Source organism: Streptomyces yongxingensis (assembly GCF_055597465.1).
The window spans coordinates 9,644,568-9,757,401 of the sequence record NZ_CM145717.1 but is presented as its reverse complement, the minus strand read 5'-3'; the positions used below and the strand labels follow the sequence as shown (position 1 = coordinate 9,757,401).

Genomic DNA, 112,834 nt, shown 5'->3' with positions numbered 1-112,834 from the left:
GCGCTCGCGGAGCCGCGCAGGAACTCGAGGATCTCGGCGCCGCTGCGGGAGTCGAGGTTGCCGGTGGGCTCGTCGGCGAAGACGATGTCGGGCCGCCCGGCCAGCGCGCGGGCGACGGCGACGCGCTGCTGCTGGCCGCCGGAGAGCTGGGCGGGCCGGTGGCCGAGCCGGTCGGCCAGGCCGACGGTCTGGATGATGCTCTCCAGCCAGGCCCGCTCCGGTTTGCGGCCCGCGATGTCCATGGGGAGGGTGATGTTCTCCAGCGCGCTCAGGGTCGGCAGCAGGTTGAACGCCTGGAAGACGAAGCCGATGCGGTCGCGGCGCAGCCGGGTGAGCTGACGGTTGTTCAGGGAGGCGATCTCCGTGTCGCCGAGGCGGACCGAGCCGAAGGACGGCGAGTCGAGGCCGGCCATGCAGTGCATCAGGGTGGACTTCCCCGACCCGGACGGCCCCATGATCGCGGTGAACCGCCCCTTGCCGAAGCCGACCGTGACCGCGTCGAGGGCCACCACACGGGTGTCCCCCGTGCCGTACACCTTCGTCAGGTCGGTGGCGTGGGCCGCGTAGGACTCCGGGGCGGAAGGGGGCTGGTGTGCGTGCATGCCGATCCTCGGTGAGCGCTCGGTGGATGGCCCTCGTGGCGGAGGGCGTCGCCGCTGATGGCGACGTCCCTGAGCCTCCCGCTCGGCCACCCCCGCGCGGATCCCCCGACCATCCGAAAGCCGCATCCCCCGATCGGGGGAGATCGCCGCGGAGCCGCTGTTCGGCACGGTCCGTGCGGGCCGCGGGCCCGCTACTCCGCGCGCCCCGTGCGGAAGGCCCAGGCCGCGACCTCGACCCTGTTGCGCAGGCCCAGCTTGGCCTGGACCGAGCCCAGATGGGTCTTGACCGTGCTGGGCGCGATGTACAGTTCGGCGGCGATCTCCGGGTTGGTCAGTCCGCGGGCGATGCCCTGGATGACCTCCTCCTCGCGGTCGGTCAGCGGATCGGCCGGCTCGTGTGCGGCGCGCCGCCGGGTCTTGGTGAAGTGCTGGAGCAGACGGAGGGTGATCTGCGGGGCGACCATCGCGTCCCCGCGGACGGCCGCCCGCACGGCCTCGGTGAGCAGCGCCGGACCGGCGTCCTTCAGGAGGAACCCCGAGGCGCCGTTCGACAGCGCCGTGTACACATATTCATCGAGGTCGAAGGTGGTGACCACGACCACCTTCGGGGCTCCGGGCCGACCGCCGCCGGCCAGCCGGCGGGTGACCTCCAGACCGTCGGGCGGGGGCATCCGGATGTCCACGAGGCATACGTCCGGCCGGGTTTCGCGGGCCAGGGACAGGGCCGAGGCCCCGTCGGCGGCCTCGGCCACCACCTCCATGTCGGGCTCGGCCGAGAGCACCATGCGGAACCCGGCCCGCACCAGATGCTGATCGTCCGCGACCAGGATGCGTATGGTCATGCCGTCCTGCCCTCCCGTAGCCGCAATCCGGTTCGTACGGCGTGCCGCCCGCGTGTCCGCGGGGTGCGCGCGGCCTCGTCGGGGCGCAGCGGTACGGAGGCGCGGACCCGCCATCCGCCCTCGGCGCGGTGGCCCGCCTCGAAGGCGCCGCCGAGCAGTTCGATCCGCTCCCGCATGCCCATGATGCCGAAGCCGCCGCCGAGCCGGCCGAGGCTGCCGCGGTGTCCGGACGGGGAGCCGTGTCCGTCGTCCTCCACGACCAGTTCGGCGTGGCGTGCCGCCACCCGGGCGGACACATCCACCGACCGCACTCCGCGCGCATAGCGCTGGGCGTTGGTCAGGGCCTCCTGAAGGACGCGGCTCAGCCCGCCGGTGACCTCGGCGGGGACGTCCTCCGGCAGGTCCCGCCCGAGGTCCAGCCGGACCGGCAGCCCCGTCCCCCGCGCCTCGTCCACGATGCGGGTGAGGACCTCGCCGAGGTTCTCGGGGTGCCGCGGGGTCTCGTCACCGCGCATCGAGCCCACCAGGCGCCGCATCGACGTCAGCGCCTCGCCACCCGCGTGCTCGACGGCCTCGAGCATCTCGTTCAGCGCCTGCGGGTCGGGGGTGCCCCGCCCGGTGACATGGCGCACGGCCTGCAGTTGCACCACGATCGCGGTCACCTGGTGGGCCACGGTGTCATGCAGGTCCCGGGCCAGCGCGAGCCGTTCCTCCTGCCGCACCAGCTGTCCGGTGCGTTCCTGCTGGGCGTCGTGGAGACGGAGCACCAGCCCGCAGACGAAGGCCAGCGCCAGCAACAGCGCGGTGTTGCCGGAGAAGTCACCGGGATCGGAGTCCCGCAGGAGCGGGATGGAGAACACGCTGACGCTCATCGCCGCCACGGACACCAGGGCCCACCAGGGCGTACAGCGGCGCACCGCCACGGCGAGGAGGAACAGCAGGCCCATGAGTTCGGTGCCGCTGGACTCGCTGGTCACCATGTTCACCGGCATCAGGTGGTAGGCCACCGTGGCCGCGAAGGTGCCGGCACAGGCCACCAGCGCGGCCCGCGGGACCCATCGGACATCGCGCACGACGGCCAGCACGGCCATCGCCCCGGCCAGGGCTCCGGAACAGACCGGCACCCAGTCCCCGGCGAACGCCTCCGTGTCGAGGCCCGGGTCGAGGACGAGCCGTTCCCGCACGTCCTGGTAGACGGAGAAGAGGAACCACAGCGCCAGCGCCGATATCAGGATCCGCCCCGGCCAACGTCGATAACCGGCGCGCCGGCCGGAGGACACAGCTATTCGCACCCGCGCCACATTACGCACCTACGGCGGCGATTGCCGCCCGCCGCCCGCGTCCGGTCCCGAGGCCGGTCCCGCGCCCGGACCCTGGCCCGGGTCGGTGGGCATGGGCGCGGGCCGTGCGTCGCGCACCCGCTCCGGTGTCCAGTACGAGCGGTCCGGCGGATCCGCCCGGTGGGTCCGTGGGGTGTCCGGGCCGGGCGGATCGCCGGTGTCCTCGCCCCGGGCGGTGACGGCGAGGACCGCGACGATGCCGGTTCCCACGACCGCCGCGGTGACGAGGACTGCGGTGAGCGGGCGCATGACGTTTTCTCCCGATGGTGGGGCTCGCGGATGCCGGAGGCCGGGGCCCCTGAGTGCGGGGCCCCGGCCGAGTGCGGTGTGTGTGGTGCTCAGCCGTTGGCGGTGTTGTTGTAGATCGTCTGGATCTTGTTGTCGAAGTAGGGGCTGTCGATGTAGGCGGGCGGATCGGTCCGGGTGCTGGTGACGCCGATCTCGGTCCCCAGGCCCGTGGTCTCGTTGTAGTCCCGCAGCCAGGGGCCGCCGCTGGCGCCCTCGACCATGGTGCACCCGTTCTGCACCCGGGAGCCGTCCTGCCACGTGGGGATGTTCTGGCACGCGTAGGGCACTTCGCCGTCGTAGCCGAAGGCGGCCGGATAGCCCCAGACGGTCACGGTGTTGGAGTACCCGTAGTTGTAGCCGAGCCCCATGCCGCCGACGGTGTTCACCAGCTTGCTGGAGCCGTTGTCCCAGACGTTGACCACGCCGATGTCGTAGTTCAGGTCGCTGTTGTTGATCCAGCCGTTGAACGTGGTCAGCGTCTTGGCGGACCAGGTTCCGTACGGCCGCGAGCCGTTGTAGTAGGCGGGCACGAACGCCCAGTTGGTGGCCCAGGTGCCACCGGCGCCACCGTGGACGCAGTGCCCCGCGGTGAACACCATGTTCTTCGTGGGATTGTTGACCGCCGCGGCGGAGCAGGCGTAGTCGCCGCCGTTGGTCGGGTTGTGGAAGAAGACCTTGCCCTGCACGATCGAGGTGGCGATCCGCACCCCGCGGGCCTTCTTCGAGGTGGCCTTCTGCGGTTTCGCGAGCTGAGCGGGTTCGGCCGCCGCGTCGGTGGCCGCCTTCCGCGACGCCTTGGCGTCGGCGGGCGTGTCGGCCTCGACGGCTCTGCGCATACGCTGCGGGGTCCAGTATTTCTCGGCGGACTCCGCGGATGAGCGGGACGCGGCACTTTCGTGCGTGGACACCGAGGTGTCCGCGCTGTGTGTGACGGTGCTGTGCGAATCGGCGGACGCGGCCGCCGGAATCGTCAGGGCGAACGCGAAAACCGCTCCGCTCGCCGCTAAAACGACCTTGCGTATCTGCACCAGTCCCCCAGTTTTTGATCGGGACAGGGAGCGGATGCCCCCGGTGAAATCCCGGGCGCACCGTATCGCGTGATGAAGTGCGCACGCCAAGATCCCTAGCTGGTCAGAACGGTATCCGGCCAGGCATGACGCCCAGGCGCGGTACGGAAAATCGCCTCGCGACTGCTGGGCTGCCCTTTTCGGCAAAAGCGGAATGGGCCGCACGCCGCATTGAACGAAGAATTCCGACGCGTCAACGCGCGTCAATGACCACCCGCTCCCACGCGGCGACGGCCACCCGATCCCCGACAGTGTCCGGAACCCGCAATCGCATTTCTCTCGTCGAATTCACGGCAGTATTCACGCATTCACGGCAGCCCCGCACTACGCGATGGGCCCGCCTGCCGCAGCGGATGCTGTTAGCCTCCCGGCATCCCCGTAGGCCCGCCGCTCCGAGGAAGACCATTGGTGACGAACCTCCAGGACGACCAGGACGACCAGGACACCCCGGCCCCGCAGCACGCGCCGGACGTGCCGCCCCCGGGCTGCCCCGCCCACGCCACGCGGCTGTACGGGCCGGACTTCCGGCGCCGGCCGGACGAGACCTACCAGCGGATTCGGCAGGACAGCGGACAGGTCGCCCCGGTCCTGCTCGAAGGCGACATCGACGCCTGGTTCGTCCTCGGCTACCGCGAGACCCGTCAGGTGCTGTCCGACACCGAGACGTTCGGCCGGGACCCGCGCCGCTGGAACGGCTGGGACAGCGTGCCACCGGACTGGCCGCTGATGCCATGGGTGGCGTACAGCCCGATGATGACCTTCACGGAGGGCGAGGAGCACGGGCGGCGCGCGACGGCCGCGAGCGAGGCCCTCGCCACGATCGACCCCTTCGTGCTGCGCGGCCACTGCGAGCGGTTCGCCGATGAGCTGATCGACAAGTTCGCCGCGAGCGGCAGGGCGGATCTGGTGTACGACTACATCTACTCGGTGCCCACCCTCGCCACGGCCGAGCTGTTCGGCCTGTCCGAGGACGAGGCCGGGCTGGAGGCCCTGGCGGCGGGGCTGACCATGTCGTTCCTCTCCAACGAGGAGGCCATCGCCGGTCAGCAGCGGGTCGCCGCGTATGTGACGGAGCTGGTGAGGGCCAAGCGCGAGGATCCGGGCCCCGACCTCACCTCGCAGTTCATCCTGAACACCCCGGACCTCACCGAGGAGCAGCACATCGCGGACATCATGGTGCTGATGGCGGCGGCGCTGCCGCTGACCTCGTACTGGATCGGCAACACCCTGCGGCTGATGCTCACCGACGAGCGCTTCGCGATGACCCTCTCGGGCAACCGCCGCAGCATCGGCGAGGCCATGAACGAGGTGCTGTGGGCGGACTCCCCGCTGCAGAACCTCATCGGGCGGTACGCCACCCGCGACACCGACCTCGGCGGCCGGCGCATCCACGCCGGCGACCTCGTCGTCCTCGGTCTGGCCGCCGCCAACGCCGATCCGCTGCTGTGGCCCGACGCCCCCGTCGGCCACGCCGGGAACCACTCCCACGTGGCGTTCAGCGGCGGCGACTACGGCTGCCCGGCGGGCGGTCCCGAGACGGCCCGGATCATCGCGGAGACGGCGATCGAGGTGCTGCTCGACCGGGTTCCGGACCTGGCGCTGGCGGTCCCGCCCGACGAGCTGAGATGGGTGGACTCGTTCTGGTACCGCTGCCTGGATTCGCTGCCCGTCACGTTCAGTCCCGCCCCGGTCACCACGGGCTAGCGCGCGACGGGCCGGAATAGACACCGGAAGCCCTCCGTTGACATAGTTCAACAGTCAACTACTTCGGAGGAGGATGAGTCCGGTGCAGTTCGGGATCTTCACGGTCGGCGATGTGACGGAGGACCCGACCACGGGCACGACGCCGAGCGAGCACGAGCGGATCAAGGCCATGGTCAGGATCGCGCTGAAGGCGGAGGAGGTCGGCCTCGACGTCTTCGCGACCGGCGAGCACCACAACCCGCCGTTCGTGCCCTCCTCCCCCACCACCATGCTCGGGTATGTCGCGGCGCGCACCGAGCGGCTCATCCTCTCGACCTCCACCACGCTGATCACCACCAATGACCCGGTGAAGATCGCCGAGGACTTCGCCATGCTCCAGCACCTGGCGGACGGCCGGGTCGATCTGATGATGGGGCGCGGAAACACCGGTCCGGTCTATCCGTGGTTCGGGCAGGACATCCGCCAGGGCATTCCGCTCGCCATCGAGAACTACGCCCTGCTGCACCGGCTGTGGCGCGAGGACGCGGTGGACTGGGAGGGGCGGTTCCGCACCCCGCTGGAGGGCTTCACCTCCACGCCGCGGCCGCTGGACGGGGTGCCGCCGTTCGTCTGGCACGGCTCGATCCGCTCGCCGGAGATCGCCGAACAGGCCGCCTACTACGGCGACGGCTTCTTCGCCAACAACATCTTCTGGCCCAAGGAGCACTTCCAGCGGCTGATCGACCTCTACCGGCGGGCTTACGCCCACTACGGCCACGGCACACCCGAGCAGGCGATCGTCGGGCTGGGCGGCCAGGTGTTCATCCGGCCCAACTCCCAGGACGCCGTGCGTGAGTTCCGCCCGTACTTCGACAACGCGCCGGTCTACGGCCACGGCCCGTCCCTGGAGGAGTTCACCCGCGACACCCCGCTGACCGTGGGCAGCCCGCAGGAGGTCATCGAGAAGACCCTGGCCTTCCGTGACTCCTTCGGCGACTACCAGCGCCAGCTCTTCCTCATGGACCATGCCGGGCTGCCGCTGAAGACCGTCCTGGAGCAACTGGACCACCTCGGCGAGATCGTCCGCGTCCTGCGCACGGAGTTCGCCAAGGACCGCCCCGCCACCGTGCCCGACGCCCCGACCCACGCTTCCCTCGTCGCGCGGCGCGACGCGGAGGCCGCGCGGGCGAGCACCGGTCTTCGGGACGTCCGGCCCGAGTAGCCCGGCGTCCCCGCGGGGGAGATCCGGCGTCCCCGCGGGGGAGCTCCGGCGTCCCCTCGGGGGAGGAGGGGACGCCGGGGCCCTGGGGTCCGGGTGTCAGTTGCCGGGTGGCTGCTGGAGCATGGCGAGGGTCAGGACATTGCCGCCGATGCCCCAGCCACCGTCGGTGACCTCCTCGACCAGGACCAGGGTGGTGGCGCGGGCGCGCTCACCGTAGATCTCGACGTACAGCTCGGTGGCACGGGTGACGATCTCCTCCTTCTGCTTCTCGTCGAGGGATCCGGCAGGGACCTTGAAGTTCGCGAAGGGCATGGTCGTTCTCTTTCCTACGGGGATTTCGGTGCGTTCGACGGTGCGATTCGGGTGTGATTACAGTGAGCTGCCCGCGGTGAGCAGATCGTCCAGCCCGGCCCGGCGGAAGAACTCGGCGCGGACGCGGTCGGCGACCGCGGAGACGACTTCGCTGCCGTCGCGGCTGGGGTCTATGTGGGTGCGCAGCGGACGGGTGCCGGCCGGCAGGGCCACCAGGCGTACGACGGCGTCGGCGACGTGCGCGGCGTCCGCGTCCGGCGGAATCAGCGCGGCCAGCCGCTGGTGGAGATCGGCCAGCAGGGTGCCGTAAGGCTCGTCGTAGGCGGCGGCGCGGTCGGTGTCGGCGGGCGCGCCCGCGTGGCGGAAGTGGTTGGTGCCGGAGGTGAAGGCGCCGGGGACGACGATCGCGGTGTCGATGCCGAAGCGGAGCACCTCGGCGGCGTAGCTGACGGCCAGGGCGTCCATGGCGGCCTTCGCGGCGAAGTAGGGCCCGATGAAGGGCGGGCAGCCGCCGCGGGTACTGGAGCTGCCGATCCACACCAGCAGTCCCTCGCCCCGAGCTCGCAGATGCGGCAGCGCGGCACGGTTGACGCGCTGGGTGCCCAGGACGTTGACGTCGTACAGATCGGCCAACTGCTCGGGGGTGAACGCCTCCGCCGGTTCGGCGGCCATGTGTCCGGCGTTGTGGACGATCACGTCCAGCCGGTTCCGGTCGGCCAGGATGCGGGCGATGGCGGCGTCGGCGGAGTCCTGCGAGGTGACGTCGAGCTCCACGGCGCGCAGGTCGACGTCGTGGTCGGTGGCGTAGCGGGTCAGCTCGGCCACCGCGGCCGCGTTGCGGGTGGCCGGCTGCCGGATCCCGGCGTAGACGGTGTGGCCGGCGCGGGCCAGGGCGCGTGCGGTCAGCGCCCCGAAGCCGCTGGAGGCCCCGGTGACCAGGATGGTCGTGGGTGTGTCGGAGGGCATGGGGTCCTTATGGGCGGGAGAAGGGAGAAGCGGTTGTGCGGCGGCGGTCAGATGATGCCGCCGTTGGCGCGGACGACCTGACCGTTGACCCAGTGGCCGGCCGGGGAGGCCAGGAAGGCCACGACCTCGGCGATGTCGGCGGGGGTGCCGAGGCGCTCCAGCGGGGGCTGGGCCGCCATCCGGGCGATGGTCTCCTCGTCCTTGCCGTCGAGGAACAGATCGGTGGCGGTGGGGCCGGGGGCCACGCTGTTGACGGTGACGTCCCGGCCGCGCAGCTCGCGGGCCAGGATCATGGTGAGCGCCTCGACCGCCCCCTTGCTGGCGCTGTAGGCGCCGTAGGCGGGCAGGGCCAGCCCCACGATGGACGTGGAGAAGGTGATGAGCGCCCCGCCGCCGCGGATCCTGCGGGCTGCCTGCTGGGCGACGACGAAGGTGCCGCGGATGTTGGTGCGGTGCAGCGTGTCCAGCTCGGCGAGGTCCAGCTCGGCGATGGGGGCCAGGTACATCCGGCCGGCCGCGTGGACGACGGCGTCGACACCGCCGTACTCGGACTCCGCAGTGTCGAAGAGCGCGGCCACCTGCTGTTCGTCGGCGACGTCGGCCTGGATAGCGACGGCCCGGCCACCGGCGGCGGTGATGTCCTTGGCGGCGGCTTCGGCCGGTTCGCGGTGGCCCGCGTAGCCGATCACGACGGCGTACCCGTCGGCGGCCAGCCGTTTCACCGATTCGTGGCCGATGCCGCGGGAGCCTCCGGTGACGATGGCGACGCGGGGCCGGTCGGTGGGGTGCTGGGGCGCGGTTTCCTGGGGGGACATGGAGACTCCTGGGGGCGTGCGCTGGCTGGTGGATGCCACGGCGTACGGGCCGTGGCCCCCGGGGTGCGGCGTCGTTCACCGCCGTGCCCCGTCGGTGTTTCCAGCTTGGGCCGGGATCGCCGGGCCAGCCACGGCTGTCTCCACCCTGGGGTTGTCAGCCCCTGGCTCAGCCCGCCGGCACAAGCGACCATGGAGGGCGTGAACCACTCCGAATTCGCCGCGTTCCTGAAGTCCCGGCGCGACCGCATCCGCCCGGCCGACGTCGGTCTGCCCGCCGGTCCGCGGCGCCGGGTGCCCGGCCTGCGGCGCGAGGAGGTCGCCCAGTTGGCCGGGTTGTCCGCGGACTACTACACCGAGCTGGAGCGCGGGCGCGGCGCGCAGCCCTCCGCCCAGGTGCTGACCGCGCTCACCCGGGCGCTGCGGCTGAACGGCGACGAGCGCGACCACCTGTTCCACCTCGCCGACCGCCCCGTCCCCCCGGCGACGCACGGCCCGGCCGCGCAGGTCCAGCCGGCCCTGCTCGGTCTGCTGGACCGGCTCGCCACCACCCCCGCCCAGGTCATCACCGATCTGCACCAGACCCTGGTGCAGAACGAGCTGGCCGCGGCGCTGGTCGGCCGCCCCCCGGCGGTGCGCGGCCCCGCGGCGAGCCTCGTCTACCGCTGGTTCACCGATCCGGACGCCCGAGGGGTCTACCCGCCCGAGGACCACCCCCACCACTCCCGGGTCTTCGTGGCCGATCTCCAGGCCGTCGCCGCCCGGCGCGGCGGCGACTCCGAGGTACGGCGGATGGTGGCGGCGCTCCGCCGCCACAGCGAGGAGTTCGCCGCCCTCTGGGACACCCATGACGTGGCCCTCCGGCGGACCGACCACAAGCGCATCGTCCACCCCTCGCTGGGCGTCATCGAGCTGGACTGCCACTCCCTGTTCAGCGAGGACGGCCGCCAGCGGCTGCTGTGGTTCAGTGCCCCGCCCGGCACCGAGGGCGCCGCCCAGCTCGAGCTTCTCTCGGTGATCGGCACGCAGGACATGACGGCCGACGAGAACAGCGCGTCACCGTGATCCCCCGCCCTACGACGGCGGAGTGGCGGCCTCGGAGGCCGGGCCCGGCGTCCTGATCGTGCCAACGTGGTGACGTTCGGGGTGCGGAGCGAGCGAGCGGACCGTCATGGGGAACCCCTGTCGCAGTACGAGCGGGCACTGCCCGGTGCCGGGGCCACGGCACCGGCGGTGGGCCCGCCGGTCTCCGACTCACCCAAGGACCCCGTATGAATGGACCAGCCCCGCTCCTGACCCTGAACAACGGCGTGCGGATGCCCGCCCTCGGCCTCGGTGTCTACCAGAGCCCGCCCGACGAGACCGTCCCCGCGGTGACGACCGCGATCGGACACGGCTACCGCCTGATCGACACCGCGGCCGCCTATGGCAACGAGAAGGAGGTCGGTGAGGGCATCGCCCGCTCGGGCATCGACCGCGAGGACATCTTCGTCATCACCAAGCTGTGGCTGACCGACTACGGCTACGACTCCACCCTCCGTGCCTTCGACACCAGCCTCACCAAGCTGGGCCTGGACCACCTCGACCTGTATCTGCTGCACTGGCCGATCCCGTCCGCGTACGACACCACGGTGGCGTCGTACAAGGCGGCCGAGAAACTGCTGGCCGACGGCCGGGTGCGGGCCATCGGCGTGTGCAACCACACCCCCGGGCACCTGACCGATCTCATGGCGCGCACCGAGGTCGTGCCCGCCGTGAACCAGGTCGAGCTGCACCCGAACTTCAGCCAGCCCGAGCTGCGCGCGTTCGACGTGCGCCACGGCATCCTCACCCAGTCCTGGTCGCCCATCGGCGGGGTGAACCGCTACGGGGGCGCGGACAAGGTCAGGGATCCGCTCGAGGAGCCCACCATCACCGGCCTCGCCGAGAAGTACGGCAAGAGCCCGGCCCAGATCATCCTCCGCTGGCAGGTCGAGCACGACCTGTGCGCGATCCCGAAGTCCGTCAAACCCCACCGCATCGCCGAGAACATCGGGATCTTCGACTTCTCCCTGACCCCCCATGAGGTGGCCGCCATCGACGCGCTCGACACCGGAGCGCGCGGCGGCCCCGACCCCGACCGGGTCGGGCCCGACACATTCTCCTGAGACACCGGTGCGGGGCGGCCACCGGCCGCCCCGCACACGGTCGTCCGGACAGGAGACTCCTGAGTTCCTTCGTGGAATGATGATGCGTGCTTTTGTCGGTTCCAGACCTCTGTCGGTGGGAGAGAGGCATGCGGGGACTTCAGGGCAAGAGGATCGTCATCGCGGGTGGCGCCACCGGGATCGGCGCCGCGACGGCCGAGCGGCTCGCCAGGGAAGGTGCCTCCGTCGTCGTCGGCGACATCGACCTCACGGGCGCGAAGGCCACCGCCCAGCGCGTCGCCGAGGCCGGCGGCACCGCGGTCGCCGTCCCGTTCGACCTCGCCGACGAGGAGTCGATCGGCGCGCTGATCGACCGGGCCGCCGCCGAACTCGGCGGGGTCGACGGGCTCTACAACGTCGGCGCCGACCTCTCGGACGAGCATCTGGGCCGGGACACCGATCTGCTGGAGATGGACCCGGCGGTGTGGCGGCGTACCCACGAGGTGAATCTGCTGGGCTACGCCCTCACCTGCCGGGCGGTCATCCCCCGGCTGCTGGCCCAGGGCGGCGGCGTGATCGTCAATACCTCCTCCGGCGCGGCCTGGGGAGGGGAGCCCCGGCGTCCCGCGTACGCCGCCTCCAAGGCCGGGATCAACGCGCTGACCCGCCATATCGCCTCCCGCTGGGGCAAGGAGGGCATCCGCTGCAACGCCGTGGCACCCGGGTTGGTCATGGGCGACACCCAGAAGCAGCGGGACGACCAGCGGCTGCAGGCCATGGCGCTGAAGATCGCCCGCAGTCCGCGGCTGGGCGAGCCCGCGGACGTGGCGGGCACCGTGGCGTTCCTCCTCTCGGACGACGCCGAGTGGGTCAACGGCCAGGTGTGGTCGGTCTGTGGCGGCATGAGCCTGCGCGACTGAGGGCTCCCCCGAGACCGTCCTGCGGCCGGCCAGGCCGCCCTACGGGCCTCCTACGGCGTCCAGGGCCCGGACACCCGCCAACTCACGTCATCGGCCCATGACGTGGCGCTGTCGAAGGGGTTGGACCCTCCGTTGGAGGCGATGTAGACCTTGTTCTCGTAATGGCGGATGAACCGGTCGGGGTAGTTGTAGGACGCGAACGAGGTGCCCTGGCCGTTCTTGCCGGTCTGGGGGCAGAAGGTGGCATCGGCCCGGAAGACGGCGGTGCCGTCCATCGGCTGCCGGAGCAGTTGGTAGTTGTAGTGGCGCAGGAAGTCGCCGGGGTAGTTGCGCGACTCGAACGACACGCAGGAGGCGTTGGCGAGGCCGCGGCGCACGATCCAGGACGCGTCGCCCTTGTCGAGCGCGGAGCTGCCGGAGGACACCACGGAGGTGACGGCGCTGTTGGACTGGTGGCGCACGTAGCGGTCGGTGTAGCCGGGGGTGGTGGCGCGCAGGGACATCGTCGAGCCGGCGTCGAGGGTGCCGCCCGCCACGGGGCTGGGCGCGCCGTAGCCCACGGAGACGACGTTGGCCTGCACCGCGTCGTCGGCCGCGTCGGTCGGCAGGCCGCTGGTCATCACGCCCTCGAAGAACGAGCCGATGGACCCGTTGCTGTTGTCGCCGCCGGTGCCGAGGACGATGGAGCCCTCCTGGTGCATCGGCGAGTAGCCCGGCCTGGACGGCTCGGGACCCGCGTACTGGGTGGTGAGCCTGCCGGACTGGGCGTTGCCGTCCTTGAGGGCGAAGTAGTTCTGTCCGTTGTTCTTCAGCAGGGCGGTGACGAAGGGCGCGGAGTTGCCGGTGTTCGAGGGGTTCTTGCTGTAGCCGCTGTCCGACTGGAACAGGCCGTTCTCCAGGTCCGCCTGCACCCAGGGCCCGGATCCGCTGCACGGCGGGAACCAGCACTCCGTGCCGAAGTTGATGGCGTCCATGTGGCCGTTGCCGGTGTCGGCGATCCGCACCTCGGCGTTGCCGTAGTCGAAGCAGCACAGGCCATTGACATGGGTGCCGGAGGTGACCATGTACATCCCCTCGGGCTGGCCGTTGACGGCGACACCGGAGGCCGCGGTGTGGCGGTAGCCCATGCGGCCGGAGAAGGACGCGCCATAGACCTGGTGGCCGCCCGCGGTCACGGGTAACGCGTCGGCGGGCACACCGGAGTTGGCGGGGCCCGCGGTGCCGGCCGGTTCGATGGGCATGTGGTTGTGGCGCGGTGACTGGTCGTAGATGACGTTGATGACGCATGTGGTTCCGGCGCAGAAGGAGTCCTGCCGGGCGGCGTCGGCGTAGCCGCCCGCCGTCAGTGTTCCCACGTCGGTCACGGCGCCGTCGGAGGCGCGTTTCAACTGGTAGAGCGGGCCGTTGAAGGAGGCGTAGAGGGCCCGGGTGGTGCTGTGCGCGGCCACGCAGGGCGTACCGGCCGCGGCGTAGATGTCGCACGGCAGGGATGCCGCGGCGTGGGATGTGCCCGAGCCGCCGGCCAGGAGCCCGAGGACGAGAGTCGCTGTCGCACCCACCGACAGCAGCGCTCTTCTCACCCTCGTGAGACCCGAAGGAACCTTCATGGTGGTGCCCTTCTGTGAGTGCCAGGGGCATGCCATTCTCATGTGCGTTCGATATATCGCACATTGGCCGTGAAATCGAACCTGACGGTAGGACTGGCGACCGTCGGCGTCAATGACCCCGCACGGAGGAGTAGCCTCCTGCGCGGCGACTCGTACGGTTCATTCGCCCCCACCGCACATCGAGGAGAGACCGTTTGTCGACGTTTGTTGTGTTCGACCTTGAGTTCACCACATGGTCGGGAGCGCTCGAGCAGGATTGGTCGGAACCGGGGCAGCTTCGCGAAATCGTCCAGATCGGCGCGCTGCGCATCAGCACCGACTCTTCCGCTTCCGCCTACTCCGTTGTCGAGGAATACGAAGCGCTGGTCAGACCGGTGGTCAATCCGCGGCTGTCCCCGTTCTTCACCGGCCTCACGGGCATCGACCAGCAGACCGTGGACCGCGAGGGAGTCGCCCCCGCCGAGGCGATCGGCGACTTCCTGGCGTTCTGCCGGGGGCAGTCCGTCCTCTCCTACGGCAATGACATGGTCGTCCTCGGGGAGAACGTGGGGTGGGCCCGGGCCCGCGGCGAGGAGATCAAGAACGGCTTTTTCACCACCCCCTTCCTGAATATCCGGCCATGGCTGAACACCATCGCCCCGACAACGGCCTCGACCAATTCCGGTCGGCTGTGGGAAGCGCTCGGCCTGCCCAAACCCGCGGCCGGCAAGGAGCATTCGGCGCTCTTCGACTGCTATTCGATCGCCGCGGCGATCGGACACGTCCGCGCCGGTGGGGCCGCCCTGCCCGAGGGGTGCCTCTAGGGCCCTTCTGACGGATCGGCCATCGGCGAGCGTGGCGTCCGCCGCGCCGACAGCGAGTGGCACGATGGGCCCGAGAGGCCGGAGATCTTGCTCGGCGGTGCTCGCGCGCCGTCCGGTACGTATCGAGGAAAGGAACCCCACATGACCGCAGTGCGCGGAACGGCCGTGGACATCCCCACCCAGGACGGCATCGCCGATGCCTATCTGGCCCATCCCGACGACACCGACCGCCACCCGGCCGTTCTGCTGTACATGGACGCGTTCGGCCTCCGGCCCCATCTGCGGGGGATGGCCGACCGTCTGGCCGCGGCCGGTTACACCGTGCTGGTGCCCAACGTGTTCTACCGCCACGGGCGCGCTCCCGTGGTGGACCTGCCCGGCTTCCTCGACCCGGCGGCGCGTCCGGAGATCTTCGAGCACATCGCCCCGATCGCGCGGGAGCTCACTCCCGAGCGCGCCATGCGCGACGCCGGCACCTATCTCGACTGGCTGGCCGCCTGCCCGCAGGCCACCGACGGGCCCGTGGGCCTCACCGGCTACTGCTTGGGCGCCGGGCTGGCCCTGCGGACCGCCGGAGCGCATCCCGACCGCGTCGCCGCGGCGGCCGGTTTCCACGGTGCCCACTTGGCCACGGAGGCACCGGACAGCCCGCACACGGTGGCCGAACGGATCACCGCCGAGCTGTACTTCGGACACGCGGACCAGGATCACGCCCTTCCCCCCGAGCAGATCGAGCGCCTGGACAAGGCCCTCACCGAGGCCGGTGTCCGCCACCGCACCGAGGTCTACACGGGCGCTCAGCACGGCTACACCCAGGCCGACACCTCCGCCTACGACGCCGAGGCCGCCGAACGCCACTGGGAGGCCCTGCTCGACCTCTTCGGCCGCACTCTCTGACCCTAGAGCTGCCGGAGGTGGTCCCGCAGGGTACGGGCCACCTGCGCCATCAGGGCCTCGGCACCGGGCTGGGTACTGGCGGGCACCAGTGACTCGGTGAGGACGGCGACGGCGAACGTCTGACCGTCGGAGTGCTCGACGATCCCGATCTCATGGCGGAGGTTGAGGAGCGTGCCGGTCTTGGAGGACCAGGTGGTGGCGTCGGAGCTGAAGTCCGGGGCGAGTCGGTGCCGCAGCACGTTGTGCGCCATGAGGTCGCGTACGCGCAAGCCGACGTCGGGGTGGATTTTCGACGGTGTCCACAGGGCTTGGAGCAGTTCCACCCAGGCGCGGGCGCTGCCGGTGTTGGCGCGGGTGGTGTCGAGTTGCGGCACCCGATGGCCGCGGCCGCTGGTGCCGGCGTCGATGGCGAGGGCGTGGGCGAGATGCACCTGTGCGGCATCGAAGCGCTCCACCGGGGTGTCGCTCAGTTCGTGCGTACGGTGCCGGACGGTGATGCCACGCAGTCCGAGCTCGTGGAGGATCTCGGCCACCTGGGCGGGCGGGGTGAGGTCGAACAGCGCGTCGGCCGCCGTTCCGTCGCTCACACAGGTGCTCAGATAGAGCAGATCGTCGACCGCGATCCGGACGGGGTGGCGGAACCGGCTCAGCCCGGTGGGGCCGGGCGTGGTGATCCGCCCGGGCGGCACATCGAGCATCGTGGCTCCGTCGAGCTCGCCACGCCTGATGCGCTCCACCGTGGCCACCGCGAGCGGGACCTTGACCAGGGAGGCGGAGGGCAGCTGGGTGTCCGGGTCGATCCCCACCTCGTCCCCCGTGTGGAGATCCCGTACGAGCAGACAGCCGTGCAGGCCGCCGTCGCGCAACTGCCCGCGCAGATCGCTCAGCAGCGCCTCGGTGCTCATGCCTCGGCTCCTTCCGCGGCGCCCGCTTCCGCGGCGCCCGCCCGTGTGCGCGCCGCCTCGGCACCCGCGCCGAGGCAGCGGGCGATGGCGCCGCCCAGGCGCCCTTCGAGGTGCTGGGGATTGCCGTCCGCGGCGGCGGCGAGGGCGAACCCCCGGCCGAGCGCGATCTCACCGATGGGCCGCCACTTCAGGGCGAGTTCTTCCGCCTGCGCGGGAGAGCACAGCAACAGGTCGCGGGTGCAGAGGACTTCGGCGGCGGCGGTCGTCAGATCGGTGGCGGCCACGAGCTGCGCGGGCCGCAGACCGACCGCGTCGCGCAGCCGGGTCAGCGGGTCGCGGATGTGCGGCACATCGTCCTCCGGCTGGATCCATATCCGGCGGGCCGGGCCCCGAGCGACCCGGCCGACCCGCAGCGTCTCGAGATAGACCCGCCGCACACCGGGGTCCCGCACTCCGGCGAGCCCGAGCGGCACCGACCACCTGGCCTCGTCCGCGGGCACCGCGAGCAAGGCGGCCCGCACTTGCTGTGCGTGGATGAGCTCCAGGCGCTGTGCGGGCGCCGCCACGCGGAGATCGAGCGTGACCCCGTGCCCTCGCGCCTCGGCGACGAGGTGGGCGAGCCCGGCCGTGGAGCAGATGCCGGGCACCGCGAGCCGCCACGGCTTGCGCTTGGCCGCCTCCGCCTCGTGCAGCAGCACATCGGCCGCCTGTACGAGCTGTCTGGCCACCGGCAGCATCTCCCGCCCGAACGGGGTGAGGACGGCCCGCCGCGAGGTGCGCTCGAAGAGCTGCTCCCCGAAGCGCTCCTCCAGCGCGGCCACGCGACGGCTGGCCACCGACTGGGACATCCGGGCGGCGGCCGCCCCGACCGTGAAACTTCCCCGCTCGCTCACGCTGACGAACGCCCGGCACACTCCCACCAGATCCACCCCCGCACTCTATGCCGGATCAGCATGAAGAAGCGCACGAGCGTATTGGACCGCATGGCCGCCGACGGCGAAAGTGATCACCACGCCATGACCGGGCCCCGGAAGAGGGGCCCGGTCGTTCCACCCCGTGTGCGCCCCGCGTGACGGGGACCCAACCGGAGGTTCGGACCATGCGATTCATGCGATTCACCCGTGCCCGGCACACCGCTGTCAGCACGCTCGCCACGCTCGCGCTCCTCGTCCCGCTGACGGCCTGCGGCCAGGACGACTCCCCGGACGCGTCGGGGCCGTCGAACTCCTCGTCCACCTCCGCCGAGAGGGCGAGTACGACGCGTCCGGGCGCGGACGCGAAGGCGTTCACCGGCGAGTTCAAGAAGCTGGAGCGCTCCTACGACGCCCACCTGGGGGTCTACGCGATCGACACCGGCACCGGACACGAGGTGGCGTACCGCGACGGCGAACGGTTCGCCTTCGCCTCCACGTTCAAGGCGCTGGCCGCCGGTGCCGTGCTGCGGAAGGACAAGCTGAGCGGGCTGGACCGGGTGATCCGGTACTCCAAGGACGATCTGGTCGAGAACTCCCCCGTGACCGAGAAGCACGTGGACACCGGGATGAGCCTGGGCGCGCTGTGTGACGCGGCCGTCCGCTACAGCGACAACACCGCGGCCAATCTGCTCTTCGACGAACTCGGCGGGCCCAAGGGTCTCGACACCATCCTCGAGAAGTTGGGCGACGACGTCATCCAAATGGAGCGCCCTGAACCGGGGTTGAGCCAATGGGTGCCGGGCGAGACGCATGACACCAGCACCCCGCGGGCGATGGCCAAGGACCTGCGCGCGTTCGTCCTCGGCGACGTCCTCGACAAGGGAGAGCGCGCGCAGCTCACGAAGTGGCTGCGGACCAACACCACCGGGGACGAGCTCATCAGGGCCGGAATGCCCAAGGGCTGGGAGGTCGGCGACAAGACCGGAAGCGGCACCTACTACGGCGCCCGCAACGACATCGCCGTGGTGTGGCGGCCCGACGCCGCTCCCCTCGTCGTGGCGATCATGTCGTACCGCGGTGACAAGGACACCCCGTTCGACAACAAGCTGATCGCGGACGCGGCGTCCGTGGTGGCCGACACGATCTCGTAACACCCGTCGGCCGGGCCCTCAGCCGCGCAGGAAATACAGGACGGTCATGGTCACGGCGGTGGTCAGAATGACGCCCCGCAGCAGCCACGCGGGCAGACGGCGGGCGATCCGCGCTCCGGCCACGCCACCGGCCACCGCCCCGACCACCATGGCGGCGAGCAGACGCGGTGCGCTCAGCGCGTCCGAGGCGATGAGGAACAGCCCGGTCGCGCTGAGGTAGATGGCCGTGATCTGGGCGACCCGCATCGGGTTGCCGGTCGAGGTGTCGAGACCGAGGCCGATGCTCCACACGGCCAGCATCATGATGCCTACGGCACCGCCGAAGTACCCGCCGTACACGGCGAGGAGGAACTGCCCGAGCAGGACGGCCCGGGGGCTCATGCCGACCGCATGGCCCCTCGCCTCGCTCACCGCGCGGGAGACGCGGCGCCCGAAGGCGAGAACCACCGTGGCGAAGGCGAGCAGCCAGGGCACCGCGGCGTCGAACGACACCGCGGGCAGCGCCAGCAGCAGACCTGCGCCGAGCCCGCCACCGATCACACTGACCGCCGTCAGGGCCCGCGTGGACGTGTCCCCGACCGGGGCGAGATCGCGCCGGTACACCCACGCGCTCGCCACGCTCCCGGGGACGAGGGCCACGGTCGAGGACGCGTTCGCCGTCACGGGGGACAGACCGGCCGCCACCAGGGCGGGGAGCGCCACGAACGTGCCCCCGCCCCCGATGGCGTTCAACGCCCCGGCGGCCACACCCGCCAGCAGAACAAGCACTGTCTCGGACACCCGCCGAGCATCGCCCCATGGCCCGTGGGCCCACAATGCGTGATCCGCGTAGCCGGCCCAAGGCTGTGCCATAGGCTCATCAGGGTGCGGTATGACCTGGACGACCTGCGGCTCTTCCTCCACATCGTGGCGGAGGGCTCGATCACGGCGGGCGCTCGCCGGATGCATCTGAGCCTCCCGTCGGCCAGTGCGCGGGTGCGCTCGCTCGAGCATCACGCGGGCGTGGACCTGCTGATCCGCGGACGGCGGGGCGTGCGCCCCACTCCGGCGGGGACGGCGCTGGCCCGCCACGCGCGGGACGTGCTCGACCGGACGGCGCGTCTGGAAAGCGCCGTGGCAAGCTACGCCCGGCCGCCGACCGCCCCGCTGACCCTGCTGGGCGGCGGCTCCGCGATGCACCGCCTGGTGCCACGGGCCCTGGTCTCGTTCCTCCGCGCACACCCGGACGTCGACGTCGAGGTGTCCGAGAGCCGCACCCCACGGACCGTGCGGATGCTCGCCGACGGCGAGGCGGACCTGGGCGTCGTCCTCGACCACGAGGCCCGCGACTGCGGTCTCACCATGGAACCCCTCGGCGACGACTCCCTGGTGGTGATCGGCCAGTGCGGCGGGATCCTCGCGGGGCGTACCGAGGTGACCTACAGCGAGGTGGCCGAGCATCCGCTCGTGGGGCTCGACGCCGGTTCCTCGCTGCGCCGTTCGATCGAGAAGAACCTCGGCCCGCACGCTCCCGCGGTGCGCTACCGCACCACCGTCGCCCACCTCAACACCCTGGTCTCCCTCGCGGCCGCCGGTGTCGGCCTCGCCGTCGTGCCACGCCGTGCCATCGCCCCATACCATCCGCTCGACGTGTGCGACCTCCGTGATCCGTGGGCGCGCCGCCACCATCTGCTGGCCTGGGGCGCGAAGGCCCGGGCCTCGTCCACCTCCGCCACCGCGGCACTCGCCGAACATCTGCGCCGCGCGGCCATGTCCGAGCCGGACGGGGGCGATGGCCTTCCGGCCTAGGACCTGTTGAATGGACGACGGCCCAAGAGTGGCGCCGGTCGTATGACGATTCGACGACATGCCGGGTCGGCGGCGTTAGCCCTGGTCGGCGTTGAGTGAGGCGGTGTGCTCCCGCACCTGCCGCGGTGTCATGTAGGCGTCGGTCTGTTCGAAGTGCCGCAGCGACGGCTGTTCCTCAGCGAGGAACCCGATCCGTACGAAGTCGTCGCCCGCAGCCGCGTTCAGTATCCAGTTCGTCAACGCCCGCGCCTTGGCGACATTGGTGCGCATCGCCCCCACGTGGTAGCCCCGGGCCACCGCCTGCGCGGGCATCCCACGCAGCTCGACGCCCACCGGCTTGGCGACCGCGTCCCTGCCGCCCAGGTCGACCACCAGACCGAGGTCCCTGTGCCGGTAGGACCGAAGCGGCTCGCCGCGGAGCGCGGCGATGACGTTGTCCGCCACTGTCTTGGCCTGCCGGTGGGCGTGCTGCGCGGTGGGCGGGCAGACTGCGCCGTCGCCCCTCGCCAGGTCGGGTACGGCGGCGCCGTCGCCCAGCGCGAAGACGCCGTCGAAGCCAGGCAGCGTCATCTGCGCGGTGGCGGCGAGCCGTCCATGTACCGTCTCGGCCCCCAGCGTTCCCACCAGCGGACTGGCGACCACTCCCGCGGTCCAGATCAAGGTCCGGGAGGGGACGACCCGGCCGTCGGTGAAGGTGACCTGGTCCGGCCTCGCCTCGGCGACGGACACACCGAGCGAGATCTCCACCCCGCGCCTCTGGAGCACCTCCATCGCGCTGCGGCCGAGCTTGTCACCCAGCTCGGGCATGAGCTTCGGCGCAATGTCAATCAGGTGCCACCTGATCAGGCGTGGATCGAGCCGTGGGTAGCGCCGCACCGCGTGGGTGGTGAGCCGTTGCAGGCAGGCCGCCGTCTCAGTGCCCGCGTAGCCGCCTCCGACGACAACGAACTGTAGTCGGGAGATCTTCTCCTGCTCGTCGACAGCGGCATCGGCCAGGTCGAGCTGGGCGATGACGTGGTCCCTCAGGTACGCGGCCTCGGCGAGCGTTTTCATGCCGCGCCCGTGTTCCTTCAGGCCGGGGATGTCGAAGGTGCGGGTCACGCTGCCGGGCGCGAGCACGATGTAGTCGTAGCGCTCGTTCGTCAGTTCCCCGGTGATCCGGCGGACGACGCAGACCTTCGCCCGGGCGTCCACGCCGATGGCAAGGCCCGGGATAATCCTGGTGCGGTACCTTCCGCGGCGCAGCGAGAGCGCCACCGACTGCGGAGTGAGTACGCCCGCCGCGACCTGTGGCAGCAGCGGCAGATACAGCTGGTAGGAGACCGGCGTGACGAGCGCGATGTCCGCGTCGCCGGGGGCCAGCCGACGCTCCAGACGGCCTACGCAGGCGACGCCCGCGAAGCCTGCGCCCACGACGAGAATCCTGAGGCGCGCCACGGTGTCCCTCCCTTCTCGGGAGCTGCGTTCGCAGGATGCCGACTCATCGCGGCCGGCTTTACAAGGCTCCGGCATTCGGTTCCTACCACCCATCCTCGTGGCTCACCGCAAGATGCGCGCGCCGGCGTGAGGAGACTCGGGCCCCAGCGACAGCTCCGGGAAGGGAACCGGGACTGGTCACACCTCTGCCATGAGCCCGGACGGCAGCCATGGAATTCCGGAGCTTCCTGGCGGGCCTGGTGACCGCCCGTCCTCCGGGTGCGGCGCACCGCAGATCACGAGTTCGGATGGCTACTCTGGATCCGCGAGCTGGAGGAGGTTGCGTCTGCGTGGGTGACGGGCATGCGCCGGGGCCGTCTGGGCGGGAGGACGTGCTCGGAGCCGACTGGGAGCGCCATCGGCCCGCGGTCGAGAGTGCCCGTTTCCGCCGGGAGACCTATGTCGGGCCGTGGCTGCCGGAACCGCTGCTGACGGGGCCGGAGGCATCGGAACCGGTCCTTGTCGACGAGTCCGTCAGTTCCGCGATGCTCCTGATCATGGAGGAGCTGAGCCCGCCGGAGCGGATGGCCTCCGTCCTGCACGAGGTCTTCGGCCGTGAGTTCGGCCGGATCGCCGAGGTGCTGGATGGCGGCAAGGCTGCCGCGGCGCGCAAGCTGATCCATGGTGGTGAGAGCGTCGCCGAGGTGATGGTGCGTGCGGGCCGCCAGTGGCGTCCGGACCGCATCGACCTCGTCGAGGTCGGCGGCGAGCTCGCCCTGGTGTTCCACCGGGAGGACCGTGTCTACTCCGTGGACACGCCGCAGATCACAGACGGTCTGATAACCGCGTACCGCAGGGTCATCAACCCGGACCAGCTTTCTCACGCCTGAGCTGCGCGCTCGTGCGCCCTCCCCCAGTAAGGACCTTTATGCAAGCCATCACTGTTCGAGACCGTGACGCCGGTCTCGCCGGGCTGTCCCTGACGGACATGCCCTACCCCCACGCGGCCGAGAACGACGTCATCGTGCGGGTGCACACCGCGGGCTTCACCCCCGGAGAGCTGGACTGGCCAGGCACCTGGATCGATCGCGCCGGCCGCGACCGGACGCCGAGCGTGCCCGGGCACGAGCTGTCGGGTGTCGTCGAAGAGCTGGGGTTCGGCACCACCGGCCTGAGCGTCGGCCAGCGGGTGTTCGGCCTGGCCGACTGGGCCCGCAACGGCTCGCTCGCCGAGTACACCGCGGTGGAGGCCCGCAACCTCGCCCCGCTGCCTGCGGACATCGACCACACCGTGGCCGCCGCGCTGCCGATCTCCGGGCTGACCGCCTGGCAGGGCCTGTTCGACCACGGCCGCCTCACCACAGGCCAGACCGTCCTGATCCACGGTGCCGCGGGCGGCGTCGGCTCGATCGCGGTGCAGCTGGCCCGCGAGGCCGGCGCCCGCGTCATCGGCACCGGCCGGTCCGCCGACCGGGACACCGCGCTCGCACTGGGCGTCGACACCTTCCTGGACCTGCGGACTGAGAAGCTGGAGGACGTCGGCGAGGTCGACGTCGTGTTCGACGTGATCGGCGGCGACATCCTCGACCGCTCGGCCGCCCTGGTCCGGGCCGGTGGCACGTTGGTCACCATCGTCATGCCGCCCAAGGTCCAGCCCAAGGACGGGCGGGCCATCTTCTTCGTCGTCGAACCCGACCGCGCCCGGCTCACCGACCTCGCCACGCGAGTGAGGGACGGCCGGCTCAAGCCCGTCGTCGGCGCCGTACGGCCACTCACCGAAGCACCCGCCGCGTTCGCCCCCGCCACCCGCACCCCGGGCAAGACGATCATCCGCGTCGCGGAAGACTGAACAGGAGACCCATCGTGACCGGAATGCGGATCGCCGCTGGCCTCCTGGCCCTCGCCACGCTGACCGCGGCCACGGCCTGCACCGCCTCGGACCAGCCCGCCCACGCCAAGACGCCCACCGCGGCCGTGACATCGAAGCACCCCACCGAAACCCTCAAGCCCCTGCTCCAGCAGGCCCTCCCGAATGTGAAGGGCAAGACGTTCACCTCGATGGTCGTCGACTTCCCGCCCAACGCACGCGCGCTGCCGCACCGGCACGGCCAGGCGTTCGTCTACGCCTACGTCCTCGAAGGCACCGTGCGCAGCAAGCTCGCCGGCACGCCCGTGCGCACCTACCGCCAGGGCGAGAACTGGGTCGAGCGGCCGGGCGCCCACCACGTCCTCACCGAGAACACCAACCGGACCAAGCCGGCCAAGCTCCTGGTGGTCTACGTCTCCAACACCGGAGCCAAGCTCAAGGTCGACGACCCGAGGTCGTAGCCCGTCCGCGCCTCCCGCCGCCCTCCGCCTGACCGAGGCGGTCACGCGTGTGCCGGACGGGCACGTCAGCGACGAAGACCACAACGACGTCGCGGCCGTACTCACCTCAGGCCAGGTCTCGGCGGTCGTCTGGCCGGCAACGGTGATGAACGCTTCAACCGCGTCGACGTTCTGGCCATGATCGCAGCACAGGCACACGTCTCCCCGATGATCACAGAGTGTCGCAACTCCGTGATCGCGGAACGTGTGCCTGCCCTGTCTACCGCGACCAGTCCAGGGCGCCCCCGCGAGCCGGGCTCGTCCAGCACCAGCCGGTGCAGCTTCGCCCACACCCGAGCCTTTGACCACCTGGCCGGGCGGCTACTGTCCCGATGACCGCGCGTCGTATTCGTGCTGCGCTGACAGGACCTCGTCGCTGTGCTCGACCGTCCACTCGTGCAGGCGTGTGAAAGGGCCGCGGAACGACTCGCCGAGGGGTGTGAGGGAGTACTCCACGCCGAGCGGGGAGGTCTCGAGGACCCGGCGCCGGATCATGCCGTTGCGTTCGAGTCTCCGCAGTGTCTGGGTCAGTACCCGCTGTGTGACGCCCTCCAGCTGTCGCTTGATCTCGTTGAACCGCGTCGGTTGCTCCAGGACCGCCATGACCATCATCGACCACTTGTCGGAGATCTGATCGAGGATGGGTCGGCTCGGGCACTCGGCACTGAACCGCGGAGTGCCGCGGGGCGGCAGGGGCGAGGGGCTGGTATCCATCATGATCCTTGGTTGTCGGAAAGTGCGTTATTGACCGCTCACGGTGCAGAGCCCAGGGTTGGTATGCATTGCAAACCTACTAGCCCACCGCAAACCTTGGAACGCTCATGAACCTGGACCGGTACACGACACTCGGCGTCGCCATCGATGCCGGAGTCGCGCGGATCGCCCTGGACAACCCCCCTGTCAACGTGCTCAGCGGAACCCTGATCCGTGAGCTGCACGACGCCCTCGGGACGCTGCGGGATGACCGCTCGGTCCGCGTCATCGTGTTCTCCAGTGCCAACCCCGAGTTCTTCATCGCCCACGTCGACATCCACATCCTCGACGAGATGGACGAGCTGCGGGAGATCGCGGAACGCAACCCGGACGCCAACCTCTTCCAGGGGGTCGGCGAGCTGCTACGCCACCAGCCGCAGGTGACGATCGTCAAACTGGCGGGCAAGGCCCGAGCCGGAGGCGCCGAGTTCATCGCGGCGGCCGACATGACCTTCGCCGCGCGGGAAACCGCGGGCATCGGCCAGAGCGAGGTGCTGATGGGCATCGTGCCCGGCGGCGGAGGCACGCAGTACCTGCGCGAGCGGGTCGGGCGCAACCGGGCGCTGGAACTCCTGCTCACCGGTGATCTGGTGGATGCGGACACCGCGGCCGCCTATGGGTGGATCAACCGTGCGGTACCCGCGGCCGAGCTGGACGCGTTCGTCGACGGGGTGGCGGAGAAGATCTCCGCGCTTTCCCCGGAGCTCATCGCCGCCGCGAAGCAGTTGGTCCCTCCGGCGGACCTGACCGACGGCCTGCGAGCGGAAAACAAGGCATGGGCCGAGCTGGTGAGCGGGGATCTGCCGGCACGGCTCATGACAGGGGCTCTGGAGCACGGTGTGCAGACCCCTGCGGGCGAGCGCGATCTGGAATCGGTCATGCGCAGCCTCGCTGCCGGCCTGTAGAGCGAGAGTCACGGGCCGGAAAGGCCGCGGACGGGATCTGGCCGTTCGCGAGGTGGCGATCTCGCGGCCAAGAAACCGAACCACGACGCGGTACGTGGACCCCGCCGTGGTGACGTGCGCGATCCCCGGCCAGTGCCGTGGATCGCGCCACACCCAAGAGGAGAGATGAACCAATGAGGGCAGCCTTCTACGACACGCCCGGTCCCGCCAAGAGCGTGCTGCGGGTGCTCGACGTCGAGCACCCCGAGCCCGGCCCCGGCCAGGTCCGCGTCCGCATCGCACTCTCCGCGATCAACCCGGGCGACATGTTCATGCGGCTGAACTCCACTCCGCAGCACTTCCAGCGCGTCGGCGAGCGCACCGGCCGCATCCCGCACCAGGACGGTACAGGCACGATCGACGCGGTCGGCGCGGGCGTCGACCCGAGCCGGGTCGGCGAACGCGTGTGGATCTGGATGGCCGGCACAGGCCATCCGTGGGGGACCGCAGCGGAGTGGACCGTAGTACCGTCCGAGCAGGCCGTTGCGCTGCCGGACGGGATCTCCGACGAACTCGGCGCCTGCCTCGGCATCCCGGCGATGACCGCGCACTGGTGCCTGCACGCCGACGGCTCGCCCCGCGACCGCACCGTACTCGTCGCAGCCGGTGCGGGCGCCGTCGGGCACTACGCGATCGAACTCGGCCGGATCGCGGGCGCACGGATCGTGACGACGGTCAGCGGTCCGGAAAAGGCCGCGTTGGCCAGGGCCGCGGGCGCAGACCTCGTCGTGAACTACCGCGACGCCGACGCCGCCCAGCAGATCCTCGACGACGTGGCGGTCGCACACGAGGCCGTCGAGAACCGCCTCATCGGGAAGGCTGTACTTGACCTGCGCTGATCCTGGCTCGCCGGATGCCGTCGCCGGCACCGCCGCTACGCGCGCAAGGCGGAGCGCTTCCTGGCCTTCACCAGCATCGCTCGCACCCTCATCTGCTACCGCCGGCTCGCCAGGAGATGACCCCTAAGCGCGTCGGATCACCAGTACGGCCACGTCGTCGAGGTGATCCACCGCGACCGCGGCGTCGAGAACTCGGTCTGCCGTCGCCTCGACGTCGAGGCGGTCGTGGAGGGCCTGGCCGGCCAGCGTTCCCACTCGTTCCAGCCCGGCTTCCAGGGTCAGCCCCGGCCCTTCGACGACGCCGTCGGTGACCAGGACCAGCGCAGTGTTCTTTTCCAGCGTGAAGGTCTCCTCGGGGTAGTCGGTCTCGGGCACGACTCCCAGTACCGGCCCGCCGGAAAGTGTGCGGATGTCGTGGCTGCCGTCGTCGCGTGCCAAGAGCAGCGGCACGTGGCCCGCGCTGGTGCCGATGACCTGTCCGTCGCGCGGATCGATGTGCAGCATGGTGCAGCTGGCGAAGCGTGGTGCGTCCATTGTGACGAGCAGCTCGTTGGTGCGTGTCAGCGCGGCTCCCGGCCCCGGTTCGTGGGTGGTGATCGCGCGCATGGACGAGCGCACCTGTCCCATGAAAGCTGCGGCGTCCACGTCGTGCCCTTGGGCGTCGCCGATCTCCAGTGCGACCGCGTCGTCGGGCAAGAGGAACGCGTCGTACCAGTCTCCGCCGATATCGAGCCCGTGTCGGCTGGGCTGGTAGCGGGCGGCGATCTTCAGGCCCGGGAGGTGCTCGGGCAGTGTGGGGAGCATGCTTTGTTGGAGCGCTGTTGACAGGTCGATGTGGGCTTGTTGCAACCGGATGCGCCTCAGTGCCTGGCCTGCCAGCTCGGCCAGAGTGGTCATGAAGGCGAGCTGCTCCGGGGACGGGGGGTGCTCGCTGTCATACGTCACCGCCCAGGCCCCCAGTGGCCGGTCGCCCACCGGACTGAGGGGGGTGATCGACATGGCGAGGTCGGGGCCGGAGCGCCGGAGGGGCAGACTGTCTTCGTGCGGCCAACGACGGGCGAGCTCCTCCTGGTTGGGGATGAACTGTGGCTGGCCGGTGCGGATCGCACTGGGCAGTGGGCGGTCCTCATCCAACGACAGGCCGTGCAGGGCGTCGGCCTGCCACGTGGGGATCTGGGCATCCGAGGAAACCCGCAGGCGCCCGTAGTCGACGAGCGCGAAGAGGGCGCCGGTACCGCCGAAGGCTGCGGCCAGCCGGGTCAGGACAACCTGTTGCAGTTCCTGCTCGGTGGCGGCGGTGAACAGAGCGGAGGAGAATGCGGCGATCTCCTCGGTGCGCTGCCGCTCAGCGCTCACGGCGGCCAGCATTTCCTCTCGGTGCGCCTCCATCTGGGTGTCGTCGCGGATCACCCCGAAGACCCTTTCGGGACCGGCATACCCCAATGTGACCCTGCGAGTCTGGCTGGTCAGTACGCGCCAGCCACCGTGTTCGGTAAAGAACCGCGCCCTGATCCAGGGGGACTGGGCGGCGTCCGAGTGGACCAGCCGCCGCAAGCCCTTGCGGTCATCAGGGTGGGCTTGCCGGATCACCGTGGACAGGGACACGGACGCTTGCGGGAAAAGCGCGGCCAGAGCAGGCGCGCCGCCCATCCACTCCACCTGGTGCTCATGGGGAGAACACATGCACAGGCCGAGGCCGGCGGACCTGGCCGCAAGCTGGAACGGGATCAGCAAACCGCCCAGGTCGTGCTTCGCGTCCAACGAATGCACCCACACAAACTGCTCGCCGTCCGCGGGATCCCTCACTGGCCGCGCCTCGACAAGGCAAACCACTGATGCTGGGCCTGTCCCGGGGAACTCCAGCACACGCATCGCAAGCCGCTTCGTCGTGGCCCCGTGCGTCAGCAGGTTTTCAGCCGCGAGGCGCTGATTGTCGGGCAAGAGATCGCTGAAGGCGCGACCTACGCACTGTTCCCGCGGCCTGCCCAGCGCCGTGGCCATCGCGGCGTTGAGGCGGCGGATGGTGCCATCCAGGGCCAAGAGAGCCGACGGGGTAGCCCTCTCAAGGAGTTCGTCCGATGCGTCCATCTGCCGCTCCCCGGGAATCGTCGAGCGAGACAACGTCAACCAGCGCGGCGGCCGATGCTGATCGGCCGGTATCTACCGCGGAGCAGGTGCTGTTCGGCAAAAGTTCCGCCTTACGGCGCGCGGCGCAACGACGCGGTACCGGTGGCGGTGGACTACGTGCGCTGTCCGGTCTGCAGAGATTCGGCAGCCGTGAGCAGGGAAGCCCCCAGCAACACGATGTCTTTCACCAGGAACTGGCCGGCGAGAGAGAGCTTTGGTTCTCCGCGCTTCTCCTGCCATGCCTCGGGCGTTGTGGCCAGGAAACTGAGGGTCGTGGCGAAAATCCCAGCAGCCGCCAGGCTTCCTAGCGCCGAGGCTCTCGGCGCGAACGGTCTCGCCGCAATCAGTGATCCCGCAACCATCTCTGTTACACCGATGACCCTGGCCAGTTTTTGTTCGCCGAGTTCGGTGAGGAGTCGCGAGAATACAGGGCTCGCGGTGACCAAGGGCCGAATGTTCTCGACCTCATAATTTTCGAACTTGAGCCGCCCAATCGACAGGAGATTGAGCGCCAGTCCATAGCGGATCGTCGAGAATCCTGCACTCTGAAGGCCCTTACCGACCGTGGAAGGCATTCTCATACGGGTGTCCCTTCACATGTGCACCGCAGAACTCCCTACATCTGCCCAGCGTACGCCAGGTGCCACCTACTGGCACGCCGGCCTCGGGGCCTTTTCCACATTTCTTATTAAGAGGACGTCTTATCTGGTGAGGCTCCGTACTCAGTCGACGCCCTCGCGCGATTACTTCACTTTTATTGCCCGCGGAGCGCAGGTTCTCGCCAGGCCACGCCGACCCGGGCGGGGCGGCGGCAGTCGATGACGTCTGCCGCGTCCAGGCGGCGCAGCCGGCCCTCCACCCCGAGGGCCGCCGGAAGGCGCAGGCCCACGCCCCATCCACCGGAGGCGAGCAGCCGGTCCCAGGGGCCGACCCCGGCGGCCAGGACGTCGAGCAGGATCTCGCCCGGCCCGGGTGACTGGGCCCGGGCAGCCGTAGCGACTGGACCGGACCGGACATCTCGGCGACCCCACAGGCCCGCATCCGTGCATCACCCGGCTCCGACTGCGGCATGACGCCTCCGGGGAGAATGGACTCCCCCCGAATGTGCACTGCCGTACTGACGCGGCGTCGGTCGCCACGCGCATCAGCGGCGAAGCGGTGAGGCTGTCGGGCTTCTTGCGCGGCCGGCCCGGCCCGATCCGGGGGCGGGCTCTGCCACGGCGTCTCGGCCTGATGTTCTGTTGCTTCGCCCCCTACACGGTCTTCCACGGGCCGAACCGTCCGGGCAGGTCCCGCCACCACACGCCGGTCCGCACCCGGCCCAGGATGCCGCAGACGCGCAGCAGTCACATGATCGCCCGGATACGTCCTAGTAGAGTGCCGTCCCCGGGAGCGGCAGCCGATGGAGCCGACAGGAGAGATCGTGCCACGCAATGTTCGCCTGCCTCTGGGGCGGCTGGCAGTCCTCACGTGCACGTCCGTCATCGCCGTCACGGGCTGTGGCAGCGGTGGCGACGAATCCAAGACTCCGAAGCCGACCGCCGACGCCAGGCTGATACCCGTCGCCCGGGCCTGCGGTGGCCTGTTCGACGAGGCCATCGCGAAGGAGGCTCGGGAGCCGAAAGGGCCGAGCAAGGTCTATCCGGTCAAGACCCCGAGCACCGGCCAGGTCGCCAAGGCGTTGCGGGAGGAGTCGGCCAGGAGGAGTACGCCCCAGGATCTATGTACCTTGATGGACAAGGCTGATGGCGCGGAGTTGCTCGCCATCACCGTGGCGTGGACTCCCCAATCGCCCTCATCGGGCCGGTCGGTGCGCTACGCGGCCACCGTCGGTCCGGAGGACGCCGGCAGGCTCCTGGTCGCGTGTGACATCGGCGGTGGCGGCGGGACGGAATCGGGCGGGGGCCGTTCCCTGGAGTTCGCCATGCGCGATCACTTCACCGTCAGTGACCACTCACACGCCAAACTGCTCATCGCCTCGGCGAAAGAGGTGACTTCGCGGTTGGACTGTCGGGAAGCTCCCGAATATCCGGATCCGAAGGATGTGGCTCCGCCACCGGATCCGGGGCTGCGGTAGCCCGGTACTCGATCCCGGTCGCGCCTCCGCGCTGGGCCCGGATCAGCCCTGCCGGGCGTGCCCGGTGCAGAGGCGGCGCAGTTCACCCACGCTGTCCGCGAGCGTGCGGTCGCCCAGCGATGCGAGGACCGCTGCCTCGGCCTCGGCGGTGAGCGCGGCGAAGTACTCACCGCCATGCGCGGTCACCGGGCACACGGGCTCACCCCCCGGCGAGGGGGCGAACAGGGGCTTGTCGCCCACGGCACAGCGATAGATCTCGGCCAGGGTGATCCGGTCGGCCGGCCGCCCCAGCCGCGCCCCACCGGTACGGCCCTTGACGCAGACGGCCAGCCCCTCGTCCGTCAGCGGGACGAGGAGCTTCCGGACCAGGCTCGGGTTGGCGTTCAGTCTGTGGGCCAAATCGGCGGAGCTCAGCGGCCCGGACCCGTTTTCGGCGGCCACGGCGAGGAACAGCATCACCTGGAGCGCACGGGAGAACCGGATGTCCAACACCTTCTCCACCTCCGCCCGCGGATCGGGGCACAGCCTACTCGACGGCGCCGTTCCACCCTCGCCTAAAAAGCGATCCATACAGTTGCAGTTTACGCCGGGAAAACTGTATCTTTCAGACTCACATTTTGAGGCTCCGGGGGAAGCCTCCTCGGAACGACACGTCTGGAGAGCGACACGGTGAACACCCGCCTGGCCACGGCACTGTCCCGCCCGTTCACACTGGGTTCGGCCAAGCTCCCGAACCGGATCGTCATGGCCCCCATGACCCGTGGGCACTCCCCCGATGGTATTCCCGGTGAGAACGTCGCCGCGTACTACGCGCGCCGGGCGGCGGCGGGGACCGGCCTCATCATCACCGAGGGCACCACCGTCGACCACCGGTCCGCCGGTTATATCGACGGCGTTCCCCGGTTCCACGGCGAGGAGCAACTGGCCGGGTGGCAAAGGGTCGTTGACGCCGTGCACACCCAGGGTGGCGCGATCATGCCTCAGCTCTGGCACGTGGGCATACAGCGGCCCGCGGGAGCGCCGCCGTACCCCGACGCCCCGTCCCTGGGCCCGTCCGGGATCGCGCTGGACGGCACGCCCGGAGCGGGCGAGACGATGACCCTCGCCGACATCGACGACGTCATCGGCGCCTTCGCGAAGGCCGCGCGGTCGGCCGAGGAGATCGGCTTCGACGGCGTGGAGCTGCACGGCGCACACGGCTATCTCATCGACCAGTTCCTGTGGGAACGCACCAACCGGCGCACCGACCGCTACGGTGGCGATCCGGCCTCCCGGACCGCGTTCGCCACCGACCTCGTGGCCGCCATCCGCGAGCGGGTCGCGCCCGACTTCCCCGTCGTCCTCCGGTTCTCCCAGTGGAAGTCCGAGCACTACGACGTCCGGCTCGCCGAGAACCCCAAGGAGCTGGAAGCCGTGCTCACGCCGCTGGCGGAGGCCGGGGTCGACGCGTTCCACGCCTCCGGGCGGCGCTACTGGCAGCCGGAGTTCCCCGACACGGGCTCGGATCTGAACATCGCCGGCTGGGCGAAGAAGGTCACCGGCAAGCCGGTCATCACCGTCGGCTCGGTCGGCCTGGACAGCGTCTTCCACCCCGGCTCCCTCTCCGGCGCGCACGCGTCCGTGGAGTCCATCGACCGGCTCCTGGAGCCTCTGGAGCGGGACGAATTCGACCTCGTCGCGGTCGGCCGCGCACTGCTCGCCGACCCCGAGTGGGCCGACAAGGTCCTGAACGACCGGGCGAGCGAGCTCACTCCGTTCAGCCGGGACGCGGTGGAGTCCCTGCACTGAATCCCCGCGCTGCTCCCCGCACCGCTGGGGACGGCGCCGGCCGGCACGGGGGGATCCGGCCGGCGCCGGCACGGGGTGCGCTAGTTAGTTTAACATTTCACCATCGCCCCGCATTCCCGGTACTAGCCGGTGGCGCAGGCGCCGCCGTCGAGGGAGAAGGCGGTCGGCGCGGCGTTGGTGGCGCCCTTGCCCGCGGTGAAGCCGAGGGTGACCGAGCCACGGGCGGGAATCGTGGCGGTGTACGAGGCGGGGGTGACGGTCACCGCGGCGCCGTTCTGCCTCGGCGTGCCACCCCACATATTGGTGATGGTCTGGCCGTTGGCGAAGGCGAACTCCAGGGTCCAGCCGCTGATGACGGCGGTGCCGGTGTTGCGGATGGTGATCTCACCCTGGAAGCCACTGCCCCATTCGTTGGCCACCCGGTAGCCGACCGAGCAGCCGGCGCCGGAGCTACCGCCGTAGATGGTGGCCTCGCGGGAGGTCTGGGCGATGCCGTCGGGGCCGTTGAAGACGCGCTTGCCCCAGTCGGTGAGCCTGGCCGGGTCGAAGTCGGTGGCCAGGTCCAGGATGGGATCGGTGTTGCCACTCCAGGACCAGGCCAGATAGCCCAGCTTCAGCCGCTGGGCGGTGGCCATCATGGTGTTCTCGTCCGGATCGCCCCACTGGTCGGCGGGGCCGCCGAACTCGCCGATGAGGATGGGCAGCCTGGCGCCCACGAAGGCGTTCAGATAGTCGGTGATCTCCTGCGCCGTGTCATAGACGCTGTACATGTGGATCGAGAAGATCAGGTTGCCGGTGGAGTCGGCGTCGTAGACGGTCCGCGCGTTGGCGCGCATCACGTTCTGCAGGTCCTGCCCCCAGTTGGGGGCGTCCACCATGATGGTGTGCTGGAACCCGGCGTTGCGCAGCTTCTGGACGGCGGCGACGGTGGGGGCGGTCCAGCCGGCCGGGTCGGTGTTGCCCCACGGTTCGTTGCCGATGTTGATGACGACGTAGTTCTCCTGACCGGTGAGCACGCTCTTGAGGCCGATCCAGTAGTCGGCCGCCTGGTCGAGCGAGGCGGCCGCGGCGTCCTCGCCGTAGCCGGTGGTGTCGTGCACTTCCAGTACGCAGATGAGCCGGTTGGCCTTGCACTGGGCGATGATGGCGGCCACGTCCTCGGGGCTGTTCTTGGTCCAGCGGTGGCCGTTGGAGAGGACGACCCGGACGGTGTTGGCGCCCAGGGCCTTGATGTCGGCCAGCGACCGTGTCTCACCCGGATACCAGGTGTGAGCGTGGTTGACACCACGCATGATGAAGTCGTTGCCGTTGCCCTCCAGCAGCCGGCCGTCGCTGATGTGCAGGCCCGTGGCCAGGGGTGCCTGCGGGCGGGCCGACTCGGCATGGGCGGTCCGGCCGAGACCCGCGATCCCGAAGAGGCTGACCAATAAGGCCAGTAAGGCGGGCAAGGATCTCTTCCGTCTCATCATGACTCCAAGGAGTGAGCGCGTGATGGCATCCGTACGGTGGATGTACGGTCGATTTGGGAGCGCTCCCATCCATTGCATCGGGCCCGAGAGACGTCAAGACCTCCGGGGAAGGGTGGGGCAACCGGAATGCGGACCGGGCATGCCGAGGTTATGCCGCGCATGAGCGATTCATCCGGTGATGGCGCCTTCTCTCCGGCCGGGCGCGAAGCCATCCGCGAACGGCTGGCGGCCGAGCGCGCCGAGACCAGCGCGCGGACCGCTGCCCTGAACCGTGAATTCGAGGCGATCGTCGCATCGAACGCCCTGGTGGCGGTCGACGACGAGCACGACCCGGAGGGGTCGAGCACCGCCTTCGAGCGAGCCCATGTCGCCGCACTGCTGGCCCAGGCCCGCGATCATCTGACCGCCCTGGACGAGGCGCTGGAACGGCTGGAGCGCGACGAGTACGGACGGTGCGCGGTGTGCGGCGAGCCGATCCCCGCGGAACGCCTGGAGGCTCGCCCCACGGCGACCACCTGCGTACGCTGCGCGACCGCCCACCCCCGCTGAGCGGCTCGGCGCCGAGCGGAGGGGCGCTCGGCGGGCGGCCGCCCTTCGGTGGGAGAGGCCACACCAAAGCCTCGGCCGTTTCAGGTGGCGGACCAGCTGTCGGGCTGCGAGCCGTCGGTGTCGGTGAATCCGTACTCCCGGGCGAGCTCGGCGGAGTTCACCGATCGCTGGTTCCACCTCGCCCGGTCGGGGTCGGCGGCCAGGGCCGCGATGGCACGGCCGACGTAGCGCGGTGACTCGGAGGAGCCGAAGCCCTCGGGGGCGGTCGGGCGGTCCTCGCCGCGGTCCGGGAGCAGGGCGTCGCGCCAATTGCCCTCGCCGGCCCCGTACGCCTCCAGCATCATCTCCGCGCGCGGCCAGCCCGGTGTGACGGCGACCGCCGTCGCCCCGTGCGGCGCCAGCTCGTGGCCCTGGGAGAAGGCCAGCGAGTCGGCGGGCCCGCCCTTGAGCCGCTCGGCACCCCAGATGTCGTTGACGAGCACATCGATGCCACTGCTGCGTCCGGTGCGGATGACGGTCGCGCCGGCCTCGCCCAGCGCGGCCGCGACACCGCGCCCGGCGCCGCGTGTCGCCCCGGCCACCACGGCGACACGTCCGCGCAGCGCGTCGTGATCGAGTGTCCGGTTCACACCCTGAGTGTGGCAGATCGCGGATCAGCGGGCGCGCGCTCCGGGCCGCACGTGGCTGCCCCGGATCCGCCATCCGGTCAACAGCGCTGGTCCGGACCCTAGTTGTTTCCCCAAGGGCACCGCGTGTCCGCCACCCCGAAGCATGGCCCATTTTCACCTGGTGAGACGATGCGCTCGCCCGAAACACACCTCAACAAGCGAAACGGAGGGCGAATGCATAAACGTCGTGGAACCGTGACCCGCCGCTGGAGAGTCGCGGCGGTCGCGTCCACGGTGGCCGTAGCGATCGCGGTCCCGGTGGCGATGGCCCAGGCTTCGGCCGAACCGCCACCGGAGGTCAGCGCCAAGGGCGCGTACCTGCTCGACACCGGTTCCAACAAGGAGCTGATGGCCAAGGACGCCGACACCAGGCGTCCGATGGCGAGCACCACGAAGATCATGACTGCCCTCGTGGTGCTCGAGACCCGAGACCTGGACCTCAACAAGCAGATCACCATCAAGCAGGAGTACCGCGACTATGTGACCAAGTCCGGTGCCAGCACGGCGGACCTGCAGACCGGTGACAAACTCACCGTCAACCAGCTGCTGTACGGGTTGATGCTGCCTTCGGGCTGCGACGCGGCGATGGCGCTGGCCGACACGTTCGGCACCGGCGACACCACCGCCGAGCGGACCAAGTCGTTCATCTCCAAGATGAACGCGAAGGCGCAGGACTTGGGGCTGACCAACACCAAGTACGACTCCTTCGACGGTGTCTCGGCCGACGCCGACAACTACTCGACACCCCATGACCTGGCGCAGCTGACCCGGCGCGCCATGGAGAACGCGACGTTCGACACGGTTGTCAAGTCGGTGTCCACCAAGCAGGAAGCACCGGCGGCCAATGGCCGCACCCGGTACTACTCCTGGGACAACACCAACCAGTTGCTGGGTTCGTACCAGGGCGCGATCGGCGTCAAGACCGGGACCACCACCCCTGCCGGTCCCTGCCTGGTGTTCGCCGCCAAGCGCGGCGACAAGACGGTCGTGGGAGTCATCCTCAACGACGCGGACCGCTACCCGGACGCGAAGAAGATGCTCGACTGGACGTACGACACCACCACCGAGGTGAAGTGGCGCCAGCTTCCCAAGGACGCTCAGCGGGACTGATCCACAAGCCCCGTGAGGTGACAGCGCGGTGCCCCGGCCGGACTCGTTCCGGCCGGGGCACCGGTGCTCGGGGCCAAGTCCGTTGAGCCCGGACTCCGCACACGCGATCGATGTACCCCGATCGGGTGATATAGCGGGTACACGTATCACAGGAGCCCGGCGCGGCGCCCGTCCCTGAGGCGTCCTCGTCCCGCCGCCCGGCCCCTGTACCGGGCCTCGAGCGCAACTCGGCAGCCTGGGAGGACAGTTGGGGCAGCGGCCCCGCCGTCCTCGAACGGAGTCGACTATGGCCTTCACCCTCGACCCTGAGCTCGCCGCGGTTCTCCAGGCCCTCGCCGAGCAGAGCGACCCCACTCCCCCGCCCGAGCGCGACGACTGGCGGACGCTGCGCGCCAGGGGCACGGCCTCGATGCGGTGGATGGCCTCACTCCTCCCGGCGTATCCCTCCGGCTATCCGCTGGTGAAGGCGTCCTCGCACAAGGTGCGGTCCGCGGACGGGGCGGAGATCCTCGTCCGCTGGTACGAGAAGGCCGAGTCCGCGCCGGGTTCCGCGGTCGTCTACGCCCATGGCGGAGGGATGATCGCCGGAAGTGTCGAACTCTACGACTCCGTGGTCGCCGGGTACGTCCAGGCCACCGGAGTGCCGTTCCTGTCCGTGGATTACCGCCTGGCGCCCGACGCGGCCACCGGCACCGGCCCCGTGGAGGATGTGTTCGCCGCGTTGATCTGGCTGGGCGACCAGGCGCCCGAGCTGAGGGTCGATCCCCGCCGCATCGCCGTCATGGGCGACAGCGCCGGGGGCGGGCTCGCCGCGGGAGTGGCGATCCTCGCCCGTGACCGGGGCGTTCCGCTCGCCCGTCAGGTCCTGCTGTATCCCATGCTGGACGACCGCACTCTCACCCCGGATCCCCGGCTGACCCCCTATGTGGCCTGGACCTGGGACGACAACTGGACCGGCTGGCACGCCCTGCTGGGCGCGGCGTTCGGCACCGACGACGTCCCGCCGCAGGTGGCGCCCGCGCGCGCCGCCACCGTCGAGGGCCTGGCACCGGCCTATGTCGAGGTCGGAGAGCTCGACATCTTCCGCGCCGAGGCCGTCACCTACGCCCAGCGGCTCGCCGACGCCGACATCCCCACCGAACTGCATCTGCACAGCGGGGCCATCCATGAATACGACCGCCTCGCCCCCGCCTCCCGGCTCGCCCGCCGGGCCATGGAGGACCGCAGGCGGGTGATCTCCTCGCTGTGAGAGCCCGCCATGAGCCGGACCGGGGATCCGGCACCACCGCTCACCCGCCCTCGCCCATCGCGTCGGTCCGCCGGGCCGCGGCGCTCTCGCGCAGCGAGCCGAGGAACGCCCCGGCGGCGGGGGTGAGGGCGTGGTCGGCCATGCGCACGAGCAGGATCGGGCGCACCGGCGCGGGCGGGCGCAGCGGCAGCACGCTGCCCCCCGGGCGAATGCCCTCCAGGGCCAGGGCCGGGGCCAGCGCCACGCATAGACCGGCGGCCACCAGGCCCTGCGCCTCCTGGTAGTCGTGTGCCTCATAGGCGATCTGCGGTTCGAAGCCGACCGCCCGGCAACTGCGCACCAGGGCCTCGGGGTGGGTGTCGCGGAAGGCGATGACGGCGGGCGGCAGCAGCGAGGCGCCGACGGTGGGGCCCTGGCCGCCACGCTCAGCGCCGTCCCCCATGCCCCGGTGGCGGCCCTCGCGCTGATCTTCGGCATCGACCGGTTCATGTCCGAGGCGCGGGCCCTGACCGGCCAGGTGGGCAATGGTGTCGCCACGTTGGCCGCGCCCGCTGGGAGGGGCGGTTGGACGAGGCCCGGGCGCGGGCGTTGTTCGTTCGGCCCGCCCTTTCCGTTGCACGTGGGTAAACCGAGCAGTGCCATATGTGCAATTGCCGTCATCGAGGATGGTGCCTACGGTCGAGGCACAGACGGCGAAGCGCGCGCCAAGCCTCCCTTTCTCTTTCACCATTCGCGGGAGCACCCCATGTCCACTGACAACGGCACCACCACCTCGGAAACCGGCCTCGACGCCGCGTTGCTCACCCGGGTCACCACCGCCGTCCGCACCGCCGGAGACCTGCTGCGGGAGCGCCACACCCCACAGGCCCGCGGAGTGGAGCTCGACGAGATCGTCACGGAGATCCACGCCAACGACGACGCGGTGCTCGACGTCCTGAGGGAGCCGCTGATGGCCGCCAGGCCGGGCGCGCGCTGGGCCGAGGACGAGCTGGAAGGCGGCGAGCTGCCGCCGGGCGAGTGGTGGATCGTCGACCCGGCCGAGGGCAACATCAACCATGTGCACGGCATGTCCGACTGGGCCGTGACCGCCACCCTCGTCCGCGACAACCATCCGGTGCTCACCGTCGTCCACCTTCCGCTGACCGGCGACTGGTACACCGCGGTGGCCGGTCACGGCGCCCTGCTGAACGGCGCGCCCTTGCGGGTGTCGGCCAAGACGGACCTGGGCGCGGCCCTGGTCGGCACGGGTCAGGCCCGGCCGGGCGAGGACGAGCACACCTTCCACCGGATCGGCGCGTCGGTCACCCGGATGCTGATCCACGGCCTCGTCGTCCGGGTCTCCGTGCCCGCCACCCTTCAGCTGATCCATGTGGCCGCCGGACGCATGGACGCGTTCTGGCAGTTCTCCGACGTGCGCTCGGGTCTGGTGTCCGGCGCCCTGCTGGTCGCCGAGGCCGGTGGCACCGTCACCGACACCCGGGGCAATCCCTGGGACCTGGCCAGCCGTGACTTCCTGGCCGCCGCCCCCGGCATCCACGCCGAGGCCGTCTCCGTCCTGTCGCCCATCGCCTGACCACCCACCCCGGCAAGGAGTTCATCCGCATGACCAGCATCGGCATCCTCGGCACCGGACGCGTCGGCAGCGGGCTCGCCCGCACACTCGCCACCGCCGGCCACCAGATCACCCTCGGCCACCGGCAGCCGCCCCAGGAGACCCCGGCCGACCGGACCGGCGCCGTCCCGGAGATCCGCCACACCGACCAGCGCACCACGGCCGCCACCACCGGCATCGTCATCAACGCCACCCCGGGCGACACCGCCCTGGACCGCCTCTCCGCCCTGCGCACCGAGCTGGCGGGCAAGATCCTCATCGACGTCTCCAACGCCACCCGTCACACGCCCGACGGGCTCCCCTCGGACCTGTGCTACCCCGGCAGCAGCCTGGCCGAACGGCTCCAGCGGGCCCTGCCCGCCACGCGGGTGGTCAAGACCCTCAACACCATGCTCTTCCCGGTCATGACCGCCCCCGCCGACCTGTCCATCCCGCCCACCGCCTATCTCTCCGGCGACGACGCGGACGCCAAGGCCATCACCGCGGGCCTCCTCGCCGACCTCGGCTGGAAGCCCGAGTGGATCGAGGACCTCGGCGACATCACCACCGCCCGTGCCACCGAAGCCGTCGTGCTCCTGGTTCCCCATATGCTGCGCCGCCATGGATTCCGGCCGTTCGCCGTCTCCGTGGCCCGCTGACCGCCCCGCACCTCCGGCACCGCGGGGACGTGTCGTACCACACGCGGGGAAACACGCCCTTGCGCATCGATAGAACCTGAGACCGGCATCGATCGTCTTCTCTTCCGAACAGCCGCCGGACGAAGGACGCGCATGACAGGCAGAGACGGGGAGACGACGGGGAGCGCTACCGCGGAACGGGCGGACGCCAGGCAGCGGCGCAAGGGGCGCCGCCCGCTGCGGATCGCTCTGGTGATCGTGGTGTCGTTCCTCGTGCTGCTCGGCGGCGGAGTGGGCTGGCTCTACTTCAAGCTGAACGGGAACATCACCACCTTCGGGGCGGACGGCCTCTCCGACAACCGGCCGGAAGGGAACGCCGCCGGCCAGAACGTGCTGGTCATCGGCTCGGACACCCGCTCGGGCGACAACAGCAAGCTGGGCGGCGGCACCGGAGACGTGGGCCGTTCGGACACCGCCTTGCTGCTGCACGTCTACGCCGATGGCAAGCACGCGGTCGGGGTGTCGATACCCCGCGACACCCTGGTCGACATCCCGCCGTGCCGGCTGCCCGACGGCTCATGGACCAGGACGCGACGGAACGCCATGTTCAACTCGGCGTTCTCCGTGGGTGAGACCGCCCAGGGCAATCCGGCCTGCACCCAGAACACCGTCGAGAAGCTGACCGGGCTGCGCATGGACCACACCGTCGTCATCGACTTCGAGGGCTTCTCCCGGATGACCTCCGCGGTCGGCGGGGTCCAAGTGTGCGTGCCCCAGGACGTCTACGAACGCGATCTGAGCCCCAGCCGGCCCACCCGCGGCAAGCGCATCTTCAGCAAGGGGGTCCAGACGGTCTCCGGCCAGAAGGCGCTGGACTACGTGCGCATCCGCCACGGGATCGGCGACGGCTCCGACATCGGGCGCATACGGCGGCAGCAGGCGTTCATCTCCGCCCTGCTCAAGAAGGTGAAGAGCCGGGGAATCGACCCGACCACGCTGTATCCGCTGGCGGACGCGGCCACCAAGTCCATGACCGTGGACCCGGGGCTCGGCTCCGCGAAGAAGCTGATGTCCTTCGCCATGTCGATGAAGGACATCGATCTGCACAACACCAAGTTCGTCACCATCCCCTGGCGCTACCAGGGCGAACGGGTCGCCATCGTCCAACCCGACGCCGACGAGCTCTGGGCCGACATCAGGGCCGACCGCACCATCGACGGGAAGGCGGCCGGCGGGAAGAAGGACGAGCCCCGGTCCCCCGCCACGCCAAGTGCCACGTCCACCGTGTCGGGCGCGGGCATCAGCGTCACCGTCTACAACGGCACCACCACCCGGGGCCTCGCCGCGCGCGCCGCGGACACGCTCAGGACGCATGGCTTCACCGTGACCGGCGCCACGAACGCCGACACCCAGGACCACGCCACCACCGTGGTCGGCTACGGCCCCGGTGAGCGGGACCGGGCCCAGACCGTGGCCCGGCTCTTCCCCGGCGCCGGACTGCGCCCCGCCACCATCCCCGGCATCAGCCTCACCCTGGGACGCACCTACCTCACCGCGCCCTCCCCCGACGCCTCCACGCCCGCCACGCCCTCTGCCCCGTCCTCCCACGTGGCCGACGACGCCCGCTCCGCCGACGACGACCCGTGCTCCAATCTGTCCTACGGCTGACCGGATCCCCTCACGGCCCTCACATCCGGTCCGGCATGGCGCACCGCTCCCCGGGCATCCGGAAGATCAAGCCGCTCGCAACCACCGCCGAGCGGGCCGCGTCTTCGTAGGCGCCCGTACACCTGCGCAACCGGCTGAACACGTCATCGACCGGGCTCACTCACCCCGGCACACGGCACGACAGCACAACAGCACGACGAAGGGGACGAACAACGTGGGTATCGTGAGCTGGATCATCCTCGGCCTGCTGGCCGGAGTCATCGCCAAGATCCTCCTTCCCGGGCGTGACCCGGGCGGGCTGGTCGGCACCACGGTCATCGGCATCGCGGGGGCGTTCGTGGGCGGCTGGATCTCCGCGAAGTTCTTCGACCGCCCGGTCCAGAAGGAGTTCTTCGACCCCGCCACCTGGGGCGCGGCGATCGGTGGCGCCTTCGTCCTCCTCGTTGTGTACCGCCTGTTGTTCGGCAATTCACGGAACTGACGGCACGGACGGCGCGAAGCACACGGACGGAGCGGAACGCTCCGTCGCCGAGCTGGAGCTGGGAGCGACCAGGAACACGGGCGGGCGGGCGCCACGCCATCACGGTGCCGCCGCGCCCGCGAGCCCGCGGATCGTACGGGCCGAGGGGGATCCGGGGTCGGCCGTGATCAGGACCACCTCCTGGTCGTCCTCGGGGACGAGCAGGACATCGCAGTTCAGCCGGAGTGGCCCGGCCGTGGGGTGGTCGACGGTCTTGGTCCGGTGTCCGGGTGCGTGGACCGGACGCTCCTCCCAGATCTGCCGGAACTCCTCGCTGCCGGCGCGCAGTTCGCCCAGCAGCGCGGTGAGCGCCGCGTCCCGGGGGTAGCGGTCGGCGGCCCGGCGCAGCCGGGCGACCACGATGTGCCCGAACTCCTCGGCGCTGGAGCTCTCGTACGCGTGGCCCCGGCCGAGGAAGCGACGTCGGGCGAGGTTGCTGTGCCGCCCGAGGTCGTCGCCGAGCAGGACCTGCGCCAGCGGGTTCCAGGCGACCACGTCGTAGGCGGCGTCGGTGACGATCGCCGCGGTGTCCGGCAGCCGCCGCAGCATCTGGGCGACGTGCGGGCGGACCCGCCGCACCGCCCGCGCGCCCGGGGGCGCGCTCGTGCCCGCGAGCCGGAACAGATGGCTGCGCTCGGCGGGCGCGAGCCGCAGCGCCCCCGCCAGCCCGTCCAGGATGCGCGGCGAGGGCCGGGGGCCACGGGCCTGTTCCAGGCGGGTGTAGTAGTCGACCGACATATGGGCCAGCTCCGCCACCTCCTCCCGCCGCAGCCCCGGCGTACGGCGGTGGGGGTCGGCGGGCAGGCCGATGTCCTGGGGACGCAGCCCCTCGCGGCGGTCCCGCAGGAAGCGGGCCAGCTCGTGCCTCGCCATGCTGCCTCCTTCGGCTGACGGGTACTGCCTGGGACAGGTTGTCCCTGGCAGAGTGAACGTGGCCGGGGAACCCTTGGTGCCATGAACGATCGCACAGCACTGGTCACCGGTGCCAACAAGGGCATCGGCAAGGAAATCGCACGCCAGCTCGCCGCCGAGGGACTCACGGTGTACGTGGGCTCGCGCGACGCCGAGCGGGGGCGGCGGGCCGCCCGGGAGATCGGCGGCGACGCCCGGCTGATGGTGCTCGACGTGACCGACGCCGACAGCGTCGCCACGGCCGCGGCCCGGCTGGAACGGCTGGACATCCTGGTCAACAACGCGGGGATCATGGTGGGCGGCGCCACGGCGCCCGAGGCCGGTCTCGAGGACTTCCGCCGGACCTATGAGACCAACGTCTTCGGCGTCCTCGCCGTCACCAACGCCTTCCTCCCGGCCCTGCGCCGCTCGTCCGCGCCCCGGATCGTCAATGTCTCCAGCGGCACCGGCTCGCTGACCTGGAGCGCGGACCCCGACCACCAGTTCGCCGTGTCCGCCGGATCGGGCGCGGCCTACCGCTCCTCCAAGACGGCGCTGAACGCCCTGACCCTCTACACCGCACAGGCCCTGGCCTCCGAGGGCTTCAAGGTCAACGCACTGGCCCCGGGGCTGCGCAGGACCGATCTGAACGCCCGCGCCGCCGGGAGCGACGGGGATCCGGCCGAGGGCGCGGCGGGCGCGGTCCGGCTCGCCCTCCTCCCGGACACCGGGCCCACCGGCGGGTTCTTCTCCTGGGACGGCACTCCGGCGCCCTGGTAGCCCCGGCCTCACACGGGCCGTGCGGTGGTCCGCTCGCCGTCGCCTCGGTGTCCCCGCCCGCTCCCGCCGACCGGGTCAGTCGGCGGAGAGCTGGGTGTTCGGCACCCGCCAGGCGGCGATCACGAAGGCGATCAGGCCCACCGCGGCGCCGGTGAGGAAGACCACGCGCAGGGCGCTGACATAGCCCTCCAGGAACGGCTGCGCCACGGCCGGATCGAGGTGGTGGAGGAAGGCCGAGTCCTCCAGGTTCACTCCGCCGTCGGGCCGTACGACGCCCTTCAGCGCTTCCGCGTTCGCCGGTTCCTCGGCCAGCCTGCGGAACGACGCGTCCTGCGAGGCCACCGCCAGGCGGTCGCTGATCCGCGTACCGGCCAGGGAGAAGAGGATGGACAGGAAGGCGGCGGCGCCCACCGTGCCGCCGTTGGACCGGAAGAAGTTCACCGACGCGGTGGCCGCCCCCATGTCCCGCCCGGGCACCTCGGACTGGGCGAGCGTGGTGATCGTCTGCATCGCCGCGCCGAGGCCCGCCCCCATGAACACCATGCCGATGGCCACGTACCACAGCGGGCTGTCGTCCTTCAGTGTGGCGAACACCAGCATGGCGACGGTGAGGGAGCCGACGCCCGCCGCCAGCTGGATTTTGAACCGGCCCGTCCGTGACATCAGCCGGCCCACCACCAGGGTCACCGTGACATTCGCCGCCATGGTGGGCAGCGTGGCCAGGCCCGCCCCCATCGGGCTCATGCCCTTGGCCAGCTGGAGATAGAGCGGAAGGGTCGTCATGGCGCCGAACATGGTGATGCCCACGGTGAAGTGCAGCACGGTGCCGAGCCGGAACGCGCGGATGCGGAACAGCCTGACCGGCAGCAGCGCGGCATCCGCCATCCGCCGCTCCAGCAGGACGAAGGCGACCAGCCCGATCACTCCCACCGCGTACATCACCAGCGCCCGGGGGGAGGCCCAGCCCCAGCTCCTGCCCTGTTCGGCCACGACGAGCAGCGGCACGATGCCGACAGCCAGCGTCAGCGCCCCGCCGTAGTCCAGCCGGTGCCGTACGGGCTGGTGAGGTATGTGCAGTACGCGCAGGATCACCACGATGGCGAGAGCCGCCAGCGGCACGTTGACCAGGAAGATCCAGCGCCATCCGTCGATCCCCAGCAGAGTGGCGCGCCCGGCGAACACCCCGCCCACCAACGGGCCGATGACGCTGGACCCGGCGAACACCGCCGTGATGTAGCCCTGGTAGCGGCCGCGCTCCCGTGGCGAGGTGATGTCGGCGATGATCGTCATGGCGAGGGACATCAGCCCGCCGCCGCCGAGGCCCTGCACCGCCCGGAAGGCCGCGAGCTGGTGGATGGACGTGGCGAATCCGCACAGCAGCGACCCGAAGGTGAACAACACGATCGCGGACAGATAGACCGGGCGGCGGCCGTAGATGTCGGAGAGCTTCCCGTACAGCGGGGTGACGATGGTGCCGGTGACGAGATAGGCGGTGGTCACCCACGCCTGGGCGGTGAGTCCGTGCAGATCGTCGGCGATGGTGCGCAGCGCCGAGGAGACCACGGTCTGGTCCAGCGCGGCGAGGAACATGCCGAGCACCAGCCCGGACAGCACGGTGACGACCTGGCGGTGGGTCAGCCGGGCGGGGGTCTGGGGCTCGGTGGGCTCGGTGGTGGTGGATGAGGACGACATACGTACCTGCGAACCTTCTCTGCCGCGCGTGGGGGACGTGGCGGGGGCTGGAATCCCGCGGGAAGAGCGGGGCCCGGAGCCCGGGCGCCGGGGGCCCGGGCTCCGGAGCGGGGTGTTATCCGGCGAGCTTCTCCAGGTCGGGGACAGCACTGTCGATCTCCGGCAGCGCCAGCATCTCCAGCCGTGCCCGGCGGGCCCGGGCGCGGCAGCCGTCGTCGGCCAGCACCTCACGGCAGACGGCATTGATGCCGTCCGGTGTGGGGTCGGTGACGCGTCGGCCGAGGCCGAGTTCCTCGACCCGCTGGGCGTTGCCGGGCTGGTCGCCGAACTGGGGCAGCACCGCCATCGGTGTCGCCGTGCGCAGCGATTCGCGGATGCTGTTGAAACCGCCGTGGGTGAGGAAGAGGTCCACGGATTCCAGCAGCAGCGGCTGGGGCAGCCGATCGGTGATGTGCACGTGCGGCGGCACCCCGTCGGTGTCCACGGGGATGCTCCCGGTGGCGAGGATGACGGTGCACTCCTCCAGCCGCGACACCCCCTGGACCATGGCGCGCAGCGTCTGCACCGGGTCCGGCATCGGCATGGGCGACGCGGGGGCGTCCGCCTCGCGCGCCTTGTCGCGGAGCATGGGGATCGCGGTGCCGATGGCGGCGAACACCAGTGGGCGGTCGGTGGGCAGTTCGGCGACCCAGCGCGGCAGCACGGCGCCGCGGTCCACGTCCACCGTCTGCCGGTAGGCCCAGGACGCCGGCAGGTGCTGGGCGAAGGAGAAGGCCGGGGGCACGTAGTCGATCCGCCCGTGCGGGACCACCGACAGCGGGTCCTGCGAGGTGGCCAGCCCGCGCTGCTGCCGCAGGGCGTTGAGGTGCGGCAGCACCTTCTCCGGGTTGAAGGTGTTGCTGCTCCCGGAAGGGGTGGGCAGTTGGGGTATGCCGAGGATTTCGGCGATGAGGCAGGAGCCGAGGTCCATGCCGTCGCGCAGGATGAGGTCGGGCCGGAAGTCGCGTGCCACGGGGAGCAGGGCGTCCAGGAGCGTCGTGGCCATCGGGCCGGACAGGACCTTGGTGACGACGCGCAGCAGGAACGCCTGCCGCTCCGCGTCGCCCATCCGGGCCATGTCCGGCGGACCGGCCGGGCCGGCCTCCTCGGCCATCACGGAGCCGAGGAAGGTCGCCGGGGAGAGGTCGTCGAGGCACGTGGTCACCCGCACATCGTCCAGTGCGAAGACGGGGGCGAGGACCGGGGTGGTGGCCACCAGCACCTCATGGCCGGCCGCCGCGAGGGCCCGGGCCAGGGGAAGCTGGGCGCGGCCGTGGGAGGGGCTGCCGAGCGTAGTGAACAGTACCCGCAACGCAGGGGCCTTTCTGTGGGAAGGGTCTCGTACGGCGAGGAAGGGGCAGATGGGGCGGGGCCGTCAGCGCGCCATCGCGGGCGTGCGGCCGATGCCCTCGCAGGTGAGTCCGGCGCGGCGCAGCCGGTCCGGGTCCAGGAGGTTGCGGAAGTCGTAGACCACCGGTGACCCGAGCAGTCCGGCGACGCGCTCCCAGTCGAGGTCGCGGAACTCCGGCCACTCGGTGAGGACGAGACAGGCGTGCGCTCCCCGGAGGGCCTCCTCGGGGGTGTCCACGAGGGTGAGCAGATCGCTGAGGTCGGGGCGGGTCTCGCTGAGCGCGGGGTCGTAGGCGTGGAGTTCGGCGCCCCGCTCCTTGAGCAGCCGGGCGATGGCCAGGGCCGGTGAGTCGCGCAGATCGGAGGTGCCCGCCTTGAAGGCCAGGCCCAGCACGGCCAGCCGTACGCCGCGCAGCGAGCCGTCGCCCGGGGTGCATCCGGCCACCACGCGCTCGACGAGCCGCCGTTGGTGCTCGACGTTGGTCTCGATGGTGGCGCCCAGCAGCGGGAAGTCCACGCCCGACTCCTGGCAGATGGTCAGCAGGGCGTGGGTGTCCTTGGGCAGGCAGGAGCCGCCCCAGCCGGGGCCCGGCTTGAGGAAGGCCGAGCCGATGCGGGGGTCGTGGCCGATGCCCGTGAGCACATCGTCGACATCGGCGCCGAAGTGCTCGCAGAGCGTGGCGAGGTTGTTGGCGAAGGAGAGCTTCATGGCCAGGAAGAAGTTGGCCGCGTACTTGGCGAGTTCGGCGCCGGCGGCGTCGGTGAGCACCAGCGGGGCGTCCAGCCCGGCGTACAGGTCCGCCACCCGGCGCGCCGCGTCCCGGTCCGCGGCGCCGACCACGATGCGGTCGGGGTGGAGGAAGTCGCGCACCGCGTACCCCTCGCGGAGGAACTCCGGGTTGCTCACCACGGCCACGTCGGGGCGGTCCAGCAGGGCGGCGACGCGCTCGGCGGTGCCCACGGGCACGGTGGACTTGTTGACCACCACGCTGCCGCGCGGCAGCGCGTCGCGGATCTGGTCCGCCACGGCCTCGACGGCGGCCAGGTCGGCGGCGCCACCGACGCCCATCGGGGTCGGCAGGCACAGGAACACCACGTCGGCTTCGGCGACCGCGGCCCGGGTGTCGCGGACGAACGCGAGCCGCCCGGAGTCCAGTCCCTCCCGGACGAGTTCGGGCAGCCGGGGCTCGAGGATGTCGACCTGTCCGCGCCGGAGCCGTTCGACCTTCTGGTGGTCGGTGTCCGCGCACACCACTCGATGGCCGAGGGTGGCCAGACAGGCACCGGTGGTCAGTCCGACATAGCCGGTGCCCACCACCGCGACGCGTCGTATCTGCACAGGGGATCACCACTTCTGCTGGGGGTCAGATGCGGGTGCGTGGCGAGGGCGGCACAGGGCCGCCCGGTCGGGAGACGAGCAGGCCGGACACCGTCGTCCGGCCGGGACCGCGCGAGGCGGCGACCAAAGTCACCACGCGTTGACAAAACATAACGCGCCGACCCACAGCTTGGTCAACAAGTGATGACAACGGTGGATGACTTCTGGACATGCGAGGCTGAACCGGCAGCATGTACGGCACGGTCCAGGCGGAGGTACGACGAGTGAACCGGGCAAGCGACACAGGAGGGTGCGACGACCACCCTCGCCGCGCCCGCAGATACGACGCGGCGGGCACGCGCAGCGCCCTGCTGGGGGCCGCCGCGCTGCGGTTCGCCAGGTACGGCTACGACCGCTGCAGCGTGCGCGACATCGCCAAGGACGCGGGGGTGGACGCCGCCCTGGTCTACCGCTATTTCGGCTCAAAGGAGGCGCTGTTCGACGCCGTGTCGACCAGCACCGGCATGTTCGAGCCGCTGCGCCATCTGCCGCTGGACGAGGTGTCGGCGTGGATCTGCGACGTGGTCTCCACGGGGCCCACCGAGGAGGAGGCCCCGCATCCGCTGCTGACCAAGCTGCGCTCCTCCAGCCGGGAGGAGACCGTCGGGCGGCTCCGCGAGGAGATCACCGAGGTGTTCTCGGAGGGGTTCGCGCGGCGTCTGGAGGGCGAGGACGCCGAACTGCGGGCCGAGTTGATGGCGGCGTGGCTGATGGGCATCACCCTGCTGCGCCTGGCCATCCGCTCACCGGCGCTGGCCGCCACGCCCGACGACACCCTGCTGCGCTTCCTCCGGGCGGGTATCGATCCGCTGCTGGACGCGGGCTGCCCCGGGGGCGGGAGCGAGGACGGCTGACCTCTCCTCGCTCCGCCCCGGGGCGGGGAAGCCGCCATGGCGGCCCGCGGGGTGTCCGGCGGTTCTTTCCCCTACCCGCCCCTCCCCGAATCTGGGGCTCCGCCCCAGCCCCCGGGGTCCAGGGGCGAAGCCCTTGGTAGCGGGAAGGGGCGGGTAGGGGAGCAGCCCGCCCCAGGCGGCAAGATCCGTCGGACGCCCCTTGGGGGAAACCGGTGTGGCGGCTAGACGTTCGGCACGCGCAGCTTGTCCCAGCTCGTCTTGCCGGGGATGCCGTCCGCGTCATCGCCGGAGTAGCCCAGCTTGCGCTGCCAGGCCGCGTAGGACTTGCGGTCCGCCTCGGTCCACTCCGGGCTCGGGCCCTCCTCGTAGCGACCGCAGCCCTCGGCCACCAGCCGCTTGCCCATCGCGGTGATGATCTTGCTTTCGCGGCCGGTCCGGAAGAAGTCGGCGCCCGGGAACGGCTCGTAGGACGCCGGTGGCTTGGGTGCCGGTGGCTTGGGGGCCGGGCCGTCCGGCTTGGCGCCGAGCCGCTTGGCTACGCGGCCGCGCATGCTGTCCATCGTGAAGCCACGCGGGTCGACCTTGCCCGGCTGCCACTCCAGATGGCCGATCACCGAGCGCTGGGTCCAGCCGTGGGCGCGGCAGATGGCCGCGGACACCTTCTCGATCGCCAGCTTCTGCGCCTCCGGCCAGGGGTCCTCGCCGTCGCCGAGGTTGATGCACTCGAAGCCGTAGAAGTGGCGGTTGCCGTCGGTGTCGGCCTCGTTGTCGGGGGGTAGCGCGGATTCGTCGACGACGGCTCTGAGCACGTCGCCGTCGCCCAGGCCCGCGTGGTTGGCGCGGCCGTTGCCGACCAGGTGGACCGCGCCGGACTTGTCGATGACACCGTGGCACAGCGGCCCCGGCAGTGACGCGTGCCCCTCGTAGCACAGCTCCACGGAGGAGTCCGTGCCCTTGGTGACGGTGTGATGGATCATCACCCCGTTGACCGGCCCCCAGGGGCCCTTGCTGTTGCGGTTGTGAGTCCGCCAGTCGCGGTACTCATGGACTTCCAGTCCCTCGTCGCGAAGCGCCTTGAGCAGACGGTCGGCGGTGAGCGGCGTAGCCATGGTGATGTGCTCCTTAGGGATGAGGCATGGTGATGTACGGATGCCACGGGCACGGAACTCAATCGGCTCCGGACCGGGCCTACGCTTCCGGTTCGGCGTCCTCCCTGGCCCTGGTCTCGGCTTCCGCTTCGGCCTCCGCCGCGAGCGCCGACGCGTCCGCGGCCGGGGCGGGCGTGGCCAGCGGCCCGAACACCATCCGCAGATCCAGCTCCGCCTGCTCGGCCGTCACCCACGCCAGGGGCGCGTAGTGCGCCTGGATCCCCGCCGGGGCCTGGAGCAGCGGTTTGCGGGCCGCGTTGACCGGCCACTCCACGCTGCCCGTGGCGGTGCGGGCCGGGATCAGCCAGTGGTCCCCGGAGCGGTAGGCGCCGTCGGGGGCGAAGTACACCTCGACACCGTCCTCCAGCGGCAGCCAGCGGCCCTCCTCGACCTTGAGCGCACCGCGCTTCAGCCGCGCCGCCGCGCCCTTGCGGGGGCGCCGGGTGGTCTCCCGGTGGTCCCAGCGGCGCAGGAACGGCCGCAGCTCCGGGCGGCGTCCGACACCCGGCTCGGGCTCGCCGGACAGCCGCACCCGCCGCCCCGGCAGGTCGACCTCCTCCACCCGCAGCAGCGGCAGCGGTTCGCCCCGGCTGGTGTAGGCGGTGTCCACGAACTCCACCAGGTCCCCGACGCCCAGGTCCAGCTTGTCGTCGCTGCCCAGCGAGGCCAACTCGACCCAGGTGCCGTCGAGTTCGTCGACCGGGAAGACCACCGAGCCGTTCTCCCGGGACCATTTGAAGGTGGCCTCCTTCGCCGTGCCACCCTCGTGGATCTCCACTCGGTAGAGCTGGTTCTCCGGCCCCCGGTAGCGGGCGTCCGGCCGGACCAGGCAGGGGTCCTGGTCCGCGTGTTCCGGCCGCTCGGCGCGCGCCGCCAGCCGGGACCCGGGCGCCGTGGCCTTCCGCGCCCACGCCTCGAACGCCTTGCCGACCTGCTCCTTGCTCGCCCCTCCCGGGTTCTCCAGCTCCAGGGCGGCGCTCTCCACCGGCAGCACCTGCCAGACCACCTTGACCCGCGCAGCCGTGTCCGGCATCACCGAGCCGAGGGCCACTTCGCGCAGCGCCGGGTCCTCGGCGGCGGTCACCGACCGCTCCCACACCTTCAGGGCGACCAGGAACGGACGCCGCTCCGGCAGCCGGTCGCCCGGCCGCTCCGGGTCCCGGTAGGCGTCCGGCTGGTCCCAGTAGGTCCAGGTGGCGGGCGGCTCGTCGGGCTCGGGCGGGTCGGCCTCCGCCTCCGTGCCGGAGGCCCCGTCCGCCGCCTCGTCGTCGACGGCCACACCGGGCAGCGGCCGGGTCGCGTCGCACAGGATGCCGTCCACGTAGTAGCGGCCGCCCTCGATGATCAGGTCGTCGAGATCGCGGCTGCCGCCCTTGAACCGGATGCGGAAACCGGCGTCCCCGGCCGGGCCGCCGTGCCGCCCGATCAGGTCGGCGGCGAGGGTACGGGCCTGGTGGAGCTGGATCGCGGTCTGCTCGTTGGCGTCGGCGTCGAGCTGTACCCGGCCCTGCTGGGCGACGACGGCGGAGTAGCGCCGGTCGGGCCGGAAGGTGAGACGGGAGAGATCGGCGTGCATGGAAGGGGTCCCCCTCGAAAAGGTTCGAAAAGTCTGGCGGGCGCGGCTCGGGCCCGGGCCCGGACGAGCGGGCTGCGGCGTGGCTGTCGGCATGGGCATCGGCTCACGTCACGGCGATGACTCCCGCGTCCGTGCCCGTCGGCGCGTACTCCGCGAGCCGCGCCCGCAGGCTGTCCTCGCGCTGCGGCTGGTACAGGTCGTGGAAGGCGCCCATCTCGGCGCCGTCCTCGGCGCCCCGGCGGATCTCCTCCGCGCATCCGGCCGCCAACTGCCCGTACACCGGGGTGCCGTAGCGCTCGCCGCTGAACAGCGGCCGCACCCGCCACGCCTCCTCGGCGCCCACCAGGTCCGGCTGGCAGCGGTGGCGGCGCGGGGTGCGCGAGCCCGGCGGCACATAGCTGAACCGCAGACATCCGACACCGCGCCGGGCCACGTGCATCCGCCCGGTGAAGAGGCTGTTCTCGCCGATCCGCACGGCGTGGGTGTGCACTTCGCCGATGACGGTGGTGCGGTGGGCGTGCAGTACGGCGTGGGCGTGGCGGCAGTCCGGGGCGGACAGCGCCGGGCGGTCGTGTCCGGTGGCGTCCAGGACGGAGTCGCGGATGTGGAGGGCGAGCGGGTCGGTGTGCACCTCCTCGCCGATCACCTCGATGGTGCCGAGGACGCTGCGCTCGATCTGGACGCACGCGGTGGTGCGCTCCAGGACCAGGCTGGGCTCGTCGGGCGAGCGCGGCTCGCACTCCGGCTCCAGGGACCAGCCGGGGACGAGGGTGCAGTGGCGCAGCACCACGGCGCCGACCGGCCCGGTGACGTTGAGGCCGCGCCCCGCGATCAGCAGCCCGTCCAGCACGATGCGCGGCGCCTCGCCACCGGTGTGACCGTGCTCCTCCCGCGCCCGGATGTTGAGCGCGTCGGGGCGGTTGCTGTACCAGTCCAGCAGCCGGATCACCGGCCGGGTGCCCTCGGCGGCACGCAGTTCGAGCCGGTCGCCCGGATCCAGGTCGAAGTCGAGCTGCTCCTGGTAGGCGCCGCTGTGGGTGATCTCGATGATGCCCTCGGGACCGCATCGCCCGCCCCGCCGGTCGTGCTGCCACTGCCGGTACGCGTCCATGATCCGCTGGTACGCACACCCCGGCCCGACCCGGTAGACCGCCGCGGCCGGGGAGGTCTCGCGGTCGTCCCGGTCGTACTCCCCGCCACCCATGTCGTCGGGGTACGCGTAGTGGTAGGTGACCCAGACGCCGTGGCGCGGCGCGGTGCGCGAGCCGAAGGCGATCCGGCCGAGCTCGGGGTCGATGACGACCTGGCCGCGCCTCGCGCGGTAGCGCCAGTCCGTCAGATCGGCCACCACGATGTCCGACGGCGGCACGGGCTCGTCGTGGCCGTCCCGCCAGATGGTGAAGCTCTTGCCGGGACCGTAAGTGTCGAGGAGGTGGTCGGCGAGCTGACGGCGGCGGATGTACGCGGGCACGTTGTCCAGCGACGCGATCCGCGTGGCCGATGGCTCGGGTTCGGGCCGGGCCACCAGCGGGGTGTCATTGCCGAGGATCGAGAAGGTGTAGAGGTTGCGGGCCCGGTCGATGCAGTACGCGGGCGCCCTGGTCACGGGGTACGGCTTCAGCCGCCACACGAACAGCCCGACCCCGGACGGGGTGTGGCCGCCCGGTCTGCGGCGGGAGCCCGCGCGCCGGACGTCCACCGAGCGCGCCACCGTGCCGAACGGCCCGCCCGCCAGGTCCAGCGCCGCCCCGTCCCGCAGGTCGGCGAGCCGGCCCCGGGAGAGCCTGCGCAGGTCCGCCGCCGTGCCGCCCGTCCCGCCGTAGAGCTTGACCGGCTGCTGGTGCGCGGTGAGCCGGGAGAGCTCCACGGCGCGGGCGGGCCATCCGGCCACCGACGCGGACAGCTCCTCCAGCAGCGCGAGCGTGCCCTTGCGCCGCCGGTGGGCCACGGTGGCGGCCACGTCCCGGCGCGGCGCCAGCGCCTCGGCCAGCCGCGCCAGGGACGCGTCCGGCGGGCCGCCGTCGCGCAGTCCGGTGGCCAGCACCCGCTCGTAACCGGGCAGCGGGCGGTAGCCGACCAGATCTCCCAGGTACGGCAGCACCCATGCGGTGGCGGTCTCCACGAACCAGTCGTCGTAACTGTGCTCCACCCCGTCGCGTACGCGATCGACCTGCTCGGCGATCACGGCGAGCAGGGCGCGCAGGGGCTCGCCCGCCTCGGCGTCCCTGAGGCGATGCCACTGCGGAAGCAGCTCGGCGAGCCCGTCCGGCTCCCTGCTCATGAGGTGACCTCCGTAAGGATCAGCGTGTCCGGGACTTCGGGTGAGAACATCGCGAGCCGCGCCGGGCGGATGCCACGGAAGACGGACACCGAGCGGCCTTTGGCCAGTCGGCGGGTGTCGGTGATGTCGGGGTTGAGGCGCAGCAGTTCGGCGAGCGGGATGCCGTGGCGTCCGGCGATGTCGGTGAGCGTCTCGCCGTCGGCGGCGGTGACCCGGTAGGTGTCCTCGGCGTACTCGGCGGGCCGGGCGGGGACCACGGCGCTGGGCTCGGTCAGCCGGGCCGCCAGGCCGGCCAGTTCCCGCGGGGTGCTGGAGGCCGGGACGCCGGTGAAGGCGTCCACGTCCACATAGTCCACACCGGGCACCGACTGGGCGGTGGCCAGTACCTCGGAGAGCGCGGCCGGTTGCCCCAACTCACGCCCCGGATAACCGAGTTCGCGGAGCAGGGCCTGACGCAGCCGGGGTTCGACCAGCTCCCAGGAGTGGTCCGGCGCCACTTTCACCCGTGCCACCAGCACCAGCAGCACCAGCTCGCGCACATCGACCCGCACCGGCAGCCGGGTGTCCCCGTAGGCGGCCAGCGAGGCGCGCAGGGCGCGCAGCACCTCCGCGTCCTCCCCGATCGGCGCGTCGTCCACCCCGGCCACGGTCACCTGGAGCACCCTGCGCCGCCCGTCGAAGAGTTCACGGGCGGCGGCCCGGCCGATGCCCGCCCGGGACCGGGCGAAGTCCTCGTAGTCCTGGAGGGAGACCAGCCGGTCGAGCGCGGAGACCGCGAGCGGGATGGTGCGGCGGGTCAGGCCAGGGCCGTCGCCGTCCGCGCCGCCGGTGGCGGGCTGCGGATTGGTGACGGCGGTGACGCCGAGGGGCCGGGTCAGGGCCTGGGTGACGCGGTCCGCGGGGACGTTGGCGGCCTTGCCGGTGCCGAAGCGGTAGCGGGCCCGTACGTTCTCGTGGCCGCCGGGCAGCCGGGCGCCGTGCACCCCGTCGCCGAAGGTCACCGTGGTCCGCCCGTCGCCGGTGGTCCCGGTGACGTAGACGCGCTCGCGCGGTCCGCGTCCGGCGAGGCTGTCCACCCGGTGCCACAGCAGCCCGTCGACCCGGATCTCGAGGGCCGGGGTGGCGCCCAGGGGGTTGTCCGCGGGGAGCCAGGTCAGCGGCGACTGCCACAGCGTGAAGGTCTGGTTGGCCAGGGCGGGGTCGCCGCCGCCGATGGGCTCGTCACGGCTCTCGCCGTGCGTGGCGGGCACGACGTTGCCCTGGATCCGGACCGTCTCGCGGCGGTAGCGGTAGGCCAGATCGGCGGTGAGGGTGAGGGTGGTGTGCACGTGGTCGCCGGGCAGGTCGGGGTCGACGCGCTGGTCCACGGCGGCGATCACCGCCAGCTCCGTGCCCCGGACCCCGGCCGGGCCGCCCGGCCCGGCCGGGCCCGGGATGTCGGTGCGCTCACCGGAGACGACGATCCGGCGGCCCGGCCGCAGCCCGTCGTACAGCTCGGCGAGTTCGATCTCGTTGCCGTGCACATCCTCGCCCAGCGGCTCGTCCGCCGGGCGCAGCGGCTCACCGCCCGCGTACACGGTGGTGTCGCGGATCGCGGAGAGCAGCACATCGTGTTCGTCGAGCCACGGGTCGGCGAGCGTCAACTGGGTGCCGCGGCCGGTCATGCCGTAGTTGGTGTACGCGGCGGTGCGCACGGCGACGACGCGGGTGGTGACGGAGGCGAGCTTCTTGTCGCCCGGGATGCCGTCCGGCTCGCCGGACCCCTTGCGGGGGCGCTCGATGGCCACCCAGTCGCCGACCGTGATGGAGTTCTGCACCGAATCCAGCGGCAGCACATAGCGGTTGGTGGGCTCGGGCACGGTGGCGATGCCGATCTCGACGGCCGGGGGCTCGCTGCCGGGGGTGAACCGCAGCGTCAGTTCATAGGCGCCGTAGCCGATCTGCTTCGGGGGTTCGCCACGGCTGAGCATCCACTGCTTGGTCTCTCCGTTGTCCACGACCACATGCACCCGCCCGTCCTCGGCGGGCCGGGACACGAACAGGGTGAGCGCGGGCAGTCCGGGCAGCAGGGTGGCGGTGACACCGGGCTCCTGCGAGTCGGTGGGACGGCCCCGGAGCCAGCCCAGGTCGTGGTCCTGGCCGACGCGGGTGGAAAGCCGCACCCTTCCCGGGCCGAGCTCGAACTCGGCGGTCTGCGGCAGGTTCTCGCCGCGCTGCCATGACGTCCCGGTCTCGATGTGCTGGAACTCCGCCTTCACCGGCACCTTGCCCGCCGTGTCGTACACGATCCGTACCGCGGTCAGCTCACCCCCGGTCAGCGGCCAGTCGGTCTGCCGGATGACCCGGCCCCGGTCGTCCTGCACCGGCTTGAGCGGCGCCATCGCCCCGAAGGGCGCGGCCGTCACCCGCATCGCCAGCAGCTCGCGCAGGAGCGGGACGGTCCCCGGCGGGGCGGTGGCGGCCGGGGCGGCGCGGCGCCACGCCGCGTACATCCCGCTCTCCACCCTCGGGTCGAGGGCCGACAGCAGCCCGGCGGTCAGGTCGGAGCCGGGCCCGAAGAGCCGCCGCGGATCGTGCGCCGCCGTGGCGCGGGCGCCGGACGGTGGCCGTACGACGCGGGTGCGCAGGGCGGGCAGGACGGCGCCGAGCGCGCGCACGGCGGCGGTGCCGTGGGCGGGCCCGGTGGCGGGGCCGTGGGTCCCGGTGGCGAGGGCGTGGGGTTCGGTGGCGGGGTCGTAGGTTTCGGTGGCGCTGTCGGCCGCGGGACGGTCCTCGGCGAGCTGGGACCGCAACCGCGCCTCGCCGGACCCGGTGGCGTCCAACTCCCCCGCCCGCTCGCGCAGTTCGCCGATCACGGCCTCCAGCCGCTCGAACCAGGCGGCGACCTCCTCGTACGGGGCCGCCAGCACCTGCGCCTCCGCCAGCCTGTCATGCGGTTCGGCGAGCCGCCGGGCGAGCTGCCCGGGGGTGGTGATCCCGTCCAGGTCGCCCCGCAGCGGCGCCAGGACCTGCGCGTCGAACTCCTCGATCAGGCGGCTGACGGGGCGCGGATCGGGGTGGTCCGGCGTGGGCTCGGCGTCCCCCCGGTCGTCCGGGTCCTCGTCCGCCTCCGGGTCGGTGATCCACCGCCGTACCTCGTCCACCAGCTCCTTGAGGGACGGCGGGGCGGACCGCGGCAGCCCGATCGCCGTCACGTCCTCCTCGCGGTCGACGGTCACCCGCGCCACCGGCAGCAGCAGCCTCCCCCGGCTACCGCTGGGAGGCGCCCCCTGGCCGCCGCCCCCGGACTCCGCCGTCCCGCCGAAGACGAAGAGCAGCTTGTCGCCGACGGTCAGCCCGAGCGAAGTCCCGGACACCAGCAGCTCGGAGCGGCGCCGCAGGTCGTCGGGGCCGATCAGGGCGGGCCGGCGGCGGCGCACCGCCAGTTCGTTCCACGCCCAGCGGGCCGCCAGGTCCTCGCTCGTCTCAAAGGTCTGCGACTCCTCGTCGGAGGCCGCCGGGACGCTGTGGCTGATGGCCCCGCGCGGAATCGTCACCACCACGTCCTCGGCGCGCGGATCCCGGTCCAGGGTGTAGGCGAGGTGGGTGTCGGCGGCCACGCCCGGCCGCGGCACATGCCCCACCAGCCGCCCCAGGAGGGCGAGCGAGCGGGGGTCGTGGGCGGTGCGCAGATAGCCCTCGTCGGCGATCCGCTCGGAGTGGAAGGTCAGCAGGTCGCCTAGGACCGCCCAGGCGTCCAGCAGCCCGATGGCCGGGTCGTCCGGGGTGCGTACGGTCAGGCCGCGCAGCGCGGGGTAGGCGGGCGAGGCGAGCCGGTCGAGCATGGCGGCCAGGAACGAGCCGTAGTCGCCGACGCGATAGTCCAGGGCGGTGCGGCCGGGCGGGTTGTGCGGGGTGCCGGGGGCGGCCCGGCGCTCGTCGTGGCCGCCGCAACCGCAGCCGCACCCACCGGAGTTGACGTGATCGGAGTGGTCGCTCATCGGGCCCCCTTCAGCTCGATGACCAGATGGCCGTTCTCGGGCCGGTCGGGGTCGTTGTCGCATTGGGCGATCTCCAGGGGGCCGATGCGCAGGATGCCCTCTTCCAGCGCCTCGCCGTGTGTCGTCTCGTACGAGGTGCCGTCATCGGGCTCCTTCGGCCCCTCCAGCCCCTCATGCCACAGCCGTCGCAGCCGGGTGACCTCGACGCGTCGCACCCCCGGCACCGCCGCGGCGACGGCCACCAGGCGGCTGAGCCGTACCGGTTCGCCGAAGGTGAGCGCGTCGGGGTGGAAGAAGCCGAGCCGCCCGCCGGAGAACCGGCGGCTGCCCAGCGCCCGGTACAGCTCGGCGAGGATCTGCCCGTGCTGGTGTCCGGGCGCGGCGCACACCTCGATCGCGATGTCCAGCGGCACGGCGCGGGCCGGACCGACCACCAGGTCGTGTCCGATCCGGCGGTAGCCCTCCAGGGCGTGCGCGACCGCGTCGAGAAGGGCGGGGGGCGGCGCCCCGGTCCCGTACGCGTCGATGGCGATGTGCGCCTCCCGCACGCTGCCGGTCCAGCGGATCTCCGCCGCCGCGCGTCGCACACCGGGCAGTCCGGAGGCGAGCGCCGCGTAGTCCTCGGCGGTGATGGCCCGGTGCCGGGTGCGCTTCAGGTCGAGCGGGGCGAGCTGGCGGACCCGCTCGACCGGTTCGGGCTCGGTGCCGCCGACGGCGGGCAGCGGATTGCGCACCCCGGCCACGGGCAGGGGCCGTCCGGTGTCCGCCGCTTCTGGATCCCGGCACAGCACCAGGTGGTTGATGGCCTCGGGGCCGACGTTGCCCGCCGTGCCGCCACCGGTCCGGTAGTGGACCGCGAGGCGCGCCCCGGGCCTCGGCGTGGCGCCGTACCGTCCGTCGCCGAAGCGCAGCGCGATACGGCCGTCGTCCTCCAGCTCGCCGACGAAGTGGCGGTCCCGGGGGCGGGAGGTGAGCAGATCGCGGCGCGGGGTCCAGGTCTCGTCGCCGGCCTCGATCCATACGGCGGGGAGCGCGGCCCGTGGATCCTGGACGAGGGCGGCGGCCGGACCGTGCAGCACCGGATCCTCGGGGCGCAGCCCGGCGGCGTACGTCCGGCCCCAACTGTGGGCGATCTCCCAGGCGATGCGCCCGTCCAGGACGGTGCCCGCCCGGGCCCTGGCGGTCAGTGCGGCCAGGCGCCCCAGCTTGGCGTCGAGCAGCCGGTCGCAGCGGTGCAGCAACTCGCGCAGCGCGCGGACCGGGTGGCGGGCCAGTTCCAGGCGCTCCAGGACTCGCAGCCCGAACAGAACGGTGAGTTCGGCGATCTCCTCGTCCGAGAGCCCGTCGCGGTCGCGGGCGCTGCGCCACAGCTCCGTCAGCCGCTGCCGTACCCGCCCCGGGATGGCGGCCAGGTGCTCGGCCTGCCCGGCCGCGATGTGGCGCGGATCGGGGAAGGGCACGGCCTGGGTGACGGGGGCCTGGTGGAGCACGGGCCGGAAGCGCGGCACGATCCCGGGGTAGAGGACTTGAGCGAGAAGCGTCCGCAGGGCCTCGGCCTGGGCGTACGCGGTGCCGGGCACGACCTTCTCGCGCCGCTGCCCGGCCGACTCCAGGCCGATCCCGGCCCGGCCGGTGGCCTCCGGGCCGACGGTGGTGAACAGCTCCCGCACGTCGTCGGGGGTCAGTTGCCGCCCGTGGCGGGCCCGGTCCAGCAGGGAGTCGATGAGCCGTGCGGGCGCGTTCCCGGCGTCCTTGTCGAAGCAGCCGAAGGCGGGTGGGTCACAGGTGCCGGCGACGGCGGGGACGGGCGGCACGGTGCGGGTCTCCGGTGTGCCGCAGCAGAAGGTCAGCGAGCGGCCGTGGTCGACCAGCACCACATTGCCGCGCGCCACGCTGACGTCCTCGATGGGCGCGCAGTCCGGACCGCCCCGGGTGGCCAGACACAGCGGGAAGGCCAGCGCGTCCTCCCGTGCCCAGGTGACCTCCAGCACCGGCTGCTCGGCGAGCCGGTCGACGGCGGGGGTGACGGAGGTGAGGCGCACGGCCTGCCGGTGCGACGGGTCGGCGTCGCCGGGCGTCCCGGAGCGCGGCCCCCGCACCTCCTCGAAGAGCAGCAGATCGCCGGGGCACAGATCGATCGTGCGGGCCCGGCACTCCTCGTCGGCCCATTCGTCGCGCAGCGTCGCGGAGGTGGCGCCCACGGGCAGCGAGCCCACCTCACCGCCCCAGGTCCACAGGCGGATGCGGTGGTGTTCCGGCCGCAGGTGAAGGGGGCGATCGGTGACGACGGGCTCGAACACCTCCACCGATCCGCGCTCATCGAGCACGGCCAGCTCCCGGTCGTCCAGCACGGCCCCGAGGTCCGGCCGGTCCAGCGGGCCGAGCGTTCGGATGTCCACGGCGGCGAAGCGGTACTCCCCCGGCTCCAGCGTCAGCGGCTCGGTCGTCTCGACGGTGACGAAGGCGCGGGCGTTGCAGCCGTCGTGCATCGGATAGTCGATGAGCCGCACGTGGCGGCGTACGGACACCCGGCGGCGGGCGGTGTCGAGATACGCCTCGGTGGCCACCGCGTCCTGCTGGTAGCTGATCTGGTCGGCGGTGTAGGCGAGCAGCTCGACCAGGGTGGTGCCGAGGTCGGCGGCGTTGCGCTCGACCCAGTCGGGGGTGGTGAGGCGGAGCCGGTCCAGGACGACCTGGCGGAGGGTGTCGTAGTCGCGGGCGGTGTAGTCGATGACGGGGGCGGGGCGGAAGGTGGGCGGGCAGTCCGACTCGTCGTGGCCCTCATCCTCGCAGTCGAAGGGGGTGGGGCAGTCGGGCCGGAAGGTGAACTCGGCGGAGAAGTACCGCTGGTCGAAGCCGGGGAAGGGTTCGGTGCCGGGCCGCCCGTAGGGATCGGTGTCCACGAGGGAGAGCCGGTAGGCGGAGGTGTCCCCGGCCCGGTCCACGGTGACGTACAGCTTGTCGTCGAGCTCGGGGTCCTCCTCGCGCTCGACGGAGACCTCCATGACCTCGATGCCGGTGATCCGGCGGCCGCCGTCGACGCGTACGTTCTCCGGGCGCAGGCCGTGCGGGGCCTTGCCGAGGAAGGTGACGGTGAGGGTGATGCCGTCGTCGCCGACCTCGACGGCGTCCACCCCGTTGAGGTGGGCGGCCCTGACGCGATCGCGCCGTGACGTGGTGGCCGGGTGGCTCATGCCCCTCCCTCCCGCTCAGTCCTGGCGCGCTTCCCCGCGCGGGCTTCCTTCGTCACTGCTCGCTCCTTCGTGGCCGCACGGCTCCTCAGTCCAGCCCGCGCGGCGCGCCACGACACGCTCATGCGGCGCCCCTCCCCTCGAACACCTCATCGCGCGGGCCGGCGGTGGCGCGCACCACATACCGCAGATGGACGCGTACGACGTTCTCCTCGCTGACCACGTCCAGGGACTCCACCTCGATCAGCTCGCCGAGCCAGCGCTGCAGCGACGCCTGGACGGACAGCTCGACGGCGGAGGCCAGTTCGGGGCTGTTGGGCGTGAAGACGAGGTCGAGCAGCCCGCAGCCGAAGTCGGGCCGCATCACGCGTTCGCCGGGGCTGGTGAAGAGCAACTGCTCGATGAGATCGCGTATGTGGTCGTCGTGGTCGGCGTGCGCGGTGCGCCCGCGCCGGTCGATCCGGAACGGGAAGGCGATATCGGTCCGTACGGTGTGTGTCCTGCCGATGTGTGTCCTGCCGGTCGGTGTCCTCATCCGCACCTCACCCCTTGCCGCGCGGCGGAGACAACGGGTGGCCCCTGCGGCACGAGCCCCGCGCTGAAGCACTGTGCCGAGGAGGTGTCGAGCAGCACGGGCACGCCGTCGATCAGCACCGTGTCGCGGTCCGGAGTCCACCGGACGGTGGTGCACGGCAGCGGGACGCGGTCGACGGTGTGCGGGCAGCCGACGACCGTGAAGACGTCGTCGGCGGTCGGCACGGGCTGCCCGTCGAGCCGCACACCGGACGACGACGCACCGGATGCCGCCTGTACGCGTCCGCCGTGCGGGCAACTGATCACGGCGGTATGGCTGACGAGATTCCCGGAATTCCCGGACACGTCGCTTGTCCCTCCCCGTTGGCTGCTGACTATCGCTCTATCGCTTCTTGGGCACGGTCAACCGGCCCTGGTTCAGGTCGACTTGGTCTCCGACCAGGGAAACGGAAGCCCCCTGGCCGTTGTCGATGTGCACACCGGTCGCGTCGATCCGTATGGACGCGCCGCCGGGCGCCTGGAGCAGAATTCCCTCGGCCGGAACGTCGGACATCACGATCTTGTGCTTCCCCGGCGTCTGGATCACCACGGGGTGGGCGGTCGCCGGATCGGTCCGCGCGTCCTCCGGGAGCTGCTCCCTGGCCCCGAACCAGCACCCCGTCCAGATGGGGAAGCTGGGGTCCCCCTGCTCGAACTCCACCCACACCCCGGCCCCGACGGACGGCACGACGTATTGCCCGGCGGGCCGCTGCTGTTCCCCCGTGAAGGGGAAGCAGGGCATGGCCCAGGTCGACGGCTCATCGCCGAGGACATCGGGCACCTCGACGGTGATCCGGCCGATTCCGAGCGGGTCCTGGTTGTCCCGCACCCGGCCCCGGAACTTGCCGAGGAAGCGGTTGTTGGGCGTTGCCGCCATGAGGGCTCCTTGAGGGCTCAGGGTCGAACGGTGTCGCTCCGGGCGATGAGCCCTTCGCGGGTGAGGGTGAAGTTCTGCTGGAAGGAGCCGGGCCGGAGGTTGTGGGTGACGGACTTGACGTAGTACTCCCCGTCGTAGGTGACCCCGGCGCCCCGGACGCCGACGAGCTGGCGTGGCTGGAGGATGTACCCGTGCCGGTTGACGTCGAGCGAGCCGGAACCGGAGATCGCGTCGGCGGTGGTGGCGGCCCTCGCCAGGGCTTCGGCCTCGGCCTGCGCCCGGTCCTTCTTGGCGGTGCCGGACAGGGTCTTGCGCTTGAGGGCGGGGGTTGCTCTTTTGCCGAGGGGCGGCCGGAGGGGGCTGATGTCGGGCTGGGCGAGGAGGGTGGAGGTGCGGGTGGCGGGGTCCTGCCAGCGGGCCTGGGGCTCCTCGCGGGCGGTCCCGTCGTAGGCGAACGTCAACTGGTCGACGGTGGAGTTGACGTCCATGTTGACGGTGAGGGCGTGCTGGGGTGTTCCGACGCGCTTCTCGGGGCCCCAGTAGGCGGTGGTGACACCGGCCACGGGCCCGGGGATGAGGTAGAAGACATAGCCGTTGGCCTGGGCGAGATCGGTGACGTACTGGAGGTCGGTGCCGGTCTGGTAGTCCACGCGGCGCTGTGCGTTGGGCGGTTGGAGGATCTTCTCTTTGACGACGTCGGCCTCGATGCCGTAGTCGGTGTATTTGGTGAGGATGCGGGTGACGCGCTGCCAGGGTGAAAGGTTGGGGTAACGGTCGGTCCGCTCCTCGAGGTCCATGAGGAGGGTGAGGTCCTCGCCGGTGACGGTGAGGGTGGTCTGCCCGGGCTGATTGCTGGCCCCCACCTCGTGGCGCACGATGAGCCCGTCGAGGAGGACGATCGGCGTTCCCTTGACGGCGGCCGTGACGATGACGCGGGTGCGGGGGTCGAAGAACCCCTCGGGGAGCAGCCGATCGATGATCGCGCCCTTTTTGGTGAGGTCGAACGCCATCTGGAAGCCGCTGCGTTCGCCCGCCGTGGTGGTGATCTGCGCGGACAGCAGCGCCTCGGTGACCTCGGGGGGCACGGGGCGGGTGAGCTTGGGCCCCATCCGTAATTCGAGGTGAATGGGCCCTTGGCCCACGGGCTCATCGGCCATGGCCCCCACCACCTCCTCCCGGGAACCCGTCGGGGATGGCTATGTCCCGCCCGGGTTCGGCGGTCAGCTCCCGGGGATCGAGGACCGGGTTGGCATCGGCGATCCGCCACCAGGCAGCGGGGTCGCCGAAGTAGCGCTGACCGAGGTGGTCGGGGCGCTCGCCGCTGCTGACGGTGTGGGTGCTCGTTTCGTCGGTGTCCGCGCTGAGCGGCGGCAGCAACCGCCGCTTGACGTACCGCACGGGCGTCCCGTCGGGTTGGGTGTGGATGCCGATCTCGGCGTCGTGGTAGCGGCTGGAGCGGGGGTAGGGGTGCGACCCCGGAATCGCGTCGAGCGCGCTCTCGTACGGCTGTGACTGTGACCCGGCCATCTGCTTCTACACCCTCCCCAGCCCGATGTCCCCGCTGTTCAACCCCAACGCGCCGAGTGCGCCCCCGCGGGCCGCCGCCGCGAGCCGCTCCTTCTGCGCGAGATGCGCGAGGTAGAGCTCGGCGCCCCGGTGGCCGGCGGGCAGGTCGCTCACGGTGAGCACCTTCAGCCCGATGCTGAGGGATGCGCGGATGGGGTTGAGGTTGACGTCGAACGCCGATTCATTGATGGACAACTCGGTGATGCGGACCGGCATGACGCGCTTGCTGCCCCACGTGAAGAGGGTCAGCGGCATCTCGATGGGGCTGATCTCGATGGTCCCCTTCTTGGAGAGCCGCATGGCGTCCCGCAATTTGGCGGTGGTCGGCTGCACGAGCATTTCGAGCGTCGCGAGTTGCGGGTGTATCCCGTCCGGCGCGGCCACCTCGAACTGATCGGTCGCGTCGATCTCCGCGGTGAACTTCCACGTCTCCTGTGCGGGGCCCTTGAGGCGGAGCGCCTCGTTCTTGTCCCCGCTTCCGCTGCCGCCTCCGCCGCTGTCGGCTTGGTCGCCGGCGGATTGGGGGGCGAGGGATCGTTCGAGGGTGTCGGGGTTGAACTGCAGCACGATGATGCGTTGGGGGGTGCCGCGTTCGGGGTCTACGAGGACTATTCCGGAGCGGATGGGTTTGGGGATGTCGGCGTAAGCCATAGCTTCTCCCAGATCGCTTCTCACGATTGCCCACTGATGCGTTTTCCGTAGATTAGTTCCGCCTCGATGTCCTCCTCGGACGGCACGTACCATGTGCCACCACCATTGGCTTCCAAGAGATCAATAATGGTGTCACCTATGTCAGTCACAACAAAATTCGCATCCTTTTGACGGTAGTATTTGGCGAATTTGGAGTTCGCCGACGCGCCATGGAGTCGGAGGATGCGACGGTTCTTTATGCCGCGCCACTCGTAAAGATATATCTCCATACCCAGCAAATCTGCTTGCCAGGCTGGGATTTCTTTGTGGTAGTAGCCTGGCAGGAACGGGCAGCCCATAATGCCTTGCAATCGCTCGGCCATGCGCTTGGGTTGCGTGGTGATGTTGGTGCGGATGGAAAACTTCAACAGATGGCAGGTCGCTCCCGGGCCAGCCTTTTCAATTCGCCCAGACATCACCACGCCTCCTTCCAACGCAGGACGATCTCAGTCTTGTAGAACTCGCTGAGGTCCTTGAGGCGCCCTTGGAGCACACTCGCCAACTCTCCGCCCACTTCTTGACTCTTGTTGATGAGCTCTTGCAGATGCGGCGGCCTTGGGAACATTTTCTGGTCATCTACGAACTCTGGCCAATCCCTCTTCATCAACGGATACACCCTCCTCCATTCTTCCGGGTGTACCACAAATAGGTCCACGTCGAAATCGTTGATATTGAAAGCCGTCTTTCCCTTGTGTGGCCCGCGCATTCCGGTGTTGAGGCTGCCAACGTAACTAAGAGGCTCTCCTTTATAGCGATGCTTCTTCACCACCTGGTCGATCGTTCCCTTGATCGACTTATACTCTCTTTCCCAGATAATCCTGCCCTTCTCGAGGAGAGCCTTATCGAATTTGTTCCTGCTGAAGTCCTCGATTCCCGTGGCGGCAGCCCACCTTGTGATCTTGTCGTTCATTGTCCTGAGTTCCACGAGAAGCGCAAGTACCTGGTTGCGGACTTGCCTGCGTGTGCGCCTCCTGGGGCGAGTGAGTTCCATTGAACGATTCGGGAACGCTTTCTTGAACGCCAACTTATACTTCCTGACGCTGTCCTTCTGGAAGTTCACTACGTCGTCGAGAACTTCTTCCTTGAACCTGGCTTTGACGTTCGCGTCTTCGATCGAGTTGACGTAGGATTTTATGTACTCGATGTTGTTGTATGCCTCACTGTACCTGTCTTGGAGCGGCAGCAGCTCCGACTCCATGCGGACATCGACATCGTCTCCGGCGGGCTTGAGGACCATTCGGTGTCGTTCGCCGCTCATCGTGAACGCGGCCTTGACCGTTGGCGCCTCGACGCCCTGCTGCCCGTCCTGGTCTTTTTGGTTGTTCCGGTTCTCGTCTCTTCTCGGGTTGTATCGGTTCTCGTTCTCCTGTCGATGATCCTTGTGGAGCCTGCGCAGATTTCTGATCTTCGCCAAAAACTTTTCGCGCAGCGTCTTGGCGCTCCTGGTAATTGCCCGCCCGATCTTGCTCTTCTTAAGTTTTCTGCCCAGTGTGCGACGTGTATTGCGTACTTTCTTAAGGGCAGACTTGGCGGCCTTCCTGACTCGCCTCATTACGCGCCCGGGAAGCGATCCCAATTCCCGGGGAACGGCGGGTTTCGATACCTCTCGCGGGGATTTAGTGGTTTCAGGCGCCTTGTCGGTTTCTCGTTCGTCATTCCGGTCCGGACTTTTCTTGGAAGTCCTGTTGCCCGGATCGCCGTCCTTCGTGCTGTCCGGCTTCTTGTCTCGCGTGGGTCCCGGCTTGGCCTCTGGCCCCCCACCCTGCTCTTGTTCGCGCGACTGCTCCGGCTTGGGCGGCGCATTCTTCGCCGATACGCTCGGTGCGTGCACCTCCCCGGCCGGATGCCGTTGCGGCGCCAGCGGTCTCCTGGGCCTAACGGGAGCGGCTGGTTCTCGCAGTGCCTGGTTGGCCTTACGGAGAGCGCCGCGGGCACGGTTCACGGCCGCGCCTGCGGCCTTGCGAGCGCCCTTGGCCGTCTTCTTCAGGCCCTGCATGATCTTCTGGGCCATCGCCTTGAGGCGGTTGCCCACGCCCTTCACCGCTCGGCCCAGCCTGGCCAACAGGAAGTTGGTGATGAAGTCCAGCAGCGCGACAACGCCCGCTGCCACCGCCTCTGCGAACAAACAGGCCGCCGGGCCCGCCTTGACCGCCTTCAAGTAGGCGAAGAACTTCCCGAAGGCCGCGATGATCCGGCTGATGGTCTGCCAGGCGGCCATCAGCCCCTGGATGATGGTCAGGATCGCCCCTGCGGCGGGGATGATCATCGAGACCAGCTTCTCGATGATGATGGTGGCGATCATCACCGGGAGCGAGGCCACGACCGCGTCCCAGGCCATCTTCCCGATCTGCTTCAGGGAGACGCAGCCCTTGACCAGGACGTTGATGATCGTTTTGCCGAGGCCGAGGATGCCCTCGACCTTGGCGTTGAACCACTCCTTGACCGCGACCTTGATGGCGCCCCACAGGTGTTCGCTGATGCCGGTCTTAGCGGCGCTGCCGGCCTTGCTGAGCCAGCCGCCCGGGTCCGGAGCGATGTCCTTGGCCAGGGCGGCGAACTGGCCCAGCAGGGCAAGGGCCTTCTGGGCGAACTCGATCGCGGACAGCAGCGCCTTGCGGTAGACCTCGATGGCGGCCTTGATGCCCGCCTCCAGGACATCGAGGAGCTTGTTGAGGCCCGCCGCCAGGGCGTCCAGCAGTGCGTTGACGGCCTTCTTCAGGCCGTCCGCGAGGCGGTTGACGGCCGCGATCGCCTTGTCACGGAGGTTCTCGATCGCCTTGCGGAACTTGTCGCGTAATTCGGGGAAGGCTGCGAGGAGCACATCGCCGATCTTGATCAGGACGTCGGCCAGTGCCTTGATGGCCTTGATGGCGAAGTCTCGCGCGAAGTCGATCGCCTTGTTGACGAAGGTCTTGAAGCCTTCGATGATGCCGTTGACAACCTTCCGCGCGGCGTCGAAGACCGCCGTGACGACACTGACAATGGCGTCGATCAGGTTGTTGATCTGGTCCTTGACCCAGCCGAGGAAGCCCCCGCCGCCCTCCTTCTTCTTTTTCTCCTCCTCCTTCTTCCTTGCGGCCTCTTTCTCGGCCCGTTCCCGCTCATCGTCGATCTTCTGGTTGTCTTCGTCCTTCTTCTTACCGATCTCCTTGTCTTGTTTGTCCTTCTCCTTGGTGATCTCGTCGTTCTTGCCGCGGTGCTCCTGCTCGGTCTCCTTGTCCGCGTCCTCAAGCTTCTGGTCCTGCTCCTTGCGCCAGTCCGCGCGCTGACGCTGCGCCTCCTCAGCGGCCCGGCCGCGCTCGCCGGTCTGCTGCTCGGCGTTGCGGGCGACCTCTTGGTCGATCTCGGCCTGTTTCTGTTGCTTGACCTGCTGCTCGCCCTGCTGTTGTTCCTTCTCCTTGGCGACCATCTGTCCATGGGCAGCGGTCGCCCCGGCCTGGATCTGGGGGCCCCGTTCCTGTTTGGTGACCACGGCGACGCCCTCGTCCGAGGTCTGTCCCGCATCGGCCCCGGCTCCGCCACCGCCGCGTGACCGGCCGGGTGCCTTGCCCCGCAGGCGTTCCCTGGGCGCGTTCGGGTAGATCCGGTCCTCGCCCAGGTTCTTGGTGGTGTCCGCGCGGCCGGTCTCCTGGATGTCGGCCTGCTTCTCCTTGAGCTTCTCGGCCTGCTTGTCCGTGCGCTTCGGGTCGCTCTCCCCCTCAAGCCTGATCTTCGGGGCGGGACCGACCGTGCGGTTCAGGGCCGGATCGGTCGTGGGGACGCTGTCGGCGGCCTGCTCGATGTTCTTGGCGTCCTGCTCGTCCGCCTTGCCGTCCGGGGAGGAGGTGACGCTGGGTGCCTGAGCGCCTTGGGCGGGCTTCTCTCCTTCGGCCTTGTCGACATCCTTGGCCCGCTGTTTCGCGGCCATGTCCTCGGGGGTGACCTCTTCAACCTTGCCGGTCACGGCGTTCTCCGCCGGCTGCGATTCCGGCGGGGCGGACTGCGTCTGCGGTGCGCCCGAAGGACGTTCCCTGGTCGGAGGGTTGGCGTCGAGGCGGCGTTGCTCGTCGCTGATCTTCTTGGCGGCCGCGCCGTCCACGCCCGGCAGCGCTGCCTGCGCCTGGTCCGGAGGTAGTTGACTCACCGTGTTGAGGGCGGTCTTCGGGTCCTGGCCCGAGACGTCCGGCGGCGCCTGCTTCTTGTCCTCCGAGCTCTGCTGCCCGCCACCGCCACCGCCGCAGCTGCCTCCCGCGCCGTCCTGCTCCGGCGCCGGCTCCGGAGGGGCGCAACCGCCGCCGTCCTTCTCCAGGGAGGCTTCGGGTGTGGCCTTCGCGCCCTCGGGCGCGGGGGCACCCATCCTGCCCGGGCTATCGGCCTGTTCGCCCACCGGGCTGACCGCTGCCTGGGCCGGGGATGGTGCGCCGCCCGGCCCTGCCGCCGCCGAGGGGGCGGCGGCGGGTTCGCTTCCGCCGACCGCACCGCTCGGTGCCGCCCCCGGACCCTGCTCCTTGAGCACCTGACTCTTTGGCGCGGGCGCGTCCCGCTCCCCCTTCGCGGAGTCAGCGGCCCGCCGGGCGGCGGGCGACGGCGTGCGGTCCTGGGTCGGCGTTGTCTCCGTATGGGCCCCGGCGGGCGGCGTGGCGGACGCTGGCACCGGGGAGGCTGCTGTCGCTGCCGTCGCGGGCTTGTCGGCGGCGGCGCCCTGAGGCTGCCCCTTCGACTCCTCCTTCTCCGCCTGCTCGTCCCGGTCCTTGCGCTCCTGCTGCTCGGTCTGGGCCTCTTTGGCATCCGGCTGTTCCCCGCCGTTGCCTGGGTCCTCGTCCTCGTCCCCGCCTTTGTCCTCGTCCTGCCGTTGCGCCGGGTCTTTCTTCTCCTCGGCCTCGGGCTCGGGCGCCGCCCCGTCCTCCGTCTCGGGGTCCGGGCCGACCTCCTGATCTGCCGGGCGTTCGGCCGTGAGTTCAGTGGGGAACGCTCCTCCGAGGTCCGCACTTCCGACTCGTGGACGTTTTCCGGTGTCAGCTTCCCTCCTATCGGCCCGGTCCCCGGCTCCGTCCTCGGCAGCTTGTGACACCGCCGCGGGATCCCCATGGGGCAGCTCGTCGTCGGGACCGGTCAGAGAGCCGGTTCCCTGCCCGGGATCGCCGACGGAGGTATCACCTTGGTCGGGCTCGGGATCTCGAACTGCCAGGGTCTCGGCAACGGATTCCGGTGAGGCATCCTCTTCGAGATTGATCTCATCCGATACGAGACCGGCCGATAGGTTCCGGGCGCTCTCCGCGGCGTCGGGTACTGGATCAGCCCCTTCTCGTTCCTGGGTCTCGCCGCTTGCAATCTCGGCTTCCGCGCCTGCCTCCAGACCGAGCGGCCTTTCCTCCTCGCGCGGTTCGTCCTCGTCCTCGTCCTTCTCGTTGAGGCCATGCTCGGACAGTGCGCTGTCCCGCTGGTCGGCGCGCTCGTCCACTTTCTCCGGGCGTACGGGGCCGGGCTGACCTTTCGCCTTGGGGTCGACATCCTCCGGCTTCGAACCGTCGGCGGGCTTCTTCTCGTCGTCCTCGCGCTGCCGCTTGTCCGCGCCGGGAGCGTTGGCCTGTTCGGGGTCGGCCTCTTCGCGCTCGCGCTGCTCCTTGCGCTCCTCCTTCTGCTGTTCGACGCCCTCTTGCTGGTCCTGAGCCTTCTCTTCAGCCGCCTGGTCGGATTTCTCCCGCTCCTCGGCTTGCTTCTCCTCGGTCTCGCGCTGCTCCTGCTCGAATTGGCCTTGTTGCCGGGCCCGCGCGTCCCTGCGAGCCCGGTCCTCCTTGGCTTCCTTTTTCTCTTCGGCCGCGTCAGCGGCCCGGCGCTCCTGGAACGTCTTGGGGTTTCTGCTCCGCTCGTCGGCCTGATCGCGCTTCTCCTCGCGGGAGTCCTGTACCCGCTTCTCCTTGGCCTCCTGCTCGCCCTCCACCGCCTGGTGGGCCGCGGCACGCTCTTCTTCCACCAGTTCAATGGCGTCCGGCACAGGCGCGGGGACGTTGGCCGGTTGCAGTTCGAGCGGGAACCTGTCCGCCTCGTCGATCAGGTCCAGCAGCCGACTGTGCTCGTTGGAGAGCAGCCGGACCTCAAGCCGGTCCAGCACCGACTCCCGCAACCCGGGGGACATCCGCGCCAGTTGCATACGGGTGCGCTTGGAGCGGTCCTCGGGATCACCGCGCAGGGAGCGGACGACGCTGTTGGCCAGGCGGTCGACCAGGGTCGCCGGGTCGAGCTTCTCCATGCGGTTGCGGTCGGCGTCGACCGTGGCGTAGCGGAGCCAGCCCGGGGTCGCGGTCGCCTCCGCTTCCATGGCCGTTTCCGGCTGCTCGCCGCGTACGAGTTCCTGTGCCGCGTCCTCCGCCTCGCGTTCGACGGCCTGCTGCGGCAGGCTCACCGCGCCCAGGTCGCGGCCCGCGCGCAGGGTGCCGAGGCCGTGGGGGTTCTGGACGGTGTGGAGCAGTTCATGGGCGAGGAGGCGCTGGCCTTCCACCGTGCCGGGGCGGTAGGTGTGCTCGCGGAAGAAGATGTCCTGGCCGACCGCCACCGCGTCCGCGCCCAGCAGTTCGGTGAGGTGGCCCGCGTCGCGGTCGGTGTGCAGACGGACCTGGCCGAGGTCGTGGCCGAGTTGCTCTTCGAGGTCGCGCCGGACGCTCGGGTCGAGGGGCTGCCCCGCGCCGCTGACGATGTCCTTGGGCTCGGGCGTACGGGCCTTGCCGGTCCGCTCCTTGCGCTTGCGGCGCTTGGCGGACTGGGACGCGCGGTCGTCCTGGGTGGTGGACGGTGCGTTGCTCATGTCCTCTCCCGCCCCCTTCCGGACAGGCCAGCGTGCACGGCGCGGGCCAGGGCCTCGCCCAGCCGGGCCGGGGAGGTGGTGGCGGGGAGCGGGGGCAGGCCGGACAGGGCCTCGATCGCCGTGCCCTCCCCGGTCGCCGCCAGTGGTACGCCGCGCTCCCGTACGAGACGGGTCAGCTCCGTGTGGAATGCCGCCGAGACCCGGTCCGGGTCGATCCCGGCGCCGAAGCCGGTCAGCGCCAACTCGCCGATGTCCACCTGGATCGCGTTCGGCTGCTCGTTCGGACCCATCCGGTCGTTCAGACCCATCCGTGGACCTCCGAGGGCGTGAGCGAACGGTCCAGCTTCTGGTACTCGGTGCGCGCCGCTGCCAGCATGTGGCGCATCTGGAGGCGGTCGCCCTCCTCGGCGGCGAGGAAGGCGCCGGAGAGCGCGATGTTGCGGATCGAGCCGCCCGCCACGGTGAGCTGGGCGAGGCGCTCGGGGTCGATGTCCTTCATCGGCGCCCGGGCGGGGAGCACCCGGCGCCAGATCTCGGCGCGCTCGCTCTCGCCGGGGAAGGGGAAGTCCACGACGAAGCGGATCCGGCGCATGAAGGCCGGGTCGAGGGCCTTCTTCATGTTGGTGGTGAGAATGGCCAGGCCCCGGTACGCCTCCATGCGCATCAGCAGATAGCTGACCTCCAGGTTGGCGTACCGGTCGTGGCTGTCCTTGACCTCGCTGCGCTTGCCGAACAGCGCGTCCGCCTCGTCGAAGAGCAGCAGTGCGCCACCGCGCTCGGCGGCGTCGAAGACCTTGCGCAGGTTCTTCTCGGTCTCGCCGATGTATTTGCTGACCACCTGAGAGAGGTCGATGATGAAGAGATCCAGGCCCAGCTCCTTGGCCATCACCTCGGCGGCGAGGGTCTTGCCGGTGCCGGAGCCGCCCGCGAAGAGGGCGGTGACGCCCAGGCCGCGGCGGAGTGTCGCGGCGAAGCCCCACTCCTGGTGGACGGTGGCGCGCTGTCGTACGTGGGCGACGATCTCGCGCAGGATCCGCGCCTGGTGGTCGGCGAGCACCAGATCGTCCCAGCCGGCCTCGGGTTCGATCCGCCGGCCCAGCTCGTCCAGGCCGATGCGCGCCTCGATGAGCCCGGCGCGCCAGGCGAGTTCGGTGGGGTCGAGTGCGTCCGTGCCCATGCCCGTGCCCATGCCCGTGTCCGTGTCCGTGTCCGTGTCCGTGTCCGTGTCCGTGTCCGTGTCGGGGAGGTCACGGCGTACGGCGGCGGCCGCGGAGCGGATGATGTGCGGCGGCAGCTGGAACTGGGCGACCAGCGACCGCAGGTGGGCCTCCTCGATCCGCGGGATGCCGGCGAAGGCGTCCGCCCAGAGGGCGAGTTGTTCGGTGTCGTCCAGCCCGGGCACGGTGACGCGCTCGCCGCGCGGGCGGCCGGTCCGGCGCGGGTCCTCGCTGGAGACGACGAGGGGCACGGCGGCGCCGTCGATGAACGCGTCGGTGGCGGCGGTCTGTTCCCGGTCCATCTCACCGACCTCCAGCAGGAGCGCCGCGGGCAGCAGAACGGCCTCGCGCTGCCAGAGGCGGGCGAGGCGGTCGCGTTCGGCCGCGTCGGTGGGGACGTCGTCCGAGGCCATGACGTACAGCGCGAGCCCGGTGCGGCGGGCGGCCACGGCGGCGATGTCGGTACGGGTGGTCAGGTCGCCGCCGACGAACTCCACGCGCAGCGGGGCCTCCGGGCGGGACTCGTTCCAGCCCGCGGCCACCCGGTCCGCCGCCCGGTCGTACGAGGGGGGCAGCGTTCGCGGGGGCTGCGCACGGCGCAGCAGCCCGTGCAGCCGGGCGTCGAGGTAGGGCGATCCGGCCAGGAAGTGCAGGATGCGCTCGTCGACGCGGAGGCGTGACGTGGTGAGCCGGGTCTCGTCGTCGAGCTCTATGAGCCGCCAGCGGCGGAGCGGGGACACGGGGGTGAGCGCGCTCCAGTGCGGCTCGTCGAGCGCGGCGAGGGCGAGCGAGAAGGTGGGGTACGCACGGGCCGGATCGCCGCTGGCGGCGGCACACCGCGCGGCGGCGGTGGGGTCCAGCTCGGCGGCCGCGGCCAGCAGGACGAGCTGGCGCTCGAAGGTGCTGAGGCCGAAACAGGCCACGAGTGCGTCGAGCGTGGCGGGGCCGGGGATCGCTTGCTCGTGGTCTTTCGCGTGGGGCGACTGGGCGGCGGTGGCAGGGGTGTTGGGCGCGTCGACGGTGGCGGTATCGCGCGAGGCGGTGGCGCCGGGCCGGGAGCCGTTGGGGGTGGCGCGGCGGGCATGGGCGTCGACGCGGGCCAGTACGGCCTGGACTGCGGCGGCCAGGGCCTGCCCGTCCTCGGCCGCGATGGCGTCCGCGCCCGCTCCCCCGCTGGTCTCGGCGGCCGCCGATGCGCGGCCGTTTCGCGTGCCCATGCTGTCGCCAGCCCCCTTCTCCCCCACCGTGTGCCTCAGCTCTCCGTGTCCTCGGAGCGGCCGCCGCGGCGCCGGGGCGTGGACTTGCGTGTACGGGTGGGTGAGGTGGCGGACTTGGCGGCGGCGGCCTTCGTGGTCTTGGTCGCGGCCGACTTGGTGGCTGCCGCCTTGGCGGTCTTGGCGGCTTTGGCCGCGGCCGCCTTCGCGGCGGCGGGGCGCTTCTTGGCGGGCCGGGCGGGCGACGGGGTCTCGGCCTCCGTCGACGCCTCCGTCTCCGCCTCCGCCTCGGCGGGCTCCCCGCCTGTCCCCCGCAGGGTTGGTGGCTCCGGCGCTCCCGGGGCGCCGAAGGGCAGCACCCGTACCGTGGGCCGTTCCACCGGCTTCGCCGGGACCGGGCGCTCCCGCCCCTCGATCAGGACCAACGAGCCCTGGTAGCAGACCGACAGCACATACGGGGTCTGATAGAGCATCCCCCAGAGCTTGGAGGTCTCGTCCACATCCATCTGCGTCGGGGTGAAGCGCACCCGCTGCACCGCCTCGACCAGGTCGCTGCCCGTCAGGTACGAGCGCCGGGCGGCCTCCTCGATCACGTCCTTCGGGAGCATCGGGATCTCGTGCAGGATGCGCACCACGGTGCCGATCAGGCGCTGCCCGACCAGCTCGGACTCCTCCCCGTACGCGCTGATCAGGTAGTGCAGATCCATGGCCGCGGCCGGTCGCTTGAGCAGGGTGCCGTCCGAGGCCCGGGTGGGCAGGTCGGTGGCGCGCATCGAGGCGTTCGGGGTGACCTGGTAGAGGAAGATGTTGATGGTCGGTTCGGTGGGCGGCTCGGCCGGGGGCCTACGGGTGTCCACCGTGACCGCGATGTCGATCTCGGGCCGCAGATTGTTCGCGACCAGCAGCGCGAGGGCCTGGGTGACGGTCGCGAAGGCGAGTCCGTTGCTCATGGTGTCAGTCCCTCCTCTCGCCGCGTGCCAGGTAGTCCTCCAGGCTCAGCGCGGGCGCGCGCCGTCCCGTCGTTCCGGCGCGGGCGCCCGTGGTGCGGTCGGCGCCGGGCGGGGCGGCGGCGGTGACCTCCAGCCGCCCGATCTGGACGTGCACCGTGCGCTGGGCGGACCGGGCGCGGCGCCGCCCGGCGGGGAGCCGCGCGGCCTCGCGGCCCACGGCGGGGTCGGCCGCGCGGGGCGGCAGCGGCGCGGCGGCCACCGCGGACCACACGTCCGCGGACGGCGGGCCGGGCGAGGGCCGGGCGGCAGCCGGTGTGGCGTCGGGCGCCGGGGACGCCGTGGCGCCCCGCCGGGCGGCCGGGGCGTCGGGTGCGGCCGGGTGCGGCCTGGCGGTGATCTGTGTGCTGGGGAGCAACAGCGGTGCGGGGGCCGGGGGTTCGGCGTGCCGCTCCACGTCCTCGTACGGTGGGGGCTCGGCGCGTACGACGGTGTGCCGGTCGGTCCTGACCTCGCGGTGGTGCCGGACCACCTCCTGGTGGCGTTCGGCCGCCGATGGCGGGGCCATGCGGGCAGGCGTGGCCTCCTCCGGGAGCGGCGGCTCTCCCCGCAGCGCCTCGATGCGCTCGTACGGGCCCGGCAGCCGCGGCCGTACCCGGACCGGGCGGTCGCCGGCGCCGCCGCCCGCCGCCGGCCCGGGCGCGGGGACGGGGGCGTGCCGCGCGAGCAGCCGGTCGAAGTAGTCAGCCATCTGCGCACAGCTCCAGGTAGTAACGGCGCCGCAGCGGGCTGAGCGCCAGGATCTGAGGCTCGCTCCAGCCGTATGCGGTGGCGAGCAGGTGGACATCGAGGAGCAGGTCCCGTGCCCAGTGGTCGAGTTCGGTCCACAGGTAGGAGGCGATATCCAGCTCGGCCCGGGTGGCCTCGCCGCATTCGGGGCAGGCGACGTTGAGCGTCACATCGGCCGCCGGGTCGGCGCGTTCGGCGGCCTCGGCGAGCCGCCGCTGCACCGGCTCGGGCAGTTCGGTCGCCGGGAGGCGGTCGGCGGGGACGGGCCGCCCCGAACGGTGCACGGAGAGGACGCAGCGGGCGAGCAGGGTACGGCGGGCGCGGACGGCGGCGGTGGGCTCTCGCTCGGCCTCGCCGCCGTACGAGTCCGAGGCCGAGTCCCCGTACGCGCCCACGCCCGAGTCCCCGTACGCGCCCACGCCCGAGTCCGCGTCCACGTTCCCGTTCGTGCTCACGCCCACGTCCACGTTCGCGCCCACGCGCCCGCCCGCTTCGGCCGCCGCCTGCGCGGCGGCCTCCACGTCGGCGACGGTGGGCAGCCGGAACTCGACCGTCCACTCGCCCTCCTCCACCCGGAGCGGGCCGTCCTGGCCCCCCGGGCGCACGCCCAGATCGCGTGCGTCGAGGTCGAACTCCATGGCCTCGCCGCACGCACCGCACTCGGCCCGGATCTGCATCCGCTCGCCGAAGAGCGCGCGCCGCAGGGCGTACAGATCCGCCTCGCGCTCGCCCACCGGCAGCGACAGCAGTTCGTCCGCGGCGGCCTCCGGGCGGGCCGCCCGGTGCAGCAGCAGGGCGCGGCCGGGGCCGTGGTGCGCCAGCCCCGCCTCCCAGATGGCCAGCAGCTCCGCGGGCCCCGTGTTCCCCATCTCTCAGGCCGTCCGCTCCCCGTACCGTGCCGTTCCCCGTACCCGTGGCCGTCGTCGCAGCCGCGCCACAGCCGTAACCACGCCGCAGCCTTAAGACGCGCCGCGGCCTTAAGACGCACCGCAGCCGCTCCCGTCCGCCGTCCCGCGCCCCGCCCCCGTCCCCCGCCTACGCGGGATGCGTGAACGAGGGCTCTTCCGGCTCCGGCACCTCGTAGTCCCGCTCCCAGCCCTCGCACTCCAGCTTCAGACTCTGGATCGCGACCGCGTTGGCGTTGGCGTCCAGTTCGCCGAGCACCTGGTACTCGCTCGGCCAGGTCCGGTAGAGCTTGTGCGAGACGGCCACCTGGCCCGCCTCGTTGAGGACCTGGATGACGATGTCCTTGCGGAAGTCGGCGAGCGAGACCTCGGAGCCGAGCCCCGCGCCGACCTGCCAGACCTTGTTGGCCCAGCGGTCGAACTCGGGGTCGTGGGTGACGCCGCGCTCCAGGGTGATCCCCTCGAACTCGGACCGGCCCGGGGACTTGCGGGGCGAGCTGGGGTCGCCGCCGTTGCGGTGCTTGACGACCTCGGTGGTGCGCTTGAGCGGACTGATCTTGCTGATGCCCGCGACCGTACGACCGTCCCAGAGGACCAGAAACTTGAAGTTCTTGTACGGGTCGAAGCGATGGGCGTTGACCTGGAACTCAGCCATCACATTCCTAAATCTCGAACTGTCCGGCCATCTGCTGGATCTTGACGATCACGAACTCCGCGGGCTTGACCGGCGCAATACCGACCACGACATTCACGATGCCGGCTGCGATGTCCTCGTCCGTCGTGGTGTCCTTGTCGCACTTGACGAAGTACGCCTGCCGCGGAGTGCCGCCCTTGAACGCACCCTTCTCGAACAGCGTGTGCAGATAGCCGGAAGCGTTCAGCCGGATCTGCTGCCACAACTGCTCCGTATTGGGTTCGAAAACGACCCATTGCAGTCCGCGGCGCAGGCTCTCCTCGATATGCAGCGCCAGCCGCCGTACCGGTACGTACTTCCACTCACTGCTCTGCGCGTCGGCGCCGCGCAGCGTGCGGGCGCCCCAGACCAGCGGGCCCACCACCGGGAAGGTGCGCAGGCAGTTGATGCCCAGCGGGTTGAGCAGTCCGTTCTCGCGATCGGTGAGCTGGACGGTGAGTGAGTACACCCCGGCCAGCCGGGCCTCGGTCCCGGCGGGTGCCTTCCACACGCCGCGCTCGGCGTCCGTACGGGCCATGACGCCCGCGAGCGCCCCGGAGGGCGGGAAGGCGCGCAGCCGCCCGGTGAGCGGGTCGGTGAGCCGCAACTGCGGGAAGTACAGCGCGGCGTGGTCGCTGCGGACCGGCTCGAAGGCGCCGATCCCGGCGCGGGCCGCGTCCACGCTGCCCCAGGCCGAGGGCGCGTCCACCAGCAGGAAGATCCGCCGCTCCCGGCACAGCCGGTCGGCCGCCGACAGCACGGTGACCATGTCGCCCACGGACTCGTATCCGGCGAGCTCGGGCAGCGACAGCAGGTTGACGTCCTCGATGTCGCGCAGCGCCTGGAGGCCGGTCTTGTCCGCCTCGCTGCCGATGAGGTCGCGGGGGCCGGGCGGGGCGCCGTCCTCGCCGCCGGACAGCGGGAAGACGGGCGGGTTGACCGACGCCTCCAGGCCCAGGTCATTGGCGCATTCGCCCAGGAAGCGCACCACGTCGTCGGGGTCGATGGAGCCGGCGACGACCTGGAGGCGGCGGCCGAACGCGGTGACCTCGGTGCCCGCGAAGGCGTGCTTGCCGGGGGCGTCGGGCAGCGCGCGCAGCTTGCGCTCCAGGAGCAGGGCCAGCTCGGTGACGTCGCACGGAGCCTCGCCGTCGCAGTCCGGGTCGTAGAGGGTGAACGCGCGCTCCACCTCGCCGATCTTGACCGTCAGCTCGACCTCGAGGTCGGGGAGTTCCTCCGCGAACGGCTTGGAGACCGTGCCGGAGGGGTCCGGCCGGCCCTCGCCGACCGCCTTGACCCGGATCAGCCCCGACCCGGCGTTGATCACGGTCTCGGCGTGGCGGCCGTGGGCGGGGTCCATGGACAGGTTGGTGAACGACTCGCGGGAGGTGCCCCGGGCGTCGAGCACATGGAGGTTGAAGGTCTCCTCCGGGCACGGGGTGTCGTAGTCGACGGCCAGCCGCAGGCCCGAGCCCCAGTGGCCGGGCTCCTTGGCGTGCACCTCCAGCACGGGGCATTCGCTGTGGCCCTCGGTGGAGTCGAGGGTGACGCGGGCGGCCTTGCCGGTCCCGGCCTTGGTCACGCGGACGACGACCGCCACGGTGCCGCCGTTGCCGAAGAACTGGTGCACCGCGTAGCCGACCGCGCTCTGCGAGGTGAGGCCCCCGAAGCGGCGCTCGAAGTCGGCGAAGCTGGTGATGCGGACCGGGGTGTTCAGCGGGCCCCGCCGGGTGTGGCCCACGAACGCGGTCACCGAGGTGGTGACCGAGGCGATGGTACGGACGCTGCTGGGAAGCTCTTCGATGTAGACACCGGGATAGCCCGCGGGCGTCGGCATTCCCCCTCCATTCTCTTCAGCGCATCAAGAGATGAGGAGGGGAAGTGAAGATCGAGCACGCGGATTTCCCGCCGCGCACACAATTTCTCCTCGCACTTCCCCCGGTCGCACGCCCCCGCGAAACCGGTATCGCAGAGTTCGGAACGTCGCTTGCGGCTCCTGATGCGTGAGTGCGGTTTGAGTTTCCGCGCCCGGCGTGATTCCGGTCAAGGCATTGATCCGGTCATCTCTTTCACGGGAAATTCCTAGATCGTTTCCCCGTCTCCACGGAGTTGACCAAGCTATTACCGTGCGCGAACGCTTCCGGCAATTAGTGATCACAAAATCCCGCCCGGTGCGCGTCGACGACAAGAACGAGCCGAAAAGGTGAACGGTTCGGCGCGCCGTTTTGCGGTTCCGCGCTCCCGGCGATATCACACCCGCGCGACACCCCGGCCTCGGACCTCAGTCGCGTGCGAGCGGGGACGGTGCGAGGATCGCGTGGCCGTCCAGCCAGGCCGGGCGGCTGAGCAGCGGGCGGAAGCGGGTGAACAGGGCGAGGAGTTCGGGGCCGCGCCGCTCCCGCAGGGCGGGGTCGAGGCGGGCGAGGTCGAGCTCATTGGCGGCCGACAGCTCGGCGAAGTCCCGGAGCAACCGGGGTTCTGGGGTGTGCGCACGGCCGGTGAAGCGGTCGTGGAAGACCGCGTCGGTGCCGCCGAGCGCCGGGCAGGTGGCCTTCCGGTCGCAACTCGCGTAGAGGTACACGATGGCCTCGGCCTCCGCGCCGATCACCGCCACGAGTTCGCCGCGGCGGCCGAGGGGCAGCAGGGTGACGGGGAAGCCGTCGGTTCCGTAGAACGCGTGGCACAGTCCGGCGAGTTGGAGTTCGGGGCGGGCTCCCCAGGCGGCGAGCCGGGCGCGTACGCGCTGGAGGTGGGCGAGGAGGGTGCCGCCGGGGTGGGCGATGCGCGCGGCGCCGAGGCGGCGCAGGAGGGTGGCGGCCCGGTCGGCGGCGGCGGGAGGGGGAGCAGCAGGCACAGGTCGTGTCCTTTCGGTGCTTGGCAGGTCGGCACCCGTACCGCGCCCCCACCCGGTCCGGATCCTCGTACGGGCGCCGTACGGGTTGCCGCCTGAGCCCTGCGACGATCGTCGCGACCACCGGCCACCCCAGTCAATCCTGGGAATTGCTCGCCAACACCAAGCTCTACCTTGGGAGTTATGACTCTGGACGATCTGCGGGTGTTCGTGGCCGTGTGCCGGGCCGGCAGCCTCAGCGCCGTGGCCCGGGAGCTGACCTGCACACAGTCGGCGGTGAGCCAGCGGGTGAAGCGGCTGGAGCGTGAGACCGGCGTCAGCCTGCTGGAGCGCCAGGCGCGCGGTGTCGTGCCCACCCCGGCGGGACGCATTCTGTGCGAGGCCGCGGCCGATGGGATCGCCGGGCTCGATCTGGCGTTGCGCCGCCTGGCGGACCTCGTGCACGGGGAGAGCGGTTCGGTGCGGATCACCACAGGCAGCACCACCGTGCGGCACTTCATGGCTGAGGCGATCGTCTCCTTCCGCCGCCGCTATCCGAAGGTGAACCTGGAGTTCCAGACCGAGAGTTCGAGCCGGGGCTGTCTCGGCGCCCTCATCGCCGGCAATCTGGATCTGGCCTGGATCACCCTCGGCGGGCCGGTGCGTGGTGTCGAGCAGCGGCCGGTGGCCGAGCTGCCGTGGGTGCTCGCGCTGCGGGCCGGGGATCCGCTCGCGGCCCGGTCGCGGGTCGAGGTGTCCGACCTCGCCGAGATCCCCCTCGTACGGCTGCCGCCGAACTCCACTTCCGGCGGCCGCCTCCACACGGCCCTGGCCGAGCTGGGTGTACGGGCCGGTTCCGACACCAGCGTCGCCGACTGGGACACGGCCCTGCTGCTGGCCGAACTCGGCCTGGGGCGCGCCGTGGTGCCCGCTCTGCCGGGGCTGCCGGTGCCCGGGGACGAGGGCCCGCTGCGGCTCGTCCCGATCCCCGCGCTGCCGCCGCTGCCGGTCGGCTGGGCCGCACGCCGCTGGGACGCGCTCCCGCCGCTGGCCCGGGCCTTCGCGGACACCGTGGCCGGCACCTTGCGCGTCGACGCCTCGCCTGAGGGGCACTCCGCACGGCCCCGCGAGTGATCATTTTCGGACTTCCCCCGCCAACGCGCCGGGATGGGCCGTCTCGCGGCGACCCACACCCCTATGCTTCTACATGCGTGTAGAGGAAAGGAGGGAGGACGCACGGTGAACGTGCCACCGGCCGCGAACGTTCCACGGCGCAGGCCCGCTGTCGCCCGACCGCCGTCCTCCGCCGTCCTCCGCCGCACGCACCCGTAACCCCCCACGCACACGCGACAGTACGCACATTGAAGGAGTGGACGCCCCGATGGTGTTCAAACGACTGCTCGGCTCGCTCGGTGTCGGCGGACCCACCGTGGACACGGTGCTGGACCCCGGCCCGGTACACCCCGGCGGGCCGCTGACCGGTCAGGTCCATCTCCGGGGCGGCACGGCGGACTTCGAGATCGAGCAGATCACGCTGGAGCTCGTGGCCCGGGTGGAGGACGAGCACGGCGACGAGGAGCGGGAGGGGGTCGTCCTCTTCGACCGCTTCACTGTCGGCGGCGGCTTCCGGCTCGCCGAGGGCGAGCACCGCAGCCTCCCGTTCACGGCCCACCTCCCCTGGGAGACGCCGATCACCGAGCTGTACGGGCAGCCGCTGGGCATCATCCTCGGGGTCCGCACCGGGCTGGAGATCGCGGGCGCGAAGGACAAGGGCGACCTCGACCAGTTGACCGTGGCCCCACTGCCGGTCCAGGAGGCCGTTCTGGAGGCGCTGGGGCAGCTCGGCTTCGGCTTCAAGTCCGCCGATCTGGAGCTGGGGCATGTGGGCGGCACCGGACAGCGGCTGCCGTTCTACCAGGAGATCGAGCTCACCCCGGCCCCCCAGTACGCCCACGCCATCAACGAGCTGGAGGTGACCTTCCTGGCGAACGCGGGCGGCATGGACGTCGTCCTGGAGGCCGACAAGCGCGGCGGGCTCTTCGCCTCCGGGGAGGACGCCCTCACCCTCTTCACCGTCGGCCATGAGGGCGTCGAGCACCGCGACTGGAACGCCGAGGTCGACGCCTGGATCCGCCGGCTCGTCGAGCGGCGCGCCGCCTATGGCTCCTACTGCTCGCACGACTCGTACGGCGCCCACGGCTCTTACGGCCACGGCGAGCACGACGGCCACGGCCACGGCTACGGGCACGCGGACCACCACCACGACGGGCACCACGACGGCGGACGGCGCTCCGGCCCGAGCACTGCGGCGATCGTCGGAGGCGTCGCGGCGGGTGTCGCGGTCGGCGTCGTCGGCGGAATGGTCGCCGCGGAGGTCGTCGACGAGATCGGCGACGCTTTCGAGGACGAGGAGGACGAGGACTGACCGCCTCCCCCGGCCCGGGGCGGCTCCGGGCCGGGGAGCCTCCTCGGCGTTTCGGCCATGGCCCCGGTGCGTCCGGGTCCCGACGGCCGTGGTCCCATGAGTCCGAACAGCGCCACCCGGGGACCCGCCCAGCCGTCGAGGAGGACGAACGACCATGACCGCCGACCGCCGCCCGGAACCACCCCACTTCGGCGACGAACGCGAAACCCTGCGCGCCTTCCTCGACTACCAGCGGGCGACGCTCGCCATGAAGTGCGAGGGGCTGACGGACGAGGAGTTGAGACAGCGGTCGATGCCGCCCTCGACACTGACGCTGCTGGGCCTGGTGCGGCACCTGGCCGAGGTGGAACGGGCCTGGTTCCGGCGGGTGTTCGAGGACAACGACGCGCCGATGGTCTGGTCCCCGACGATCGACTTCCAGGCGGCGTACGACGTGAGCGAGGCGACCGGAGCCGAGGCGTTCGCGGCCTGGGAGGCGGAGGTCGAGACCTCCCGCCGGATCGAGCGGGAGGCGGAGTCGCTCGACCTGGCGGGCCATCAGCCACGGTGGGGCGAGGACGTGTCGCTGCGGATGGTGCTGGTGCATGTGCTGCTCGAGTACGGCCGCCACAACGGGCACGCGGACTTCCTGCGCGAGGGCGTGGACGGGGTCGTGGGGGCCTGAGCGATCGGCTGCCGTCCGCGGCCACGGCCTTGGGAGTGACCGCGCGCCCAGGGTGGCCGGTCGCGGGGACGGCCGCTCCAACCGCTCGTGCTCGTCGGCCCGTTCACCTTGCCGTTCCGGGCCGCCAGGAACAACGGCACGGCGAGGAAGAGCCGGTCGTCGTGGGCACGTTCGCGCTGTTCGGCACACCACGTCCCGGCCTGGTCCCGGGTGATCCGCCGGCCGCGAGCGGCGCGAGGCGGAGGCGCTCCGTTCCCGCATCGCCGCCGCGCGGGACTCGCTGGCGCTCGTCGAATGCGCCCCCGGCTGTGAGCACGACGACCTCATCCGGTGCCCGCACTACCGGCGGCGGGTGGCTCCGGAGGGCTGAGGCCGCGCCACCAGCCGCCCCGGACGGGCGACGGCGAGGGGAGGCGCGGGGGCTGCGGGGCGCGGGAGCTGCGGGGGGTGGGGGCTGCGGGGCGCGGGAGCTGGTTGAGGCGGCCGGGGCTGGGCACTCCGTGGGCGCGTGGCCCGACCGCGGGCGCGTGGCCCGATACGGCCGGGGCCCGATACGACCGGCGCGTGGCCCGATACGACCGTGCCGAATCCCAAAGGACGATCATGAGCGAGCCCAGGACATCGACATCCCCCCGCATGCTCGGCATCTACCTCAACGACCACCTGGCCGGGGCGACGGCCGGAATGGAGCTGGCCCGCCGGACGGCCCGCGAGCACCGGCAGTCGCCCCTCGGCGGCGACCTGGAGGACGTCGCCGCGCAGATCATGGAGGACCGCGAGGCACTCATGACCGTCATGGCCGACCTCGAGGTGCCCGTCCGCCGCTACAAGGTCTACGGGGGCTGGCTGGGCGAGAAGGCCGGGCGGCTGAAGCCCAACGGCCGGCTGCGGCGTCGCTCCGGGCTCAGCACGGTCCTGGAGCTGGAGTCGCTGCGGCTCGGAGTGGAGGGCAAGGCGCTGCTGTGGCACGGACTGCTGGCCGCCGCCGGCGAGGACCCCCGGCTGGACCCCGATCGGCTCACCGAGCTGCTGAACCGGGCGCGGCGGCAGCGCGCGACGCTGAAGTCGCTGCACGAGGCCGCGGCCGCCACGATGTTCAGCCCCGGCCGGACGGAGCCGCGGGAGGCGGTGGTCGGAACATGACTCCTCCCACTCCTCCCACTCCTCCCACTTCTTCCCCGGAGGGCGCCGCCGAGTTCCTCTTCGTCGGCAACGCCACGCTCCTCATCCGCTACGGCACGCTGACGCTGCTCACCGACCCCAACTTCCTGCACCGGGGCCAGTACGCCTATCTGGGCAAAGGGCTGATGTCCCGGCGGCTGACCGAGCCCGCGCTCGCCGTGTCGGAGATCCCGTCCGACCTGGACGCCGTGGTGCTCTCGCATCTGCACGGCGACCACTGGGACCGGGTGGCGCGCCGGCGGCTGGACCGCTCGCTGCCCATCATCACCACCCCGCACGCCTCCCGGCGGCTTCAGGGCGTCCATGGGTTCAGCCGGGCGACCGGGCTGCCCACCTGGCACGATCACGTCCTGGTGAACGACCGCAGCCAGGTCCGGATCACCGCGCTGCCCGGCAGGCACGCCCCCGGCCGGTGGCAGCGGCTGCTGCCACCGGTGATGGGGAGCCTGCTGGACTTCGGCGCGCCGGGGGAGCCTCCACGGCTGCGGGTGTACATCACCGGCGACACGCTGATGTTCCCGGGCATCCATGAGATCGCCCGGCGCTACCCGGACGTGCATCTGGCGGTGGTCCACCTGGGCGGCACCCGGCTTCCGGGCGGGCTGATCGTGACGATGGACGCGCTCCAGGGGGCCGGTCTGGTCAAGGCCGTACGGCCGGAGCGGGTGCTGCCGGTGCACTACGACGACTACGCCGCCTTCAGCTCCCCGCTCTCCGCCTTCCTGGAGGAGACCCGGGACCCGGACTTCCCGTCCGAGGTGGTCCACTGCCCCCGTGGGGAGCGCGTCGCCGTGAACGCGCAGGGGGTGCTCCGGGCGCCGTGACGCCCGCCCGTAGTCGTGACGGCCACCCGTAGCCATGACGGCCGCCCGTGGGGACTGGCGCCGTCAGGCCGCGCTGGTGGGCGTCTGGTCGTCGCTGCGCAGCAGCCGCAGACGTTCCAGTAGCTGGGGACGGTGCAGCTCCACGACGCACGCCATCAGGTCCGGATGGCGCATCAGCGGCGCGGCCTGCCAGTCGTGCGCGTCGGGCTCGGTGAGCCGCCGGAACTCCCTGGGGGACCCGGCGGCGTGCTCACAGTCGGCGAGCGCCGCCACGGCCTCGGACGCCAGGGTGGAGCAGGTGAGCAGGGCCGCCGCCCAGCTCGCGACGACCTCGTCCACCCAGGTGCGCCAGACGCCGTCGGGGCCGCGGATCTCGTACGGCTCCGCGTCCACGAGCCAGTCCAGCCGGTAGGAGCCGCCCGGTCCGGCCATGGTCACCAGGGCGGCGTCGGTGGTGGTCGGGTAGCGCAGCCACGCGGCGACGGTCACGGCCTGCCGCGCCTGCGCCTCTGCGAGCGCCGCGTTCATCGCGCCGTCGGCCGCCGGATAGGCCCTGATCAGCCACTGCGTGGTCGCCGCTATGACGGATGACAGGTCCAGGGACAAACGAAGCCGCTCCTCTTGCGCGATAGCTGTCAGCACCGTACCCGCGGGACGGCGGTGTCGAACATGACATAGCTCACTCTCAATGGCGGCGCGCCGATCTGGACGGCCGGGCGCGCATCGCATAAGGGCCCGGTGCGTCGGCGTACCGCATAGCGGCCGGGGCGCCGGGTACCTGGTGGCCATGAACGCGCCAGGCCCCGCCGTCGGTGTGGTCGTCGCCACCCGCGACCGCGCCGAAAGGCTCGCCACCGCCCTGGAACACCTCACCGCCCTGCCGGAGCGGCCACCGGTCGTGGTCGTGGACAACGGCTCGACGGACCACACCCGGGCCATGGTCGCCGAGCGCTTTCCCCAGGTGCGGGTTCTGGCGCACGGGGCCAACCGCGGCGCGCTCGCCCGCAACGACGGCGTACGCGCCATCGGCACGCCCTACGTGGCCTTCAGCGACGACGACTCCTGGTGGCGGCCCGGCGCCCTGGCGCGGGCCGCCACCCTGCTGAACGGCCATCCGCGGCTGGGGCTGCTGGCGGCACAGGTGCGGGTCGGCCCGGAGGAGCGACCCGATCCGCTCAACGCCACGCTGGCCGCCTCCCCCGCCGGCCGGGCCGAGGACCTTCCCGGCCCGGAGGTGTTCGGCTTCCTCGCCTGCGGGGCCGTGGTGCGCCGTGGCGCCTTCCTGGAAGCGGGCGGCTTCCATCCGCTGATCTTCTTCGGCGGCGAGGAGACGCTGCTCGCGTATGACCTCGCCGCGATGGGCTGGGGCGTCTCGTACTGCCCCGAGGTGGTCGCCCACCACCATCCGTCCCCCTCGCCGCGCAAGGACCGCACCGCCGTGATGCGGCGCAACGAGCTGATCGGCTGCTGGCTGCGCCGCCCGCTGCCGCTCGCCGCCCGGCGCACCGCCGGGCTGCTCGCCGAGGCCGGGCGGGACCCGGTGGCGCGGGCCGCGCTGCGCGGTCTGCTCGCCCGGCTGCCGGCCGCGCTGTGGCAGCGCCGGCCGCTGCCGCCGTGGGTCGAGGAGGCCGCCCGGCGCGTGGACGGGCAGCGGACGGACGACGAACCCCGGCGGGAGGAGAGGCAGGCCGCCACCCATGACCGATGACCAGAACCAGGACCAGCGCCAGGGCCGAGACCAGGGCCAGGAAGACCAGGACCAGGGCGAAGGGGCCGCCGACGGCCGTACGACGGTCGTCATGATCACCCGCGACCGGCGGGACGAGCTGCTGCACACCCTGGACCGACTGGCCGAACTGCCCGAGCGGCCGCCCGTGATCGTCACCGACAACGGCTCCACGGACGGCACCGCGGAGGCGGTGGCCCGGCTCCATCCGCAGGTGACGCTGTTGCGCCCCGGCCGCAACCTCGGCGCCGTGGGCCGGAACGTGGCCGTACGGCAGGTGCGGACGCCCTACGTCGCCTTCTGCGACGACGACTCCTGGTGGGCGCCGGGGTCCTTGGCGGCGGCCGCGGACCTGCTGGACCGCCATCCGGGGCTGGCGTCGGTGACGGCCCGGATCCTCGTCGAGCCCGAGGGCACCGAGGACCCCATCGTGGCGGAGCTGCGCTCCTCGCCGGTGCCGGGCCCGCGGTGGCTGCCGGGCCCGGCGCTGGGCTCCGTCCTCGCCGCCGCGACCTGCCTGCGCACCGCCGCCTTCCGCTCGGTGGGCGGGTTCTCGCCCCGGCTGTGGCTCGGCGGCGAGGAGGAACTGCTCGCCGCCGACCTCGCGGCCCTCGGCTGGTGGCTGGTGTTCGCGCCCGGGCCGGTCATCCACCACGCGCCGTCGGATGCCCGCGACGCCACGGCCCGGCGGGTGCGCGGCCTGCGCAACACCCTGTGGTTCACCTGGCAGCGCCGCCCCCTCGCCTCCGCCGCCCGCCGCACCCTCTTCCTGGCCCGCACGGTCCCCCGCGACCGGGCCAGCCTGCAGGCATTCGCCCAGGCCCTGGCAGGCATGCCCGGCACACTCGCCCACCGGTCCGTGGTCCCGCCCCGGGTCGAGCGAGGGCTGCGCCTGCTGGACGAGACCCAGCGGGTGTCGACGGCCCGGCGCTATGTGGGGTGATCCGTAGGGGATCGGGCCTCTCGAGGACCGGGACCGCGGCGGCTGACGACGACGGGGCGGGAGCGGCACCCGCAAGGGCCCGGGGCCCTTCGAGGCCCGCGCCCGCGTCGGTGACGGCGACGGGACGGGTGTCCCGGTGACGGTGACGGTGTCGGAGCCGGTGTCTGAGCCGGAGCCGGAGCCGGTGGTCGGCTCGCGGCCGACGGTCCGGTTTCGGCCCCGGCGTACCGGGCCGTGGTCCCGCCCGGGTCGAGCACGGGCTGCGGCTACTGGACGAGACCCAGCGGGGTCTCCCCGTAAGGGCAGCCCGACGAGGCCCGGGTCCGCGCCGGTGACAACGGCGGGGCCGTGACGGTGGCGGTGGCGGGGCCGTGACGGTGTCACGGGCGCGGGGCCCTTCACTGAGCGCCGCCCGGCGCTCGGTGAACGCCTTACGGGCGCGTGCACGGAGCCGGTAGTGCGCTCGTAGCCGGAGCCGGGGGTTGGGCGCGGGGTCAGCCTTCGGCGCCGGTGAGTGTGGGCTGCGCGGAGCGCAGGGCGGGGCCGGGGAGCCGGGTGAGGGCCTCCAGGACCTCCGGCACCGTGATCCGCAACAGCCGCTCGTCCGGGAGGTTTCCGTGGGCGTCACCCGGGCGGGCGGCGTCGTCGTCCGGGTGCCAGAGCGCCCGGTGGAGCGGGCCGGGGGGTGGCCCCCACAGGCGGGGGGCCACCGGGCCGAAGAGGACGACGGACGGGGCGCCCACGGCGGTCGCCAGATGCGCCAGTCCGGTGTCGCCGACGATCACCGCACGCGCTTGGGCGACCAGCGCGGCCAGTTCGGCGAACGGCGGGTCGGCATCGCCGCCCAGCACGGCCGACTCGGGCAGCCCGGCGCGCCGCGCGACGTCGTGGGCCAGCCCCGTCTCCCCGGCGCCGGCGGTGATGACGACCCGGTGTCCGGCGGCGCGCAGCGCGGCACCCACGGCCGCGAACCGCGCGGCCGGCCACCGGCGCGCCGCCGCGTCCGCGCCGGGGTGGATCACCACGGCGCCCGGCGCGGGCGAGGGGCGCTCGGGTGCGGGGATGCGCAGGTCCTGGGGGTCGGCCGGGACGCCGTACCAGGAGAGCAGACGGCACCAGCGGTCCCGCTCGTGCTCGTCCTCACGCCACGGTGGCCCGGCGGTCCGCGCCGGCGGGTGGGCGTAGGCCAGCAGCCGGGCCGGGTGCAGCCGGGACAGCGGGCGGTGGCTGGGCGGGCCGTTGCCGTGGAGGTCTACGGCGACATCGGGCGGCGGCCCACTCCAGTCGATCCGGCCGGGGACGGCCCGGCCGGAGGCCGAGGCGGGGATCACCCGGTCGACGGTTCCCGTGGCGGCCGCGGCGTGGGCCTGCCGGGCGGGCGCGGCGAGCAGCAGTTCGTGGTCGGGATAGGCCCGCCGCAGCGCGCGCAGGGCAGGGACGGCGGTGAGCAGATCGCCAAGCCCGAGGGCACGCAGGACCAGCAGCCGCGGACGGTCGGCGGCGGGGCGGCCGGGGACGTCGGGGGCGGGGCGGTCGGTCATTGGCGGGGGTGGAGGGGGGACGTGGCGGGGTGGGGGCCCAGGGCGGCTCGGCGGGCCAGTTCGGTGGTGGAGCGGCCGTCCAGGTAGGGCAGGACGAGGGCCTGGCCGCCCCAGTCGCGCAGTACGGCGGTCTCGGGCAGGGCGTCCGCGCTGTAGTCGCCGCCCTTGACCCACACATCGGGGCGCAGCCGCCGTAGCAGCGGTTCGGGGGTGTCCTCGTCGAAGACGGCGACGGCGTCCACACAGCCGAGTCCGGACAGGACGCGGATCCGGTCGGCCACCGGGTTGATGGGCCGGCCGGGCCCCTTGAGGCGGCCCACGGAGGCGTCGGAGTTGACGCAGACGATGAGGCAGTCGCCGATGCGGCGGGCGTTCTGCAGCAGCCCGACGTGGCCGGCGTGCAGCAGGTCGAAGCAGCCGCCGGTGGCGACGACCGTGCCGCCGCGGGCGCGGACGGCCTCGGCCAGTGCGTGGGCGTCGGCGGGGCGGCGGGGCTCGGTGGGGTGGGTCCCGGGGCCGCCGGGGAGATCCCACAGGGCGGGGTTCCCGGCACCGCCCGCCGTGACGAACTCCGCCGCCTCGGCGACGGCGAGCTGCACCGCCTCCTCCGGGAGCGCCCCGTCGGCCAGCGCCCCGGCCGCGGTGGCGGCGAAGCAGTCCCCGGCGCCGCAGGGGTCGCCCTGGGCCCGGTGGGGCGCGGGCACGTACATGGGGTTCTCGCTGTGCGGGAGGGCCAGCACGGCGCCGCGTTCGCCGAGGGTCACGGCGACCGCCGCGGCCCGCCAGCGCTCGGCGAGGCGGGCTCCCCGGCCGCCGTGCGCGTGCAGCGAGTCCGCGTCGCCGGACAGGGCGTGGCGGGCCGAGCCGAGCAGGGCGCGGGCCTCGGCGGCGCTGGGCGTGGCGAGCCGTGCGCCGGGCACGGGCTGCTCACCACGCGGATGCGGATCCCAGACCAGGGGCACCCGGTGTGCGGCCGCGCCGAGTTGCTGCCGCAGCGCGGCGGCCGTGCCGCGGCCGTAGTCGGCGACCAGGACGGCGCGGGCGTCCCGGAGCGCGGCGAGGGCGTCCGGGCCGGGGTTCCCGGGGGTGCCGCCACCGCGGTCGACCCGGACCAGCGGGCGGCCCCCGGCGCGGATGCGGGTCTTGACCGGAAGAGTGCCGTCCAGCGGCAGTTCCACCAGCTTCACACCCGGCGTCAGCGCGTTCCGAACGGTCTGGCTCGCGGTGTCGTCGCCCAGCGCCGTGACCAGGACGACCTGGCGACCCTGGCGCGCGGCGAGCATGGCGGCGAGCCCCGCTCCCCCGGGGCGGCTTCGGTCCACGGCCACATCGACGACGGGTGCCGGTGCGTCCGGCGCCAGGCGGGTGGCCTCGCCGTCGATGTCCTGGTCCAGCAGGACGTCTCCGACGACGACGAGCGGTCGCGGGGCGGCGGCGGTCATGCTCTCACCTCCGATCAGGGGGACGGATGTCCATGGCACGGGCCCTCGACAGCCCTCGTGCCCTCATGGCCCTCGTGGGGACGGATACGGCGTCACCGCCCCGTCCACGGACACGGCCCCGTCCACCACCCCGATCTCGTGGTCGAAGGTCTCGCACAGCAGGTGCAGGGCGACCAGATGCGCCTCCTGGACGGTCGCGGTGGAGCCGGAGCCGATGCACAGGGCCTCGTCGGCGCGGAAGGCCAGCGGGTTGGGGCGCGGGCCGGTCATGGCCCACACAGACAGTCCGGCGGCCCGGCCGGTATCCGCGGCGGCCAGCAAGTTGGGGCTGCGTCCGGAGGTGGACATCAGCATCAGCACATCGCCGGGGCTGCCGTGCGCGGCCACCTGACGGGCGTACAGCTCCTCGAAGCCGTAGTCGTTGCCGATGGCGGTGACGGCGGAGGTGTCGGCGTGCAGGGCGATGGCCGAGTAGGCGGACCGCTCCCGCTGGTAGCGCCCGACGAGTTCGGCGGTGAGGTGCTGGGCCTGGGCGGCGCTGCCGCCGTTGCCCGCGGCCAGCAGCCGGCCGCCGACGGGGAGGGTGGCGGCGAGGTGGCGGCCCCACTCGGCCACCTGTTCCAGACCGTGGTCGCGCAGCGCCACCAGCGCGTCCTGGAGCGACTGGCAGTGGGCGTGGGCGGCGCGCAGCGGGTCGGCCGTGGCCGTCCCCGCGGGCCCGTATCCGGACGGGGACGGACGACGGGCGCGGGGGCCGGTGCCCGCTACCCCCGCTTCCCAGGGCAGGGGTCGGGGCTGGGGACGATCTCGGGTGCTCATGCCGCCTCCGTCATGGGTGCCGGGTGCGAGGTCAGGACGTCGTGGTAGGCGGCTTCGGTCGCGGCGGCCACCCGGTCCCAGCTGTAGCGGGTCAGCACCCGCCGGCGGCCCGCCTCGCCGCAGGCCGCGCGCGCCGCGGGACGGGCGAGGAGCGCGGCGGCGGCCTCGGCGAGGGCGACCGGGTCGCGGGGCGGGACCAGCCGGCCGGTGCCGGGGTCGGCCACGGTGTCGCGCTGTCCGCCGACGGCGGAGGCCACGACGGGCGTTCCGCAGCTCATGGCCTCCAGGGGGACGATCCCGAAGGGTTCGTAGTCGGCGGGGCACAGCACGAGGTCGGCGGCGCGCAGCAGTTCGGGCATCCGCTCCGGCGGCAGCCCGCCGGTGAGCCGGACCCGGTCGGCGACGCCGAGGCGGTCGGCGAGCCGCCGCAGCCGCCGCGCCTCGGGGTCGTCGCCCAGGTGGGCGGACGGCGGCCCTCCGGCGATGACGAGTTCGGCGTCCGGCAGCAGGGTGAGCGCGGCGATGGAGACGGCGGCCCCCTTGCGCGGTACGAGCCTCCCGATCTGCGCGAGCAGGGCCCGGCGGGCCGGGCGCGGCGCGGCGGGCCCGGCGGGGGTGAACAGCCGGGGGTCGACTCCGCAGGGCACGACGGTGATCCGCTCCGGGTCCAGCCCCATGGCGGCCAGTTCGCCGACCTCGTCCCGGCAGGTGGCCACGATCCGGTCGCAGCCCTCCCCGACGGCCGTCTCCCAGGGGACGCGGTCGGCGGGGCTGGGGTCGGCGTCCTTCTGGTGGCGCCGCTTGACGGTGCCCAGCGCGTGGTAGGTGTGCGCGAGCGGCAGTCCGAGGGCGCGGGTGGCCTGGAGCGAGGCGACGCCGGACATCCAGAAGTGGGAGTGCACCAGATCGGGGGGCGCGCCCCGCCATTCGCTTTCCAGATACGCGCCGAACCGCCGCATGTAGGGCAGGAGGTCGTCCTTGGGCAGCCGCCGGGCGGGGCCCGCGGGGACGTGCCGCACCTCGACGCCCGGGTGCGGGCGGACGGTCACGGGCAGGTGGGGGGCGTCGCGGCGGGTGTAGACGCGGACGCGGTGGCCGCGGTCGGCGAGGGCCGCGGCGAGCCGGGCGACATGGACGTTCTGGCCGCCGGCGTCCACCCCGCCGAGCACGGCGAGCGGGCTGGCGTGCTCCGAGACGAGTGCGATGTCCAGGTGCTCGGGCGGTCCGTGGCGCGGAGTCATCGGGTCACCTCCTCCATCAGCCGCTCCCAGTCGTCGAGGAAGCGTTTGAGTCCGTAGGCGTCGAGCGCCGCCCGGCGGGCCCGCGCCCCGTCCTCGGCGGCGGCGTCGGGGTCCCGCAGATAGCGGCGGGCCGCGCGGGCGAGGACGTCGGGGCGGGTGGAGAGCACCCCGGCCCCGGCCGGCACCGCCTCGACGGCCTCGGTGGTGGCCAGGGCGACGACGGGCAGCCCCATGTGCATGGCTTCCAGGAGGGAGAGCCCGAGCGAGGTCCAGCGCACGGGGTGCAGATACACCCGGCGGCGCGCCATGGCGGTGTGCAGCTCGGCCTGGGGGAGGTCGTGGGCGCGGCAGCGGTCGGGGGGCAGGCCGAGGTGGTCGGCGAGTCCTTCGGTCGCCATGCCGAAGACGTCCAGCGGGGCGGCCTCGCTCAGGGCGGGCAGCAGATCGGTGCCGGTGTGGCGGCCGCGCCGGATCGGTTCGTTGACGACGACGGCGGCGCGGGTCAGCTCTCCGGTGTAGCGGTGGCCGGGGTCGACGATGCCGTGCTCGATGACGGCGGTGGGGGCGCGGCCGCTGTCCCAGAAGAGCCGGTTGAAGTGGGTGACGTGGACCAGGGTGAGGTCGTCGCGGCCGGCGCAGGGATGGCGGGTGCCGGGGACGTCTCCCTCCGGCGCGTTGTGCTCCAGGTAGACGGCGGGCACATCGCGCCCGGGGCGGCGGCCGCCGAGCCAGCGCCTCGCCAGCTCGGCCTCGTGGGGCCGCTGGAGGACGATCAGGTCCACGGGGGCGTCCCGCAGCTCCTCCGGGGTGACCTCGGTGACCGTGTCGGGCCAGGTGTAGGTGCGGGCCCGGCCGCGTCCGTCCGGGCCCCGGCCGGGGAGGACGGGGACCAGGTAGCGGTGCGGACCCTGGACGAAGGCCGTGGTCCAGGAGCCGTGCACATGCCACAGGAGGACGTTCATTCGGGCTCCTTACGGTCGTCGTCGGCTCCGCCCGGCGCCGCCGGCGCGGCCACATCGGCTCCGCCCGGCGCCGCCAGCGCGGCCACGGCGGTGAGCACCTCGGCGTCGGTGACGGAGTCCAGGCAGGGGTGGCCCGGCACGGGGCAGACCCGGGCGCGGCTGCCCGCGCAGGCCGCGTCCTGGCGGCCCAGCAGCCGGTGTGGCACCCGGTAGGGGGCCCAGCGCTCGGCGGGGACGACGGGCGCGAAGAGGCAGACGACCGGGGTGCCGACGGCGGCGGCCAGATGGGAGGGCCCGGTGTTGCCGGTGACCACCACGTCGGCGCCCGCGAGCACTCCGGCCAGCTCGGGGAAGGAGGTGCGGCCGCCGAGGTCGAGGGCGATGCCGTCGGCGATGTCGGCCGTCAGCTCCTTCTCGGCCGGGCCGCCGGTGACCACCACGCGGTGGCCCGCCTCCTCCAGCGCGGCCACCGCGCGGGCGGCCCGTGCGGGGCTCCAGGCGCGGGCGGGCACGGCGGCGCCGGGGTGGACCACCACATAGGGGTCGGCGCCGGTGAGCGGGGCGGTGTCGGGCAGCGCGGTCAGGGCCAGCGCGCCCTCGTCGCCGGGCGGGAGGGCGAAGCCGGACGCCTCGGCCAGGTCGAGCGCGGCCCGCGCCTCGTGGCGGTGGGGCGCGCGCCGGTGGCGCAGGTCCAGCAGGGTGCCGGGGTAGTGCTCGCTGTCGGCGGCGGTCCAGGGGATTCCGGCCAGCTTCAGCAGCAGCGCGGCGGGCAGCGGGCTCTGGTGGTACGAGGAGAGGATCAGCGCGCGGTCGAAGCGGCGGGCGGCCAGACAGTCCACGAGGGCGTCGATGAGCTCGCGGCGCACCGGCGGGGCCTCGAAGCCCACCCAGGGCGCGTCATGGACCAGCACCTCGTCGACGCCGGGCAGCATCCGGGCGGCGGGCTCGCCGAGCGGGCCGCACAGCATCGCGGCGTAAGCCGACCCGGCGGCGACCGCGCGTACGGCGGGGCCGGCCAGCAGCACGTCTCCCGCGCTGTCGAGCCGCACGACGAGGGTGCGCGGACCCGTGGCGTGCGCGCTCAAGGGGCGCCTCCCGCCCCGGCGGGCAGCCCCCGTACGGCCGTCAGGAGGTCCGGTGCGGTCCGTACGGCGTCCGCGATCTCCTCCGGGCGGGTCACCGCGGTGGGGACGAGCACCCCTTGGGCGCCCGCCGCTCGGGCCGCCGCCAGGTCCGCGCCGATGTCGCCGAGGACGACGGCCCGGTGCGGTTCGGTGCCCAGCGCCGCGCACGCGGCGTGGATCAGCCCGGGGGCGGGCTTGCGGCACCCGCAGCCGTCGGCGGGGCCGTGGGGGCACACGGCCCAGATGCCGAAGGGGCCGAGCAGCTCCTCGACGCGCCGCCGTACGGCCTCGACCGCGCCGGGGGTGAGCAGCCCGCGGGCGACGCCCGACTGGTTGGTGACCACCCCGACCGGGACGCCCCACTCCCGTACCGCGTCGACCGCGGCCCTGGCGTGCGGCATCAGCCGCACCCGGGCGGGGTCGCCGTTGTAGGGGACGTCGTGGATCAGCGTGCCGTCCCGGTCGAAGAGCACCGCGCCCGGAAGCCCCCCACGGACGGGTACGCGCGGGCGGCCGGGCCGGTCACCCGGGGTGAGCAGCCACGGCGCCCCTCCTGGAATGAATGGGGCCATTGGTGCAGATGTAGCGAACACGGCCGTCGAGTAGCCCGGACGGTCAATCACCAAACGCGACAAAGCGCTACACATGTCCGAGGGTCCTGGTGCGCCTGGCCGCCGACCGCCCGAACGCGGCGGCCGAGCGGTGCCGCACCAGCCCCGCCAGCCAGTGCGCGCCGGCCACGGGGGGGATGACGACGCTGGTCAGGGCCATCGTGGCGATCTCCTCCGGGGTGCGCGGGCCGGGCCGGATCCGGGCCAGGGCGAATTCGGCGGTCCCGGCCAGCCACAGCGCCGCGCCCGCCGTGGCCGCCCGCCGCCGGCCCGCCAGGGCGCCGGTCAGGGCGGCGGCACCGGCCGCCGCGATGGCCAGATGGCGGGGCAGCCGGCCGCGCGGGGCGCCTGCCCGGGCCCACCAGCCGCGGCCGTGGACCTTGGCCATCAGCACGTCGTCCGCGTTCCCCGCCTGGGTGCGCACCGACACCCAGCGGTCCGCCGGGCGCACCGGATGGACCGTGGCCCGCGATCCCCGCTCCAGCCGCCACCCGGCGGCCATGACCCGCAGCGCCAGGTCGGCGTCCTCACGGAAGGCGCGCGGAAACCGCTCGTCGAACCCCCCGACCGCGGCCAGCGCGGCCCGCCGGTACGCCATGTCGGCGGTGATCCAGCGGGCGGAGGCGAGCCCCGCGGTGTTGCGCTCCCAGTCGGTGGGCCTGCGGTCCTCCGGCAGCGGAACGGTGATCCGCGCCTGGACCCCGCCGGTGCCGGGACCGGCCGCCGCCAGATCGGCGGCGAGGTCGTCCGCCCAGGTGGGGCCGGGGACCACATCGTCGTCGAGGAAGACCGTCCAGGGCTCGGGGGCGGCCCGCCAGCCGATGTTGCGCGCGGCGGCCGGCCCGGCGGCGCAGCCGGGCGCGATCTCCACCAAGGGCACGAGTTCGGCCGGGATGTCGGCGGGCAGCGGGGTGCAGTCCTCCAGCGGCCGGTCGTCCACGAGGACGATCCGCCGGGGCGCGGGGCCCTTGGCGTCGGCGAGCGCCCGCAGAGTCACGGAGAGACTGGGGCGACCCAGCGTCGGGATGACCACGGCGTACCCGGGTCCGTCGGTCCGCTCTCCGGTGTCCGTCATACCTGGCTCCTCCCACGGCAGGGGTCGGTGCGGCTCATGTGCGATGGGCACGGGCCGGTGCGGCTCATAGGCGATACGTGACCCCGCGTCAGATGTCCTCGTGCGCGGCCGTGTCCGGGCGGCCACCCGCGAAGAAGGCGCCCCGGCGGATCACGAACGGCCCGATCGCCAGCAGGTCGACGGGGGCGGAGCCGAAGCACTCCAGGGCGTCGCGCGGGTCGTCGACCATCGGCCGGCCCGAGGTGTTGAGGCTGGTGTTGACGACCACCGGCAGCCCGGTGCGCCGTTCGAACGCGCTCAGCAGGCGGGCCACCAGCGGTTCACCGGCGGAGTCGACGGTCTGGATGCGGGCCGTGCCGTCCACGTGCACCACGGCCGGGATACGGTCCCGCCACTCCGGCGCGACCTCGTGCACGAAGAGCATGTACGGGCTGGGCAGCGGGCCGTCGAAGATCTCGGCCGCGCGCTCGGCGCGCACCATCGGGGCGACCGGCCGGAACTGCTCCCGCCCCTTGACGTCGTTCAGCCGCTCGAGGTTTCCCGAGCAGCCGGGGTGGGCGAGCAGCGAGCGGTGGCCGAGCGCCCGGGGCCCGTACTCGGAACGCCCCTGGAACCAGGCGACGATCGCGTCGTCCGCGAGCGCCTCCGCCACCGTCTCGGCCACATCGGCCGGGCGCTCAAAGGGCACCGCGGCCGTCTTCAGCCATGCCTCCAACTCGGCGTCCGACCAGCGGCGCCCGAGGTCGGCCCCGGCCATCGGCTCGGGCCGGTCGCCGCCCCGCGCGCACAGGTGGAGGGCGCCGCCGAGCGCGGTGCCCGCGTCCCCGGCGGCGGGCTGGACCCAGACCCGGCCGAACGGGCCCTCGCGGGCGATACGGGAGTTGGCCACGCAGTTGAGCGCCACTCCCCCGGCCAGGGTCAGCACCCGGTCGTGGGTGCGCCCGTGCAGCCAGCGCACCAGGTCGAGCAGCGTCTCCTCCAGACACGCCTGGGCGCTGGCCGCGAGATCGGCGTGCGGCTGCGACCACGCCTCGCCGGGGCGCAGCGGGGGGCACAGCTCGGCCCAGGGCACCCCGGTGGCGTGGAAGCCGCCTTCGCCGGTGGCGTACACATACCGCCGCAGCTCGTCCAGCATCCGCGGGGTGCCGTAGGAGGCGAGGGCCATCACCTTGTACTCGTCGCTGGAGCGCAGGAAGCCCAGGTGCTCGGTGAGTTCCTCGTAGACCAGCCCCAGGGAGTGGGGCAGTTCCTGGCCGTGGAGCGGCTCCAGCCGGTCGCCGACGCGGCGCGCTGCGAGATGGGAGGTGGCCTCCCCGCGTCCGTCGAGGACGAGGACGGAGCTGGTGTCGGCGTCGGGCGCGGCGAGCGCGCTGGAGGCGGCGTGCGCCATGTGGTGGGGCACGAACCGCACCGCGTCCGGGTCCAGCCCGGGCAGGGCGGTGCGCAGGAAGCCGGGGGCCTCGCGGGCGTAGGTGAGCCGCAGGTGGTCCCAGGGGTCGTCCAGGCCCATGGACGCGGCGGGGCGGGCGAGGGCGGGGTCGAAGGAGTAGGCGACGGCGTCCAGGTCCTCAGGGCGCAGCCCCGCCTGCTCCAGGCACCAGGCCGCCGCCTTCTCCGGGAGCTCCCAGGCGGAGAACGGCACCGGCCGTTTGCCGTGTTTGCGCCGGGAGAACCGCTCCTCCTCGGCGGCGGCGACGGTACGGCCGTCGATGACCAGGGCGGCGGCCGGGTCGTGGAAGAGGGCGTTGATGCCGAGGATGCGCATGGGCGTGACCTTTCGGCGGCCCGGGGCCGCTGCGGAAGGGAGGTGTGCGGGCGGTTGTGCGAGGGGGTCAGGCGGCCTGGCGCCGGAACCAGTCGATGGTGCGGGCCAGCCCCTCGTCGGCGGGGACGACCGGTGCCCACTGGAGCTTGCCGCGGGCGAGCGTGATGTCCGGGCAGCGGACGGCGGGGTCGTCGGTGGGGCGGCCGATGAACTCGACGGTGGAGCGCGAACCGGCCAGTTCGATGATCTTGCGGGCGAGGTCCAGCATGGTGATCTCGTCCGCGTTGCCGATGTTGACCGGTCCGAGGAGGTCGGAGCCGGCCATGGCGAGGATGCCGCGCACGGTGTCGTCGATGTAGGCGAGCGAGCGCGTCTGGCTGCCGTCGCCGGTGACCGTGAGGGGTTCACCGGCCAGCGCCTGCCGGATGAAGGTGGGCACGGCCCGCCCGTCGTGTCCGCGCATCCGCGGGCCGTAGGTGTTGAACAGCCGCACGATGCCGGTGTCCGTCCCGTTCGTCCCGGCCTCGGCGCAGGTCAGGGCCTCGCCGAAACGTTTGGCCTCGTCGTAGACGCTGCGCGGCCCGACGGGGTTGACATTGCCCCAGTAGCGCTCGTTCTGCGGATGCTGCTGCGGGTCGCCGTACGCCTCGGAGGTGGAGGCCAGGACGAAGCGCGCCTCGTGGTGGCGGGCCAGGGCCAGGGCGTTGCGGGTGCCGAGGCTGCCGGTCTCCAGGGTGTGCAGCGGCAGCCGCAGATAGTCGGCCGGGGAGGCGGGGGACGCGAAGTGCAGGACGAGATCGGCGGGCCGCTTCACCTCGAACGGCTCGGTGACATCGGCGTGCTGCAGGGTGAAGCCGGGCCGGTCCATCAGGTGGGCCACGTTGTCCGGGGTTCCGGTGCAGAAATCGTCCACACAGGTCACGGCCGTGCCCTGGTCGAGAAGCGCCGCGCACAGATGCGAACCGACGAATCCGGCTCCACCGGTGACCACGGCGTGCGCCCAGGTACGGACGGGGACGACGGAGTCGGTCCGCTCCATGGCCCCTCCCTTCCTTCGCGTTGGGGCCCCACCCCAGTACCCGCGACGAAAGGAAACAATCAGGGCACATCCCCCGTCCCTCCCCCGACCAGGTCACCCGATGGGGGAAAGGTCCTGGTGGGACACCGGCGCGGCAGCGCGTTCCGCCGCGGCGGGCTCGACGGGAACGGGGGTGGCCGGCACGCGGCGGGAAGCGGTGCGGCGGGCGTGGACCAGCGTGCCCGCGCCGATGACGGCCGCGATGATCAGTCCACCGGCCACCAGGGCGCCGCGCGGCCCCGCCCACTCCATGAGCAGCCCCAGCAGGGGCGGACCGGCCAGGCCCCAGGCCGTCTGCGCGGTGCGCCACACGCCGAGCACCCGGCCGCGCATCCCGGGCGGCGGATCCGTCTGGAGCACCGTGGTACCGGCCGTGTCGGAGACCGACTCGGCCACCGCCATCGGGGCCACCAGCACCAGCAGCGGAATCAGCCCCGGCGACAGCCCGGCCACCGCCTGGAGCAGCGCCCCGGCGGCGGCGAGCGCGCCCACCATGCGCACCGACGGCCGCTGCATCCGCCCCGCGAGGACCGCGCCCGCGATCCCGCCCACGGCCAGGACGGTGGCCACGGTCCCGAAGTCCTCGGAGCTGCCGGCCAGCGGGCCGGTGACCAGGACCGCCAGGGTCAGTCCGTAGTTCCGGCCGAAGACGGCGCTCACCGCCGTGATCACGGTGAGGGCGACCAGACGGGGCCGCTTGACGAAGAAGGCCAGCCCGTCGCGGGCACCGGCACCGGAGAACCGGTCCCGGCGCACGGCGGGCGGGTCCGCGGTGGCGGCCGCGCCCGGGTGGGGGCGCAGGAAGGGGATGACGGCCGCGACACACAGGAACGACAGCCCGTTGGCGGCGTAGGCGGCCGCGGTGCCGAGCGTCCCCACCGCGACCCCCGCGCAGGCCACGCCGATGAGCCGGCCGGCGCTGCTGACGACGGAGCCCAGGGCGATCGCCGAGGGGACGTCGTCGGGCGGCACCAGATCGTTGCCGAGCAGGGCGCAGGCGGGCGCGTCCACGGTGGCGACGAGCCCGGTCACCGCGGCGAGCACCATCAGCGAGACCACGTTGAGCAGGTCGAACGCGACCAGGGCGGCCGTGACGAAGGCGACGAGGCCCAGCACCGCCTGGCTGACGGCCGCGGTGAGCTTGCGCGGCCAGGCGTCCACCACCGCTCCCCCGAGCAGCCCCATGAGCAGCCCGGGGGCGGCCTGTACGGAGAGGGAGAGCCCGGTGGTGGCGGCGGAGCCGGTGATGTGCAGCACCAGCAGGTTCTGCACGGTCAGCTGCATCCAGGTGCCGACGTTGGACACCAGGTTCGCCGCCGACCACCACCGCATGGCCCCGTGGCGCAGACTGCGCCACGGGGTGCGTGTGCCCCGCTCCCGGGAGCGGGGCCTGGGTATGAGGGGCGGCAGGGAGGTGGTCATGGCGACGTCAGGGCGGGTTTCCGGGTGCGGGGGAGGGATGAAGAGCGCCCGTGTCCGGGGCCCGGCTGACACGGGTTGCCGTACGTCAGCGACGACCCATGCTCACAGACGGCTCCCCAGGACGTGGAATCCGCCCGGGGTGGCTTTCCTCACAAACCGGCATATGCCCTGCTCAGGGTGGCGGTAAGGGACGCCTCCGGGCCGGGCGCACAGCAGTGGCGGGGATCGCCTACGCGGCCGTCGCGCGCCGCACACCGTAGGCCGCGGCGCCCAGGGCCAGCACCACCACGCCGGAGATCACCGAGGAGACCGGCAGGGCGAAGGCCAGCAGCAGACAGCCGGCCAGCCCGAGCCCGGGCACGATCCGCGGTGGGCGGCCCTCGGCCGGGGTGAGGGTCCACGCGGAGGCGTTGGCCACGGCGTAGTAGGCCAGCACCCCGAACGAGGAGAACCCGATCGCGCCACGCAGATCCGCCGTCGCCGCCAGGACCGCCACCACCGCGCCCACGGCCGACTCGGCGCGGTGCGGCACCGCGAACCGGGGGTGCACGGCGGCCAGCGCGGGCGGCAGGTGCCGGTCGCGGGCCATGGCCAGGGTGGTGCGGGAGACGCCCAGGATCAGCGCGAGCAGCGACCCCAGCGCGGCCACCGCGGCGCCCGCCCGCACCACCGGCGCCAGCCCCGGGAGCCCGGCGGCGCGCACGGCGTCGGCCAGCGGGGCGCCCGCCGCGCCCAGCCCGCCACTGCCCAGCACGGTCAGCACGGCGATCGCCACCGCCGCGTAGACGGCCAGGGTGATGCCGAGCGCGAGGGGGATGGCGCGGGGGATGGTGCGCGCCGGGTCGCGGACCTCCTCGCCGAGGGTGGCGATCCGGGCGTATCCGGCGAAGGCGAAGAACAGCAGGCCGCCCGCGCGCAGCACCCCGCCGAAGGAGGCGTCGCCGCCGATCTCCAGCCGTGCGGCGTCCGCCTCCCCGGAGGTGAGGAGGGCGACGACCACGGCGGCCAGCACCGCGAGCACGACGGCCACGATCGCCCGGGTCAGCCAGGCGGCCTTGTGCACCCCCACGTAGTTGACGGCCGTCAGCGCCACCACGGCCGCCACCGCCACCGCGTGCGCCTGCGCGGGCCAGACGTAGGAGCCGACGGTCAGGGCCATCGCCGCGCAGGAGGCGGTCTTGCCCACCACGAACCCCCAGCCGGCCAGATACCCCCAGAAGTCACCCAGCCGCTCACGGCCGTAGACATAGGTGCCGCCCGACCGCGGATAGCGCGCGGCCAGCCGCGCGGAGGAGGTGGCGTTGCAGTACGCCACCGCCCCGGCGGCCACCAGGCCGAGCAGCAGCCCGGTCCCCGCCTCCCGCGCCGCGGGCCCCAGCGCCCCGAAGATGCCCGCCCCGATCATCGACCCCAGACCGACCACGACCGCGTCGAAGACCCCGAGGCGCCGCCGCAACTCCCCCGGTCCGGCGGGGGTGTTCACCGTGTCCCCCATCGCTCAGCCCCGGTCCGGGGAGGAGGCGGTGACGGATCCGAGGGCGCGCGGCAGCGGGAGTTGGCGGGAGACGGCGTCGTGCATGTGCTCCAGTATGGGGCCGGGTTTCGGCCACCGGCCGCGCTTCGGCCGGTCTTCCCGCTCGACGCCGTTCGGGCCGAGCGGGGGTCCGCCCTTCGCCCGCCGCTCTACGATGGGGACATGCCGGTCAGCGAACCCTCCTCAACTGCGACCCGGTCGCATACGCATCCCAGCGGCGCGGCGCAGTTCGCCACGGCGGCCAATGTCTTCTCACTGCTGTCCGACCCGACCCGGCTGCATCTGGTGTGGTCCCTCGCCCGGGGGGAGGCCGATGTCAACACCCTCACCGAGGCCAGCGGCGCGGCCCGCCCGGCGGTCAGCCAGCATCTGGCCAAGCTCCGGCTGGCCGGGCTGGTCCAGGTGCGCAAGGAGGGCCGCCGCTCGGTGTACTCCCTCCACGACGGCCATCTGCGCCGGCTGGTCACCGAGGCCGTCAACCACGCGGACCACATGGTCACCGGGGCCCCGCCGCACGACTGAGCCCCACGGGGGCGGACCTCCGTCTCGGGGTGGCACTCACCCGGCGTGGTGGGCCAGCAGGCGATGCGGGTCCTCCGCACCCGGCCCGGGGGCCGGATCGGTGTGCACCAGGGCGGCGGTCAGCCGGGGCACCGCGTGGAGGAGGGCGTGTTCGGCCCCGACCGCCACATCGTGCGCCGCCCGCAGCTCCAGATCGCCGTCCACCTCGACCGTGACCTCGGCGCGCAGCCGGTGGCCGATCCAGCGCATGCGGAGTTCGGTCACGCCGAGCACTCCGGGGACCGCTCGCAGGGCGGCCTCGCCCGCGTCGACCACCGCCGGGTCGACGGAGTCCATCAGCCGCCGGAACACCTCGCGCGCCGCGTCCTTGAGGACGAGCAGGATCGCGGCGGTGATGGCCAGGCCGACGAGCGGGTCGGCGAGCTGCCGGCCGAGCGCCGCGCCGCCCGCGCCCAGCAGCACGGCCAGGGAGGTGAAGCCGTCGGTGCGGGCGTGCAGCCCGTCGGCGACCAGGGCCGCCGAGCCGATCCGCCGCCCGACCCGGATCCGGTGCCGGGCCACCCATTCGTTGCCGAGGAAGCCGAGGACCGCCGCGATCGCGACGACGCCCGGATGGGACATCGCTCGCGGGTGCAGCAGCCGCTCCACGGCCTCGTACGCGGCCAGGGCCGCCGAGGCGGCGATGGCCAGGACGATGACGATCCCGGCCAGGTCCTCGGCCCGGCCGTAGCCGTAGGTGAACCGGCGGTTCGCCGCGCGGCGCCCCAGGACGAACGCCACGCCGAGCGGCAGCGCGGTCAGCGCGTCGGCGGCGTTGTGAACGGTGTCGCCCAGCAGCGCCACCGAGCCGGACAGCACGACGACCGCGGCCTGGAGGACGGCGGTGGCGCCCAGGACGGCGAGGGAGAGCCACAGGGCGCGCATGCCCTCGGCCGAGGACTCCAGCGCGGAGTCGACCTTCTGCGCCGACTCGTGGGAGTGCGGTTTCAGCAGATGCGCGAGCTGGTGCCGGCGGTGGTGGTGCCGGTGTCCGTGGTGATGGGACTCCATGCCGCCATTATGTGCATACACGCGCACGCATGCACTCGTTGAGCCGGAAAGACTTCGCCGGACCGCGAAAGCACCCTCCGGACCGCGGAAGACTTCGGCTCCGACCGGTCTTGCCAATGTTTTGGCAAGCATTGACAAGGTTGCGCAACGGTGAAGACCATGCCACATGCCGTTCATCCACCCCACCTCGTCACACCGGTAACGGGCTGCCATGGCCCCCACCCTGACCGATGTCGCCAAGGGCGCCAATGTCGCGCTGTCCACGGCGTCCCGGGCGTTCAGCGACCCCGGCCGGCTCGGCCCCCATACCCTGCGCAAGGTGCTGACCGTCGCGCAGGAGCTGGGGTACGAGCCGCCCGTGGCGCGTACCGCCGAGAGCGCCACCGCGGCCCGGGCCGAGACCGCCACCGTGGCGCTCGTCGTCCCCGATATCGCCAACCCTGTCTTCGGGGCCTTCGTCAAGGCCGCACAGGGCGAGTGCCGCCACCGCAGGCAGACCGTCGTCCTCGCCGACACCGACCTCGACCCGGACCGTGAGCGCGAGGTCCTCGCACACCTGAGGGAGCGGGCGGACGGCCTGGTCGTGTGCTCTCCCCGGCTGGACGCGGACGATGTGCTCGACATCTGCGGCCGCACCCCCGCCGTGCTGGTCAACCGCGAAACGTCCGGCACCGACTGTGTGCTCGCCGACGCCGCCCACGGCATGCGCCAGGCCGTGGAATACCTCGCCGCCCTCGGACACCGGCGGATCGCCTACGTCCAGGGCATGCGGCGCTCCTGGTCCAACGCCCACCGCGTCGACCTCATCCGCACCGAGACCGAACGCACCGGGCTGGACCTGGAGTTGCTGGGCTGGCAGTCCGAGACGGTGGCGGGTGGCACCGCCGCCGCCGCGAGCGTCATGGCCTCGGGCGCCTCCGCCGTCATCGCCCACAACGACCTGATGGCGTTCGGCGTGCTGACCGGCGCCCGGGCGCTCGGGCTGAGCGTGCCCGGGGACCTCAGCGTCATCGGGTTCGACGACATCCCCTTCGCCGAGGTCTCCCAGCCGTCCCTGACCAGCGTCGCCGTGCCGATGGCCCGCGCCGGGGCGCTCAGCCTGCAGATGCTGGGGCAGGTCCTCGCGGGCGAGCGGCAGATCCCGCGTACGCACCGGCTGCCCACCCAGCTCATCGTGCGCGACTCCACCGGCCCCGCCACCACCCGCACCCCCCGGCACCGGCCCGCCGCGGCCACGACGCCCGCCATCCCCGCCACGGTCACGACGCCCGCCACGGATATCACGCCCGCGACGCCCGCCACCCCCGCCACCAAGGACGCCTCATGACCGCCGACCCCCTGACCGTGGTGGTCGCCGACCCCAATCTCGCCCCGCTGCGCGCCGAGTTCGAGGCCGCCCTCCCCCACGGCACGGTCGTCCACTGGCCCGACCCCCGGCACACCGAGGCGGTCGAAGCCGCCATGGCGGACGCGGACGTCCTGGTGTCGGGCCGGTGCACCGCCACCATGGCCGCGGCCGCCACCCGGCTCCGGCTGGTCCACGCCGCCGGAGCCGGGACGGACACCATCGACATCGCCGCGCTGGCGCCGGGCACCCAGGTGGCGAACACCTTCCACCACGAGAACGCCATCGCCGAATACACCGTGTCCGCCACGGTCCTGATGCGCCGTGGCTTTCTGCGCCAGCACACCGCACTGCGCCGGGAAGCACACTGGGACACCCCCGCCCATGACCCACGGGCACCCTGGGCCGAGGACCTGACCGCCGCCACCGTCGGGTTCGTCGGCTTCGGGCACATCGGGGCCCGCTGCTGGCGGCTGTTCCAGGCGTTCGGCGCGCGGGGCATCGCCGTCACCCGGAGCGGGGACGTGGACGCGGCCGCCCACGGACTGCTGTGGTCCGGGACCGTCAAGGACCTCGACGCCCTGCTGGAGAGCTCCGACGCCGTGGTGGTGTCGGTGCCGCTCACCGAGGACACCACCGGGCTGATCGGCGCGGCCGAGCTGTCCCGGATGCACCCGGACGCGATCCTCGTCAACGTCGGCCGTGGCCCCGTCGTGGACGAGGACGCGCTGTACGAGGCGCTGAGCGACCGCACCATCGGCGGCGCCGCGATCGACGTCTGGTACCGCTACCCGGCCGACGGCCACACCGCCGCCCCCGGCAAGCACCCCTTCGACACGCTGGACAACGTGCTGATGACCCCTCACTCCTCGGGCCTCACCCGCCAGACCTTCAGCCACCGCACCGCCGACATCACCGCCAACATCCGCCGCCTCGCCACGGGCGAACCGCTCCACAACGTGGTGGCGGTGGCCCCGTGACGACGACCGACACCATCACCGCCGTCGACGTCCTCGTCACCAGCCCGGGGCGCAACTTCGTCCTCCTCAAAATCACCACCGCGGACGGCGTCACCGGCTGGGGCGACGCCACCCTCAACGGCCGCGAACTCGCCGTCGCCTCCTATCTGCGCGACCACCTCGCACCCCTCCTCATCGGCCGCGACCCGGCCCGCATCGAGGACACCTGGCAGTACCTCTATCGCGGGGCCTACTGGCGGCGCGGACCGGTGACCATGACCGCCATCGGCGCGGTGGACATCGCGCTGTGGGACATCAAGGGCAAGACCACCGGACAGCCCGTCTACCAACTGCTGGGCGGCGCGGTCCGCGACCGGATCCTCTCCTACACCCACGCCACCGGCTGGGACCTCCCCCAACTGCTGGAGTCCATCGAGGCACGGCGGGACCGCGGCTTCCGCGCCGTACGGGCCCAAAGCGGCGTCCCCGGCCTGGAGATGGTCTACGGGGTCAGCAGGAACGGCACCGGATACGAACCGGCCGGCCGGGGCGCCGCCCCCGTCGAGGAGACCTGGGACACCGACGCCTACCTCCGCCACGTCCCCCGCGTCCTCACGCGGATACGCGAACACGTGGGCCCCGAGCTGAAACTGCTCCACGACACCCACCACCGGCTCACCCCCGGCGAGGCCGCCCGGCTCGGCCGCGCCCTGGAACCGGCGGACCTCTTCTGGCTGGAGGACGTCACCCCCGCCGAGAACCAGGAGGTACTGCGGCACATCCGGCACCACACCACCGTCCCGCTGGCCATCGGCGAGGTGTTCAACACCGTCTGGGAGTGCCAGACGCTGATCACCGAGCAACTGGTCGACTTCATCCGCACCTGTGTGAGCCACGCGGGCGGCATCAGCCACCTGCGGCGCATCGCCACCCTCGCCGACCTCTGGCAGGTGCGGCTCGGACCGCACGGCCCCTCGGACATCTCCCCCGTCGCCCTCGGCGCCTCACTCCACCTCGGCCTGGCCACCCCCAACTTCGCCATCCAGGAGTACATGGGCTACGAACCCCTGGTCCACGAGGTGTTCCGGCACGCCTGGTCCTACGCCGACGGCCACCTCCACCCCGGCGACGCACCCGGCATCGGCGTCGAGATCGACGAGGAACTCGCCGCCCGCCACCCCTACGAACCCGCCTATCTGCCGGTCGCGCGACGGCTCGACGGCTCGATGACGGACTGGTGACCCGATGCCCCACGCCCTCCCCCGCCTCCGCCGCGCCACCGCACCCGCGGCCGCCTTCACCCTCCCCCGTCCGCCCGCCGAAACCGGCATCGTCCACCTGGGCCTCGGCAACTTCCACCGCGCCCACCAAGCCGTCCACACCGCCGCCGCACTGCGCCACACCGACGGCCCCTGGGGCATCCTCGGCGTCGCCAGCCACTCCGCCACCGTGGCACGGGCGATGCGCGACCAGGAGATGGCCTACGCGGTCGTGGAGATCTCCCCCGACGACACCCGCGTCACCGTCCCCGCCGTGCACACCGGCGCCCTGGTGGCCACCGAGCAGCCCGACGACCTCCTCGACGCCCTCGCGGCCCCCGCCACGGCCGTCATCACCCTGACCGTCACCGAACACGGCTACACCTTCTCCCCGCGCACCGGCGGCCTCGACCTCGACGCCCCCGCCGTCCGGGCCGACCTGCGCGGCGATACGCCACCACGGACCACCATCGGCCAGATCGTCCGCGGCCTCCAGCGCCGCAGGCGCGCCCACGCCCGGCCCGTCACCGTGCTCAGCTGCGACAACCTCGTCGGCAACGGAGCCCAGACCAGGCGGCTCGTCCACGAGTTCACCCAGGCCCTCCCGGCGGCCGAACGCGACGACCTCGCGCCCTGGCTGGAATCCGCGGTGACCTTCCCCAACTCCATGGTCGACCGGATCGTCCCCGCCACCACCGACACCTACCGCGAAGCCGTCGCCACCCACCTCGGCGTACGCGACACCGTCCCGGTGCCGGCCGAACCCTTCAGCATGTGGGTCATGGAGGACCGCTTCGCCGCCGGGCGCCCGCGCTGGGAAACCGGCGGGGCGCTCTTCACCGACGACGTCGAACCCTACGAACTGCTGAAGCTGCGGCTGCTCAACGGCACCCACTCCCTCATCGCCTACCTCGGCGCACTGGACGGACGGGAGACCATCCCGGACGCCACCGCCCGGCCGTTCATCGCCGAAGCCGCCCGCGCGGTACTCCACGACGACTACCTGCCGACCCTCACCGTGCCCGCCGACATCGACCCCGACCACTACACCGGGCAGCTCTTCGACCGCTGGGCCAACACCGCCCTGGGCCACCGCACCCGGCAGGTCGGCTCCGACGGCTCGGTCAAACTGCGCCAACGGGTCCCCGAACCCGCCCTGTTCCATCTGCGGGCCGGACGCATGCCCCACCATCTGGCGCTCACCGTCGCCGCGTATCTGTGCTGCGTGGCACCGCGCCCCGGCTTCTCCCCCGGCCCCCACGCCACCGCGATGGCGGACCCCGCCCGGGAGACGCTCGCCACCCTCGCCGGGCGGAGCTCCACCGCCTCCGGACCGTCCTTCGTCGAGGCCGTCCTGGACAGCGGACTGCTCGGCGACGGACTGAGAGACCACCCGGACTTCGCCGCCCGGGTCTCCGAGCTGATCGACCTCATCGTCCGCCACGGGCCCGCCGCCGCGGCCGCCGACGCCGCAGGGGCTCTCCGGACCCCCGCCCACCGCTGACCCCGTCCCCTGTCCGCCCACTTCCCCCGCCCCCTTTCACCTGCCCTCCTCCCCGCCGCTCCGCTGCATCGATCCGTTCAAGGAGGCATGGATCATGGACAGCAACTTCACCCCCGCCACGACGCGTCCCCCGTCACCGGCCACCTCCCCCTCCGCCCCCTCCGCCCCTTCCGAACCACCCGCCGACCCCCGCGCGGTGCGCCGCGCCGCCCTGGCCGGTCTCATCGGCACCGCGCTCGAGCAGTACGACTTCGTCATCTACGGCACCGCCTCGGCGCTGATCTTCAGCGATCTGTTCTTCCCCAACGCCTCACCGTCCGTGGGCATCCTGGCCAGCTTCAGCACCTACGCCGTGGGCTTCGCCGCCCGCCCGCTCGGCGGGCTCTTCTTCTCCCGCTACGGCGACCGCCTCGGCCGCAAGTGGGTGCTGGTGGCGACCCTGCTCCTGATGGGCGGCTCCACCCTCGCCATCGGACTGCTGCCGACCTACAACGAGGTGGGGCTGCTCGCCCCGATCCTGCTGCTCATCTGCCGTATGGGGCAGGGCTTCGGGGCCGGGGCCGAGCAGTCCGGCGGCGCCACCCTGCTCACCGAGACGGCCGCCCCCGGACGCCGCGGCAGACTGTCCTCCCTCGTCATGACCGGCGCCGCGCTGGGCACCGCCCTGGGCGCGGTGGCCTGGATCCTCGCCCAACGCCTGCCCGACGACGCCCTGATGAGCTGGGGCTGGCGGCTGATCTTCGGCAGCAGCCTCTTCGTGACCCTGATCGCCCTGGTGCTGCGCCGCAAGCTCGACGAGAGCCCGGTCTTCACCGAGCTCAAGGAGCGGCGGGAGCGGCCCGCCTCACCGGTGAAGGAGGTCTTCCGGCACGGCCGGAAGCCCATGCTGCTGGCGCTGTTCATGAACTTCGGCGTCAGCACCCAGTCGTACACCTACCAGGTCTTCATGGCCTCCTACCTGGTGTCCAGCGTCGGCGTCGACAAGGACTTCGTCCCCCAGGTGCTGCTGATCGGGGCCCTGTGCGGCGGTCTCGCGGCCATCTGCTTCGGCACGCTCTCCGACCGCCTCGGGCGGCGCCCGGTGTACTCCACCATCGCCGCCGCGCTGGTGCTGCTGCCCGCCCCGACCTTCATCGCGCTGAACACCGGCTCACACGTGGCGATCACCGTGGCCATCGTCATCGGCTTCATCCTGGCCTGCCACGGCTCGGTCGGCGTCCAGATGAGCTACTTCCCCGAACTGTTCGGCAAGCGCTACCGCTACGCGGGCGTCACGCTGGGCCGGGAGTTCTCCTCGCTGATCGGCGGCGGGGTCGCGCCGCTGATCTGCAGCGCGCTCCTCACCGCGTTCTCCGGCTCCTGGATACCGGTCGCCGTCTATATGTCGCTGGTCACGGCGGTCAGCCTCGTCGCCACCCGGATGTCCCCGGAAACCCTCGACCGCGACCTGAACACCGCGGCCGACAGCACCGAGCCGGTGTGCCGGTGAGGTCCTAGCGCGACCCGTAGGGCAGCAGCGCCAGCTCCCGCGCGTTCGTGATCGCACGGGAGGTGGCGCTGCTGCCGCGCGCTGACCCGGGTCACCCGGCGGCTGCGTATACCCATGGCCACAGCATACACCGAAGTGGTTTTCGTTTTCATTTAGCTGCTACGCTGCCGCGGCATCCACACACCACACGACCGAACGGAGAACCATGTCCGCCCACTGCCAGCTCACCGGCCGGCAGCCCGGCTTCGGGCACCACCTCTCGCACTCCCACCGCCGCACCAAGCGCCGGTTCGACCCCAACGTGCAGCGCAAGCGCTACTGGCTGGCGAGCGAGGGCCGCCACATCCGGCTCACCCTCAGCACCAAGGCCATCAAGACCATCGACGCGATCGGCATCGAGGCCGCCGTGGCCCGTATCCGCGCCCGGGGAGGGAAGGTCTGATGGCCAAGAAGAGCAAGATCGCCAAGAACGAGAAGCGCCGGGTGATCGTGGCCCGCCACGCCGAGCGCCGCGCCGAACTGAAGGCGGTCATCGCCGATCCCAGGACCCCGGCGGAGGAACGGCTCGACGCCCAGCGGGAACTGCGCCGCCAGCCCCGCGACGCCAGCGCCACCCGCGTACGCAACCGCGACTCCATCGACGGCCGCCCCCGCGGCCATCTGCGCGCCTTCGGCCTCTCGCGGATCCGGCTGCGCGAAATGGCACACGCGGGCGAACTGCCCGGGGTGACCAAGAGCAGTTGGTGACCGCCCGCCGGGCCGGATCACCCCGTTGACCTGTGCCGTTTGGCACACTTTTTCGTCCGTCGACGCCGACGGTCCCTCCGTCGACGCCGACGGGCGTCCGGCTACGGAGCGTCGACGAGGCGGAGGTCACCGTCGACGGGCGGCAGAAAGAAATCGGCCACCTCCGCGTCGGTGACCTCGGCGAGAGCCGCCGGGGTCCAGCGGGGGCGGCGGTCCTTGTCGATCACCTGGGCGCGGATGCCCTCGATGAGGTCCGGGCGGGACAGGGCCGCGCAGGAGACGCGGTACTCCTGCTCCATGACGCGCTCCAGCGACCCGAGCGCCCGGGCCCCGCGGACGGCGGCCAGCGTGACCTTCAGCGCCGTGGGGGACTTCGCGAGGAGGGTCTCGGCGGTCTCCTTGGCGGCCGGTTCCCCGACGGCCATCAGCCGGTCCACGATCTCCTCGACGGTGTCCGCCGCATAGCAGTGGTCGATCCACTCCCGCCGGCCGTCCAGGGTCCCGGCCGGGGCCTCGACGGCGTACCGGGGCAGGACGTCCGCCACCGGCTCCGCGGCCAGGTCCCGGGTCAGCGCGGGCAGCTGCCCGGAGGGGACGACATGGTCGGCCAGCCCGCAGCGCAGGGCGTCGGCGGCGTCCACCGACGCTCCCGTGAGAGCCAGATGCGTCCCCAGTTCGCCCGGTGCGCGGGCCAGCAGATGGGTGCCGCCGACGTCCGGTACGAAGCCGATCGTGGTCTCGGGCATGGCCACCCGGGAGCGCTCGGTGACGATCCGCACGCCGCCGTGGGCCGAGATCCCGACACCGCCGCCCATCACGATGCCGTCCATCAGGGCCACATACGGCTTGGGGTAGCGGGCGATCCGGGCGTTGAGCGTGTACTCGTCGCGCCAGAACGCCCGCGAGGCCGCGCCGCCGCCCGAGGTCACGTCCTGGTGGATCAGGCGGATGTCGCCGCCCGCGCACAGCCCGCGCTCCCCCGCCCCGTCGATCACCACGGTCTCGACGGCCGGGTCCCGCTCCCAGGCGGTGAGGGCCTCGGCGATGCGGGTCACCATCGGATGGGTGAGGGCGTTGAGGGCGCGGGGCCGGTTGAGGGTGAGATGTCCGGCGCGGCCCTCGACGCGCGTCAGCACGGCGTCGTCGTCGGTCAGGCGGTCGGTCACGCGGTCGGTCACGGAGTCGGTCACGAGGTGTTCGTTCCTTCCGGCGTCTGGTGCGTTCGCGGATCACCGGCGATCCGTCACCGCCGATCCTCTCAGCGGGCCCTCGGCCCGCCGCGGCCGCGCCCTCCATGCGGCCGTGCGGCCGTGCGGCCGTGCGGCACAAAACCCTCTGGAC

The 112,834-nt window shown here is 72.1% G+C and carries 100 protein-coding genes and 3 pseudogenes (1 of these 103 running past the window's edge); 40 read left to right on the top strand and 63 right to left on the bottom strand.

Going from position 1 to position 112,834, the window contains the following annotated elements:
• From ACZ6TD_RS41730 to ACZ6TD_RS41710, 5 genes are all read right to left on the bottom strand, one after another.
• Window positions 1-602 carry the 5' portion of an ABC transporter ATP-binding protein gene (locus tag ACZ6TD_RS41730; RefSeq protein WP_471346576.1) on the bottom strand. Its footprint begins 163 nt before the window's first position, so 602 of the gene's 765 nt are visible here — the first part of the coding sequence; it begins with the start codon at window positions 600-602; the stop codon falls past the left edge of the window.
• 191 nt (window positions 603-793) lie between these two features.
• A complete protein-coding gene (locus tag ACZ6TD_RS41725) occupies window positions 794-1,444 on the bottom strand; it encodes a response regulator (protein WP_471346575.1) in 651 nt (216 codons plus the stop codon).
• Window positions 1,441-2,736 (bottom strand): sensor histidine kinase, encoded by a 1,296-nt coding sequence (locus ACZ6TD_RS41720; RefSeq protein ID WP_471346573.1) that lies wholly within the window; start codon window positions 2,734-2,736, stop codon window positions 1,441-1,443. Before ACZ6TD_RS41720 ends, ACZ6TD_RS41725 begins: the two co-directional genes overlap by 4 nt.
• An 18-nt stretch (window positions 2,737-2,754) precedes the next feature.
• Window positions 2,755-3,033 carry a hypothetical protein gene (locus ACZ6TD_RS41715; RefSeq protein WP_471346571.1) on the bottom strand — a complete coding sequence of 93 codons (279 nt, stop codon included), beginning with the start codon at window positions 3,031-3,033 and terminating at the stop codon, window positions 2,755-2,757.
• 89 nt (window positions 3,034-3,122) lie between these two features.
• Complete coding sequence (locus tag ACZ6TD_RS41710; RefSeq protein WP_471346569.1) at window positions 3,123-3,908, bottom strand: trypsin-like serine peptidase; 786 nt, start codon at window positions 3,906-3,908, stop codon at window positions 3,123-3,125.
• A 639-nt stretch (window positions 3,909-4,547) separates the two neighbouring features.
• On the opposite strand from ACZ6TD_RS41710, the gene ACZ6TD_RS41705 reads away from it, so the two are divergent.
• Entirely contained in the window at window positions 4,548-5,843 is a 1,296-nt protein-coding gene (locus tag ACZ6TD_RS41705; protein WP_471346567.1) for a cytochrome P450, read from the top strand.
• Between the two features lie 82 nt (window positions 5,844-5,925).
• The gene (locus tag ACZ6TD_RS41700; protein WP_471346565.1) at window positions 5,926-7,044 is read left to right on the top strand and encodes an LLM class flavin-dependent oxidoreductase; all 1,119 of its coding nucleotides are present in this window, start codon (window positions 5,926-5,928) and stop codon (window positions 7,042-7,044) included.
• Between the two features lie 96 nt (window positions 7,045-7,140).
• On the opposite strand, the gene ACZ6TD_RS41695 is transcribed toward ACZ6TD_RS41700, so the two are convergent.
• The 3 genes from ACZ6TD_RS41695 to ACZ6TD_RS41685 are packed head-to-tail and all read right to left on the bottom strand — an operon-like array spanning window position 7,141 to window position 9,137.
• Window positions 7,141-7,356: a tautomerase family protein gene (locus ACZ6TD_RS41695; protein ID WP_020873857.1), complete on the bottom strand. Its 216-nt coding sequence runs from the start codon at window positions 7,354-7,356 to the stop codon at window positions 7,141-7,143.
• 57 nt (window positions 7,357-7,413) lie between these two features.
• Window positions 7,414-8,322: an SDR family NAD(P)-dependent oxidoreductase gene (locus tag ACZ6TD_RS41690; RefSeq protein ID WP_471346563.1), complete on the bottom strand. Its 909-nt coding sequence runs from the start codon at window positions 8,320-8,322 to the stop codon at window positions 7,414-7,416.
• 47 nt (window positions 8,323-8,369) lie between these two features.
• Window positions 8,370-9,137, bottom strand: coding sequence for an SDR family oxidoreductase (locus ACZ6TD_RS41685; RefSeq protein ID WP_471346561.1), 768 nt, complete (start codon window positions 9,135-9,137; stop codon window positions 8,370-8,372).
• A gap of 198 nt (window positions 9,138-9,335) precedes the next feature.
• On the opposite strand from ACZ6TD_RS41685, the gene ACZ6TD_RS41680 reads away from it, so the two are divergent.
• The 3 genes from ACZ6TD_RS41680 (at window position 9,336) to ACZ6TD_RS41670 (ending at window position 12,180) form a co-directional block, all read left to right on the top strand.
• Window positions 9,336-10,199, top strand: coding sequence for a helix-turn-helix transcriptional regulator (locus ACZ6TD_RS41680; RefSeq protein WP_471346559.1), 864 nt, complete (start codon window positions 9,336-9,338; stop codon window positions 10,197-10,199).
• A gap of 206 nt (window positions 10,200-10,405) precedes the next feature.
• Window positions 10,406-11,281, top strand: coding sequence for an aldo/keto reductase (locus ACZ6TD_RS41675; RefSeq protein WP_471346557.1), 876 nt, complete (start codon window positions 10,406-10,408; stop codon window positions 11,279-11,281).
• 128 nt (window positions 11,282-11,409) lie between these two features.
• On the top strand, window positions 11,410-12,180 hold the full coding sequence (locus tag ACZ6TD_RS41670) for an SDR family NAD(P)-dependent oxidoreductase (protein ID WP_471346555.1): 771 nt from the start codon (window positions 11,410-11,412) through the stop codon (window positions 12,178-12,180).
• Between the two features lie 50 nt (window positions 12,181-12,230).
• On the opposite strand, the gene ACZ6TD_RS41665 is transcribed toward ACZ6TD_RS41670, so the two are convergent.
• On the bottom strand, window positions 12,231-13,787 hold the full coding sequence (locus tag ACZ6TD_RS41665) for an alpha-L-arabinofuranosidase B (RefSeq protein WP_471346553.1): 1,557 nt from the start codon (window positions 13,785-13,787) through the stop codon (window positions 12,231-12,233).
• Between the two features lie 194 nt (window positions 13,788-13,981).
• Here ACZ6TD_RS41665 and ACZ6TD_RS41660 point away from each other — a divergent pair, with 194 nt between their 5' ends.
• Together ACZ6TD_RS41660 and ACZ6TD_RS41655 are read left to right on the top strand one after the other, a co-directional pair.
• Window positions 13,982-14,590 carry a 3'-5' exonuclease gene (locus ACZ6TD_RS41660; RefSeq protein ID WP_471346551.1) on the top strand — a complete coding sequence of 203 codons (609 nt, stop codon included), beginning with the start codon at window positions 13,982-13,984 and terminating at the stop codon, window positions 14,588-14,590.
• Window positions 14,591-14,731: 141 nt separating this feature from the next.
• Window positions 14,732-15,487, top strand: a complete 756-nt coding sequence (locus tag ACZ6TD_RS41655) for a dienelactone hydrolase family protein (protein WP_471346550.1) — start codon at window positions 14,732-14,734, stop codon at window positions 15,485-15,487.
• Between the two features lie 2 nt (window positions 15,488-15,489).
• Here the strand turns inward: ACZ6TD_RS41655 and ACZ6TD_RS41650 are convergent, their stop codons facing one another.
• Window positions 15,490-16,392, bottom strand: a complete 903-nt coding sequence (locus tag ACZ6TD_RS41650; protein WP_471346548.1) for a serine hydrolase — start codon at window positions 16,390-16,392, stop codon at window positions 15,490-15,492.
• Window positions 16,389-17,321, bottom strand: coding sequence for a LysR family transcriptional regulator (locus tag ACZ6TD_RS41645; protein ID WP_471346546.1), 933 nt, complete (start codon window positions 17,319-17,321; stop codon window positions 16,389-16,391). Before ACZ6TD_RS41645 ends, ACZ6TD_RS41650 begins: the two co-directional genes overlap by 4 nt.
• A gap of 179 nt (window positions 17,322-17,500) precedes the next feature.
• Between ACZ6TD_RS41645 and bla the strand changes: the two genes are divergently transcribed.
• Complete coding sequence (gene bla, locus ACZ6TD_RS41640; protein ID WP_471346545.1) at window positions 17,501-18,457, top strand: class A beta-lactamase; 957 nt, start codon at window positions 17,501-17,503, stop codon at window positions 18,455-18,457.
• Window positions 18,458-18,475: 18 nt separating this feature from the next.
• Here bla and ACZ6TD_RS41635 read toward each other — a convergent pair whose 3' ends face one another.
• On the bottom strand, window positions 18,476-19,237 hold the full coding sequence (locus tag ACZ6TD_RS41635; RefSeq protein ID WP_471346543.1) for a sulfite exporter TauE/SafE family protein: 762 nt from the start codon (window positions 19,235-19,237) through the stop codon (window positions 18,476-18,478).
• Window positions 19,238-19,321: 84 nt separating this feature from the next.
• On the opposite strand from ACZ6TD_RS41635, the gene ACZ6TD_RS41630 reads away from it, so the two are divergent.
• Window positions 19,322-20,245: a LysR family transcriptional regulator gene (locus tag ACZ6TD_RS41630; protein ID WP_471346541.1), complete on the top strand. Its 924-nt coding sequence runs from the start codon at window positions 19,322-19,324 to the stop codon at window positions 20,243-20,245.
• Window positions 20,246-20,320: 75 nt separating this feature from the next.
• Here the strand turns inward: ACZ6TD_RS41630 and ACZ6TD_RS41625 are convergent, their stop codons facing one another.
• The gene (locus ACZ6TD_RS41625; RefSeq protein ID WP_471346540.1) at window positions 20,321-21,682 is read right to left on the bottom strand and encodes an NAD(P)/FAD-dependent oxidoreductase; all 1,362 of its coding nucleotides are present in this window, start codon (window positions 21,680-21,682) and stop codon (window positions 20,321-20,323) included.
• Between the two features lie 329 nt (window positions 21,683-22,011).
• Between ACZ6TD_RS41625 and ACZ6TD_RS41620 the strand changes: the two genes are divergently transcribed.
• Genes ACZ6TD_RS41620 through ACZ6TD_RS41610 form a run of 3 tightly spaced genes read left to right on the top strand, consistent with a single transcriptional unit; the run spans window position 22,012 to window position 23,989 of the window.
• Complete coding sequence (locus ACZ6TD_RS41620; RefSeq protein ID WP_471346537.1) at window positions 22,012-22,551, top strand: sigma-70 family RNA polymerase sigma factor family protein; 540 nt, start codon at window positions 22,012-22,014, stop codon at window positions 22,549-22,551.
• Between the two features lie 38 nt (window positions 22,552-22,589).
• Window positions 22,590-23,510 (top strand): NADP-dependent oxidoreductase, encoded by a 921-nt coding sequence (locus ACZ6TD_RS41615; protein WP_471346536.1) that lies wholly within the window; start codon window positions 22,590-22,592, stop codon window positions 23,508-23,510.
• A 23-nt stretch (window positions 23,511-23,533) separates the two neighbouring features.
• Window positions 23,534-23,989 carry a cupin domain-containing protein gene (locus ACZ6TD_RS41610; RefSeq protein ID WP_471358512.1) on the top strand — a complete coding sequence of 152 codons (456 nt, stop codon included), beginning with the start codon at window positions 23,534-23,536 and terminating at the stop codon, window positions 23,987-23,989.
• Window positions 23,990-24,251: 262 nt separating this feature from the next.
• Here ACZ6TD_RS41610 and ACZ6TD_RS41605 read toward each other — a convergent pair.
• Window positions 24,252-24,348, bottom strand: a pseudogene (locus ACZ6TD_RS41605) (IS5/IS1182 family transposase); the annotation flags it as partial.
• Between the two features lies 1 nt (window position 24,349).
• Window positions 24,350-24,742: a winged helix-turn-helix transcriptional regulator gene (locus ACZ6TD_RS41600; RefSeq protein WP_471358509.1), complete on the bottom strand. Its 393-nt coding sequence runs from the start codon at window positions 24,740-24,742 to the stop codon at window positions 24,350-24,352.
• 107 nt (window positions 24,743-24,849) lie between these two features.
• On the opposite strand from ACZ6TD_RS41600, the gene ACZ6TD_RS41595 reads away from it, so the two are divergent.
• Together ACZ6TD_RS41595 and ACZ6TD_RS41590 are read left to right on the top strand one after the other, a co-directional pair.
• Window positions 24,850-25,686: an enoyl-CoA hydratase/isomerase family protein gene (locus tag ACZ6TD_RS41595; protein WP_471346535.1), complete on the top strand. Its 837-nt coding sequence runs from the start codon at window positions 24,850-24,852 to the stop codon at window positions 25,684-25,686.
• A gap of 173 nt (window positions 25,687-25,859) precedes the next feature.
• Window positions 25,860-26,564 (top strand): alcohol dehydrogenase catalytic domain-containing protein, encoded by a 705-nt coding sequence (locus ACZ6TD_RS41590; RefSeq protein WP_471346533.1) that lies wholly within the window; start codon window positions 25,860-25,862, stop codon window positions 26,562-26,564.
• A 123-nt stretch (window positions 26,565-26,687) separates the two neighbouring features.
• Here the strand turns inward: ACZ6TD_RS41590 and ACZ6TD_RS41585 are convergent, their stop codons facing one another.
• The 3 genes and pseudogenes from ACZ6TD_RS41585 to ACZ6TD_RS41575 form a co-directional block, all read right to left on the bottom strand.
• A complete protein-coding gene (locus ACZ6TD_RS41585) occupies window positions 26,688-28,652 on the bottom strand; it encodes a SpoIIE family protein phosphatase (RefSeq protein ID WP_471346531.1) in 1,965 nt (654 codons plus the stop codon).
• Between the two features lie 152 nt (window positions 28,653-28,804).
• Window positions 28,805-29,266, bottom strand: a complete 462-nt coding sequence (locus ACZ6TD_RS41580; RefSeq protein WP_471346529.1) for a DUF417 family protein — start codon at window positions 29,264-29,266, stop codon at window positions 28,805-28,807.
• A 681-nt stretch (window positions 29,267-29,947) separates the two neighbouring features.
• A pseudogene (locus ACZ6TD_RS41575) lies at window positions 29,948-30,028 on the bottom strand (transposase); the annotation flags it as partial.
• A gap of 65 nt (window positions 30,029-30,093) precedes the next feature.
• On the opposite strand from ACZ6TD_RS41575, the gene ACZ6TD_RS41570 reads away from it, so the two are divergent.
• Window positions 30,094-30,768, top strand: coding sequence for a hypothetical protein (locus tag ACZ6TD_RS41570; protein ID WP_471346527.1), 675 nt, complete (start codon window positions 30,094-30,096; stop codon window positions 30,766-30,768).
• Between the two features lie 42 nt (window positions 30,769-30,810).
• On the opposite strand, the gene ACZ6TD_RS41565 is transcribed toward ACZ6TD_RS41570, so the two are convergent.
• Complete coding sequence (locus ACZ6TD_RS41565; protein ID WP_471346525.1) at window positions 30,811-31,260, bottom strand: RrF2 family transcriptional regulator; 450 nt, start codon at window positions 31,258-31,260, stop codon at window positions 30,811-30,813.
• A 177-nt stretch (window positions 31,261-31,437) separates the two neighbouring features.
• Here ACZ6TD_RS41565 and ACZ6TD_RS41560 point away from each other — a divergent pair, with 177 nt between their 5' ends.
• Window positions 31,438-32,556, top strand: coding sequence for an NADH:flavin oxidoreductase (locus tag ACZ6TD_RS41560; RefSeq protein WP_471346524.1), 1,119 nt, complete (start codon window positions 31,438-31,440; stop codon window positions 32,554-32,556).
• A 122-nt stretch (window positions 32,557-32,678) separates the two neighbouring features.
• Here the strand turns inward: ACZ6TD_RS41560 and ACZ6TD_RS41555 are convergent, their stop codons facing one another.
• Window positions 32,679-34,022: a cellulase family glycosylhydrolase gene (locus tag ACZ6TD_RS41555; protein WP_471346521.1), complete on the bottom strand. Its 1,344-nt coding sequence runs from the start codon at window positions 34,020-34,022 to the stop codon at window positions 32,679-32,681.
• Between the two features lie 162 nt (window positions 34,023-34,184).
• On the opposite strand from ACZ6TD_RS41555, the gene ACZ6TD_RS41550 reads away from it, so the two are divergent.
• Window positions 34,185-34,574 (top strand): TraR/DksA family transcriptional regulator, encoded by a 390-nt coding sequence (locus ACZ6TD_RS41550; protein ID WP_471346519.1) that lies wholly within the window; start codon window positions 34,185-34,187, stop codon window positions 34,572-34,574.
• Between the two features lie 80 nt (window positions 34,575-34,654).
• Here ACZ6TD_RS41550 and ACZ6TD_RS41545 read toward each other — a convergent pair whose 3' ends face one another.
• Window positions 34,655-35,203, bottom strand: coding sequence for a hypothetical protein (locus ACZ6TD_RS41545; protein WP_471346518.1), 549 nt, complete (start codon window positions 35,201-35,203; stop codon window positions 34,655-34,657).
• Between the two features lie 213 nt (window positions 35,204-35,416).
• On the opposite strand from ACZ6TD_RS41545, the gene ACZ6TD_RS41540 reads away from it, so the two are divergent.
• Both ACZ6TD_RS41540 and ACZ6TD_RS41535 read left to right on the top strand, forming a co-directional pair.
• Window positions 35,417-36,352 carry a D-alanyl-D-alanine carboxypeptidase family protein gene (locus ACZ6TD_RS41540; RefSeq protein ID WP_471346515.1) on the top strand — a complete coding sequence of 312 codons (936 nt, stop codon included), beginning with the start codon at window positions 35,417-35,419 and terminating at the stop codon, window positions 36,350-36,352.
• Window positions 36,353-36,638: 286 nt separating this feature from the next.
• Window positions 36,639-37,601 (top strand): alpha/beta hydrolase fold domain-containing protein, encoded by a 963-nt coding sequence (locus ACZ6TD_RS41535; RefSeq protein WP_471346513.1) that lies wholly within the window; start codon window positions 36,639-36,641, stop codon window positions 37,599-37,601.
• 40 nt (window positions 37,602-37,641) lie between these two features.
• Here the strand turns inward: ACZ6TD_RS41535 and ACZ6TD_RS41530 are convergent, their stop codons facing one another.
• On the bottom strand, window positions 37,642-38,043 hold the full coding sequence (locus tag ACZ6TD_RS41530; protein WP_471346511.1) for a LysR substrate-binding domain-containing protein: 402 nt from the start codon (window positions 38,041-38,043) through the stop codon (window positions 37,642-37,644).
• 303 nt (window positions 38,044-38,346) lie between these two features.
• Here ACZ6TD_RS41530 and ACZ6TD_RS41525 point away from each other — a divergent pair, with 303 nt between their 5' ends.
• The 4 genes from ACZ6TD_RS41525 to ACZ6TD_RS41510 all read left to right on the top strand — a co-directional run bounded on the left by ACZ6TD_RS41525 (window position 38,347) and on the right by ACZ6TD_RS41510 (window position 41,979).
• Window positions 38,347-39,174, top strand: a complete 828-nt coding sequence (locus tag ACZ6TD_RS41525; protein WP_471346509.1) for an inositol monophosphatase family protein — start codon at window positions 38,347-38,349, stop codon at window positions 39,172-39,174.
• Window positions 39,175-39,203: 29 nt separating this feature from the next.
• Complete coding sequence (locus tag ACZ6TD_RS41520; RefSeq protein WP_471346507.1) at window positions 39,204-39,851, top strand: NADPH-dependent F420 reductase; 648 nt, start codon at window positions 39,204-39,206, stop codon at window positions 39,849-39,851.
• 132 nt (window positions 39,852-39,983) lie between these two features.
• Entirely contained in the window at window positions 39,984-41,498 is a 1,515-nt protein-coding gene (locus ACZ6TD_RS41515; RefSeq protein WP_471346505.1) for an LCP family protein, read from the top strand.
• Between the two features lie 214 nt (window positions 41,499-41,712).
• The gene (locus tag ACZ6TD_RS41510) at window positions 41,713-41,979 is read left to right on the top strand and encodes a GlsB/YeaQ/YmgE family stress response membrane protein (protein WP_470008046.1); all 267 of its coding nucleotides are present in this window, start codon (window positions 41,713-41,715) and stop codon (window positions 41,977-41,979) included.
• Between the two features lie 99 nt (window positions 41,980-42,078).
• On the opposite strand, the gene ACZ6TD_RS41505 is transcribed toward ACZ6TD_RS41510, so the two are convergent.
• The gene (locus ACZ6TD_RS41505) at window positions 42,079-42,891 is read right to left on the bottom strand and encodes a helix-turn-helix transcriptional regulator (RefSeq protein ID WP_471346502.1); all 813 of its coding nucleotides are present in this window, start codon (window positions 42,889-42,891) and stop codon (window positions 42,079-42,081) included.
• 81 nt (window positions 42,892-42,972) lie between these two features.
• Between ACZ6TD_RS41505 and ACZ6TD_RS41500 the strand changes: the two genes are divergently transcribed.
• On the top strand, window positions 42,973-43,689 hold the full coding sequence (locus ACZ6TD_RS41500) for an SDR family oxidoreductase (protein WP_471346499.1): 717 nt from the start codon (window positions 42,973-42,975) through the stop codon (window positions 43,687-43,689).
• Window positions 43,690-43,764: 75 nt separating this feature from the next.
• Here ACZ6TD_RS41500 and ACZ6TD_RS41495 read toward each other — a convergent pair whose 3' ends face one another.
• The 3 genes from ACZ6TD_RS41495 to ACZ6TD_RS41485 form a co-directional block, all read right to left on the bottom strand.
• A complete protein-coding gene (locus ACZ6TD_RS41495) occupies window positions 43,765-45,381 on the bottom strand; it encodes an MDR family MFS transporter (RefSeq protein ID WP_471346496.1) in 1,617 nt (538 codons plus the stop codon).
• Window positions 45,382-45,496: 115 nt separating this feature from the next.
• Window positions 45,497-46,732, bottom strand: a complete 1,236-nt coding sequence (locus tag ACZ6TD_RS41490) for a glycosyltransferase (protein WP_471346494.1) — start codon at window positions 46,730-46,732, stop codon at window positions 45,497-45,499.
• 63 nt (window positions 46,733-46,795) lie between these two features.
• Complete coding sequence (locus ACZ6TD_RS41485) at window positions 46,796-48,109, bottom strand: UDP-glucose dehydrogenase family protein (protein ID WP_471346492.1); 1,314 nt, start codon at window positions 48,107-48,109, stop codon at window positions 46,796-46,798.
• Window positions 48,110-48,372: 263 nt separating this feature from the next.
• Between ACZ6TD_RS41485 and ACZ6TD_RS41480 the strand changes: the two genes are divergently transcribed.
• Window positions 48,373-49,002 carry a TetR/AcrR family transcriptional regulator gene (locus ACZ6TD_RS41480; RefSeq protein ID WP_471346490.1) on the top strand — a complete coding sequence of 210 codons (630 nt, stop codon included), beginning with the start codon at window positions 48,373-48,375 and terminating at the stop codon, window positions 49,000-49,002.
• A gap of 221 nt (window positions 49,003-49,223) precedes the next feature.
• Here ACZ6TD_RS41480 and ACZ6TD_RS41475 read toward each other — a convergent pair whose 3' ends face one another.
• From ACZ6TD_RS41475 to ACZ6TD_RS41375, 21 genes are all read right to left on the bottom strand, one after another.
• Window positions 49,224-50,111: a peptidoglycan-binding protein gene (locus ACZ6TD_RS41475; RefSeq protein WP_471346488.1), complete on the bottom strand. Its 888-nt coding sequence runs from the start codon at window positions 50,109-50,111 to the stop codon at window positions 49,224-49,226.
• A gap of 79 nt (window positions 50,112-50,190) precedes the next feature.
• Window positions 50,191-51,726: a DUF6519 domain-containing protein gene (locus tag ACZ6TD_RS41470; RefSeq protein WP_471346486.1), complete on the bottom strand. Its 1,536-nt coding sequence runs from the start codon at window positions 51,724-51,726 to the stop codon at window positions 50,191-50,193.
• A 103-nt stretch (window positions 51,727-51,829) separates the two neighbouring features.
• Window positions 51,830-54,007 (bottom strand): hypothetical protein, encoded by a 2,178-nt coding sequence (locus ACZ6TD_RS41465; protein WP_471346484.1) that lies wholly within the window; start codon window positions 54,005-54,007, stop codon window positions 51,830-51,832.
• A complete protein-coding gene (locus ACZ6TD_RS41460; RefSeq protein ID WP_471346482.1) occupies window positions 54,004-57,987 on the bottom strand; it encodes a putative baseplate assembly protein in 3,984 nt (1,327 codons plus the stop codon). Before ACZ6TD_RS41460 ends, ACZ6TD_RS41465 begins: the two co-directional genes overlap by 4 nt.
• Complete coding sequence (locus tag ACZ6TD_RS41455; RefSeq protein WP_471346480.1) at window positions 57,984-61,181, bottom strand: putative baseplate assembly protein; 3,198 nt, start codon at window positions 61,179-61,181, stop codon at window positions 57,984-57,986. Before ACZ6TD_RS41455 ends, ACZ6TD_RS41460 begins: the two co-directional genes overlap by 4 nt.
• Before the next feature lie 118 nt (window positions 61,182-61,299).
• The gene (locus tag ACZ6TD_RS41450) at window positions 61,300-61,713 is read right to left on the bottom strand and encodes a GPW/gp25 family protein (protein ID WP_471346478.1); all 414 of its coding nucleotides are present in this window, start codon (window positions 61,711-61,713) and stop codon (window positions 61,300-61,302) included.
• Entirely contained in the window at window positions 61,710-62,057 is a 348-nt protein-coding gene (locus tag ACZ6TD_RS41445; protein ID WP_389546768.1) for a hypothetical protein, read from the bottom strand. Before ACZ6TD_RS41445 ends, ACZ6TD_RS41450 begins: the two co-directional genes overlap by 4 nt.
• 37 nt (window positions 62,058-62,094) lie before the next feature.
• Window positions 62,095-62,628: a phage baseplate assembly protein V gene (locus tag ACZ6TD_RS41440; RefSeq protein ID WP_182473933.1), complete on the bottom strand. Its 534-nt coding sequence runs from the start codon at window positions 62,626-62,628 to the stop codon at window positions 62,095-62,097.
• 17 nt (window positions 62,629-62,645) lie between these two features.
• Entirely contained in the window at window positions 62,646-63,785 is a 1,140-nt protein-coding gene (locus tag ACZ6TD_RS41435; protein ID WP_471346475.1) for a hypothetical protein, read from the bottom strand.
• Complete coding sequence (locus tag ACZ6TD_RS41430; protein ID WP_471346473.1) at window positions 63,775-64,155, bottom strand: LysM peptidoglycan-binding domain-containing protein; 381 nt, start codon at window positions 64,153-64,155, stop codon at window positions 63,775-63,777. Before ACZ6TD_RS41430 ends, ACZ6TD_RS41435 begins: the two co-directional genes overlap by 11 nt.
• Before the next feature lie 6 nt (window positions 64,156-64,161).
• Window positions 64,162-64,845, bottom strand: coding sequence for a hypothetical protein (locus tag ACZ6TD_RS41425; protein ID WP_471346471.1), 684 nt, complete (start codon window positions 64,843-64,845; stop codon window positions 64,162-64,164).
• A gap of 20 nt (window positions 64,846-64,865) precedes the next feature.
• Complete coding sequence (locus ACZ6TD_RS41420; protein WP_471346469.1) at window positions 64,866-65,300, bottom strand: hypothetical protein; 435 nt, start codon at window positions 65,298-65,300, stop codon at window positions 64,866-64,868.
• Entirely contained in the window at window positions 65,300-71,665 is a 6,366-nt protein-coding gene (locus ACZ6TD_RS41415; RefSeq protein ID WP_471346468.1) for an eCIS core domain-containing protein, read from the bottom strand. Before ACZ6TD_RS41415 ends, ACZ6TD_RS41420 begins: the two co-directional genes overlap by 1 nt.
• Window positions 71,662-71,973 carry a hypothetical protein gene (locus ACZ6TD_RS41410; RefSeq protein ID WP_289978538.1) on the bottom strand — a complete coding sequence of 104 codons (312 nt, stop codon included), beginning with the start codon at window positions 71,971-71,973 and terminating at the stop codon, window positions 71,662-71,664. The genes ACZ6TD_RS41415 and ACZ6TD_RS41410 overlap by 4 nt, the downstream gene beginning before the upstream one ends.
• On the bottom strand, window positions 71,964-74,099 hold the full coding sequence (locus ACZ6TD_RS41405; protein WP_471346466.1) for an ATP-binding protein: 2,136 nt from the start codon (window positions 74,097-74,099) through the stop codon (window positions 71,964-71,966). Before ACZ6TD_RS41405 ends, ACZ6TD_RS41410 begins: the two co-directional genes overlap by 10 nt.
• Window positions 74,100-74,134: 35 nt before the next feature.
• Window positions 74,135-75,046, bottom strand: coding sequence for a Pvc16 family protein (locus ACZ6TD_RS41400; RefSeq protein WP_471346465.1), 912 nt, complete (start codon window positions 75,044-75,046; stop codon window positions 74,135-74,137).
• Window positions 75,047-75,050: 4 nt separating this feature from the next.
• Window positions 75,051-75,794 (bottom strand): hypothetical protein, encoded by a 744-nt coding sequence (locus ACZ6TD_RS41395; RefSeq protein ID WP_471346463.1) that lies wholly within the window; start codon window positions 75,792-75,794, stop codon window positions 75,051-75,053.
• A complete protein-coding gene (locus ACZ6TD_RS41390) occupies window positions 75,787-76,701 on the bottom strand; it encodes a T4 family baseplate hub assembly chaperone (protein ID WP_471346461.1) in 915 nt (304 codons plus the stop codon). Before ACZ6TD_RS41390 ends, ACZ6TD_RS41395 begins: the two co-directional genes overlap by 8 nt.
• 166 nt (window positions 76,702-76,867) lie before the next feature.
• Window positions 76,868-77,392 carry a phage tail protein gene (locus ACZ6TD_RS41385; RefSeq protein ID WP_059144851.1) on the bottom strand — a complete coding sequence of 175 codons (525 nt, stop codon included), beginning with the start codon at window positions 77,390-77,392 and terminating at the stop codon, window positions 76,868-76,870.
• 7 nt (window positions 77,393-77,399) lie between these two features.
• A complete protein-coding gene (locus tag ACZ6TD_RS41380; protein ID WP_471346459.1) occupies window positions 77,400-79,247 on the bottom strand; it encodes a phage tail sheath C-terminal domain-containing protein in 1,848 nt (615 codons plus the stop codon).
• Between the two features lie 444 nt (window positions 79,248-79,691).
• On the bottom strand, window positions 79,692-80,264 hold the full coding sequence (locus tag ACZ6TD_RS41375; RefSeq protein ID WP_471346457.1) for a DUF6817 domain-containing protein: 573 nt from the start codon (window positions 80,262-80,264) through the stop codon (window positions 79,692-79,694).
• Between the two features lie 180 nt (window positions 80,265-80,444).
• Here ACZ6TD_RS41375 and ACZ6TD_RS41370 point away from each other — a divergent pair, with 180 nt between their 5' ends.
• The 5 genes from ACZ6TD_RS41370 (at window position 80,445) to ACZ6TD_RS41350 (ending at window position 85,335) form a co-directional block, all read left to right on the top strand.
• Window positions 80,445-81,374: a LysR family transcriptional regulator gene (locus ACZ6TD_RS41370; RefSeq protein WP_471346454.1), complete on the top strand. Its 930-nt coding sequence runs from the start codon at window positions 80,445-80,447 to the stop codon at window positions 81,372-81,374.
• A 247-nt stretch (window positions 81,375-81,621) separates the two neighbouring features.
• Window positions 81,622-82,665: a sporulation protein gene (locus ACZ6TD_RS41365; protein WP_471346451.1), complete on the top strand. Its 1,044-nt coding sequence runs from the start codon at window positions 81,622-81,624 to the stop codon at window positions 82,663-82,665.
• A 154-nt stretch (window positions 82,666-82,819) separates the two neighbouring features.
• Window positions 82,820-83,329, top strand: a complete 510-nt coding sequence (locus tag ACZ6TD_RS41360) for a DinB family protein (protein WP_471346449.1) — start codon at window positions 82,820-82,822, stop codon at window positions 83,327-83,329.
• A gap of 603 nt (window positions 83,330-83,932) precedes the next feature.
• A complete protein-coding gene (locus ACZ6TD_RS41355; RefSeq protein ID WP_471346448.1) occupies window positions 83,933-84,472 on the top strand; it encodes a hypothetical protein in 540 nt (179 codons plus the stop codon).
• Window positions 84,469-85,335 carry an MBL fold metallo-hydrolase gene (locus ACZ6TD_RS41350; protein WP_471346446.1) on the top strand — a complete coding sequence of 289 codons (867 nt, stop codon included), beginning with the start codon at window positions 84,469-84,471 and terminating at the stop codon, window positions 85,333-85,335. Before ACZ6TD_RS41355 ends, ACZ6TD_RS41350 begins: the two co-directional genes overlap by 4 nt.
• Window positions 85,336-85,398: 63 nt before the next feature.
• Here the strand turns inward: ACZ6TD_RS41350 and ACZ6TD_RS41345 are convergent, their stop codons facing one another.
• Entirely contained in the window at window positions 85,399-85,941 is a 543-nt protein-coding gene (locus ACZ6TD_RS41345; RefSeq protein WP_470008105.1) for a hypothetical protein, read from the bottom strand.
• A 181-nt stretch (window positions 85,942-86,122) separates the two neighbouring features.
• Here ACZ6TD_RS41345 and ACZ6TD_RS41340 point away from each other — a divergent pair, with 181 nt between their 5' ends.
• Window positions 86,123-87,043, top strand: coding sequence for a glycosyltransferase family 2 protein (locus tag ACZ6TD_RS41340; RefSeq protein WP_471346444.1), 921 nt, complete (start codon window positions 86,123-86,125; stop codon window positions 87,041-87,043).
• Window positions 87,044-87,134: 91 nt separating this feature from the next.
• Window positions 87,135-88,004 carry a glycosyltransferase family 2 protein gene (locus ACZ6TD_RS41335; protein WP_471358507.1) on the top strand — a complete coding sequence of 290 codons (870 nt, stop codon included), beginning with the start codon at window positions 87,135-87,137 and terminating at the stop codon, window positions 88,002-88,004.
• A 494-nt stretch (window positions 88,005-88,498) separates the two neighbouring features.
• On the opposite strand, the gene ACZ6TD_RS41330 is transcribed toward ACZ6TD_RS41335, so the two are convergent.
• From ACZ6TD_RS41330 to ACZ6TD_RS41275, 12 genes are all read right to left on the bottom strand, one after another.
• On the bottom strand, window positions 88,499-89,545 hold the full coding sequence (locus ACZ6TD_RS41330) for a glycosyltransferase family 9 protein (protein WP_471346442.1): 1,047 nt from the start codon (window positions 89,543-89,545) through the stop codon (window positions 88,499-88,501).
• Window positions 89,542-90,987, bottom strand: a complete 1,446-nt coding sequence (gene rfaE2, locus ACZ6TD_RS41325) for a D-glycero-beta-D-manno-heptose 1-phosphate adenylyltransferase (protein ID WP_471346440.1) — start codon at window positions 90,985-90,987, stop codon at window positions 89,542-89,544. The genes ACZ6TD_RS41330 and rfaE2 overlap by 4 nt, the downstream gene beginning before the upstream one ends.
• Window positions 90,988-91,050: 63 nt before the next feature.
• A complete protein-coding gene (locus tag ACZ6TD_RS41320) occupies window positions 91,051-91,806 on the bottom strand; it encodes a D-sedoheptulose-7-phosphate isomerase (RefSeq protein WP_471346438.1) in 756 nt (251 codons plus the stop codon).
• Window positions 91,803-93,047: a glycosyltransferase gene (locus tag ACZ6TD_RS41315; protein WP_471346436.1), complete on the bottom strand. Its 1,245-nt coding sequence runs from the start codon at window positions 93,045-93,047 to the stop codon at window positions 91,803-91,805. Before ACZ6TD_RS41315 ends, ACZ6TD_RS41320 begins: the two co-directional genes overlap by 4 nt.
• Window positions 93,044-94,009 (bottom strand): glycosyltransferase, encoded by a 966-nt coding sequence (locus ACZ6TD_RS41310; protein WP_471346435.1) that lies wholly within the window; start codon window positions 94,007-94,009, stop codon window positions 93,044-93,046. The genes ACZ6TD_RS41315 and ACZ6TD_RS41310 overlap by 4 nt, the downstream gene beginning before the upstream one ends.
• Window positions 94,006-95,094 (bottom strand): glycosyltransferase family 9 protein, encoded by a 1,089-nt coding sequence (locus ACZ6TD_RS41305; RefSeq protein WP_471346433.1) that lies wholly within the window; start codon window positions 95,092-95,094, stop codon window positions 94,006-94,008. Before ACZ6TD_RS41305 ends, ACZ6TD_RS41310 begins: the two co-directional genes overlap by 4 nt.
• Window positions 95,091-95,705: a D-glycero-alpha-D-manno-heptose-1,7-bisphosphate 7-phosphatase gene (locus ACZ6TD_RS41300; protein ID WP_471346431.1), complete on the bottom strand. Its 615-nt coding sequence runs from the start codon at window positions 95,703-95,705 to the stop codon at window positions 95,091-95,093. The genes ACZ6TD_RS41305 and ACZ6TD_RS41300 overlap by 4 nt, the downstream gene beginning before the upstream one ends.
• Before the next feature lie 67 nt (window positions 95,706-95,772).
• Window positions 95,773-96,819 (bottom strand): glycosyltransferase family 2 protein, encoded by a 1,047-nt coding sequence (locus ACZ6TD_RS41295; protein ID WP_471346429.1) that lies wholly within the window; start codon window positions 96,817-96,819, stop codon window positions 95,773-95,775.
• Window positions 96,820-96,907: 88 nt separating this feature from the next.
• Complete coding sequence (locus tag ACZ6TD_RS41290) at window positions 96,908-98,584, bottom strand: carbamoyltransferase family protein (protein WP_471346427.1); 1,677 nt, start codon at window positions 98,582-98,584, stop codon at window positions 96,908-96,910.
• 67 nt (window positions 98,585-98,651) lie between these two features.
• Window positions 98,652-99,623: an NAD-dependent epimerase/dehydratase family protein gene (locus ACZ6TD_RS41285; protein WP_471346425.1), complete on the bottom strand. Its 972-nt coding sequence runs from the start codon at window positions 99,621-99,623 to the stop codon at window positions 98,652-98,654.
• A 93-nt stretch (window positions 99,624-99,716) separates the two neighbouring features.
• Complete coding sequence (locus ACZ6TD_RS41280) at window positions 99,717-101,084, bottom strand: MFS transporter (RefSeq protein ID WP_471346423.1); 1,368 nt, start codon at window positions 101,082-101,084, stop codon at window positions 99,717-99,719.
• Between the two features lie 229 nt (window positions 101,085-101,313).
• Entirely contained in the window at window positions 101,314-102,579 is a 1,266-nt protein-coding gene (locus tag ACZ6TD_RS41275; protein ID WP_471346421.1) for an APC family permease, read from the bottom strand.
• Window positions 102,580-102,780: 201 nt separating this feature from the next.
• On the opposite strand from ACZ6TD_RS41275, the gene ACZ6TD_RS41270 reads away from it, so the two are divergent.
• The gene (locus ACZ6TD_RS41270) at window positions 102,781-103,140 is read left to right on the top strand and encodes an ArsR/SmtB family transcription factor (RefSeq protein ID WP_164431515.1); all 360 of its coding nucleotides are present in this window, start codon (window positions 102,781-102,783) and stop codon (window positions 103,138-103,140) included.
• Between the two features lie 36 nt (window positions 103,141-103,176).
• On the opposite strand, the gene ACZ6TD_RS41265 is transcribed toward ACZ6TD_RS41270, so the two are convergent.
• Complete coding sequence (locus ACZ6TD_RS41265) at window positions 103,177-104,190, bottom strand: cation diffusion facilitator family transporter (protein WP_471346419.1); 1,014 nt, start codon at window positions 104,188-104,190, stop codon at window positions 103,177-103,179.
• Between the two features lie 211 nt (window positions 104,191-104,401).
• On the opposite strand from ACZ6TD_RS41265, the gene ACZ6TD_RS41260 reads away from it, so the two are divergent.
• From ACZ6TD_RS41260 to ACZ6TD_RS41240, 5 genes are all read left to right on the top strand, one after another.
• Window positions 104,402-105,517 carry a LacI family DNA-binding transcriptional regulator gene (locus tag ACZ6TD_RS41260; RefSeq protein WP_471346417.1) on the top strand — a complete coding sequence of 372 codons (1,116 nt, stop codon included), beginning with the start codon at window positions 104,402-104,404 and terminating at the stop codon, window positions 105,515-105,517.
• A complete protein-coding gene (locus ACZ6TD_RS41255) occupies window positions 105,514-106,515 on the top strand; it encodes a 2-hydroxyacid dehydrogenase (RefSeq protein ID WP_471346415.1) in 1,002 nt (333 codons plus the stop codon). The genes ACZ6TD_RS41260 and ACZ6TD_RS41255 overlap by 4 nt, the downstream gene beginning before the upstream one ends.
• 14 nt (window positions 106,516-106,529) lie before the next feature.
• Window positions 106,530-107,735: a D-mannonate dehydratase ManD gene (gene manD, locus ACZ6TD_RS41250; RefSeq protein ID WP_471358505.1), complete on the top strand. Its 1,206-nt coding sequence runs from the start codon at window positions 106,530-106,532 to the stop codon at window positions 107,733-107,735.
• A 4-nt stretch (window positions 107,736-107,739) separates the two neighbouring features.
• Window positions 107,740-109,257 carry a mannitol dehydrogenase family protein gene (locus tag ACZ6TD_RS41245; RefSeq protein WP_471346414.1) on the top strand — a complete coding sequence of 506 codons (1,518 nt, stop codon included), beginning with the start codon at window positions 107,740-107,742 and terminating at the stop codon, window positions 109,255-109,257.
• Window positions 109,258-109,351: 94 nt separating this feature from the next.
• Window positions 109,352-110,746: an MFS transporter gene (locus ACZ6TD_RS41240; protein ID WP_471346412.1), complete on the top strand. Its 1,395-nt coding sequence runs from the start codon at window positions 109,352-109,354 to the stop codon at window positions 110,744-110,746.
• A 4-nt stretch (window positions 110,747-110,750) separates the two neighbouring features.
• Here ACZ6TD_RS41240 and ACZ6TD_RS41235 read toward each other — a convergent pair.
• Window positions 110,751-110,856, bottom strand: a pseudogene (locus ACZ6TD_RS41235) (30S ribosomal protein S18); the annotation flags it as partial.
• Window positions 110,857-110,951: 95 nt separating this feature from the next.
• Here ACZ6TD_RS41235 and rpmB point away from each other — a divergent pair.
• The gene (gene rpmB, locus ACZ6TD_RS41230) at window positions 110,952-111,188 is read left to right on the top strand and encodes a 50S ribosomal protein L28 (RefSeq protein WP_471346410.1); all 237 of its coding nucleotides are present in this window, start codon (window positions 110,952-110,954) and stop codon (window positions 111,186-111,188) included.
• Window positions 111,188-111,493 carry a 30S ribosomal protein S14 gene (gene rpsN, locus ACZ6TD_RS41225; protein ID WP_471346408.1) on the top strand — a complete coding sequence of 102 codons (306 nt, stop codon included), beginning with the start codon at window positions 111,188-111,190 and terminating at the stop codon, window positions 111,491-111,493. The genes rpmB and rpsN overlap by 1 nt, the downstream gene beginning before the upstream one ends.
• 101 nt (window positions 111,494-111,594) lie before the next feature.
• On the opposite strand, the gene ACZ6TD_RS41220 is transcribed toward rpsN, so the two are convergent.
• The gene (locus tag ACZ6TD_RS41220) at window positions 111,595-112,683 is read right to left on the bottom strand and encodes an enoyl-CoA hydratase/isomerase family protein (RefSeq protein ID WP_471346407.1); all 1,089 of its coding nucleotides are present in this window, start codon (window positions 112,681-112,683) and stop codon (window positions 111,595-111,597) included.
• Between the last annotated feature and the right edge of the window lie 151 nt (window positions 112,684-112,834).

Coding starts and splice junctions, on each gene's coding strand:
- ACZ6TD_RS41690 (WP_471346563.1), bottom strand. CDS start 8,322: ATGCCCTCCGACACACCCACGACCATCCTGGTCACCGGGGCCTCCAGC.
- ACZ6TD_RS41590 (WP_471346533.1), top strand. CDS start 25,860: ATGAGGGCAGCCTTCTACGACACGCCCGGTCCCGCCAAGAGCGTGCTG.
- ACZ6TD_RS41330 (WP_471346442.1), bottom strand. CDS start 89,545: ATGACCGACCGCCCCGCCCCCGACGTCCCCGGCCGCCCCGCCGCCGAC.
- ACZ6TD_RS41240 (WP_471346412.1), top strand. CDS start 109,352: ATGGACAGCAACTTCACCCCCGCCACGACGCGTCCCCCGTCACCGGCC.
- ACZ6TD_RS41450 (WP_471346478.1), bottom strand. CDS start 61,713: ATGAGGACACCGACCGGCAGGACACACATCGGCAGGACACACACCGTA.
- ACZ6TD_RS41455 (WP_471346480.1), bottom strand. CDS start 61,181: ATGAGCCACCCGGCCACCACGTCACGGCGCGATCGCGTCAGGGCCGCC.
- ACZ6TD_RS41505 (WP_471346502.1), bottom strand. CDS start 42,891: ATGGCGAGGCACGAGCTGGCCCGCTTCCTGCGGGACCGCCGCGAGGGG.
- ACZ6TD_RS41295 (WP_471346429.1), bottom strand. CDS start 96,819: ATGACGGACACCGGAGAGCGGACCGACGGACCCGGGTACGCCGTGGTC.
- ACZ6TD_RS41265 (WP_471346419.1), bottom strand. CDS start 104,190: ATGGAGTCCCATCACCACGGACACCGGCACCACCACCGCCGGCACCAG.
- ACZ6TD_RS41280 (WP_471346423.1), bottom strand. CDS start 101,084: ATGACCACCTCCCTGCCGCCCCTCATACCCAGGCCCCGCTCCCGGGAG.
- ACZ6TD_RS41570 (WP_471346527.1), top strand. CDS start 30,094: ATGGAGCCGACAGGAGAGATCGTGCCACGCAATGTTCGCCTGCCTCTG.
- ACZ6TD_RS41650 (WP_471346548.1), bottom strand. CDS start 16,392: ATGAGCACCGAGGCGCTGCTGAGCGATCTGCGCGGGCAGTTGCGCGAC.
- ACZ6TD_RS41390 (WP_471346461.1), bottom strand. CDS start 76,701: ATGGGGAACACGGGGCCCGCGGAGCTGCTGGCCATCTGGGAGGCGGGG.
- ACZ6TD_RS41385 (WP_059144851.1), bottom strand. CDS start 77,392: ATGGCTGAGTTCCAGGTCAACGCCCATCGCTTCGACCCGTACAAGAAC.
- ACZ6TD_RS41290 (WP_471346427.1), bottom strand. CDS start 98,584: ATGCGCATCCTCGGCATCAACGCCCTCTTCCACGACCCGGCCGCCGCC.
- ACZ6TD_RS41585 (WP_471346531.1), bottom strand. CDS start 28,652: ATGGACGCATCGGACGAACTCCTTGAGAGGGCTACCCCGTCGGCTCTC.
- ACZ6TD_RS41685 (WP_471346561.1), bottom strand. CDS start 9,137: ATGTCCCCCCAGGAAACCGCGCCCCAGCACCCCACCGACCGGCCCCGC.
- ACZ6TD_RS41580 (WP_471346529.1), bottom strand. CDS start 29,266: ATGCCTTCCACGGTCGGTAAGGGCCTTCAGAGTGCAGGATTCTCGACG.
- ACZ6TD_RS41530 (WP_471346511.1), bottom strand. CDS start 38,043: ATGGGGGACGGCGCTGAGCGTGGCGGCCAGGGCCCCACCGTCGGCGCC.
- ACZ6TD_RS41380 (WP_471346459.1), bottom strand. CDS start 79,247: ATGCCGACGCCCGCGGGCTATCCCGGTGTCTACATCGAAGAGCTTCCC.
- ACZ6TD_RS41535 (WP_471346513.1), top strand. CDS start 36,639: ATGGCCTTCACCCTCGACCCTGAGCTCGCCGCGGTTCTCCAGGCCCTC.
- ACZ6TD_RS41615 (WP_471346536.1), top strand. CDS start 22,590: ATGCAAGCCATCACTGTTCGAGACCGTGACGCCGGTCTCGCCGGGCTG.
- ACZ6TD_RS41600 (WP_471358509.1), bottom strand. CDS start 24,742: ATGGATACCAGCCCCTCGCCCCTGCCGCCCCGCGGCACTCCGCGGTTC.
- ACZ6TD_RS41245 (WP_471346414.1), top strand. CDS start 107,740: ATGCCCCACGCCCTCCCCCGCCTCCGCCGCGCCACCGCACCCGCGGCC.
- ACZ6TD_RS41285 (WP_471346425.1), bottom strand. CDS start 99,623: ATGGAGCGGACCGACTCCGTCGTCCCCGTCCGTACCTGGGCGCACGCC.
- ACZ6TD_RS41695 (WP_020873857.1), bottom strand. CDS start 7,356: ATGCCCTTCGCGAACTTCAAGGTCCCTGCCGGATCCCTCGACGAGAAG.
- ACZ6TD_RS41260 (WP_471346417.1), top strand. CDS start 104,402: ATGGCCCCCACCCTGACCGATGTCGCCAAGGGCGCCAATGTCGCGCTG.
- ACZ6TD_RS41715 (WP_471346571.1), bottom strand. CDS start 3,033: ATGCGCCCGCTCACCGCAGTCCTCGTCACCGCGGCGGTCGTGGGAACC.
- ACZ6TD_RS41595 (WP_471346535.1), top strand. CDS start 24,850: ATGAACCTGGACCGGTACACGACACTCGGCGTCGCCATCGATGCCGGA.
- bla (WP_471346545.1), top strand. CDS start 17,501: ATGCGATTCACCCGTGCCCGGCACACCGCTGTCAGCACGCTCGCCACG.
- ACZ6TD_RS41500 (WP_471346499.1), top strand. CDS start 42,973: ATGAACGATCGCACAGCACTGGTCACCGGTGCCAACAAGGGCATCGGC.
- ACZ6TD_RS41405 (WP_471346466.1), bottom strand. CDS start 74,099: ATGGGCACGCGAAACGGCCGCGCATCGGCGGCCGCCGAGACCAGCGGG.
- ACZ6TD_RS41360 (WP_471346449.1), top strand. CDS start 82,820: ATGACCGCCGACCGCCGCCCGGAACCACCCCACTTCGGCGACGAACGC.
- ACZ6TD_RS41310 (WP_471346435.1), bottom strand. CDS start 94,009: ATGAACGTCCTCCTGTGGCATGTGCACGGCTCCTGGACCACGGCCTTC.
- ACZ6TD_RS41350 (WP_471346446.1), top strand. CDS start 84,469: ATGACTCCTCCCACTCCTCCCACTCCTCCCACTTCTTCCCCGGAGGGC.
- ACZ6TD_RS41275 (WP_471346421.1), bottom strand. CDS start 102,579: ATGGGGGACACGGTGAACACCCCCGCCGGACCGGGGGAGTTGCGGCGG.
- ACZ6TD_RS41655 (WP_471346550.1), top strand. CDS start 14,732: ATGACCGCAGTGCGCGGAACGGCCGTGGACATCCCCACCCAGGACGGC.
- ACZ6TD_RS41370 (WP_471346454.1), top strand. CDS start 80,445: ATGACTCTGGACGATCTGCGGGTGTTCGTGGCCGTGTGCCGGGCCGGC.
- ACZ6TD_RS41365 (WP_471346451.1), top strand. CDS start 81,622: ATGGTGTTCAAACGACTGCTCGGCTCGCTCGGTGTCGGCGGACCCACC.
- ACZ6TD_RS41465 (WP_471346484.1), bottom strand. CDS start 54,007: ATGAGCAGGGAGCCGGACGGGCTCGCCGAGCTGCTTCCGCAGTGGCAT.
- ACZ6TD_RS41420 (WP_471346469.1), bottom strand. CDS start 65,300: ATGTCTGGGCGAATTGAAAAGGCTGGCCCGGGAGCGACCTGCCATCTG.
- ACZ6TD_RS41435 (WP_471346475.1), bottom strand. CDS start 63,785: ATGGCCGATGAGCCCGTGGGCCAAGGGCCCATTCACCTCGAATTACGG.
- ACZ6TD_RS41665 (WP_471346553.1), bottom strand. CDS start 13,787: ATGAAGGTTCCTTCGGGTCTCACGAGGGTGAGAAGAGCGCTGCTGTCG.
- ACZ6TD_RS41335 (WP_471358507.1), top strand. CDS start 87,135: ATGATCACCCGCGACCGGCGGGACGAGCTGCTGCACACCCTGGACCGA.
- ACZ6TD_RS41525 (WP_471346509.1), top strand. CDS start 38,347: ATGTCCACTGACAACGGCACCACCACCTCGGAAACCGGCCTCGACGCC.
- ACZ6TD_RS41315 (WP_471346436.1), bottom strand. CDS start 93,047: ATGACTCCGCGCCACGGACCGCCCGAGCACCTGGACATCGCACTCGTC.
- rpmB (WP_471346410.1), top strand. CDS start 110,952: ATGTCCGCCCACTGCCAGCTCACCGGCCGGCAGCCCGGCTTCGGGCAC.
- ACZ6TD_RS41495 (WP_471346496.1), bottom strand. CDS start 45,381: ATGTCGTCCTCATCCACCACCACCGAGCCCACCGAGCCCCAGACCCCC.
- ACZ6TD_RS41320 (WP_471346438.1), bottom strand. CDS start 91,806: ATGAGCACCCGAGATCGTCCCCAGCCCCGACCCCTGCCCTGGGAAGCG.
- ACZ6TD_RS41710 (WP_471346569.1), bottom strand. CDS start 3,908: ATGCGCAGAGCCGTCGAGGCCGACACGCCCGCCGACGCCAAGGCGTCG.
- ACZ6TD_RS41725 (WP_471346575.1), bottom strand. CDS start 1,444: ATGACCATACGCATCCTGGTCGCGGACGATCAGCATCTGGTGCGGGCC.
- ACZ6TD_RS41475 (WP_471346488.1), bottom strand. CDS start 50,111: ATGGCTACGCCGCTCACCGCCGACCGTCTGCTCAAGGCGCTTCGCGAC.
- ACZ6TD_RS41430 (WP_471346473.1), bottom strand. CDS start 64,155: ATGGCCGGGTCACAGTCACAGCCGTACGAGAGCGCGCTCGACGCGATT.
- ACZ6TD_RS41410 (WP_289978538.1), bottom strand. CDS start 71,973: ATGGGTCTGAACGACCGGATGGGTCCGAACGAGCAGCCGAACGCGATC.
- rfaE2 (WP_471346440.1), bottom strand. CDS start 90,987: ATGACCGCCGCCGCCCCGCGACCGCTCGTCGTCGTCGGAGACGTCCTG.
- ACZ6TD_RS41425 (WP_471346471.1), bottom strand. CDS start 64,845: ATGGCTTACGCCGACATCCCCAAACCCATCCGCTCCGGAATAGTCCTC.
- ACZ6TD_RS41355 (WP_471346448.1), top strand. CDS start 83,933: ATGAGCGAGCCCAGGACATCGACATCCCCCCGCATGCTCGGCATCTAC.
- ACZ6TD_RS41540 (WP_471346515.1), top strand. CDS start 35,417: ATGCATAAACGTCGTGGAACCGTGACCCGCCGCTGGAGAGTCGCGGCG.
- ACZ6TD_RS41555 (WP_471346521.1), bottom strand. CDS start 34,022: ATGAGACGGAAGAGATCCTTGCCCGCCTTACTGGCCTTATTGGTCAGC.
- ACZ6TD_RS41550 (WP_471346519.1), top strand. CDS start 34,185: ATGAGCGATTCATCCGGTGATGGCGCCTTCTCTCCGGCCGGGCGCGAA.
- ACZ6TD_RS41440 (WP_182473933.1), bottom strand. CDS start 62,628: ATGGCGGCAACGCCCAACAACCGCTTCCTCGGCAAGTTCCGGGGCCGG.
- ACZ6TD_RS41670 (WP_471346555.1), top strand. CDS start 11,410: ATGCGGGGACTTCAGGGCAAGAGGATCGTCATCGCGGGTGGCGCCACC.
- ACZ6TD_RS41340 (WP_471346444.1), top strand. CDS start 86,123: ATGAACGCGCCAGGCCCCGCCGTCGGTGTGGTCGTCGCCACCCGCGAC.
- ACZ6TD_RS41470 (WP_471346486.1), bottom strand. CDS start 51,726: ATGCACGCCGATCTCTCCCGTCTCACCTTCCGGCCCGACCGGCGCTAC.
- ACZ6TD_RS41270 (WP_164431515.1), top strand. CDS start 102,781: ATGCCGGTCAGCGAACCCTCCTCAACTGCGACCCGGTCGCATACGCAT.
- ACZ6TD_RS41400 (WP_471346465.1), bottom strand. CDS start 75,046: ATGAGCAACGGACTCGCCTTCGCGACCGTCACCCAGGCCCTCGCGCTG.
- ACZ6TD_RS41300 (WP_471346431.1), bottom strand. CDS start 95,705: ATGGCCCCATTCATTCCAGGAGGGGCGCCGTGGCTGCTCACCCCGGGT.
- ACZ6TD_RS41395 (WP_471346463.1), bottom strand. CDS start 75,794: ATGGCTGACTACTTCGACCGGCTGCTCGCGCGGCACGCCCCCGTCCCC.
- ACZ6TD_RS41255 (WP_471346415.1), top strand. CDS start 105,514: ATGACCGCCGACCCCCTGACCGTGGTGGTCGCCGACCCCAATCTCGCC.
- ACZ6TD_RS41460 (WP_471346482.1), bottom strand. CDS start 57,987: ATGAGCGACCACTCCGATCACGTCAACTCCGGTGGGTGCGGCTGCGGT.
- ACZ6TD_RS41675 (WP_471346557.1), top strand. CDS start 10,406: ATGAATGGACCAGCCCCGCTCCTGACCCTGAACAACGGCGTGCGGATG.
- ACZ6TD_RS41520 (WP_471346507.1), top strand. CDS start 39,204: ATGACCAGCATCGGCATCCTCGGCACCGGACGCGTCGGCAGCGGGCTC.
- ACZ6TD_RS41610 (WP_471358512.1), top strand. CDS start 23,534: ATGCGGATCGCCGCTGGCCTCCTGGCCCTCGCCACGCTGACCGCGGCC.
- rpsN (WP_471346408.1), top strand. CDS start 111,188: ATGGCCAAGAAGAGCAAGATCGCCAAGAACGAGAAGCGCCGGGTGATC.
- ACZ6TD_RS41415 (WP_471346468.1), bottom strand. CDS start 71,665: ATGAGCAACGCACCGTCCACCACCCAGGACGACCGCGCGTCCCAGTCC.
- ACZ6TD_RS41515 (WP_471346505.1), top strand. CDS start 39,984: ATGACAGGCAGAGACGGGGAGACGACGGGGAGCGCTACCGCGGAACGG.